The organism is Celeribacter sp. ULVN23_4, from assembly GCF_054788345.1.
The window spans coordinates 55,405-170,747 of record NZ_JBTVYO010000004.1 but is presented as its reverse complement, the minus strand read 5'-3'; the positions used below and the strand labels follow the sequence as shown (position 1 = coordinate 170,747).

Annotated in this window: 106 protein-coding genes and 4 pseudogenes (1 of these 110 running past the window's edge); 57 read left to right on the top strand and 53 right to left on the bottom strand. The window is 59.2% G+C overall.

The window, feature by feature from the left end; genetic code table 11:
• From ACYBHZ_RS11530 to ACYBHZ_RS11505, 6 genes are all read right to left on the bottom strand, one after another.
• Positions 1-793, bottom strand: the 5' end (the start) of a protein-coding gene (locus ACYBHZ_RS11530) for an efflux RND transporter permease subunit (RefSeq protein ID WP_460274428.1). Its footprint begins 2,336 nt before the window's first position; only the first 793 of its 3,129 coding nucleotides appear in the window; the start codon lies at positions 791-793; its stop codon lies off the left edge, out of view.
• Positions 793-1,974, bottom strand: a complete 1,182-nt coding sequence (locus tag ACYBHZ_RS11525) for an efflux RND transporter periplasmic adaptor subunit (protein WP_460274427.1) — start codon at positions 1,972-1,974, stop codon at positions 793-795. Before ACYBHZ_RS11525 ends, ACYBHZ_RS11530 begins: the two co-directional genes overlap by 1 nt.
• The gene (locus ACYBHZ_RS11520; protein WP_460274426.1) at positions 1,971-2,963 is read right to left on the bottom strand and encodes an SDR family NAD(P)-dependent oxidoreductase; all 993 of its coding nucleotides are present in this window, start codon (positions 2,961-2,963) and stop codon (positions 1,971-1,973) included. Before ACYBHZ_RS11520 ends, ACYBHZ_RS11525 begins: the two co-directional genes overlap by 4 nt.
• A gap of 832 nt (positions 2,964-3,795) precedes the next feature.
• Positions 3,796-4,578 (bottom strand): MipA/OmpV family protein, encoded by a 783-nt coding sequence (locus ACYBHZ_RS11515; RefSeq protein ID WP_460274425.1) that lies wholly within the window; start codon positions 4,576-4,578, stop codon positions 3,796-3,798.
• A 291-nt stretch (positions 4,579-4,869) separates the two neighbouring features.
• Positions 4,870-5,757, bottom strand: a complete 888-nt coding sequence (gene prs / locus ACYBHZ_RS11510) for a ribose-phosphate diphosphokinase (protein ID WP_460274424.1) — start codon at positions 5,755-5,757, stop codon at positions 4,870-4,872.
• A complete protein-coding gene (locus ACYBHZ_RS11505; RefSeq protein WP_460274501.1) occupies positions 5,754-7,232 on the bottom strand; it encodes a thymidine phosphorylase family protein in 1,479 nt (492 codons plus the stop codon). The genes prs and ACYBHZ_RS11505 overlap by 4 nt, the downstream gene beginning before the upstream one ends.
• A gap of 248 nt (positions 7,233-7,480) precedes the next feature.
• Here ACYBHZ_RS11505 and ACYBHZ_RS11500 point away from each other — a divergent pair, with 248 nt between their 5' ends.
• Genes ACYBHZ_RS11500 through ACYBHZ_RS11490 form a run of 3 tightly spaced genes read left to right on the top strand, consistent with a single transcriptional unit; the run spans position 7,481 to position 9,911 of the window.
• Positions 7,481-8,167, top strand: coding sequence for a response regulator (locus ACYBHZ_RS11500; protein WP_460274423.1), 687 nt, complete (start codon positions 7,481-7,483; stop codon positions 8,165-8,167).
• Between the two features lies 1 nt (position 8,168).
• Positions 8,169-9,425 (top strand): HAMP domain-containing sensor histidine kinase, encoded by a 1,257-nt coding sequence (locus ACYBHZ_RS11495; RefSeq protein WP_460274422.1) that lies wholly within the window; start codon positions 8,169-8,171, stop codon positions 9,423-9,425.
• Between the two features lie 9 nt (positions 9,426-9,434).
• A complete protein-coding gene (locus tag ACYBHZ_RS11490; protein ID WP_460274421.1) occupies positions 9,435-9,911 on the top strand; it encodes an efflux RND transporter periplasmic adaptor subunit in 477 nt (158 codons plus the stop codon).
• Positions 9,912-9,994: 83 nt separating this feature from the next.
• Here ACYBHZ_RS11490 and ACYBHZ_RS11485 read toward each other — a convergent pair whose 3' ends face one another.
• From ACYBHZ_RS11485 to ACYBHZ_RS11450, 8 genes are all read right to left on the bottom strand, one after another.
• Positions 9,995-10,795 (bottom strand): PfkB family carbohydrate kinase, encoded by an 801-nt coding sequence (locus ACYBHZ_RS11485; RefSeq protein WP_460274419.1) that lies wholly within the window; start codon positions 10,793-10,795, stop codon positions 9,995-9,997.
• A gap of 50 nt (positions 10,796-10,845) precedes the next feature.
• The gene (locus tag ACYBHZ_RS11480) at positions 10,846-11,859 is read right to left on the bottom strand and encodes an SIS domain-containing protein (RefSeq protein WP_460274418.1); all 1,014 of its coding nucleotides are present in this window, start codon (positions 11,857-11,859) and stop codon (positions 10,846-10,848) included.
• A 103-nt stretch (positions 11,860-11,962) separates the two neighbouring features.
• Positions 11,963-13,462 carry an argininosuccinate lyase gene (argH, locus tag ACYBHZ_RS11475; protein WP_460274417.1) on the bottom strand — a complete coding sequence of 500 codons (1,500 nt, stop codon included), beginning with the start codon at positions 13,460-13,462 and terminating at the stop codon, positions 11,963-11,965.
• Positions 13,447-14,928, bottom strand: coding sequence for an MmgE/PrpD family protein (locus tag ACYBHZ_RS11470; protein ID WP_460274416.1), 1,482 nt, complete (start codon positions 14,926-14,928; stop codon positions 13,447-13,449). The genes argH and ACYBHZ_RS11470 overlap by 16 nt, the downstream gene beginning before the upstream one ends.
• Positions 14,925-15,656 carry an amino acid ABC transporter permease gene (locus ACYBHZ_RS11465; RefSeq protein ID WP_460274415.1) on the bottom strand — a complete coding sequence of 244 codons (732 nt, stop codon included), beginning with the start codon at positions 15,654-15,656 and terminating at the stop codon, positions 14,925-14,927. Before ACYBHZ_RS11465 ends, ACYBHZ_RS11470 begins: the two co-directional genes overlap by 4 nt.
• A 2-nt stretch (positions 15,657-15,658) precedes the next feature.
• Entirely contained in the window at positions 15,659-16,321 is a 663-nt protein-coding gene (locus ACYBHZ_RS11460; protein WP_424988689.1) for an amino acid ABC transporter permease, read from the bottom strand.
• An 80-nt stretch (positions 16,322-16,401) separates the two neighbouring features.
• The gene (locus tag ACYBHZ_RS11455; protein ID WP_460274414.1) at positions 16,402-17,235 is read right to left on the bottom strand and encodes a transporter substrate-binding domain-containing protein; all 834 of its coding nucleotides are present in this window, start codon (positions 17,233-17,235) and stop codon (positions 16,402-16,404) included.
• A 73-nt stretch (positions 17,236-17,308) separates the two neighbouring features.
• Positions 17,309-18,061 carry an amino acid ABC transporter ATP-binding protein gene (locus ACYBHZ_RS11450; protein ID WP_460274413.1) on the bottom strand — a complete coding sequence of 251 codons (753 nt, stop codon included), beginning with the start codon at positions 18,059-18,061 and terminating at the stop codon, positions 17,309-17,311.
• 200 nt (positions 18,062-18,261) lie between these two features.
• On the opposite strand from ACYBHZ_RS11450, the gene ACYBHZ_RS11445 reads away from it, so the two are divergent.
• From ACYBHZ_RS11445 to ACYBHZ_RS11435, 3 genes are read left to right on the top strand one after another with little or no spacing between them, the layout of a single operon-like run.
• Complete coding sequence (locus tag ACYBHZ_RS11445) at positions 18,262-19,092, top strand: sugar phosphate isomerase/epimerase family protein (protein ID WP_460274412.1); 831 nt, start codon at positions 18,262-18,264, stop codon at positions 19,090-19,092.
• Positions 19,093-19,131: 39 nt separating this feature from the next.
• Positions 19,132-20,112: an asparaginase gene (locus ACYBHZ_RS11440; RefSeq protein ID WP_460274411.1), complete on the top strand. Its 981-nt coding sequence runs from the start codon at positions 19,132-19,134 to the stop codon at positions 20,110-20,112.
• Positions 20,109-20,849, top strand: a complete 741-nt coding sequence (locus ACYBHZ_RS11435; protein ID WP_460274409.1) for a GntR family transcriptional regulator — start codon at positions 20,109-20,111, stop codon at positions 20,847-20,849. Before ACYBHZ_RS11440 ends, ACYBHZ_RS11435 begins: the two co-directional genes overlap by 4 nt.
• A 78-nt stretch (positions 20,850-20,927) precedes the next feature.
• Here the strand turns inward: ACYBHZ_RS11435 and ACYBHZ_RS11430 are convergent.
• Positions 20,928-21,031 (bottom strand): annotated as a pseudogene (locus ACYBHZ_RS11430) (IS30 family transposase); the annotation flags it as partial.
• Positions 21,032-21,064: 33 nt separating this feature from the next.
• Positions 21,065-21,553 (bottom strand): MarR family transcriptional regulator, encoded by a 489-nt coding sequence (locus ACYBHZ_RS11425; protein ID WP_460274408.1) that lies wholly within the window; start codon positions 21,551-21,553, stop codon positions 21,065-21,067.
• A 313-nt stretch (positions 21,554-21,866) separates the two neighbouring features.
• Between ACYBHZ_RS11425 and ACYBHZ_RS11420 the strand changes: the two genes are divergently transcribed.
• On the top strand, positions 21,867-22,154 hold the full coding sequence (locus ACYBHZ_RS11420) for a hypothetical protein (RefSeq protein WP_460274407.1): 288 nt from the start codon (positions 21,867-21,869) through the stop codon (positions 22,152-22,154).
• A 17-nt stretch (positions 22,155-22,171) separates the two neighbouring features.
• On the opposite strand, the gene ACYBHZ_RS11415 is transcribed toward ACYBHZ_RS11420, so the two are convergent.
• Positions 22,172-23,569, bottom strand: a complete 1,398-nt coding sequence (locus tag ACYBHZ_RS11415) for an FAD-binding oxidoreductase (RefSeq protein WP_460274406.1) — start codon at positions 23,567-23,569, stop codon at positions 22,172-22,174.
• A 291-nt stretch (positions 23,570-23,860) separates the two neighbouring features.
• Here ACYBHZ_RS11415 and ACYBHZ_RS11410 point away from each other — a divergent pair, with 291 nt between their 5' ends.
• The 15 genes from ACYBHZ_RS11410 to ACYBHZ_RS11340 all read left to right on the top strand — a co-directional run bounded on the left by ACYBHZ_RS11410 (position 23,861) and on the right by ACYBHZ_RS11340 (position 40,481).
• Complete coding sequence (locus tag ACYBHZ_RS11410) at positions 23,861-25,753, top strand: TRAP transporter permease (RefSeq protein ID WP_460274405.1); 1,893 nt, start codon at positions 23,861-23,863, stop codon at positions 25,751-25,753.
• Positions 25,754-25,864: 111 nt separating this feature from the next.
• Positions 25,865-27,238 (top strand): aromatic ring-hydroxylating oxygenase subunit alpha, encoded by a 1,374-nt coding sequence (locus ACYBHZ_RS11405; RefSeq protein ID WP_460274404.1) that lies wholly within the window; start codon positions 25,865-25,867, stop codon positions 27,236-27,238.
• Positions 27,235-28,056 carry an SDR family NAD(P)-dependent oxidoreductase gene (locus ACYBHZ_RS11400; protein ID WP_460274403.1) on the top strand — a complete coding sequence of 274 codons (822 nt, stop codon included), beginning with the start codon at positions 27,235-27,237 and terminating at the stop codon, positions 28,054-28,056. The genes ACYBHZ_RS11405 and ACYBHZ_RS11400 overlap by 4 nt, the downstream gene beginning before the upstream one ends.
• A 12-nt stretch (positions 28,057-28,068) precedes the next feature.
• Entirely contained in the window at positions 28,069-28,635 is a 567-nt protein-coding gene (locus ACYBHZ_RS11395) for a 3-phenylpropionate/cinnamic acid dioxygenase subunit beta (protein ID WP_460274402.1), read from the top strand.
• 22 nt (positions 28,636-28,657) lie between these two features.
• Positions 28,658-28,855, top strand: coding sequence for a hypothetical protein (locus tag ACYBHZ_RS11390; RefSeq protein ID WP_460274401.1), 198 nt, complete (start codon positions 28,658-28,660; stop codon positions 28,853-28,855).
• 10 nt (positions 28,856-28,865) lie between these two features.
• Positions 28,866-29,282, top strand: a complete 417-nt coding sequence (locus ACYBHZ_RS11385; protein ID WP_460274400.1) for a hypothetical protein — start codon at positions 28,866-28,868, stop codon at positions 29,280-29,282.
• A gap of 9 nt (positions 29,283-29,291) precedes the next feature.
• A complete protein-coding gene (locus tag ACYBHZ_RS11380; RefSeq protein WP_460274399.1) occupies positions 29,292-30,515 on the top strand; it encodes an NAD(P)/FAD-dependent oxidoreductase in 1,224 nt (407 codons plus the stop codon).
• 41 nt (positions 30,516-30,556) lie between these two features.
• Positions 30,557-32,209, top strand: a complete 1,653-nt coding sequence (locus ACYBHZ_RS11375; RefSeq protein ID WP_460274398.1) for a thiamine pyrophosphate-dependent enzyme — start codon at positions 30,557-30,559, stop codon at positions 32,207-32,209.
• Between the two features lie 16 nt (positions 32,210-32,225).
• Entirely contained in the window at positions 32,226-33,710 is a 1,485-nt protein-coding gene (locus ACYBHZ_RS11370; RefSeq protein ID WP_460274397.1) for an aldehyde dehydrogenase family protein, read from the top strand.
• Positions 33,711-33,738: 28 nt separating this feature from the next.
• Positions 33,739-34,059 (top strand): 2Fe-2S iron-sulfur cluster-binding protein, encoded by a 321-nt coding sequence (locus tag ACYBHZ_RS11365; RefSeq protein ID WP_460274396.1) that lies wholly within the window; start codon positions 33,739-33,741, stop codon positions 34,057-34,059.
• A gap of 52 nt (positions 34,060-34,111) precedes the next feature.
• On the top strand, positions 34,112-35,104 hold the full coding sequence (locus ACYBHZ_RS11360) for a TAXI family TRAP transporter solute-binding subunit (RefSeq protein WP_460274395.1): 993 nt from the start codon (positions 34,112-34,114) through the stop codon (positions 35,102-35,104).
• 36 nt (positions 35,105-35,140) lie between these two features.
• Positions 35,141-36,754, top strand: a complete 1,614-nt coding sequence (locus ACYBHZ_RS11355; protein WP_460274394.1) for a GMC family oxidoreductase — start codon at positions 35,141-35,143, stop codon at positions 36,752-36,754.
• Positions 36,755-36,894: 140 nt separating this feature from the next.
• Positions 36,895-38,109, top strand: coding sequence for an MFS transporter (locus tag ACYBHZ_RS11350; RefSeq protein ID WP_460274393.1), 1,215 nt, complete (start codon positions 36,895-36,897; stop codon positions 38,107-38,109).
• Positions 38,110-38,222: 113 nt separating this feature from the next.
• Positions 38,223-39,212, top strand: a complete 990-nt coding sequence (locus ACYBHZ_RS11345) for a TAXI family TRAP transporter solute-binding subunit (protein WP_460274392.1) — start codon at positions 38,223-38,225, stop codon at positions 39,210-39,212.
• 87 nt (positions 39,213-39,299) lie between these two features.
• On the top strand, positions 39,300-40,481 hold the full coding sequence (locus ACYBHZ_RS11340; protein WP_460274391.1) for an alpha-hydroxy acid oxidase: 1,182 nt from the start codon (positions 39,300-39,302) through the stop codon (positions 40,479-40,481).
• 16 nt (positions 40,482-40,497) lie between these two features.
• Here ACYBHZ_RS11340 and ACYBHZ_RS11335 read toward each other — a convergent pair whose 3' ends face one another.
• Complete coding sequence (locus tag ACYBHZ_RS11335) at positions 40,498-40,695, bottom strand: hypothetical protein (RefSeq protein WP_460274390.1); 198 nt, start codon at positions 40,693-40,695, stop codon at positions 40,498-40,500.
• A gap of 199 nt (positions 40,696-40,894) precedes the next feature.
• On the opposite strand from ACYBHZ_RS11335, the gene ACYBHZ_RS11330 reads away from it, so the two are divergent.
• The 5 genes from ACYBHZ_RS11330 (at position 40,895) to ACYBHZ_RS11310 (ending at position 45,667) form a co-directional block, all read left to right on the top strand.
• Complete coding sequence (locus tag ACYBHZ_RS11330; protein ID WP_460274389.1) at positions 40,895-41,065, top strand: hypothetical protein; 171 nt, start codon at positions 40,895-40,897, stop codon at positions 41,063-41,065.
• A gap of 438 nt (positions 41,066-41,503) precedes the next feature.
• Positions 41,504-42,460 (top strand): tripartite tricarboxylate transporter substrate binding protein, encoded by a 957-nt coding sequence (locus tag ACYBHZ_RS11325; protein WP_460274388.1) that lies wholly within the window; start codon positions 41,504-41,506, stop codon positions 42,458-42,460.
• 54 nt (positions 42,461-42,514) lie between these two features.
• Positions 42,515-42,925, top strand: coding sequence for a tripartite tricarboxylate transporter TctB family protein (locus ACYBHZ_RS11320; protein WP_460274387.1), 411 nt, complete (start codon positions 42,515-42,517; stop codon positions 42,923-42,925).
• Between the two features lie 15 nt (positions 42,926-42,940).
• On the top strand, positions 42,941-44,428 hold the full coding sequence (locus tag ACYBHZ_RS11315; RefSeq protein ID WP_460274386.1) for a tripartite tricarboxylate transporter permease: 1,488 nt from the start codon (positions 42,941-42,943) through the stop codon (positions 44,426-44,428).
• A 54-nt stretch (positions 44,429-44,482) separates the two neighbouring features.
• Positions 44,483-45,667, top strand: coding sequence for an aminotransferase class I/II-fold pyridoxal phosphate-dependent enzyme (locus ACYBHZ_RS11310; RefSeq protein ID WP_460274385.1), 1,185 nt, complete (start codon positions 44,483-44,485; stop codon positions 45,665-45,667).
• A gap of 569 nt (positions 45,668-46,236) precedes the next feature.
• Here ACYBHZ_RS11310 and ACYBHZ_RS11305 read toward each other — a convergent pair.
• The 7 genes from ACYBHZ_RS11305 to ACYBHZ_RS11275 form a co-directional block, all read right to left on the bottom strand.
• Positions 46,237-46,998, bottom strand: a complete 762-nt coding sequence (locus ACYBHZ_RS11305) for an aldolase/citrate lyase family protein (RefSeq protein ID WP_460274384.1) — start codon at positions 46,996-46,998, stop codon at positions 46,237-46,239.
• Positions 46,999-47,009: 11 nt separating this feature from the next.
• Positions 47,010-47,810, bottom strand: a complete 801-nt coding sequence (hpaH, locus tag ACYBHZ_RS11300; protein ID WP_460274383.1) for a 2-oxo-hept-4-ene-1,7-dioate hydratase — start codon at positions 47,808-47,810, stop codon at positions 47,010-47,012.
• The gene (locus ACYBHZ_RS11295) at positions 47,810-48,685 is read right to left on the bottom strand and encodes a fumarylacetoacetate hydrolase family protein (protein WP_460274382.1); all 876 of its coding nucleotides are present in this window, start codon (positions 48,683-48,685) and stop codon (positions 47,810-47,812) included. Before ACYBHZ_RS11295 ends, hpaH begins: the two co-directional genes overlap by 1 nt.
• A 12-nt stretch (positions 48,686-48,697) precedes the next feature.
• The gene (locus ACYBHZ_RS11290; protein ID WP_460274381.1) at positions 48,698-50,146 is read right to left on the bottom strand and encodes an NAD-dependent succinate-semialdehyde dehydrogenase; all 1,449 of its coding nucleotides are present in this window, start codon (positions 50,144-50,146) and stop codon (positions 48,698-48,700) included.
• A 75-nt stretch (positions 50,147-50,221) separates the two neighbouring features.
• A complete protein-coding gene (gene hpaD, locus ACYBHZ_RS11285) occupies positions 50,222-51,202 on the bottom strand; it encodes a 3,4-dihydroxyphenylacetate 2,3-dioxygenase (RefSeq protein ID WP_460274380.1) in 981 nt (326 codons plus the stop codon).
• An 84-nt stretch (positions 51,203-51,286) separates the two neighbouring features.
• A complete protein-coding gene (gene hpaE, locus ACYBHZ_RS11280; RefSeq protein WP_460274379.1) occupies positions 51,287-52,798 on the bottom strand; it encodes a 5-carboxymethyl-2-hydroxymuconate semialdehyde dehydrogenase in 1,512 nt (503 codons plus the stop codon).
• A gap of 10 nt (positions 52,799-52,808) precedes the next feature.
• The gene (locus tag ACYBHZ_RS11275; protein WP_460274378.1) at positions 52,809-53,198 is read right to left on the bottom strand and encodes a 5-carboxymethyl-2-hydroxymuconate isomerase; all 390 of its coding nucleotides are present in this window, start codon (positions 53,196-53,198) and stop codon (positions 52,809-52,811) included.
• A 104-nt stretch (positions 53,199-53,302) separates the two neighbouring features.
• Between ACYBHZ_RS11275 and hpaR the strand changes: the two genes are divergently transcribed.
• A complete protein-coding gene (hpaR, locus tag ACYBHZ_RS11270) occupies positions 53,303-53,773 on the top strand; it encodes a homoprotocatechuate degradation operon regulator HpaR (protein WP_460274377.1) in 471 nt (156 codons plus the stop codon).
• A gap of 750 nt (positions 53,774-54,523) precedes the next feature.
• A complete protein-coding gene (locus ACYBHZ_RS11265) occupies positions 54,524-55,651 on the top strand; it encodes a DUF4172 domain-containing protein (protein WP_460274376.1) in 1,128 nt (375 codons plus the stop codon).
• Between the two features lie 86 nt (positions 55,652-55,737).
• On the opposite strand, the pseudogene ACYBHZ_RS11260 reads toward ACYBHZ_RS11265, so the two are convergent.
• From ACYBHZ_RS11260 to ACYBHZ_RS11210, 11 genes and pseudogenes are all read right to left on the bottom strand, one after another.
• Positions 55,738-56,157, bottom strand: a pseudogene (locus ACYBHZ_RS11260) (ATP-binding cassette domain-containing protein); the annotation flags it as partial.
• Positions 56,158-56,344: 187 nt separating this feature from the next.
• Complete coding sequence (locus ACYBHZ_RS11255; protein WP_460274375.1) at positions 56,345-56,605, bottom strand: hypothetical protein; 261 nt, start codon at positions 56,603-56,605, stop codon at positions 56,345-56,347.
• A gap of 105 nt (positions 56,606-56,710) precedes the next feature.
• On the bottom strand, positions 56,711-57,931 hold the full coding sequence (locus ACYBHZ_RS11250; RefSeq protein WP_460274500.1) for an allantoate amidohydrolase: 1,221 nt from the start codon (positions 57,929-57,931) through the stop codon (positions 56,711-56,713).
• A gap of 94 nt (positions 57,932-58,025) precedes the next feature.
• On the bottom strand, positions 58,026-59,528 hold the full coding sequence (locus tag ACYBHZ_RS11245) for an aldehyde dehydrogenase family protein (RefSeq protein WP_460274374.1): 1,503 nt from the start codon (positions 59,526-59,528) through the stop codon (positions 58,026-58,028).
• A gap of 11 nt (positions 59,529-59,539) precedes the next feature.
• Entirely contained in the window at positions 59,540-59,839 is a 300-nt protein-coding gene (locus ACYBHZ_RS11240) for a putative quinol monooxygenase (RefSeq protein ID WP_460274373.1), read from the bottom strand.
• 40 nt (positions 59,840-59,879) lie between these two features.
• The gene (locus tag ACYBHZ_RS11235; RefSeq protein ID WP_460274372.1) at positions 59,880-60,593 is read right to left on the bottom strand and encodes an ABC transporter ATP-binding protein; all 714 of its coding nucleotides are present in this window, start codon (positions 60,591-60,593) and stop codon (positions 59,880-59,882) included.
• Positions 60,583-61,305 (bottom strand): ATP-binding cassette domain-containing protein, encoded by a 723-nt coding sequence (locus ACYBHZ_RS11230; protein ID WP_460274371.1) that lies wholly within the window; start codon positions 61,303-61,305, stop codon positions 60,583-60,585. The genes ACYBHZ_RS11235 and ACYBHZ_RS11230 overlap by 11 nt, the downstream gene beginning before the upstream one ends.
• Entirely contained in the window at positions 61,302-62,318 is a 1,017-nt protein-coding gene (locus ACYBHZ_RS11225) for an ABC transporter permease subunit (protein WP_460274370.1), read from the bottom strand. Before ACYBHZ_RS11225 ends, ACYBHZ_RS11230 begins: the two co-directional genes overlap by 4 nt.
• Positions 62,315-63,181 carry a branched-chain amino acid ABC transporter permease gene (locus tag ACYBHZ_RS11220; protein WP_460274369.1) on the bottom strand — a complete coding sequence of 289 codons (867 nt, stop codon included), beginning with the start codon at positions 63,179-63,181 and terminating at the stop codon, positions 62,315-62,317. The genes ACYBHZ_RS11225 and ACYBHZ_RS11220 overlap by 4 nt, the downstream gene beginning before the upstream one ends.
• A gap of 53 nt (positions 63,182-63,234) precedes the next feature.
• Positions 63,235-64,452 (bottom strand): urea ABC transporter substrate-binding protein, encoded by a 1,218-nt coding sequence (locus ACYBHZ_RS11215; RefSeq protein WP_460274368.1) that lies wholly within the window; start codon positions 64,450-64,452, stop codon positions 63,235-63,237.
• A gap of 174 nt (positions 64,453-64,626) precedes the next feature.
• Positions 64,627-65,802: a substrate-binding domain-containing protein gene (locus tag ACYBHZ_RS11210; protein WP_460274367.1), complete on the bottom strand. Its 1,176-nt coding sequence runs from the start codon at positions 65,800-65,802 to the stop codon at positions 64,627-64,629.
• 154 nt (positions 65,803-65,956) lie between these two features.
• Here ACYBHZ_RS11210 and ACYBHZ_RS11205 point away from each other — a divergent pair, with 154 nt between their 5' ends.
• Complete coding sequence (locus ACYBHZ_RS11205; protein WP_460274366.1) at positions 65,957-66,379, top strand: MarR family winged helix-turn-helix transcriptional regulator; 423 nt, start codon at positions 65,957-65,959, stop codon at positions 66,377-66,379.
• 348 nt (positions 66,380-66,727) lie between these two features.
• Here the strand turns inward: ACYBHZ_RS11205 and ACYBHZ_RS11200 are convergent, their stop codons facing one another.
• The 12 genes from ACYBHZ_RS11200 to glpD form a co-directional block, all read right to left on the bottom strand.
• Positions 66,728-68,236, bottom strand: a complete 1,509-nt coding sequence (locus tag ACYBHZ_RS11200; protein ID WP_460274365.1) for a tripartite tricarboxylate transporter permease — start codon at positions 68,234-68,236, stop codon at positions 66,728-66,730.
• Positions 68,237-68,249: 13 nt separating this feature from the next.
• Positions 68,250-68,693 (bottom strand): tripartite tricarboxylate transporter TctB family protein, encoded by a 444-nt coding sequence (locus ACYBHZ_RS11195; protein ID WP_460274364.1) that lies wholly within the window; start codon positions 68,691-68,693, stop codon positions 68,250-68,252.
• Positions 68,694-68,696: 3 nt separating this feature from the next.
• Entirely contained in the window at positions 68,697-69,677 is a 981-nt protein-coding gene (locus ACYBHZ_RS11190; RefSeq protein ID WP_460274363.1) for a Bug family tripartite tricarboxylate transporter substrate binding protein, read from the bottom strand.
• Between the two features lie 239 nt (positions 69,678-69,916).
• Positions 69,917-71,119, bottom strand: a complete 1,203-nt coding sequence (locus tag ACYBHZ_RS11185; protein ID WP_460274362.1) for an iron-containing alcohol dehydrogenase — start codon at positions 71,117-71,119, stop codon at positions 69,917-69,919.
• Positions 71,074-72,558, bottom strand: coding sequence for a glycerol kinase GlpK (gene glpK, locus ACYBHZ_RS11180; RefSeq protein ID WP_460274361.1), 1,485 nt, complete (start codon positions 72,556-72,558; stop codon positions 71,074-71,076). Before glpK ends, ACYBHZ_RS11185 begins: the two co-directional genes overlap by 46 nt.
• A 103-nt stretch (positions 72,559-72,661) precedes the next feature.
• Positions 72,662-74,368 (bottom strand): ABC transporter substrate-binding protein, encoded by a 1,707-nt coding sequence (locus tag ACYBHZ_RS11175; protein ID WP_460274360.1) that lies wholly within the window; start codon positions 74,366-74,368, stop codon positions 72,662-72,664.
• Between the two features lie 57 nt (positions 74,369-74,425).
• Entirely contained in the window at positions 74,426-74,698 is a 273-nt protein-coding gene (locus tag ACYBHZ_RS11170) for a DUF2160 domain-containing protein (RefSeq protein ID WP_066708843.1), read from the bottom strand.
• 15 nt (positions 74,699-74,713) lie between these two features.
• Positions 74,714-75,565 carry a carbohydrate ABC transporter permease gene (locus ACYBHZ_RS11165; protein ID WP_460274359.1) on the bottom strand — a complete coding sequence of 284 codons (852 nt, stop codon included), beginning with the start codon at positions 75,563-75,565 and terminating at the stop codon, positions 74,714-74,716.
• A 1-nt stretch (position 75,566) separates the two neighbouring features.
• A complete protein-coding gene (locus ACYBHZ_RS11160) occupies positions 75,567-76,439 on the bottom strand; it encodes a carbohydrate ABC transporter permease (RefSeq protein WP_207020869.1) in 873 nt (290 codons plus the stop codon).
• Positions 76,439-77,524, bottom strand: coding sequence for an ABC transporter ATP-binding protein (locus ACYBHZ_RS11155; protein WP_460274358.1), 1,086 nt, complete (start codon positions 77,522-77,524; stop codon positions 76,439-76,441). Before ACYBHZ_RS11155 ends, ACYBHZ_RS11160 begins: the two co-directional genes overlap by 1 nt.
• A 12-nt stretch (positions 77,525-77,536) precedes the next feature.
• Positions 77,537-78,625 (bottom strand): ABC transporter ATP-binding protein, encoded by a 1,089-nt coding sequence (locus ACYBHZ_RS11150; RefSeq protein ID WP_460274357.1) that lies wholly within the window; start codon positions 78,623-78,625, stop codon positions 77,537-77,539.
• A gap of 42 nt (positions 78,626-78,667) precedes the next feature.
• Entirely contained in the window at positions 78,668-80,263 is a 1,596-nt protein-coding gene (glpD, locus tag ACYBHZ_RS11145; protein ID WP_460274356.1) for a glycerol-3-phosphate dehydrogenase, read from the bottom strand.
• Positions 80,264-80,498: 235 nt separating this feature from the next.
• Between glpD and ACYBHZ_RS11140 the strand changes: the two genes are divergently transcribed.
• Entirely contained in the window at positions 80,499-81,260 is a 762-nt protein-coding gene (locus ACYBHZ_RS11140) for a DeoR/GlpR family DNA-binding transcription regulator (protein WP_460274355.1), read from the top strand.
• Between the two features lie 102 nt (positions 81,261-81,362).
• Here ACYBHZ_RS11140 and ACYBHZ_RS11135 read toward each other — a convergent pair whose 3' ends face one another.
• From ACYBHZ_RS11135 to ACYBHZ_RS11125, 3 genes are all read right to left on the bottom strand, one after another.
• Positions 81,363-82,415 carry a 2,3-butanediol dehydrogenase gene (locus ACYBHZ_RS11135; protein WP_460274354.1) on the bottom strand — a complete coding sequence of 351 codons (1,053 nt, stop codon included), beginning with the start codon at positions 82,413-82,415 and terminating at the stop codon, positions 81,363-81,365.
• Between the two features lie 68 nt (positions 82,416-82,483).
• On the bottom strand, positions 82,484-84,283 hold the full coding sequence (locus tag ACYBHZ_RS11130; protein ID WP_460274353.1) for an NAD(P)-binding domain-containing protein: 1,800 nt from the start codon (positions 84,281-84,283) through the stop codon (positions 82,484-82,486).
• Between the two features lie 141 nt (positions 84,284-84,424).
• Entirely contained in the window at positions 84,425-86,230 is a 1,806-nt protein-coding gene (locus tag ACYBHZ_RS11125) for a sigma-54-dependent Fis family transcriptional regulator (protein ID WP_460274352.1), read from the bottom strand.
• Between the two features lie 430 nt (positions 86,231-86,660).
• Between ACYBHZ_RS11125 and ACYBHZ_RS11120 the strand changes: the two genes are divergently transcribed.
• From ACYBHZ_RS11120 to ACYBHZ_RS11105, 4 genes and pseudogenes are all read left to right on the top strand, one after another.
• Complete coding sequence (locus ACYBHZ_RS11120) at positions 86,661-87,641, top strand: TRAP transporter substrate-binding protein (RefSeq protein WP_460274351.1); 981 nt, start codon at positions 86,661-86,663, stop codon at positions 87,639-87,641.
• 1 nt (position 87,642) lies between these two features.
• On the top strand, positions 87,643-88,200 hold the full coding sequence (locus tag ACYBHZ_RS11115) for a TRAP transporter small permease (RefSeq protein WP_460274350.1): 558 nt from the start codon (positions 87,643-87,645) through the stop codon (positions 88,198-88,200).
• A 1-nt stretch (position 88,201) separates the two neighbouring features.
• Entirely contained in the window at positions 88,202-89,449 is a 1,248-nt protein-coding gene (locus ACYBHZ_RS11110; protein ID WP_460274349.1) for a TRAP transporter large permease, read from the top strand.
• Between the two features lie 212 nt (positions 89,450-89,661).
• A pseudogene (locus ACYBHZ_RS11105) lies at positions 89,662-89,930 on the top strand (IS6 family transposase); the annotation flags it as partial.
• Between the two features lie 294 nt (positions 89,931-90,224).
• Here ACYBHZ_RS11105 and ACYBHZ_RS11100 read toward each other — a convergent pair.
• On the bottom strand, positions 90,225-91,292 hold the full coding sequence (locus ACYBHZ_RS11100) for an L-idonate 5-dehydrogenase (protein ID WP_460274348.1): 1,068 nt from the start codon (positions 91,290-91,292) through the stop codon (positions 90,225-90,227).
• Positions 91,293-91,430: 138 nt separating this feature from the next.
• Here ACYBHZ_RS11100 and uxuA point away from each other — a divergent pair, with 138 nt between their 5' ends.
• From uxuA to ACYBHZ_RS11050, 10 genes and pseudogenes are all read left to right on the top strand, one after another.
• On the top strand, positions 91,431-92,645 hold the full coding sequence (gene uxuA / locus ACYBHZ_RS11095) for a mannonate dehydratase (protein WP_460274347.1): 1,215 nt from the start codon (positions 91,431-91,433) through the stop codon (positions 92,643-92,645).
• A complete protein-coding gene (locus ACYBHZ_RS11090) occupies positions 92,642-94,120 on the top strand; it encodes a mannitol dehydrogenase family protein (protein ID WP_460274346.1) in 1,479 nt (492 codons plus the stop codon). Before uxuA ends, ACYBHZ_RS11090 begins: the two co-directional genes overlap by 4 nt.
• Positions 94,117-95,040 (top strand): sugar kinase, encoded by a 924-nt coding sequence (locus tag ACYBHZ_RS11085; RefSeq protein WP_460274345.1) that lies wholly within the window; start codon positions 94,117-94,119, stop codon positions 95,038-95,040. Before ACYBHZ_RS11090 ends, ACYBHZ_RS11085 begins: the two co-directional genes overlap by 4 nt.
• A 164-nt stretch (positions 95,041-95,204) precedes the next feature.
• Entirely contained in the window at positions 95,205-96,284 is a 1,080-nt protein-coding gene (locus ACYBHZ_RS11080; RefSeq protein ID WP_460274344.1) for a substrate-binding domain-containing protein, read from the top strand.
• A gap of 7 nt (positions 96,285-96,291) precedes the next feature.
• Positions 96,292-97,767: an ATP-binding cassette domain-containing protein gene (locus ACYBHZ_RS11075; protein WP_460274343.1), complete on the top strand. Its 1,476-nt coding sequence runs from the start codon at positions 96,292-96,294 to the stop codon at positions 97,765-97,767.
• Positions 97,760-98,704 carry an ABC transporter permease gene (locus ACYBHZ_RS11070; RefSeq protein ID WP_460274342.1) on the top strand — a complete coding sequence of 315 codons (945 nt, stop codon included), beginning with the start codon at positions 97,760-97,762 and terminating at the stop codon, positions 98,702-98,704. The genes ACYBHZ_RS11075 and ACYBHZ_RS11070 overlap by 8 nt, the downstream gene beginning before the upstream one ends.
• Entirely contained in the window at positions 98,701-99,639 is a 939-nt protein-coding gene (locus tag ACYBHZ_RS11065; RefSeq protein WP_460274341.1) for an ABC transporter permease, read from the top strand. Before ACYBHZ_RS11070 ends, ACYBHZ_RS11065 begins: the two co-directional genes overlap by 4 nt.
• A 6-nt stretch (positions 99,640-99,645) precedes the next feature.
• On the top strand, positions 99,646-100,335 hold the full coding sequence (locus ACYBHZ_RS11060) for a cyclase family protein (RefSeq protein WP_460274340.1): 690 nt from the start codon (positions 99,646-99,648) through the stop codon (positions 100,333-100,335).
• A 73-nt stretch (positions 100,336-100,408) separates the two neighbouring features.
• A complete protein-coding gene (locus tag ACYBHZ_RS11055; protein ID WP_460274339.1) occupies positions 100,409-101,110 on the top strand; it encodes a GntR family transcriptional regulator in 702 nt (233 codons plus the stop codon).
• Between the two features lie 133 nt (positions 101,111-101,243).
• Positions 101,244-101,321, top strand: a pseudogene (locus tag ACYBHZ_RS11050) (IS5/IS1182 family transposase); the annotation flags it as partial.
• Positions 101,322-101,351: 30 nt separating this feature from the next.
• Here ACYBHZ_RS11050 and ACYBHZ_RS11045 read toward each other — a convergent pair.
• Positions 101,352-102,143 (bottom strand): IclR family transcriptional regulator, encoded by a 792-nt coding sequence (locus ACYBHZ_RS11045; protein WP_460274338.1) that lies wholly within the window; start codon positions 102,141-102,143, stop codon positions 101,352-101,354.
• 159 nt (positions 102,144-102,302) lie between these two features.
• On the opposite strand from ACYBHZ_RS11045, the gene ACYBHZ_RS11040 reads away from it, so the two are divergent.
• From ACYBHZ_RS11040 to ACYBHZ_RS10985, 12 genes are all read left to right on the top strand, one after another.
• Positions 102,303-103,040, top strand: a complete 738-nt coding sequence (locus tag ACYBHZ_RS11040; RefSeq protein WP_460274337.1) for an SDR family NAD(P)-dependent oxidoreductase — start codon at positions 102,303-102,305, stop codon at positions 103,038-103,040.
• Positions 103,041-103,409: 369 nt separating this feature from the next.
• The gene (locus ACYBHZ_RS11035) at positions 103,410-104,642 is read left to right on the top strand and encodes a branched-chain amino acid ABC transporter substrate-binding protein (protein WP_460274336.1); all 1,233 of its coding nucleotides are present in this window, start codon (positions 103,410-103,412) and stop codon (positions 104,640-104,642) included.
• Positions 104,643-104,716: 74 nt separating this feature from the next.
• On the top strand, positions 104,717-105,646 hold the full coding sequence (locus ACYBHZ_RS11030) for an SMP-30/gluconolactonase/LRE family protein (protein WP_460274335.1): 930 nt from the start codon (positions 104,717-104,719) through the stop codon (positions 105,644-105,646).
• Position 105,647: 1 nt separating this feature from the next.
• Entirely contained in the window at positions 105,648-106,607 is a 960-nt protein-coding gene (locus tag ACYBHZ_RS11025) for a branched-chain amino acid ABC transporter permease (protein ID WP_460274334.1), read from the top strand.
• A 19-nt stretch (positions 106,608-106,626) separates the two neighbouring features.
• A complete protein-coding gene (locus ACYBHZ_RS11020; protein WP_460274333.1) occupies positions 106,627-107,907 on the top strand; it encodes a branched-chain amino acid ABC transporter permease in 1,281 nt (426 codons plus the stop codon).
• A complete protein-coding gene (locus tag ACYBHZ_RS11015) occupies positions 107,904-108,662 on the top strand; it encodes an ABC transporter ATP-binding protein (RefSeq protein WP_460274332.1) in 759 nt (252 codons plus the stop codon). Before ACYBHZ_RS11020 ends, ACYBHZ_RS11015 begins: the two co-directional genes overlap by 4 nt.
• Entirely contained in the window at positions 108,659-109,387 is a 729-nt protein-coding gene (locus ACYBHZ_RS11010) for an ABC transporter ATP-binding protein (protein WP_460274331.1), read from the top strand. Before ACYBHZ_RS11015 ends, ACYBHZ_RS11010 begins: the two co-directional genes overlap by 4 nt.
• 1 nt (position 109,388) lies before the next feature.
• Positions 109,389-110,156, top strand: a complete 768-nt coding sequence (locus ACYBHZ_RS11005; protein ID WP_460274330.1) for a 3-ketoacyl-ACP reductase — start codon at positions 109,389-109,391, stop codon at positions 110,154-110,156.
• Positions 110,157-110,272: 116 nt separating this feature from the next.
• Positions 110,273-111,115 (top strand): alpha/beta fold hydrolase, encoded by an 843-nt coding sequence (locus ACYBHZ_RS11000; protein WP_460274329.1) that lies wholly within the window; start codon positions 110,273-110,275, stop codon positions 111,113-111,115.
• A 12-nt stretch (positions 111,116-111,127) separates the two neighbouring features.
• Positions 111,128-112,606 carry a flavin-containing monooxygenase gene (locus ACYBHZ_RS10995; RefSeq protein ID WP_460274328.1) on the top strand — a complete coding sequence of 493 codons (1,479 nt, stop codon included), beginning with the start codon at positions 111,128-111,130 and terminating at the stop codon, positions 112,604-112,606.
• Between the two features lie 12 nt (positions 112,607-112,618).
• Complete coding sequence (locus ACYBHZ_RS10990) at positions 112,619-113,398, top strand: coniferyl-alcohol dehydrogenase (protein WP_460274327.1); 780 nt, start codon at positions 112,619-112,621, stop codon at positions 113,396-113,398.
• Positions 113,399-113,408: 10 nt separating this feature from the next.
• Complete coding sequence (locus ACYBHZ_RS10985; protein WP_460274326.1) at positions 113,409-114,854, top strand: aldehyde dehydrogenase; 1,446 nt, start codon at positions 113,409-113,411, stop codon at positions 114,852-114,854.
• Positions 114,855-115,343 lie beyond the last annotated feature (489 nt).

Sequence of the window (115,343 nt, the reverse complement as noted above, 5' to 3'; positions counted from 1 at the left end):
CGAACGTGTTCCTTACGGTTGCAACATCTTCAAAGGTAACGACCGTATCGCCTGAAACCTTGATTGGCATCTCCATGATGTCGTTTGTGCCTTCGACGAGGCCCGGCACTTTTAGCACCATACGGCCTGCGCCGTTCTCAATGGCGCCAGCTGCGATCAAGAGATTGTTCCGACTGATCTGGCTTGTCAGCTCGGAGAAAGACAAGTTGTATGTTTCGAAAACGGTCGGGTCGATCAGAACTTCCAGCATTTCGACCCGTTCACCCGCGATATCGACCTCGAGCACTCCGGAGAGCGCCTCCAATCGGTCCTTGATCTCGTTGGCAAGCGCATTGAGTGTCCGTTCCGGTACGGGCCCCGACAAGATCGCTGTGAGGATGGGGAAGAGTGCAGTATTGACCTCGGTGACGGTCGGCTCGGTTGCGTCATCTGGTAGATCCCCAGCGGCCCGATCGACAGCTTCGCGCACCTTGTCCAACGCCAGGTCCGGATCGAAGCCAGGTTCGAACTCCAGTTGAACACTGGCATGCCCTTCTGAGGCCGTCCCGACCATCTCCTTGAGACCAGTCAAAGCCGCCAGTTCGGTTTCCAGCGGCTTGACGAGAAGGCGCTCAGCATCTTCGGGCGAAATTCCCTCTAAAGACGTCGAGACATAAACCGTCGGAATTTGCACCTCCGGAAAACTCTCTTTTGGGATCGCTACATAGGCGATCGCACCAACCGAAAGGATGCCGATCAAGAGCAGTACGACGACACGGGTGCGGCTGAAGGCTGCGTCGATCAGTTGGTTCATCAATCGATCTCCGTTTCGACGCCGCCCGGGACCTCGACATTAACGGACGAAACCGATCTCTCTTCACTCTGTTCCTCAGGCACAGGGATGACTTCTTCGCCCTGACTTACGAAGCCTTGGCCAATTGTGATCAGCTTTTCATTTTGCGTCAGTCCGCTGACCCAAATGCCGTCGCGCTCAGCGCGTTCGACAACAATCTCATGGAAAACGACCCGGTTCCTCTGGTCTATGGTCTTCAGTCCCAGCCTGCCGTCTTCGCTGAGCGACAAAATCGCGGGCGAGATGAAATGTGCAGCAATTTTCTCAGTTGGAATAAGGACTTGCGCCGAAACGCCTGAGGCAATCTCCCCTTCGGGATTTGGCACGATGATCTCGGCGAGGAAGGTGCGTGTGTCGGTATCCGCGTCCCGGCTGACATACTCGATTGTGCCGGTGCGCTCCTCGCCCGTGATAAAGGAGACCGTCGCCTTTTCCCCTTCGCGCACTTGGGCGAGAGCTTGCTGCGGCACTTGAATGACAATACGAAGCGGATCGATATCGAGAATGGTGCCGATTTCAGTGCCGGCTGAAACATAGGATCCAATATCCAAATCCAAGGCGTTCAGGCGGCCCGTGAAGGGCGCGCGGATGACTGTGTCATCCCGCGCTTCTTCGGCTTGAGCGAGTTGTGCCTCAGCACTGGCGAGGTCGGCCCGAACCTCTCTCAAGCGTGTGGCGGTTGCCACGCCCCGCTCGAAAAGCGATTGGGTGGTTTCGAAATCCTCTCGCGCCTGCTTTAATCCTTCTTCGGCTTCAAGAACCCGTGCTTCAAGCTCACGCGTGCTGAGGCGGGCGATTTCATCTCCCGCATTCAATGTAGCTCCTTTGATCGCTGTCAGGTGCACAACTTCACCCGAGGCCTGTGCACGAACCGCAGCGCGTCGGTCAGGCTGTGCCTGTCCTTCGGCTGCAAATATCTTCGTTACGTCCCGTGCTTCGCTCTCTCGTATAGCAACGGTAAATGTTTTCGCTTCGAGAGGGGCGGTATTATTATCTTCCTGAGGGCTAGCGACTATGAAGCCGCTTCCCATCCATCCAACCAGCGCCAGTCCCAGAAAGCAGGCAATCCACTTCGATCGGGACGCGCCCGGTTCATCATCAAACTGGAGTTTGGCTGGCGTCTCCGACGGGGGAAGAGTCATTGTGAAGATCCTCCCGCCGGGATCGTGAGTACCGTGTCAACATTCTGGTCCAATCCGACCATCTGGGCGCTCGCTCGCCAGAGCTCATCCTGTCCAACGGGATCGCGCGCCAAATCTGACGGCTCGGGGAAGGTCGGTATGCCTTTGACGAGGGAAACATACACCTTGCCCACTGGGGGCACGATCTCTCCCTTGGCAACTTTGGCAAACAGGGTGCCGGAATGCTCTGGCGTGTTCATGCTGAATTCGGGTTTGAACATCCTAAGCAGCGGAAACACAGTCGCCATCAGGGCCCTGACCGCAACCCTCTGGAGAACTGACGAATTCCCTGCACTCGTGCCACCAGTCAATCCCGGATTGAAGGCGATCACATTGATACGCCGCGCCTTCACCTCATCAAGCCGCGCGAAACTCTGCGCGGTCATGAGGTTGCATAGTTTTGAAATGCAATAGGACCGAACGCCTGTCGCAGGACCTTTCGGGCTGGGGTTGGCCCATTCCGCAATATCCATGCCTTTCGGTGCCAGCGCCTTGAAGGGCGGGTTGTGCATGTTGCTGGCGGTGATCACCAAACGACCGCCATCCGCAATCTTTGGCAGAAGCAGACGCGCCAAAAGATAGTGAGCCAGATGGTTCACAGCAAAGGTCAGCCCAAATCCATCTTCGCTTCTCTGTTCCGCATCGGATCCTCGTATGCCAGCGTTCAGAATAAGAACGTCAATTTTAGCATCGCCAAGCTGTGTGATAACATTATTGGCAAAAGAGCGTACGCTGGTCAGAGAGGTCAGATCGAGCGGAATGACCTCTACGCCGGCGGGGAGTTTCCTGTTTTGACCACGAGCCCCGACGATGACCCTGGTTTCGGGGTCGTCCGCAAGCAAACCTACTGTCTGCGACCCAAAGCCACTCGTCGCGCCAGTCATCACCATCAATCGGCGCATTGGCTCTTCGTTAGAGGTGTGCGCGCTCGGCACAGTGTTCGTATCCATATTCAATCCTTTCCGAGCCGGGCGAACAAATCGCGGCGTGCTGATGAAACAGCATTTACGCATCCACGTCGAAACGCTTGGTAAAGCATTTCACAACAGGGGCATCGGCGACTCTGGTGTGATTGTGGGGTTGAGATTTTTGCAGGCCCCTGCTGCCAAATGGGGGGGGTAGCGGCAAGCAGGGGCCCTCTCCGCGCGTGGAGCTTGAGATTTTCATGGCCCAAAGTCTTGGGATGGGCCTAAGCGACATGGGGTTTCAGTTCCTGAGCCGCTGTCATTACGCGACCGCAAGTGCCAAAACCAGATACGATACGCTTCCAGCACGGCAAGTGGGGCGAAGTGCACCAAGGCTGGCCCTATTCCGCCCCAATCGTGCAGTGCCGCCCAGTGGAGAAGGACGAAGACGGCAGCCACGTAGGTGCTGCGCTGTAGTGTCTTCCACCGTGGCCCACGCCAGCCGCGAAGCCACAAAACCAATGGACTGGCCAACATGGCGACGAGCAGGGCGCGCGCAGAAGTCTCTCCCGAGACATGCAGAAGATTTCCGTATGCCTCGACGGTGCCCTCCATGGTCCCCCATTGAAAGAGCATCGCAGCCGCCGGTACTGACAGCAGGGCCCAAAGCCAGAAAGGAGAAAGGCGATCCATCAGGCGTCTCGTGAGTTTCTGATTCCCGCTTGCAGAGCAAGCATCGCGCTCAATCTAGCGAAGGCGAGGTCAAGTGCGGTCAAGCATGTGTAAAGTTATGTAAAAACGGCGATAGCGGACGAAGACCGAACTCCGGAAAGTCGCGCAGCCCTAAGCGAAGCCTCGTCTTCGAACTCAAGGGGCATCAAAAGCTATAGGAGACACCGATCATCGCGCCGATAGAAATATCCTCGGACACGATCGGACTGTCCTGCACCTCGTCCGGCAGGAATTCGGCACGAATGCTGGAAACGATCCGCATGCGGTCATTCAGAGGGTACACCGCTCCGAGCGAAAGATGGGGAACGATCACGTCACCGGGGTCATATGCCGCGCGGCCAGAAATCGCTTCCGATCCGCGAACGCCATAGAGATATGTAGACAAATCAGCGCTTTGCCAGGTGGCCCCGGCCTCCACACTAAACGCTGCCCGGCCGACGGGAACCGCGTGGCGAAGTGCAATTTCCACTTCGCTGCCCCCGTGTTCATCAGTCACCTCAGTGACAGCTCGTGCAAGCAGGGTAGTTTGCTGTGTGAACGCGTAGCGGGCCTGCAAGCCGCCATCGACAGTTATGTCCCGATCAATGCCCCGAAGCTCGGACGCGTCGGTGTCGACGAGAGCAAACAGTCTTGGAGAAAGTGCGGCGCCGATTTCGAAATCGTTCGCGCCAAACAGTTTCACGGTCAAACCGTCAGGTAATCCGATCGAGAAAGCATCGCTGTCGTAGCGAAGCAATGGCAGGGCTGATATGTCATCGCTTTCACCGACATAGATGTTGTTTCCTCCGGCTACTGCAAGGCCGATAGAAAAGCCGTCCGGGCGCTCTTGAGCACTTGCTGGAACCAAGCCGATACCCAGAAAGAAGAGGGCCGCGGTCAAAGCGTAATTGGGGTGCCTCATAATATTGATATCTACCATTTCGCCCATGACCTTTCCTATCTCTCCTAGGATTCACCGATGGCATGGTGATACCTGATTTGAAGTTAAGCGCGGTCAAGGCGCTGTAAAGTTGAGTAAAAATTACACCGCATGCGTGCCTGATGTGGGGCGAGAAAAGCACCTGGGGTGGCTCTTTTTGCATTCGAGGTGGGAAAGGGATAGAGCAGAAAAGTCTTCATTGTCGGTCAACCGAGAAGACAAAAACCCTCTCGAGACCTGCGCGACACAAGCTGTGTCGCTAGGCGTTTGGCTTCGTCCTATATTGGCAGGCCAGAACCTTCACGATAGCCAACCACGCCGTTCAATATCTCGCGCAAGAGCTGCACCGATGTGGACTGAGCTGACCGAACCGGGTACGGTGTCTGTCGCTCGAAAACAGGAAATACCCGCCTGAGAAAGTTCTTGGAGGTCCGTCGCATTGGCGATGCAATGCGTGGCCAATGCATCGACCTTCGCAGCGCCTGCCTCATGCAATAGTTGCGCGGCAGCCTTCAAGGTTCCACCACTCGATACAAGATCATCCACGAGCACCACCGGGCGTCCCGATACTCGCTCAATACCCTCGATGGCCAGTTTCAGGTGCCGGTCTCCTAGCCGTTGCTTTCGGCCAATAAGGAATTCCAACCCGTGGGGTTGCGCGATCGCCTCCACCCATTGCTGGGATTCCTCATCCGGTCCGACGAGGAGCAAATCCCTGTCGTCGCCCAGTGCAGTTGAAAGCACCGGCGCCGCTGAAATGGAAGCAGTTTCGATGGATGGCATGAGCACCGACAGCGAACGGGTTCGGTGCAAGTGTGGATCGACAGTGATGAGGGCATCGCAATGTTGTGCCAGCAAGCCGGTGACGACTTTCTGACTGATGGCTTCGCCCCGTCGGAACGCGATATCCTGCCGCATATAGGCCAGATAAGGAATGACGAACACAAGTCTGGAAACGCCTTGGCCCCGTAACGCCGATGCGGCCAATAGCACTTCGATGATTTTCTCATTCGGGTGGTCAAGTGAACGGTACAGGATTGCGGTGATGGGCGCAGCAGGGACTCGAACAAGGCTTTCTCCATCAGGGAAAGAGCGCAACTCGACGTCGTGGTAGGGGACCCCGAGTTCCTGAGCGAGACGAGCTGCCTGCACCGTACATTCAGGAAAACCGAATACAGCGCAACTCATGATGAAATCTCATATGCCGGATGTTCCTCGGCAAGTTTCCTGGCGAAGGCCAGTCCGGCCTCTGAGTTGGCGTAAATACGGTAGAGTACATCGCCAGCGCGGAGTTGCGCGCCCACCTTGCGAAGCAGATCAATGCCTGCCCCTTCATCAATGGGAGCCCCTGCCAGTCGCGCGATCCGAGCGATACGTTGGCAATCAATCTGGACAACCGACCCGGACTTCGAGGAGGTCACCTCAAACTGGTGAATGCCGAGCCGCGGCGGCTCTTCTCGGCGGCCCTGCGCTTTGATCAGCCGCTCCATTGCCGCCAATGCGGCGCCGGAGGAAAGCAGTTCGGCGGCTTTGGCAAATCCTTTTCCCCCTTCAAGGGACGGGTCGAACTCGAGCATGCGCCCTGCAAGCATGACAGCTCGATCCCGCAAATCCGCCGGTGCGTCATCATCATTGCGCAGCACCGCCATGGCGTCTCGGGCTTCCAGAACAGGCCCCACTCCGCGCCCTACGGGTTGCGAGCCGTCCGTCAGCATCACGTCGATCTCCAATCCTAGGTGGCGAGCGACATATTCGAAGAGTTTGCGCAATCGTATGGCATCTCTTTGGGAGCGCACTTTTGCTGTCGGGCCGACCGGAATATCGACCAACAGATGAGTAGAACCAGCCGCAACCTTTTTCGATAGAATCGATGCGACCATCTGCTCGAACGTGTCGAGCCGCAGCGGTCGCTCCACGGAAATCAGTACATCGTCAGCCGGAGAAAGATTCACTCGTCCGCCCCATGCAAGGAAGGCGTTTTCCTGGGCAACGATCTCTTTCATCTGCTCTTGCGTAAGGTCGACGTTGGCAAGCACACCCATCGTATCCGCTGTGCCGGCAGGCGATGTAATGGCGCGCGACGAGGTCTTGGGACAGATCAAGCCGTGTGCTGCCATGATCGGAACGACGATCATGGACGTGCGATTGCCCGGAATGCCACCAATGCAGTGCTTGTCCACGACCAAAGGTGTCTTCCAGTCCAAACGATTTCCAACATTGATCATCGCGCGCGTCATCGAGAGCGTTTCCTGTGTGCTCATGAAGCCAGCACAGGCCACCAGGAAGGCCGCAATCTCCATTGGAGAGTAGATGTAGCTCGCCAAGTCACGCACAATTGCTGCGATCTCGCTTTCGTCTAACGTCTCGCCTTCGATCTTGCGTTTGATGAATTCGAGGCTTGCAGGAGGGGGAGCCTGTTCAATCGAAACCTCGCTGCCCTCATCGCAGCCAAGGCGACGAAAAGATTGCTCACCAAGTCCTATTTCATCGGGCCCGACGATTGTCTCGTCGTCCACCAGCGCCAAGGTGGCAAGAATTTCGGCGTCATCGGTCCAGACACGGAGTTTGCGCAGCGCGCGGTACTGCTCGGTCGAGTAGCCATTGCCGTGCCGAAAAAGCAGAGCGGTATTTTCGGGATGGGTGTCGATTGGTATGCGGCGCACCTTCAGCAATTCTACGTCCCTTTGTCTTCCGTCTTTTCAAACCGACATCACGTCGGTGTTGCGCCTGAACGGTCAGATACACGATCATCCGGACACCATAATGGCTACTTTCAAAGCCAGATTGACCAGCAAAGTCATGTTATCTTTGTTAAGGTTAAACGCCGTCAAGCATGTGTAAAGTTAGGTAAAAAGCTTCTGCTCTAGGCGTCGACAGGGTAGAAACCAGACAGTATTGAAGGACCCGGCCAATGATGAAAGTCCTCCTTGTAGATGACGACATGGAACTGACAGCCCTTCTTCAGGAATATCTCTCTGAAGAAGGTTACGACGTGAGCACAGCGGTGGATGGGCGTAGCGCTGTAAACGCTGCGATGAACAACGCGGCAGATTTGATCGTCCTTGATGTCATGATGCCGCGTATGAACGGTATTGAGGTCTTGCGCAGGATCCGGGAGTGTAGCCAGGTTCCCATCCTCATGCTGACTGCGCGGGGCGATGACGTGGATAGGATCACCGGCCTGAATCTTGGCGCTGACGATTACGTGCCGAAACCCTGTTCCCCTGGTGAATTGGCTGCGCGCGTGCGTGCAATTCTGCGACGAACCAGCCAGTCGAGCCAGGCCGAAGCCAAAGCACCGATCATCGCAGGGCGACTGGTGCTGCATCCCACCAACCGGAGTGCGGAATGGGACGGGCACGCCCTTGACCTAACGGGTACAGAATTCAGCCTTCTCGAAGTTCTTGCACGCCATGCCGGTGAGCTTGTCTCCAAACAGGAGATTTCGAAGCGTGCCTTTGGGCAACCTTTGGCGCCGTTCGACAGGCGTATCGACGTTCACATCAGCAGCGTCCGTCAGAAACTTGGTCGTCGAAACGACGGGCAATCTCAAATCTTGTCGGTGCGTGGCCAAGGTTACCAGTTGCTGGTGGATTGATATGCGCAAGCTCTTTCGGAAATTCATGATCATAATTTCGATCACCGTCGTTGGGTCGGTGGTTGCAATGGCTCTGATCCTGAATGCCTTTGGAGCTTCGCCGGTCATACCTGAACTAGAGGCCCAGAAGCGTGAAATCATCCTCGATCTCACACAAACGATTTTGCAAGAGCAAGGCGAGGATGAAGCAAGACGCTTCGTGACGGCGAGCGAAGCGGCCCGCCCCCTCGGTCTGACAATTATGCCCACCGTAGACGACTCCGTCTGTGAACCCGCCAATCGATTGACTGCAAGGGCAGTACAGCAAGGCGGCACCTGCTACCAGATCTCCGTGTTGGAGGCCGAAGGGATCGTCCCGTCGCGCCTGGCACCAACGATGCTCGGCCTCGCCATCCTAGTTTCCAGTGTGGTGGCTGCGGCACTTCTGGTTCGTAGCTTGGTGAGTCCCGTCATCCTGCTGAAAGATGGTCTCAGCGCTTTGGCCCAAGGGCGGTTCGATATCCGGATTGGCGAAACGCTGGCTCCTCAGAAGGACGAGATTTCGGATCTGGGGCGTGATTTCGATCTCACCGCCCTGCGCCTTCAGCAGAATCACGAGGCTCAGCAACGATTATTCCATGACGTATCTCACGAACTACGATCGCCCTTGTCGCGCCTTCAGGCTGCGACAGGGATCCTGCGCAAGACACCCGCCCGCCTGGATGTGATGCTTGAGCGAATGGACCGCGAGGTTGAAAGGCTCGACAGGCTGGTCGGCGAGGTATTAACCCTTGCTCGGCTCACGGTGCGTTCAGACGATCCTTTACGAGTTCAGGATCTTGATGTCATTGAAATTCTGAATGAAATTCTTGCTGATGCCGCGTTTGAAGCACAGGCTCGCAGTGTAACCATAACACCGGATGTCGATGGAAGCTTCTTGGCGAGGGTTGATGGTGAACTGATCTACCGATCTCTGGAAAATGTGATCCGAAATGCCACCAAGTACACGGCAGAACGCTCGCATGTGTCAGTCGATTGCAAAGTACAAGGCAACCTGTTGGAGGTTCGCGTTACGGATCATGGGCCCGGAGTTGAACCAGGAGACGTAGATCGGATATTTGAGCCCTTCACCCGCAGCGGAGACGTTCTCCCCGTCGGGGGACACGGGCTTGGCCTCGCGATTGCGAGAAGTGCCATTACGAAGCATGGCGGCGAGGTGTACGCGGAACTGCCGACTGACGGCGGTCTTGTCATGGTTCTGAAAATCCCCGGCCAATGAGCATTTTTTGTGATCGAAGAGATCGCCGACACAGTCGGGCAACGAGTTACAGCCGGAGATGTGTTGTTCCGGCTCGATGCGAAGACCTATGAGGCGGCCTTTGCCGAAGCAGTACGAGACAGCGCCGAGACGACATTGATCACGGCACAGGCCAAGGCGAGTGTGAAACGCGCCGAAGCCGATCTCAAACAGGCGCAGCTCAATCTCAGCCGGGTGGACATCCACAGTCTGATTTCTGGCATTTCGGATGCGCCGGAGTTTTCGTCCGGCTCTCCGGTCATCGCCAATCACAGCGATGCGCTGACCACGGTCACTCGACTCGAGCAGATCTATGTCGACGTCTCCGAAAGCTCTGCGCGACTGATGCGCATTCGTGGGCCCCTCACAGGGGGGCTTGCTATTCTCGCATCTAAAACTTTGAGATTTTGTGCCCGGTCAACTGCCTCTTCGGAGAAAGAGACGGACATTGATACGGCAAAATCTTAAGACCTAAAGCGTTTCTGCTCAAACCCTGATTCAGGTTTAAGTAGAAACGCTTTATTTGGATTACATCTGCTCACTTCACACCACTAAGAGGGAAGCACGCGCCCGTCTTGGGGGAAGCCTCCAAGGTAGAGACAATTGGCCGCCGCAGCCATCGTCGCTCTGTCCAGAACCGTCTCGATCTTTTTCGACATTTTCCAAGTTGCAATGAAATGCGCGATGAATGTGTCGCCAGCGCCTGTGGTGTCAACGGCTTGGATTGGCTTGCCGGCAATGCTCCATGTGTTTGTGCCGTCAGAGGCCATCGCCCCCTCAGCGCCGCGCGTCACGACAACAAGCCCATGCCCGAGCGCCAAAAGGCGCTCCATCTCGGCCTGAGCCGCGGGCAAATCCTCACCCACAGAGCCAAATGCGAGATCTACAGCACTTGTCAAAGGGTTCACGGCACAATCGACAGACACAGTGACGCCGCGTCCTTTCAGCTTCTCACACAGAAGTTCGCTTTCATTCAAAAGCCCGAAATGCACATGATCCGCCGCACGCAATGTCTTGATCGCGTCCGGTCCGGGAAAATAGGCCGCACTTGCGCCAAACTCTTCGAAGAGAAACTGCCGATCCCCCTCTGCGTTATGCGCGATGTTGGTATAGGCGGTCATTTCCGGACGAATGTCGAGACCATCCACATTCACCGCATTCAACACAAGCTCTTGCCGGGTCCATCGCCCATCCTCGTCATCGCCCACAGCCCCGAAATAAGCGGCGTCATGACCCGCTTTGGCGAAATGAACGGCGACATTGAGGGCATTGCCGCCGACGCGGGCAATCTTTTGGGTGAGAAAACGGTCGATGCAATTGTCACCAACGGCCGCAAGACGAAGTCCTGTCACGAAACTCTCCATAAAGGGGCGTGGGCCCGCAATCGAGCCCACGCTTTAGATCAATAGGCGACGCGTTTGTAGTAACGACGGGTCACCAGCGGGTGGTCCCGCAGCGCTTCGAGATGGGCGCTCAGACGCTCCAGAAGCGTTGCCATCATCGCCGGAGAAAGCAAGGCGCGCATCTCGTCGGACAGATCGCGGGGGGCAAAATCACGAATGTCGAGGACCGTGAAGCGATCGGTGTATTGCGGTGCAAAATTTGCCACACGTTCGGCCAATGCATCATAAGCATCTTCGCCACGGAACAGGATCAGGCTCACACCTTTTTCGATCAGTTCAAGCGGACCGTGGAAGAAGTCGGACGCATGCACCGGACGGGTGCGGATCCATTGCATTTCCTCAAGGATACAGGTCGCGTAATAGAGCGTTTCCGGCCACATGTTTCCGGCGCCGGTGAACATATGGTAATCTGCGCCAGCGATGATTTTGGCGTAGTCTTCGGCTTTCGGCTCAAAGGCCTGCTTGGCCTTCAACAGCGCTTCGGGCACGGTTTGCAATTCTGCGATCAGGTCATCGTAATTGTCGATCTCACCGCGCGCTTTCATCACCGACAGGGCGACCAGAAGCGACTGGATGTAGAAGGACTCGGACGAGGTATCGTCTTCGGCGAAATTGACCAAAGCGGGATTGCCGCCAAGGCCGAGCGGCGTTTCCGCATGACCGATCAGAGTGATCAGCGTGCAACCGATTTCCTTGAGCTTGTCCATCATCGCGACGCTTTCTTTGGTCGTGCCAGACAGAGACGGCATGATCACGATGGATTTCTCGGTCAGGTTTGCGGATCCGCTGAGCACAAGCTCGGCCGGATAATCCTTGTAGACCGGAAAACCGGACCGGCGATGGAGAAGTTGAACTGCAGGCTCCATCAGATAAGCGACACCGCCGGTGCCGAGGAAATAGAGGTTGCTTGCGCCATTCGCGATGGCGGCAGAGATCACCTCGTCAATCCGAGGGGCCAGAGAGACTGCCCCGCCTTGGATTTTCAAAAAGCGCGCTTCGTCAAAGTTGAACATGGACTTTCCTTTGCATGTGGCCCGATTTGGGCAAAGTTCATCTGTCCGGCGCCCCGTATGGGGCGACGGCTTGCCCGTTTCAGGGCGTTAGAGCGGGGCGACGTCAGCCTAGATAGGTGGCAATACGCTCCGAAAGCTGTTGCGCACTGTGGCGCAGGTGAGAGGAACGGGTTTCAAGGGCGGCGCGATCCTCTTCGAGACGACCTGTCATCTCCGAAATCATCGCGCGGGTGGAAACGGGGGCGGGACCGCCGGTGACAACGCGGTTTGCGACCGCAGAGGTCGGGTCTGTCCAGCTGCGCAGGGTCTCTTCTGAGATGTCGAATGTACGGCCGATCTCGGCCTCTGCGGCGGCATTCAGCGTGGTGACGTCCAGACCCGAAGCATCCTCCCCCCGAGCGATCACCATCTGGACCGCGCGGCCAACGACGTGATGGGCGTCGCGGAAGGAAACGCCATGCACGCGCACCAGACCGTCCGCGACATCGGTTGCGGTCGAGAAGTTGGCCGAACAGCGCGCCAAAAGCATCTCCGCATTCGGTTCTGCGGTCTCGAAGATCAGGCGCAACAGCGGCAAGGCCTCCGCGAACCGTGCAAAAACTGGCCAGGCGTCGGTCAACCCTTCACGGACGCTGTCGAGCCCGATGGAATAGTTCGACCCTTTGACCGCCGAGAGCGACCCGCTCAGCGCGCCAATACTGCGGCCCGCTTCGGCGCGGAAGAATTCCAAAGGCAGCATGTTCTTTTTTTGCGGCATGATCGAGGAGGTGCCTGCCACACTGTCGGGAAAGCGCAAGGTGCTGAATTCCCATGTCGTGAAGGTGTAGAGATCCTGCGCCACACGCGACAGCAACACCTGACAACTGGTGACGGCCCAGAGAAGCTCGGTGACATAATCGCGCGAGGCAACGGCATCGAGACCCGGTGTCGCAATCGCGGCAAACCCCAGAAGCTCCGCCGCCATGCCTCGATCAATTGGAAAGGACGTGCCGGCAAAGGCCGCTGAACCAAGCGCACAGGCATCGGCGCGCGAGTAGACAGCGGCGATTCGATCATATTCCCGCTCCATCCCTCGCGCCACATTGGCGAGGTAATAGCCGAAGGTGATCGGTTGGGCGGGCTGCAAATGGGTGTAGCCGGGCATCACGGTCTCGGCATGGCGTTCTGCCGCTGCAAGACAGGCCTGACGCGCGACGTTCACCTGCTCCAAAAGATGCAGACACCAGTCCCGCGCCGCCATCCGGTCCAGCGTCGAGCCGATGTCGTTGCGGCTGCGCCCGATATGAAGCCAGCCAGCGGCAGATTTGCCAATGATCTGCCCCAAACGGTTCTCGAAAGCAAAATAGCTGTCTTCGAATTGCGGGTCGAGGTCAATTGCTTCCGGCCCTTCGGCCCGCACTTGCGCAATGCCTTTGAGGATCGCCTCTGCGATCTCTTTCGCGATCAGGCCCTGTGTCGCGAGCATGAGCGCGTGGGCTTCGTTGAGCGCGCACATCCGCTCAAGCGCCACGGCGTCAAACCCACGCATCGGAGGGGCATAAATGGTCTGAGCGACTTCCGGTGCGGTCGCTTCGGCCAGACGGGAACTTACGGAGTTTTGCATTCTTGCTTGCCTTGAATTGATGTTGTTTCAGTCAGCCGCCTCTGGAGCGCCTTAAGACCTCCGGGGGTCATGGCGTTGCGCAGCATTGGAAGGAGGTCCGCTGCAATATCGGTGTTGGTGAGGACGCCATATCGCGCTGCCATGTATCGCGAGAGGCAATCGCACCATTTGTCCGAGAGATCGCCCGCCGTCACCGGAAGGCTCAGACTGCCCGGCGCGGCCTCTGTGGTCATGCTATGTGTCTCGTGATCTCCCGCGAACACCGTCACATGCGCCCCGGTCGCAATGCCGCTGGGCCCAAAGGGCAGATCATGCGCCTCGGCAATGTCGATCCGGCTTATCATGTCACGGACACGCGGATCGGCTGGGGCGCCATCTTGGAACGCCTTTGCCTCGAAAGCGGCCAGCCCGACACGCCCGGTCACGGCCGCGGTGGCCAGACAATAGGCCAGAGAAAACCGGCCTTCATCGCCACTTCGCGGCAGGGAGCTTTGCAAAATCGCGAGGGCGCACGGGTCGAGCGCACAAGTGATCCGTTGCGGCAGATCGTGCTCCGACACCCCGGCGCAGAGCGTCAGCGTGGCGTAGATCGCCGCATGGGTCGCGGTGCAGCTTGGGTAGAGCTTGGTGACAAAGCCCTCTGGCGGAAACTCAGAGACATCCGCGTCTGCGGTCACGGCGCCTTGGGAGAACAGCGCGGTGGCAAGGCCATCGAACGCCTTTGAACTGCCCGGCCATCCAGCTTGTGCCAACTCAGCGCAGCGCACGCCGGAGGCCGCAGATTGGCCGACCTGAAGCGGCTTGCCCATGCCACCAAATGCACCACGTCCACCCGATGCGAGCGAGGCGGCCAGACGGATCGCAGAAAGGCTTTGTGCCTGATCCAGCCCCATATACCGTGCTGCAGCAAGGGTTGCCCCAAACACACCTAAAACGGAGGTCGGATGCCACCCGGCGGTATGAAGCGCTGGGTTCCACGCGGCCCCCAAAAGCAGCATCGCTTTGCAGCCCGTCACATAAGCGTCGATCAACAGGGCCTCATCGGCAGTATGTCCGAACCGATTGACGACCGCCAAAGTCGCAGCCAGGCTTGGCGCGGAAAGATGCGCCATCGCCAATTCCGTTTCGTCATCGTCATAGTCCAGAAGATGCGCAGAAAACCCGAAATAAAGCGCGGCATCCGAGGTGGACAGCCAGTGATCCGTGCCCAGTACAAAACTCAGGCCGGGCGCAGGCTCACGCGCGGTCGCAAGCGTACTCATCAGCTGATCCGAGCGAGGATCGGCGGCCCCCGCAAGCGCCACGGCGAGCGTGTCGCAGATCGCATCCGTGGCCGCCCGGCGCTCACTCTCCCCGACCGGGAGCCCGACGAGATGTGACAGGCGTATCTCGAGCGAACCTCCGGCCAGTGAGGCCCCGGGGAGGGGAACCCCGGAACGAGGGGATATGGTGGGCGACAGAGTCATGCGCTGGTCTGCATCGACGCTTCGATGTCCTGGATTTTCTTGTCAATCTTTTGAGCGCCCGCGCCACGATAGGGACGCTGATAATAGGCCTCCACACGGGCACCGACGAGTGAGATCAGGCTGCACAGGACGAAATAAACCACCAGGATCGAACCATAGACCAGATAGGCCGGGCTGCCGCCGCGCATGATCGTTGTTTGTTCAATCAGGATTTGACCGGCGCGGAGCAATTCCTGCGCGCCCACAATTGCGCCCAGAGACGTGGCCTGAACGACAGCGGTCAAAAGGCTGACATAGGGCGGAATGATCACGGGCATGGCCTGCGGTAGAACGATCAGGAACAGGGTCTTGATCGGGCCGAAATTGAACGCGGCGGCCGTTTCGCGCTGGCCGGAGCCGACCGACTGAAGACCCGCGCGCAGGATGTGTGCCCCATTGGCCCCGCCCCAGATCGATATGGCGATACAGGCCGACCAAAACGGGCCAAACCCGAGACCGATCAGCGGCAAGATGAAATAAACCATCAGCACGTTGACCATGAGCGGAATGTCCCGCAGCACCTCGCACAGCGTGTAGCCCGCCGTTTTGATCACACGGATTTTCGACTGCAACATGGTTGCGAGAAGGATGGCGATCCCGGTGGCACCCAGAGCCACAGTGAGGGACATCAGGAGGGTATTGATGAAACCTGAGAACAGGAAGAGGCGATATTCATAAAGGAGCGACATGGTTACCTTCCCACATACGGCCGGTCGAGGCGGCGTTCGAGACGGTGCCCAAGCGCCGAAACGACGAGCACAACAGCGAGATAGATGACGCAAATCGCCAGAAACATCTCGATGGAACGGAATTCGTAAGCGATGCGATCGACGGCCACGAAGGTCAACTCGACAAGCCCGATGGCTTGCAGATAGGCTGAGTTCTTTATCGTGCTCACGACCGTGTTGAGCGTTGAGGGCAAGGCAGAGCGTGCCGCAATCGGGAAGACCACGAATAGCCCATGGTGCCAGGCGCGCAGCCCCAAAGAGGCAGAGGCATTGCGAATATCCTTACTGACAGAGGTCAGTCCGGCGCGGAAACTTTCGATGTGAAAGGCGCTTGCCCAGATCGAAAGCGCGACAACGCCCGACCAGAAAATCGACAGTTTCAAGCCGAGGCTCGGCAGACCGTAGAAGACGAAAAAAACCTGAACCAGATACGGCGTTCCGCGGATGAATTCGACATAGGCGGCGATGAGATAATTCAAAGCCTTGACCGATGACACACGCAATGCGCAGCCGACAGCCCCCGCGAGCAGAGAAAAAATAATGGCGAGAAAGCTGACGAGCAGCGTCATGCCCAGACCGTTGATCAGGTCCGGCACCGCTTCCCATATATAGGCCCAGTCTATCATGATGGCAGAGATCCGTTTCGATTCATGGCTTGAGGAGATATTTGGGGGCCACGATGCCGGCCCCCAAAGTAGATTCAGGATCACATATGCGGCGGTTCTTCGAGGAAGCCGCGCTTCATCACTTCGACAACGGCCGGTTCTTCGACGAATTCGGGGATGACCTCTTCATAGAACCCTTCTTCACGAAGTTGGTCGAGCGCTGCGTTCACGAAGGCCATCAGTTCAGGCTCATTCTTACGCAGGCCGATGCCGTTCTGACCAAGATCAAGCCCCTCTTCGACCACACGCAGGTCGTCATAGTTCGAGTCGAGCGTGTAAACGAGGCCACCATCGCCGACAAAACCGTCCGCGCGTCCTTGCAGCAGAGCCTGAACACCATCTGCCGTGGTGTTGAGTTGCATCATCTTGATGCCCGGAATGTTTTCTTCGAGCCACTTGATCTGGGAGCCGCCTTTGACGATCAAGAGCGTCTTATTCTCGAGATCGGCCAGTTTTTCCACCGGGCTGTCTCCTTGAACGAGCACGTTGGACGTGCCCCAGAAATAGATGTTCGAGAAGTCGATGACCTCTTCGCGGGCCGGGAAACGACCGAGAGTTGCGAGGATGAGATCAAGTTTTCCGGAGTTCAGTGAGGGGATACGCGCCTCGCTGGTGACACATGACAGCTCAGCGCCATCTTCGGAACCAAAGGCGTATTCGCCGATTTTCTTGGCCATTTCGACTTCGATCCCCATGGGCGTGCCATCGACACCGGACGCGCCGAAGGGCGGGCTGTCGCATTTCACGCCGATGCGAATGACGCCTTGCTCTTGTATGGTCTCGGGAAGTGGCGGAAAGTCTTGCGCTGCGACCGGGGCTGCAAGGGTGCTGGTTGCCATCAGAAGGGCAGCAACAGAAGAAAATTTGGATGTCATGGGGTTTCCCTGTGGTTGGTTTTGGTTTGTGGTGAAGGGCGTTTTGCCCTTTGGCCTGAACCTTCTTGCGGGTTCAGTGAAGGATTTGGCTGAGAAAACGCTGCGTGCGCTCCTCGCGCGGGTTGTCGAAAAATTCATTCGGCGGCGCACTTTCGATCACGGAGCCCTGATCCATGAAAATCACGCGATCCGCGACCTGGCGCGCGAAGCCCATCTCATGGGTGACGCAGATCATCGTCATGCCCTCGCCCGCCAATTCTGCCATCGTGTCGAGAACTTCGCGCACCAGTTCAGGATCGAGCGCAGACGTCGGCTCGTCGAACAGCATGATCTCCGGCGACATGCACAGAGAGCGTGCGATTGCCACCCGCTGTTGTTGCCCGCCGGAAAGCTGGCTTGGATATTTATGTGCCTGATCGGGAATGCGAACGCGTTCGAGGTAATGCATGGCAAGCTCATTGGCCTCGGTGCGGGATTTGCCCCGCACCCAACGCTGCGCGAGGGTGCAATTGTCGAGGATGGTCAGGTGAGGATAGAGGTTGAAGTTCTGGAACACCATCCCGACCCGGCGGCGCACCTTGTCGATGTTGGCCTTGTGGTTATTCACCTCGATGCCATCCACCACGATTGAGCCCGATTGATACTCTTCGAGGTGATTGATGCAGCGGATCATCGTGGATTTTCCCGAGCCAGAGGGGCCGCATACGACCACTTTTTCACCACTTGCCACGTCCAGATCAATATCGCGCAAAACGTGCATTGATCCGAACCACTTATTGACCTTTCGGAATTGAATCCCGCCCTGATCTCCCGAAGCTTCAGACATCCCTGACCTTTCGTTTTTTGTGAGGATCGTGATTTACCTCAACTTGTTTGACAACACATCATCATAACGTCTTGTTTCCTGTCAATGCTGGATTTGAATTTTCTTCAAAAACCAAAAATTCCTTATTTATCTTAGGTTTTAATTGAAGGTGTCGCCGAAAGAGGGCTTAATGTTGTCAAACAAATTAGGAATCGCAGCTCATGTCCGACCCCCTATCCACGCGCCTGTCTGCCATGAATATCCATTATTTTCGCCACAGTCTGCCTCACTTTCTCGATGATGCGGCCGCACTTGGATTTTCCAGAATCGAACTTTGGGCCGGCATGCCGCACCTCTGCCTGGAGGATGCGACCAGCGACGACATCAAGCGCACAAAGCAACTCTTATTGGAGCGCGAACTGGAGCTCATCTGCCTGACGCCAGAACAATGCTTGTACCCGATAAATCTTGCCTCCGAACATCCCGGCACCGCACGCAGAAGCCACGCGTATTTCTTGCGCGCGCTTGAGGTTGCAGAGGCTTTGGAGTGCTCCCAGATGCTCATCACCGCCGGATGGGGTTATGCAAAGCAGCCAGCCGCCGAAGCTTGGAAACGCGCCCGCGATCAACTGGGCAAGCTTGCGCAAGAGGCCCAAAAGAAAGGTGTGACATTGCTGCTTGAGCCATTGTCAAAAACGGAATCCAACCTGATCGTTTCGAGCGCAGATTTGCTCCGCATGATGGAGGAGATCGGCTCAGATCAGATCGCGGCAATCCTGGACCTGAATGCGATGGCCGCAGCCGGAGAAACGCCTGACACATATCTCACATGCTTTGGCGACAGTTTGCGCCATGTCCATGTTTGCGACGGGACGCCCGAAGGTCATATGGCATGGGGCGACGGAACACTCCCCCTTGCGGACTATATACATAGCCTTGAAAAATCAGGATATACTGGAACCTACAGCTTTGAATTCGTAAGTTCAGACTACTGGCTTGATCCCCGCACGCCCCTTGCGCACTCCCGTTCTGAACTTCTGCAAAGTGTATAGAAAGAGCCACTTATGACTGACCTTCCGCATATCGGCCTTGTGATCTCCGGCGGCACGCTCACCGCCCTCGCCGAGGACCCTTTTGAAATCTGTGACTATGGACAGGCGGGCAGCTATACCGCTCCTCAGGTGATGCGTTGCTTCGGTCATCTCGACCAACGCTTTCGCGTCACCGAAGTGCCCTTCGATCCGGTCCCAAGTTTCGACATGGGATTCGCGAAATGGCGTGACATTTATACATCTTGCCGCGAGACGCTTGCTCAGCATCCCGACATTCAAGGGTTTGTGCTGACGCATGGCACGGGTGCTTTGGTGGAAACTGCGTTTTTCCTTTCGCTCGTCTGGGACCTCGGGGTGCCACTTGTCGTCACAGGCGCCCAACGACCGGCCTCCGCCCAAGGCAGCGACGGGCCAATGAACCTGTTCCACGCGCTCAAGGCCGCCGCGGACCCGCGCATTTCGGGCTCCGGAGTTGTTGTTGCGATCAATGCCACGCTGCATGATCCGCGCGATGTCTCAAAATTCGACAATGCCGCGCTTGACAGTTTTCGCTCGCCTTGGCGCGGCCCTCTTGGGCGGTTCACGGGGAATACGTTGGACCTCTTCCGCCCTGTTGTTCCACATCTGAGGCCTGCACCACTTGCAGCGTGGCATAAGTTGTCTGACCTTCCACGCGTCGATATTTTGTTTTGTCATAGCGGTGGGGACACGGTCGCATTGGAAGCGTTTTTCGCCGCCGGGACCAAAGGCATTGTCATGGCCGGTTTCGCGCCTGGATATGCGACAAGCGTACAGGCGCAGGCCCTTGAACGCTGGTCAAAGACAAAGGGCGGCATTGTGATCGCCGCTTCCCATGCCTCTGGCCGTGTCCCGGAAAACAGTCGAAATCAAAGCCACGGCTTTATTTCCGCTGCATGCCTATCGCCGTCAAAAGCGAGAATTCTCTTGCAATTGTGCGTGTCACGACAAAAAACTCCCGTAGAAGTTGCAGAGTTGTTTGACAAGGTAAGTGCTAGATGACCGACCGTGTGGAAAAACTGAAACCAAGCGGGATCGAATGGCTTCGAACCAGCATTTTAGAGATGATCCAAGAAGACGCCCTGTCTCTCGGCGACAAGCTACCCTCTGAAAAGGTGATGAGCGAACGATTTCACGTTTCCCGCCCGACCCTGCGCGAAGCCCTTAAACTTCTCGAACGCGACTCCGTAATCGAAGCCCAGCAAGGCAAAGGCCGCTTCGTATCAGCAGGCGCGATGCTGACGATTGCGCGGCCGATTACAAAGTTTGAAAGCGTTTCCGAGATGGTGCGCAGTCACGGATACAGTGCAAAAACCAGCATCCTTGGCTTTTCAACAGTCTCCGCGAGCGAAGAGGTCGCAACCGCGCTTGATTTGGCCCCGGAAGCTCCGGTTCTTCGGGTCGAACGGTTGCGCCACGCCAATGACGAACCTCTGGTCTATTCAGTCGACTGTATTCCCACTCATTTGTTTAAAAACGGCGAACAGCGCGAAGCCAATTGGGCCGGATCCATCGTGACGCTGATGGCAGAGATTGATCGCCGCCCTGTTGCCTCCACAGCAAGCATCACCGCAACGATGCTCCCGGACATGCCAACAAAATTGCATGGCCTACAAAATTTTGGTCCCGCTCTTTTGATCGAGGAAACCTGTTTTGCCGAGGATGGAACCCGTGTCATTTTTGCCAAGGATTATCATCGCGGTTCTGCGTTCTCGTTTAGTTTCGTGCGCAAATCATGAGATGTGCGCTTCGTGAGCCACGCCTTGAGGCCCATGCCTTTTTACAATTAGCGCCAGAATGTGAATTCCCGCCCCTCTCCGGCCAAACGTGATGCTGTGTCGGGCTTGTGCGGGCAGGGAGACAACTCGTGGATCAGGTTCATCAGAGGCCGTGACTTGCGGTCGTTGTTGCGCAACAAGACGTTGCTAGGGGCAGATCCCGGACCACTCCGGGATTAAAGGCTGGCAAGCTTGTGCAGCAAGTCCAACAGCTTTGCGTAATTCTCGAAGCCGAAGTCACGAGCGATCTGATTGTGGATTAAAGTGGCTTCGGCGACCAGCGGCTCCAATTCTGCTCGACCCTTGGCGGTCAGTTGGACATAGTTCGCACGGCCATCGACATCATGGGCGCTCCGGCTGATCAATCCGCGGTCTTCTAGCGACCTAATAATTCGGGAGATGCTGACCTTATGAATACAAGATTTTTCCGCAATATCAGCCGAAGTAAGCATTTGACGTTTGTGTCTGGCATCCTCGTCAAAAAGTATCCTCAGGACACGCCACTGTTGCTCCGATAAATTTGCTCGTCGCAGCATCTGCCTGAACCTTGACACAACGGCTTCGCGACCGCGTGTGCACGCAACGGCGAGAGATCTGTCAACATATTTCAGATCGCCGAGAACACTTGTAAAAGGCGTCTCGCCTTCGGTGTAAGGTTGTGTCATTTACTAACCTCTTGCAAACAATGTTTAAATCTCACAGCGAGTGGCAAGCCATCTGGGAAACTTGATTCGCTGTATTGACATACTTTATGTGCCTATCGAAAGGCATTGCCAACTTGCCATCGGTTGCGGTGGAGTTTTGACGGCCGTCATGAAGCTACCAGCTTAGATGCCCCGCTTGAAAGATTGCCGGGTCCTTTCGCGCAGTCGTCGCTTACGCTGCGTGGATCTGCCGCCGGTTCGTGCACAGCGCGGCGGATGTAGAGTCTCTGCTCGCCGAGCGAGACGTATTCGTCAGCCGGGAAACCGTTCGCAAATGAGTGAGCCGGTTTGGACGGTTGGCACATTGCATCAAGCCAACCGTCCACTGCAGCAGAGAGGCGGCGCCTTGATGAAGGTGTCGTGCCAATCAACGGTGCGAAGATGTGGTTGTGGCGGTCTCGCGGGGCTCTCGATGCGCCGGCAGGGTCTCTTAATCACCGAGGGGAACATCCTGCGCCTCGGGTCGGAACATCCGATCACGCTGCTCCTGTTCAGGATCGCCGAGCTGGTACCGCTTTGGCTGGCGGCAAGTGCGCTGACGGCGAAGCTGCGGCGACCCTGAGCCGCCGCGCTCTTGGATCAGCCGGATATCAGCTTGCCCGGGTTCATTAGCCCGTCCGGGTCGATCATGCGCTTGATGCCCTGTTGAAGGGCGTATTCCACGTCCGACTTCTGGCCACGCATCCGGTCGACAAAGACGGACCCGACCCCGTGTTCGGCCACGACCGAGCCCCCGAAGGACCAGACCAGTTCGTCGATGGCGCGCAGGGTCTCTTGCCTCATCTCCTCGAAGCCGGGCGTGGCGGGATCGGCGAAGGCGCTGTAGTGCACGTTACCGTCCCCGAGGTGGCTGACCGCATAGGGGGTAGCGCCGGGACAGGTTTCAGCGACCAGCGCGTCGGCGCGGGTGATGAATTCGGCGATCTGGCTGACCGGCACCGAGACATCCCATTTGAGCATCGTCATGCCCGGAAAATACTGGTGCGGCATCATCTGTTCGCGGATTTCCCACAGGTTGCGTTCCTGAGCGACAGACTGGGCCAGCACGCCGTCCGAGAAGATGTCCGCCTCGAGCCCGGCCTCGAAGAGGTCGAGAAGTGCCGGCTCGACCTCGGCCATGTCAGAAAGGCGAATCAGGACGCTCCAGGGCGGCACCGCGTCGAAGGGGCGTCGCAGGTCGGGATAGCGTTCGAGCGCCATCTTTACGCCCAGTCCCGGCAGTAGCTCGAGCGCGCTCAGCTGCCGGCCGGCCTTGCTCCGGGCTAGCGTCAACAGGTCGGGCAGGCGGCTCAGGTCGGGTAGAGCGACCATCATCGAACGGTTGACGCTCGGCGCGGAGTGCAAGCGGAAGACAATCCGCGTTACAATGCCGAGCGAGCCTTCCGACCCGATAAACAGCTGCTTTAGGTCGTAGCCGGAGTTGTCCTTCGACAAAGCCCGCAGCCCGTCCCATACGCGACCGTCAGGCAAGACGACCTCAAGACCAAGCACCTGTTCGCGAGTCGTGCCGTACCGCAACACATTCAGCCCGCCGCCATTGGTTCCGACCGCGCCGCCGACCGTCGCGCTGCCCCGCGCGCCCCAGTCCGGCGCGAACAGCAGGTCGTGGTCGAGAGCGGCCTCCTGTAGTGTTTGGATCAGGCAACCCGCCTGTACCGTCACTGTCGCCGCCTGCGAATCGAGAGACTCGATCCGGCTCATCCGCCCGAGCGACAGCACCACTGCAGCTCGGCTGCCGGTCGGAACCGCCATGCGACAGACGTTGGTGTTGCCGCCCTGGGGCACGACGGGAATCGCCCGCTCGTGACACATTCTCAGCAGGCGCGAGACCTCTTCGGTTGTGGTCGGGCGCGCCACGAGAAGGCAGGGCGCCTCGGCCTCGCCGTATATATCCGAGATGTAGGACCCGGCCTCGGCTGGTGACAGGATCACGCCCTGGGGGAATGCGGCCAGGAAGCTCTGCAGGATTTCAGACATATGGACGGGGCTCCTCTTAATCCTCCAGGCTCCCGCGTGCCGGGTGTCTGGAGCTGGTTGGTGAATGCTTTGCTGGAAATACACTTTAGCATTTGACGCATGAGTGCAATATAGTTAACGTGTTTATCAAATGCGTGGGAGGACGCAGGGAGGATCAGACGGGCAGAGCCCGCATTGGCATCGCATGCCCGACCAGATCTTAGGACTGGTCAGGGTGCCGTCGCGGGTGATTTCGACTGACCATTTCAAGTGCGCCCAACCGTACCTGCAAGCTACGGGAGAGTTGAGCCAATGGGTAAAGTCAGCAACACCATACGGATTATAGTGATCGCATGCGCCCCGGTTCTCGGGGTCATTTGGGCTTTGAACCTGCCCCAGATGTTCGGGGTCCCTGTCGTGACCCAACAGGTCGTGGCCGTTCTTCTTGGTTTCGGCGTCGCCGCCGGCCTGCTTTCGCATCCATATTCGAAGAAATATATCGCATTCGATCTGGTGCTCGCATTGATGGGCTTGGCTGCGTGGGTCTGGTATGCCTACAACTTCAAGGAGTGGATGGTCACGATGGCCTTCCGGACCCCGGACATGTGGATACCCGGCATGATCGGGCTTATTCTTCTGGCCGAGGCGCTACGCAAGTCCATGGGTCTGGTGATCGCCGGGCTGGTGTGGATTGTGACCGCCTACGGGCTTTACGGCGACGTCATTCCGGGAATGTTGCAAGCCTCGGTGTTCTCGCCGACGCGAACGATCATGTATCTCTATGCCGACAGCAATGGCGTACCGGGTTTGGTGCTGACAGTGATCGTCACGCTGGTGCTCCCGTTCATGGTTTTCGGAAAGATGCTCGAGATCGCGAACGGCATGACCTTCTTTAATAACCTCGCACTCGGCGCGGTCGGGCATCGACGGGGCGGGCCCGCCAAGGTGGCGATCGTTGCCTCGGGATTCTTCGGGTCAATGTCCGGCTCGACTGTGGCGAACATCATGTCGACCGGCGTCTTCACCATTCCGATGATGATTCGCACCGGGCTGACCCGCGTGCAGGCCGCCGCGATTGAGGCCGTCGCCTCGAACGGCGGACAGATCGCACCGCCGATCATGGGGGCCACGGCCTTCATCATGGCTGAGGTGTTGCAGGTCCCCTATTCCGACATCGTCAAAGCCGCCGCAATCCCCGCCTTCCTGTACTTCCTGGTGCTCTTCTTCAAGGTCGATGCGCTGGCGATCAAGAACGGCCTCAAGGGTATCGACAAGTCCGAGATCCCGCCGCTGCGCGAGACCATCCGTGACGGGTGGGAGATCCTGATCTCGGTCGCGGCGCTGCTTTACCTGTTGTTCATGACCGGCTACAATCCGGGCCTTTCGGCGCTGATGGTGTCGGGCCTGATCTTCGTAATCCACGCCATCAAGGTGCGCTTCCGGGTCGACCTTAAGTCCCTGTGGAAGGCGCTGGTCGCGCTCGGCACCGAATTCTACCCGCTGTTGCTGATCGGTGGCGCCGCTGGCGTTATCATCGGCCTGATGAATTCAACCGGGTTCGCCTTCCAGCTGTCGCTGGCGCTGACCCATGTCGCAAGCCAGTACGGCCTGTTTGTCCTGCTGATCCTGACCGCTCTGGTCGCGATCGTGCTCGGCATGGGCATGCCTACGGCGGCGGTCTACATCGTGCTGGTCACGGTGGTCGCGCCGACCATGATCGAACTGGGCGTCCATGCCATCGCGGCACATATGTTCCTGCTCTACTTCGGGCTGATGAGCATGGTGACACCGCCGATCGCAATCGGAAGCATCGTCGCGGCAAGACTGGCACAGGCGGACATGTGGAAGACCGGCTTCTTGGGCATGCGGATCGGTATCGTCGCCTACATCCTGCCCTTCGTCTGGGTCTACAACCCGGCGATCCTGCTCGACGGGTCGACCCTCGCCATCGTCATCATGCTGGCCAATGCCGTCACCGGGGCCTTCGTACTGAAACTGTCGATGGTGAATTCGCCCTTTCCCGGCGTTCCAAGCGCGCTCTACGGTGCGGTCCTCACCGTGCTGGGGTTGGGGGTCATTGCTTCGACAGCTTTCTTCGGCCCCGAAGGGATTATGCCGATCTTGGCGAGCCTTGTGGCAGTCGGCGTGTCGCTGGTGGTTCTGCGCTTTAGCAAGGACCCTCTGATGCCTGCGCTGCAGGCTTGAAATCCGGGTCTGGCGGGGCCGAAAAGACGGTTTTTCCCTTGACCCAACTAGTAAACATGTTAACGTAATTGAAAGCGGTTTCGACCGCCACGTGTCAGAAGGAGCCTTGATATGCCACTGTCAGACAAAGCCGGTCATCTGGTCGACTACAAGAACGGGCAGATCAGCCGCGAGATCTTCGTCAGTGAAGACATCTACCGCAAAGAGCTGGAAACCCTGTTTACCCGCGCTTGGCTGTTCGTCGGCCATGAATCGCAAATTCCCAATCCGGGCGATTTCTTCACGTCACGTATGGGCGAGGAATCGGTGATCCTCGTCCGCGACAAGGCGAATGAAATCCACGTCTTCCTGAACAGCTGCCGCCATCGCGGCATGAAGGTCTGCCGTTACGAATCCGGCAACACCTCGCTGTTCACCTGCCCCTATCATTCTTGGACCTATACCACCGACGGGCGGATCCGCGGCATTCCGCTTTACAAGGCGCTTTATGAGGGCAACCTGGACCGGGATGACTGGTCTCTGATCGAGGTGGCGAAGCTTTACAATTACAAAGGGTCGATCTGGGCCACTTGGGATCCCGAAGCGCCGGACTTCCTGACCTATCTGGGCGATGCAAAGGTCCACCTCGACCAGGCGCTTGATTGCCGTGACGGCCGCCCCGGCGGGTCCGAGGTGATCGGCGTGCACAAGTGGGTCTTCCCGGCCAACTGGAAGTTCGCCGCCGAAAATTTCTTGGGCGACACCTACCATAATCCCAGCCACCGCTCGGTCGATATGATCGGCATCGGACCGTCGGCGCTAGAAGGCGTCAAGGGCCGTCGCGACAACGAACTTGAGCAGGCTCAGCACGTCTGGTGCAGCTTCCCGGCGGGGCACGGGGTGCACTCGGCCATCCAACCCGAGGGCTATGAGTTCACGGATGCCTTCAAGAACGACCCTGAGATTGCGGACTACTTCCGCCACTGTCACGAAGAGCGTAAGCGGCGTCTGGGTGAACAGGCCCGGTTCCTGCCCTTCGTCGGCACCATCTTTCCGAACACCTCGTATCATGGGCGGCAACCGCGAAGCCTCTGCGCATGGCATCCGCATTCGGCAAACGAGACCGAGGGCTGGCGCTTCTTCCTGGTGGATGCCGACGCTCCGACCAAGATCAAGGATTTCCTTCGGACCTACTATATGCGCTATTCCGGCCCGGCTGGGATGACCGAACAAGACGACATGGAGAACTGGCTCTATGCGACAAAGGCTTCGACCGGCACGATCGCGCGGCGGTACAATTTCAACTACACGCAGTCGATGACCGCATCGCAATTGAACCCCGTGGTCAATGGGATAGAAGTGCGCGGCGACGTGTCGCTTCAGGTGACCGAACACATGGCCGTGGGCTTCTACCGTCGTTGGGCTCAGCATCTCGACATGGAACCTTGGGACGTTTTGCTGGGTGCCGGCGACGAGCGGTTCCAGAAAGATCTGGCCGCAGAATGAGCGCGCCGTCTGACACACATCCCGGCACGATCATCGTGGCCGGGGCCACCTTCGGCATTGGAAATGACGTGGCGCTCTACCTCGCACGAGCAGGGTGGCGGGTGATTGGCTTCGGGCTGGAGACCCCCCCGGTGTCGAGTGTTGCCGAGGCGTCGGTCGCTGCTCTGGATGCCGAGGCCCGCGCGCAGGGACTCGACGTCCATTTCCTAGCCGGCGACGTCACTTCGGAAGAGGACGTGGCGCGGGTGATCGCTGTGGCGACGGAGGAAGGGCATCGCCTGCACGGCGTCGTGAACAACGCGGCAATCGGACCTCTGGGGACGGTGATCGACACCGATCCCGAGCTTTTCGAACGGATCTTGCGGGTCAATCTCATCGGGCCATACCTGATGTGCCGCGCGGCGATCCCGGTGATGGTTGCCTCAGGCGGGGGCCGGATCGTTAATGTCGGCTCCGGCGCCAGCTGGGGCAAGCCGAACATGGCGGCCTATTCGACCAGCAAGGGCGGGCTCAACGCGCTGACCACGGCGATGGCGCTGGATCATTTCGCCGACGGGATCGCAGTCAACATGGTTATTCCGGGCGGCGGCGGCATCATCTCGGGGATGAGCCTGGGTCGGGTCGCGGGCGATGCGGCTAAGCTTCAGTCCAAGGCGGTCGGAACGGTCGCCGGACGTTTCATGAATGGCCAGGATCTTGCCGGTGCCATTCGGTTCCTGATGTCGGACGAGGCCGCGGCCATTTCCGGCACGACGATAGATGTGGGCTGTTTCGCGCACCAAGGGTCTTCGATCCCGCTGCCGAAACGTGCCGAATAAAGGAGAGAATTCATGGACGCCAAAGTTGAGCAACCGCGCATCGCGCGCGACAGTGACTATTTCGCTCTGCGCAGCCAAATTGAGGAATTCTATTTCGATGAAGCCGAGCTGATCGACACACGTCAGTTCCCCGCCTGGCTGGACATGTTGCACGAGGACCTGCGGTATTTTATGCCGATGCGTCACAACGTGAAGTTCGGCCAGCATGCCGAGCGCGAGGACACCCGCGAGGAAGAGGGCATCAGCTGGTTTAACGAAGACAAGTGGACCGTCACCAAGCGGGTCGAGCAGATCCTGACGGGTGTGCACTATGCAGAAGAACCGCTGTCGCGGACCTCGCATCTGATCACCAACGTGCAGATTCAGTCCGCGGCGCCGTCGGTCGCTGCACCAACCGAGATCGAGGTCTCGTGCCGCTTCATCGTCTACCTCAACCGGGTCGAATACGAGACCTATTTCTTCGTCGGCAAACGCTACGACCGTCTGGTGATGGTCGATGGCGACTGGAAGGTGCTGCACCGCCGCATCATCCTCGATCAGAACGTGTTGCAGGCTAAGAACCTGTCGACCTTTTTCTGACCCTACCAAGGAGACAACGCGCATGGCGAAACTAGTACTCAATACCACGACCGACCTGTTGAAAGTGCCCGCAGGTGCCGGCATCCACCTGAATGATGGACGGTCCGGCGTCGTCGAAGAGAACATGAATGACGGCCAGTGGTTAAACGTCGAATTCGAGGATGGCGAAGTCGAACTGGTCCACAGCCAGGACATCAAAGAAGTTCACGAACCCGAATAAGGAGCGGACCATGCTACGCATGAGTTTCATGCCAAGCGACTTCCACCCGATCTTGCTGGTTCTGGGCACGCCCGAACAGCTGGGAAATCTGGTCAGGGCCTTTGAGGTCTTTTCAGAAGAGGGCGGTTCGCTGGCGCTAACCGATCACGGGATCTTCTCAACCGACACGCAGGTCACAATCGAGGAATGCGATCTGGGTGGCCTGGAAAAGCCCGGTCTGTGGCAGGTTTCCAAGGGCTCGACCGACCTGATATGGCGGCTGCCCAAACGCTATGCCTGGATCTTCGCGAACGAGGTCGCGAATCTGGCGGACTCGGGCGAGGTCGCGGGATCGGTAACATTGGAATGTGACCAGCTGGGCGAGATCCGGGCCAAGGTTTCCATCGGTGAGTGGGAAGAAGACTACCTCACCAACGATTTCAGATAGGGATAGCCCATGACAGAGAATGTCGTCATCGTCGGCGGTGGTCAGGCCGCCGCCTCGGCAGCGTTTCGCCTGCGTTCGGAAGGATTTACCGGCGCGATCGACATACTGTCCGAGGAATCAGAGCTGCCATACCAGCGCCCGCCGCTGTCCAAGAAGTACCTCAAAGGTGCAATGAAGCGTGACCGCCTGCTGCTGCGGCCTGATGCGCTTTATCGTGAGAATGAAATCTCCGTGCACCTGAATACCCAAGCTTTGCATATCAACCGGCTGGCCAAGCGCGTTGCAACTGATGGCAATGCCAATCTGCCCTATGATCGCCTGATCCTGGCGACCGGAGCTACGCCGCGCCGCCTGCCCGAAGAGATGGGCGGACACCTTCCGAACGTGATGACCTTCCGGTCGCTTGGCGATGCGGATGCTCTCGCCGGTCACATGCGGGCCGGGCAGCGCCTGTTGATCGTCGGTGGCGGGTACATCGGACTTGAGATGGCTGCGGTAGGCATCGACCTAGGGCTTGAGGTCACCCTGGTCGAAGTGCAGCCACGCATCCTCAACCGCGTCGCATGTGTGGAAACCGCCGACTGGTTCCGGGCCCTGCACTTGTCGCGCGGCGTCGATCTGCGCGAAGGCGTTGGCGTCGACAAGCTGATCGCTCAGGACGGACAGGCGGCATTGGCGGCACTGTCCGACGGCTCTGCCGTCGGAGTGGATTTTGTGGTCGCTGGTATCGGCGTCAATGCCAACGATAAGCTGGCACGCTCGGCCGGACTGTCGGTGCAGAACGGCATCGCTACGGACGACCGCTGCCGCACCTTCGATCCCGATATTTTCGCGATCGGTGATTGCGCCGTTTTCCCCTATCGCGGTGAAATGACACGGCTTGAGTCCGTCCAGAACGCATGTGATCAGGGCGAATTCGTCGCCGATTATATCCTTGGCAAGGCGCCCGAATCCTACATTCCTCAGCCATGGTTCTGGTCAGATCAATACGATGTTTCGCTGAAAATCGCTGGCCTGAACCGGGGCTATGACCAGATCCACGTGAGGCCGGGCGATCGTGAGGGATCCGTCTCGCACTGGTATTTCGGGCCTGCGGGCCTGCTGGCGGTCGACGCGATCAATGATCCCAAAGCCTACATGATCGGGAAGAAATGGCTGGCCCGGGGCCAGAGCCCGGACCCGACCGACCTCGTCGATCCGGCTATGGCACTAAAGTCGGTCCGCCTCGCCTGAGCGCGAGCCGGACCCAAGAATTCAGTAAGTGGAGAACAAATTTGACCCAAGAAGCACAGACCGGAGGAGAGGCGCTTGTCGCTGCTCTGCAAGCCAACGGTACAGACAGCCTGTTCGCCATTCCCGGCATTCAGCTCGACTGGGCAGTGGACGCCCTGGCCTCGGCGCCAGAGCTTAAAGTTTACGTACCCCGCCACGAGCAGACCGTGAGCTATATGGCGGATGGCTACGCGCGTGTCACGGGGCGCCCCGGTGTCGGGATGGTCGTTCCGGGACCGGGCATGTTGAACGCCACGGCTGGTCTTAGCACGGCCTATGCCTGCAATTCGCCAGTGGTAATGATGGTCGGCCAGATCCATTCCGATGCCATTGGCAAAGGCTATGGTAACCTTCACGAAATTCCCGATCAGAGCGGTGTGCTGCGGGGACTGACCAAGGCACAGGAACTGGTGCTGGACCGCGACCGTGTAAGCGGCGCCGTCAACGAGTCTTTTGCGGCAGCCATGTCGGGTCGGCGGCGGCCCACAGCGGTCGAGATCCCGTATGATATCCTGATGGCGCGCTCGGATGAGGTTCGTACCAATTGCTCCGCCGTGCCCGACGAGACAGCGCCGGACAGCACATTGATCGACAAAGCATCAGCGCTGATCGACAAGGCTGACTTTCCGGTGATCTACATCGGTGGCGGCGCGATGGACGCAGGCAAAGAGATTGCCGAGTTGGCTGAACGCCTCGGAGCGCCGATCGTGGCCAGCGACAACGGCCGCGGTGCTGTGCCCGATAGCCATCCGCTGTCGTTCAACTCGCTCGCCGGGCGGCCAATCTTTGACCGTGCCGATCTGGTGCTGGTGATCGGATCGCGCTTCATGGATATCATGACGCCGGATCCCAGCTGGCCACAGGACGGCAAGACCTTTGTCTACATCAACATCGATCCGGCTGATCTAGGTGGTGCCCGGAAGGGCGCGCTTGAAATCGTGGCAGATGCCGGCGCGGCGGCCCGTGCGTTGGCCGCAGGGGTCACGAAACGCGAGGTCCTGAGTGCCGCGCAGGCCGCGGGAATCAAGGCCTGGGCTCATGCCAAGGTGGTCGAAACCGGCGTTCTGTGGGACTATGTCGATGCCCTGCGCACAGCGCTACCCGATGACGGCATCTTTGTGAACGAACTGACGCAGGTTGGCTACCTGTCGCGTATCGCCTTTGAATGCCGGGCCCCGCGTACGCTGATCGGCCCCGGCTACCAGGGCACGCTTGGATATGGTTTTCCGACGGCGCTTGGCGCCGCAGTCGGCGGGGCCGGACGGCGAGTCGTGTCGATCACGGGAGACGGCGGCTTTGGCTGGGGCCTACAGGAGCTGGCAACGGCGCGGCGCTACAACCTTCCTGTGACGCTGGTTGTCTTCAATGATGGCCACTATGGCAACGTCAAATCGATCCAATCCAAGACCTTCGGCCGCAACTACATTACCGAACTGGCCAACCCGCAGTTCGAAGATCTGGCACGCGCCTTCGGTCTGGAGTTTGCACGTGCCGACACTCCGCAGCAGCTGGGCGCATTGGTCGCTGAAAGTGCGACTTCGGACGGTCCGCTGATGATCGAGGCCCCCGTCGGACCTATGGCGAGCCCATGGCCTCTATTGCGGCTCAAGCCCATGGGCGGCGGGGTCGAAGAGTCCTACAACCATCTGTTTTGAGCGGGGGAGAAATGTAATGAGCCTTGATCAGATACAGATCGACGCGCTGCGGGAACGTCCGATCCCGGCGATGCGCAACTTCATCGACGGGACCTGGCGGAGGACCGACGGCGGTGGCGAACTGGTGGTCGTCAGCCCTAGCACGGGACAGCAGATCACCACGCTGACGGATAGTTCGTTGGCGGATGTGGAGGCAGCCATTGCCGCAGCCCGAACCAGTTTCGACCGAGGCGTCTGGGCCGACATGCCGCCCGCACGCCGCAAGCAGATCCTGCACCGTCTGGCCGCCCTAATAGAAGAAAATGCGCTAGAACTGGCCGTGCTGGGTGTGCGTGACAACGGGACCGAGATTGCCATGGCTTACATGGCCGAACCGATGAGTGCCGCGAACACCTTCCGGTTCTATGCCGAAGCTGTGGACAAGGTTAACGGCGACATAACCCCGACAGGGCCAGAAGTGCTGAGCCTTGTTCATCGCGAACCGGCCGGGGTGGTCGGCGCAATCGTGCCATGGAATTTCCCGATGATGATCGGGGCTTGGAAGGTCGCACCGGCCTTGGCGGCGGGCAATTCGGTTGTGCTCAAACCGTCCGAAGCCGCCTCACTAACACTGTTGCGGCTGGCCGAATTGGCAGCTGAGGCGGGTGTTCCCGATGGCGTCTTCAATGTCGTGACGGGGCAGGGCGCAACTGCCGGTCAGGCGATAGCCCTCAGCAACGATGTCGACGTTTTGACCTTTACCGGGTCAGGCGCGGTCGGGCGGCACCTGCTGCGTTACTCCGCCGAGTCGAACTTCAAACCGGTGCATCTGGAATTGGGGGGCAAGTCGCCTAATATCGTGTTTGAGGATTGCGGTGATCTTGCCGCAGTTGCCCGACAATCGGCTCGCGCAATCTTTGCCAATTCTGGCCAGGTCTGCGTCGCCGCCAGCCGCCTGATGGTGCACGCGAGCATCTACGATGACTTCATGGCGGAGGTTACGAGGGCCGCGCAGGCGACCGTGGTTGGCGACCCGCTGGATCTGGGCAGTCAGGCCGGTGCGATCGGTACGGACCAACAACTGCGCAAGAATGCTGATTTCATCGCGCGGGCGCGGGCATCGGGGGACGGGATCGTCACGGGCGGTGCGCAGATCGAACGCGAGGGCTTTTTCTTCCAACCAACCGTGATCGAGGCCCGCGAAGACAGCCCCGTCGTCCGGGAAGAGGTTTTTGGCCCGATACTCTCGGTTCAACGCTTCGAGACCGAAGACGACGCGGTGCGCATGGCTAATAACACGGTCTACGGCCTCGCCTCTGGGGTGTGGAGCCGCGACATAGCGCGGGCTCATCGTATGGTCCGGCGCCTCAAGGCGGGTGTGGTGCATGTGAACTGCTACGGCGGGGCCGACATCACCGCGCCGCTGGTTGGTCAGCGACAGTCCGGCAACGGCTTTGATCGCTCACTTGACGCCATCGGCAAATATCAAAAGCGCAAGACCGCCTGGATCAGAACTGTCTGATCTACGGCCCTCACATCAGGAGCATAGGATGCCTCAGATCACATTTATCGAACCAGATGATACCACCAAGGTTGTGGCAGCGGAAACCGGGCTTACCCTCATGGAAGTTGCGATGCGAAACGGTATCCAAGGCATCGTGGCCGAATGCGGCGGGCAATGTTCCTGCGCAACCTGCCACATCTTCGTCGAGGGCGACTATTTCGAAAAGGTCGGTCCACCCGAGGGAGACGAGGAGGACATGCTGGATTTCTCGGACCTGCGGCAGGAGAATTCCCGCTTGGGATGCCAAGTCGAGATCACGGATGACCTCGACGGGATGACCGTACGGGTTGCCGGAGATGAAGGCTGATTAAACACTGCGCCCGCCATACTTGGCGGGCGTTTATTTGGGAGGAGAACCAATGACATTTTTCAGATCACTATGCGCTGCGACGATGTCCGTCGCACTCCTTGGCACGCCCGCCAAAGCCGATGTAAAAAACATCACCATCGGGACAAACCCATCGGGGTCGACCTTTTATCTCATCGGCAGCAGTTTTGCGAAGACCCTGCAGGAGGAAACGGGCATCCGGTCCACGGCACAGCCTTTTTCAGGGTCCTCGGTCTATCTGCCGTCAATTGCGCTTGGCGATATCGTCATGGGCATGTCAACCACGGTGGATGCAGGGATGGCCTATCGTGGCGAGGGGGGGTATCCGCAGGCGTTGACCTCCCTGCGCACACTGGCCCGGGTCTGGATCATTCCCTATGCCTTTATTGCGCGGGCCGACAGCGGGATTGTCAGCGCCAATGACCTCAAGGGCAAACGGGTCATGGGGCAAGTCCCAAGCGCTCAGGAATTGACCTTCATCAACGAGTCCATCGTACGATCGGGGGGCATCGCGCTCGAAGATGTGCGCTTCATGACCAGCGGAGGGCTGATGGACGGCATCAACGCCGTGGTTGAGGGCAGGGCGGATGCCGCCCCTGTGGCGACCACGATGCCGGTTCTGATCGAAGCGAACGCCTCCACGCCGGGGGGGCTGCGCATCATCGCGAACGGGACACTGGGGGATGCCGCCTTTTTTGCCAATGAGGTGCCCGGCGTCTCGACGGCCACCGCGGCAGAGGACCCCAACAAGCCCTTCATCATGGGCGATACTCCGATCGTGGCCTACGATGCCCTGCTTATTGCGGACGAATCCCTGTCCGAAGACGACGCATATCGAATCACGAAGACGATCCACGACAATTGGGCAGACCTTCAGGCAGCAGTCGGTCCGCTCCGTAGCCTGTCCCAGAGCGACCTTGCCATGGCAACAACCACCGTCCCGTATCATGCGGGCGCGATCCGCTTGTACAAGGAACTGGGCCTATGGACATCTGAGCACGCGGCCAACCAGTCGAAATTCTGATGCTGCCGCATTGGTCAAAGATAAGGAGTGATCTTGATGTACACCCCCAGCCCTTTGAGTAAATATGATTTCGTTATTGTCGGCGGGGGATCGGCAGGCTGTGTCCTCGCCGAAGCTCTAAGCCGTGACGGAACCTATTCCGTCGCGTTGATAGAAGAAGGCCGCGAAGATCGAAGCCCGTGGCTGCACATTCCCGGAACTTTCTTCAAGGCCTGGGGCACGCCGGACATGGCTGCGTTTCAATCCGAAGCCGACCCCACACTTGACGGTCGACCGCATGTCGTGCCGGTCGGTCGGGTTCTCGGAGGCGGATCGTCGGTGAACGGGATGCTCTATATGCGCGGTCAGGCACAAGACTACGACGATTGGGCCAGCCTGCACGGATGTACGGGTTGGGGCTACAAGGATGTCTTGCAGAAATTTATCGATCAGGAAGCTAACGCGACGTTTTCGGGTCCCTATCACGGGACCACTGGCCTTTTGCCCGTCAAATCGCCGGACCGATTGCATCCGGTTGCCAAGGCAGCAATAGCATCGGCGCTGGACTATGGCTTGCCATGGAACGAGGATTTCAACGGTGCTACGCAGGAAGGGGTGGGCCACTATCAGGCCACGATCCAAAAAGGGCGTCGTATGTCGGCTGCCAGCACGTTTCTTCGCGCAACACGCAGGCGCGACAATATTGAGGTCATTGCGAATGCCCGTGCCACCGCCATCGATATCGTGAACCGGAAGGCCCGTGCCGTGTTGGCCATGATTGACGGAAAACTCACACGGATCGAAGCGGAAAAAGAAATCATACTGGCCGCCGGAGCTTTCGGCAGTGCCAAACTGCTCATGCTGTCAGGCATTGGGCCCAAGGACCATTTGGAACGGCTCGGTCTGCCCGTCCATCACGATGCACCAGAAGTGGGTGCGAATTTCCACGATCACATCGGCACCCCGGTCATCATGAAATTGCGGGAACCAATCGGTCTTTATGGACACGATCGCGGAACGAGGGCTCTGGCCCATGGTGCCCGCTATTTGATGACGCGTAAGGGGCTTCTTGCCTCGAACCTGTTCGAAGCGGGGGCCTGTGTCGACACCGACGGGGACGGTCGGCCGGATGTCCAGATCAACTTCTCACCCTTCGCGACCAATAAGCCCGGTCAGCCGCCGCTGGATTTCCACGCAGTGCAGCTGAACCCTATGACTATGCGCCCCCGAAGCCGAGGACGGCTGTCATTGGCATCAAGCGATCCGACCGCCGCACCGCGTATCACGACACGGATGCTCGACGACCCCGAGGACATGGACACCCTGCGCCGTGGCGTTCGGTTGGTGCGCGAAATTTTCGCCTGCGGTCCGCTTGCCGAGATCGTCGGCTCTGAAGTATGGCCCGGTGCAGGCATCCCCTCGGCTGCAGGGTCGAATTCGCTGGATATTGAAATCACGAAACATGCCCGGACCATCTATCACCCGGCGGGAACCTGCCGGATGGGTGACATGCCGTCCTCGGTCGTCGATCCACAGTTGAGGGTCCGGGGTGTCGAGGGGCTGCGCGTCGCGGATTGTTCGGTGATGCCGGCGCTGGTGTCGGGCAACACCAACGCCCCGGTCATGATGATCGCTGGCCGTGCCGCTGAGTTCATTTTGCAAGATGTCTGACAGGATCAGCACCTGTTGTCACGAGTCGACGGGCTCCGCCAGAAACGGCGGGGTCCCTATGCCGGGTCACAACGGACACGGACATGTCAAGGAGAAGAGGGCGGGCCTGCGGTGCTCAGCAGACCGAAGGGATGAACCACATGCCGTGCCCCGATGACTCTGTCGATCTGATCTGTGTCGATAACCCCGCGTTCCGCCGCCTCCGCTTTGCGCTCTTCGCTTCTGGTTTCACGATGTTCGGCCTGCTTTACTACGTGCAGTCTCTGCTGCCGGTCTTCTCGGATGCCTTCGGTGTCACGCCGCCCCAAAGCAGCCTGGCCCTGTCGACAACCACCGGGGTCATGGCTTTTGCGCTTTTGGCAACCGGCGCGGTGTCAGATGCGGTCGGACGCAAGGCGATCATGAGCGCATCGCTCTTTGCCTCGGCCGGGATGACACTGCTGATGGCCTTTGCGCCCAACTGGAGCACGGTCCTGTTAATCCGCACCCTGATGGGCGTGACGCTGAGCGGCGTGCAGTCGGTCACCATGGCCTATCTCGCCGAAGAGGTCGATCCGAAAGCTTTCGGCGGAGCGCTTGGCCTCTTTATCGGCGGCAGCGCTTTGGGGGGCATGTTTGGACGTATGTTTGCGTCAATCTTGGCGGACCAGTGGGGATGGCGCATTGCAGTGGCCTTGATTGGTTGCGCGGCCCTTTCCGCCGCACTCTATTTCCGGGCCGCCCTACCCGGATCGCGCCGTTTCGTGCCGCGTGCAGGGGGGCTGAAAGCCCTTGCTACGGATGCGCGGCACATCCTCTCCGATAGCCGACAACTTCGACTGTTCTTCATCGGCTTCGTGGTGATGAGCGGCTTTGTCACGACCTACAACTACATCACTTACAGGCTGGTTTCCGCCCCATTCAATCTGACACAGACGCAGGTGGGGCTGATCTTTTCAATCTACATTTGCGGATCGCTTGGCGCAGTTGTTGCCGGGCGCATGGTGGCGCGGTCGGGGGCAGCGGCCAACCTCTGGCGGTTCCAGATCGTCATGATAACGGGTCTCCTGTTGACCCTGCCGGACCAGTTGTTCCTACTCGTTCTCGGCCTGGCCATTCTGACATTCGGCATGTTCGCATCCCACAGCACGTCCAGCGGGTGGGTCAGCAGCACAGCACAGTCCGGACGGGCGCTGGCGGCTTCGATGTACCTGTTCGCCTACTATCAGGGTGGCAGCCTGATCGGCACCGTCGGAGGGGTGGTCTATGCGGGTCATGGATGGAGCGCCGTAGTCGTTCTGACTGCCGGTCTGGGCGGTTTGGGCATCATCGTCGGGCTGACTTTGCGCAGCCAGAAGTCGGGCATAAATCCATGAGTTTTAAGAGCTAGATCTAAAGTCCAAACGGGTTCAAAGAAAATCTTGTGCGAGTCCCCATGTATAGTTAACGTGTTTACTTACTTGCATTCAATGGTCTCAGGGAGGAGACAATGAAACTCTGGAAATTCTGCGCCGTGGCTGCCGCCGCGACCGTCCTCGCCATGCCTGTGAAGGCTGAACTCAAATCTATTTCAATCGGCACGAACCCGTCCGGCTCGACCTATTATCTGATTGGTAGCAGCTTTGCGAAACTGTTTCAGGAAGAACTCAAGGTCCGCTCGACGGCGCAGCCCTTTGCCGGATCCTCGGTCTATTTGCCGTCGATTTCTGTTGGCGATCTAACGCTCGGAATGGCCTCAACCGTGGATGCTGGCCTGGCCTATTCGGGTGAGGCCGGTTTTCCTCGGCCACTGACCAATTTGCGCGCCATCGCCAATGTCTGGAACATCCCCTATGCTTTCATTGCCCGTGGCGACAGCGGCATCGAGAAGATGGAAGACCTTAAGGGCAAACGCGTCATGGGAGAAATCCCCGCATCACAGGCCCTGACACGAATCGATCTCGCGCTTCTTGCCTCTGGCGGACTAAGCACCGACGATGTCGACTTCATGAGCAGCGGCGGCTTGATGGACGGCATCACGGCTGTGGCCGAAGGTCGCGCCGATGCCGCTCCCGTTGCGACGACGATGCCAGTCCTGACTGAAACTCACGCCTCGGTGCGCGGCGGTCTCCGGGTTGTTGCAAACGGATCGCTTGGTACGCCGGAATTCTTCGGCGACCAGGTCTCCGGCCTGTCTTCCGCGATGGCCATGCCGACCGAGAAGCGTCCCTATATCGTCGGCGAGACACCAATCGTGTCCTATGACTCGATGGTTGTCGGCAATGCAGACCTTTCCGACGACGATGCCTATGCGCTGACCAAGACACTCTACGACAACTGGGAACAGCTTCAGGCCGATATCGGTCCGCTTCGGGCCACGGCTAAAGACGCGCTGGCGTTGTCGAATTCGTCAATCCCCTATCATCCGGGCTCGATCCGGTTCTTCAAGGAAATCGGTATCTGGTCCGAAGCTCACGAACAGAACCAGGCGCGTTTCTAACCCCCTACCGACCATGCCCCGCGCCAATAGCGCGGGGATTTCCCTTCCACGCTGAACTGAAGGTCGGCACCAGTCAGGATCGTACCGATGCCGTCCCCCCAGACTCGCAGCTTCCGCCATTTCTATACTGGTCGCACCGCATCAAGAGCCGTTTCGATCGACGACCTTCGGGCGCGGGCGCATCGGCGTGCTCCTGCAGTGATCATGGAATATATCGAAGGCGGGGCCGACCGCGAAATTGCGCTTGCCCGAAACCGCAGGGCCTTTGATGACATCCACCTGATCCAACGGATTTTGCGCCCGGTCGGAGCGGTCGACACGGGGGGCGATCTACTGGGCCAACACGCCGCGCTTCCTATGGCGATTGCCCCGACCGGCTTTAACGGGCTTGCATGGCGCGACGGCGATCTGGCCCTCGCCGCCAGCGCTGCTCAGGCCAACATTCCCTTTGTGCAAAGCACTGTTTCGAACGCCTTGCTGGAAGACGTCGCTCGCATCCCCGGCCTCCGGCATTGGATGCAGATCTACGTCTTTCGCGACATGCTGCAGGTCGAAGCCCTCATTCGCCGGGCCGAAGCGGCCGGATCAGAGGCGCTTGTGGTCACGGTTGATACATCGGTTTTCGGCAACAGGACCTGGGACAAGCGGAGCTATCGCGCGGGGACCGATCTGACCTTGTTGCGCAAGATCGAAGCATTCCGCCACCCGGCCTGGTTGCGAGACTGGCTGTGTGGTCCGACCCCGGGGTTCGTCAACCTGAAAGAGGCTATCCCCGGCGGGCAGGTCGATGTCACCACGGCCGGACAGTGGCTGCGTGGAAATCTGGATTCAGACCTCGACTGGGACAAGCTGCGCCGGATCAGGCAGGTCTGGCCACGCAAGCTGATCCTCAAGGGGTTGATGTCTGTCGACGATGTAATCCAGGCGAAGGCCGCCGGATGCGATGCCGTGGTGCTGAGCAATCACGGCGGGCGGCAGCTAGACACAGCCTTGGCCCCAATTGATATCCTACCAAATATCCGCGCTGCGGTTGGCGATATGACGCTGCTTGTCGATGGCGGACTCCGGTCCGGCAGCGATATCGCTAAGGCCATGGCGCTTTCGGCGGATGGCGTGATGATCGGTCGGGCCACGCTGTATGGTTTGGCCGCATATGGCGCTCCTGGCGTGGCGCGCGCGATCGATATCCTGAGAGAAGAGCTGCGCCGCACCATGGGTCTGACCGGCTGTGTCTCGGTCCCGGCGCTACAGTCGGCGATGTATGGGTGAACGCCCCTTGGGACTCTCAGATTGGTGCGTGAGCGTCGCCAAGCGTATCGAGTTCGTCCATCAGAGGCGTCACGCGGCCTTGTCCGAATGCGGCTTCGATGGCCCGGTGGATCGCGTGGCTGGATGATGTGATCCGGCAGATGGGCAATGTGCCTTCGTTGGTCATGCAGGCCAGCACCCGCCGATTGTCAATATCGTCCTTCCGGATCGACATCAGATCACGTTAAACCGCAGGGTGGTGAAATATGCCCTGCAGATGGACGGTGAAGCGCAAAAGAGAAAATCTCTGATGGGACGCTCGTGGCGCGTTGGCGGGGCCTATATTCAAGGTGAAGGCGTAAAGGTGCTATCTCATCGGGCGATCAAAAAACACAGTCAAACTCCTGATGTCATACTGTCGGAACGGTGCGAATATGGCCGAGGCGGACAACATGAATACCGGTCTGCTCCTGAGGGGTTGGTACTGGCTGTTCGAGCTCTTGCCGGTGAAGTCGCTCAACAACATCATTGAGCAGGACCGCCGTTTTATCAAGCGGATCACCCGACCGATACTGGGCTTCAAGGCCTTCCATTCAGCTGCATAAACCTTCGCCGGGATTGAGACCGCCAACATGATTAGCCGGCCGTGTTGTCGGCGCAAGGTAAGAATGCGTTTCAGAAATTCGCTGCAATCGCGGGATAAGTGGGGGCAGCCTTCCGAAATGTTTGTGACAGAATCAACATGGAAGGCAAAAACATTGCAACACAGCCCTGACACAGGTTCGATCTAAGACCCTGTCGACCAACTGAAGATCATGCTTGCCAAACATGGGACATCCATATGTGCCAAAAAAATGATCTAATGAAGGACGCGGTGCCGAACAAATAATAACGATTACAATTGCTTATATTTTCGATAGAAGGCGCACTCCGAAGACGGCTACAAATGCACAGAAAATAGTCGACAGCGCTTCGCCATAAGGTTAACATGTTAACTCATAGCGAAAATGCCCGATAACTCGGCAACAGGAAGGTCAATAAACATGAAGATTTTTAAGAAGATGCTAGTCGCAACATTTGTTGTTGCGACCTTCTCCGGTGCGGCGTCGGCTGAAACCTCTTGGGCGCCAGACAAGGCGATCAAACTTCAAATCGGTTTCGGTGCCGGCGGGTCCACCGATACGCTCGGCCGGGCGCTGGCGATGGATATCGAAAAGGCAACCGGTTGGACCGTGGTGGCGGAAAACAAGCCGGGCGGCGGTGGCATTGCGATGTTCTCGTCCATGCTGGCGGCTAAGCCAGATGGGCTGACCATCGGTCTGGGCGTTAGCACACCAATCTGGGTGAACCTGGCCAAGCGAGCCGAAGAGTTGCCGTTCGACATTGATAGCTTCACGTATATCGCCTCGATCACAGAGGCTCCCAAGGCGATCGCAGTGCGCGCTGACTCTCAATTCACGAATTTTTCGGACCTTCTGGAAAAGGCCAAGAGCGATGAGGGGCTTCTGGTCGGCTCTGACTCTCCGACAAACGAAATGCTGCTGTCCGCTGTGACCAGTGACAATCCCGAGGCACGTTTCAAGTTGGTCAGTCACAATTCAGGAGCTGAAGTCATCACATCTCTTCTCGGCGGTCACGTTGAGGCAGGCTTCGTGGATGGAGCGCATATCCCATATGTCAAAAGCGGAGATTTGAAGCTGGTCGCGACCGCCACCAAGACGGCGCATAGCTATGCCCCCAAAGTAGGCTCCATGAGCGAGCAAGGCTATGACTATGTCGTGCGACCCATCTGGTACATCGCCGCACCCAAAGACTTGCCGGAGGATATCCGCACCGCCCTCACCGATGCTGTCCAGAAAGCTATGGCCTCCGAGAGTACCGCGGCCGTGATTCAAGGTGCCTTCAATTCCGAACCGCTGGACATGAACGGTCCCGCAACACGGGACATGCTGATCGATGGCCTCACAAGCATCAAAGATATGGTTGAAAAAGCCAAATAAATAAAACTGGCGGAGAGCATTGCGCTTCTCCGCCGACAATTCAACAGGTGAGACATGTACGATAGGATCGCAGGCAGCGCTTTGCTGGTGTTCGCTTTGCTGCTTGGGTTTTGGATTATACCCAACAACACACAAACTGCTGGTTACGGGCTGCAACCCGACCTACTTCCTCTTATTTCATCAATGGGCATTGGGTTGTTCTCGCTCCCGATGATCTTTTCCGGCAAGTTGAAGGCGGTCGAAGGAGGGCAAGACATTCTGCCCCTTGCCGTTTCGTTTGTAATCTTGGTCGCCTCGATTGCCCTTATGTCTTGGGCCCACTTCATCGTCGGGGGCATCGCACTTACTTCCGGGTTTCTTGCGCTTGCCCGTGAGCGGCGCATCATATGGATCGCTGCCGCAATTATTGTGCCCATTGGTATCTGGCTTCTATTCTCCGTTGCACTGCAACGGGAGCTCTTCTAAGCGAAAGGCACGAGCATGACAGACGTAATCAACGGTCTGACTGACGCACTCACGCTGTATAATATTGCCTTCATTGCCATCGGCGTGATCTTGGGTCAATTCGTCGGCGCGCTGCCTGGCATTGGCGCAGTGATCGTGATGGCGATAGCAATTCCCTTTACTTTTACCCTAGAACCATTGGCAGCCATTGCAATGATCGTGGGTGTTGCTAAAGGCGGCCTGGTCGGCGGGGCGATCCCAGCAATCCTACTGAACACCCCCGGCACGGCGGATGCAGCGGCAACTGCAATGGACGGCTACCCGCTAGCTCGGAAAGGGAAGTCGATGAAGGCCATGAAGATGGCACTTTATTCCTCTGTCACTGGCGACACAATTTCCGACATCGTGCTGATCACCGTCTCGGCTCCGCTGGCGGTCATGGCACTGAAGATGGGCCCTGTGGAGATTCTGGCGTTGATGATCCTGGCTTTCTCAGTAATCGCGGGACTGGTGGGTGAGACGGTCTCCAAGGGATTGATTGCTGCTTTCCTTGGGTTGCTGGCAGCCACGGTCGGACTTGATCCGCAGCATGCCACGCCCCGGCTCTATTTCGGCTACTATGAATTGTTCGATGGGATCCCGGTCGTGCCTGCGGCTGTAGGGCTGTTGTCGGCCAGCGAAATTCTGCGCCGCGCTTCCGCCTTGCGCAGTCAACCGATTACAGCTGGGCTCGTTCCTTCCTCGGACCGACGCGAAGACCGCCGGGTATCCTTTTCGGAATACTGGTCCTGCAAGTTTGTGTTACTGCGCGGTACTGCGATTGGAACGGCAATCGGCGCGGTGCCCGGCATTGGATCGACCGTGGCCGCCTTTATGAGCTATACATCGACCAAACGACGCAGCAAAACGCCGGAGGCCTTCGGTCAAGGTGCCATTGAAGGGGTCGCTGCAACGGAATCCGCGAATTCGGCTGTGATGGGGGCCAATCTTATCCCGATGCTGACGCTCGGCATCCCTGGATCGGTATCGGCAGCGCTGGTGATTTCGGCTTTCATTCTTCATGGCATCCAGCCGGGGCCGTTGCTTTTTCAAGAACAGGGACGGCTGGTCTATGGTCTCTTCGGGTCGATGCTGCTTGCGAATGTGGTCAATCTCTTTGCTGGCCTCTGGGGAATCAAACTCTGGACCCGGGTCATTTCCGCGCCGACCTCGGTGATCTATCCGGCGGCGATGGTGTTGTGCATCGCAGGCACCTACATCTCCACCGGTAGTGTTTTCGGCGTCGCGATCATGGTGATTGGTGCCGCGCTCGGCTGGCTGATGACAACCATTCACATCTCAGTCGTTGTCTTTGTCATCGCCTTCTTCCTGGGGCCGCAGTTCGAGCGCAGCTTGGCTCAAACACTGGTAATTCTTGACGGCCATCCGGCGGCGATCATGGGTCATCCGATCGCGATCATCCTGCTATGCATGGCAATTTTCGTGGTTGCCTCGCAAGCCCTCTCGAACCGCAAGAGGAAGTGATGATGTTTTTCGAAACGGCAACCTTTCAATCCAATCTACCAATGGAGCCAGCTGATGTTTAAAAACGCCCAAATCAGCCGCGTCGAGCCCGTGCTCGAACTGATCGAGCAATTCCACAATGACCCAAGGACAGACAAGATCGATCTTAGCATCGGTGTATATCGTGATGAAGAGGGGCATACCCCGGTAATGGCGGCGGTGCACAAAGCAGAAACCGCTTTGGCAGTGCAGAACTCCTCAAAAGAATACGGTGCCTTTGCGGGTAGCGCTAATCTACTGCGCGGATTTACAGATCGCTTCTTTCCCGAACGCAGCTACGGAAAGAATGTCATGGGGTTGCAGACTGTCGGCGGATCCGCGGCGCTGCGCATCTTAATCGAGACCGCGAAGACCTTGGCACCCCAGGCGCGACTTTGGGTCCCCAAAGAGGGCTGGGCCAATCATGTGGGTATCGCCAAGGCCTGCGGTTTCGACATCTGCCACTATGACTATTTGGGCGAAGACGGGCTATTCAGTTTGACACGAATGCTGGAGAGCTTGAGCAATGCCCGGGCTGGGGATATTATTGTCTATCAACTTTCGTGCCACAACCCTACCGGGGTAGACGCGACCAAAGCGGAACTGTCTCAGATTGCGGAATTCATCCGGGACAAAGAGCTTGGAGTAATCATCGACGCCGCCTACCTTGGCTTCGATGAAAGCTATGTGGCCGACCTGAAACGGCTTGAAATCTTCCTCAAGACACTGCCCGAGGTGATGCTCGCGCTAAGCTTTTCGAAATCTTTCGGTATCTACAATGAACGTCTCGGAGCAGCCTATCTTTTTGGCGACGACGAAACTAGTTTGGCAAACACACTAGGCCTCTGCTTTGCTGCAGCCCGAACAAGCTATTCCTTCCCGGCGGCACACGGCGCACGGGTCGTAGACATGATCTTCTCGGACATTGGGCTTTTCGATGTCTGGCAAGAAGAGCTGCGCGGTTACCGTACCCGGATCAAACGCCTTCGGACACGCTTTGCCGCCGGTTTGCGCAGCCGGGGTTTTGGCGAGATAAGCCAAGTCCTGGAAAGCGGCAGCGGCATGTTCGCTCTGCTGCCCATCAACGCCTTACAGGCAGAAAAATTAAAGAAAGAATTCGGCATTTATGTGCTTCCGAACGGGCGGTTGAACATAGCCTGCCTTCCAGAGGATAGGATCGAGTATATTGCAGCCAGTGTTTCCTGTGTCTTGGCTTCTTAAAGCGTTTCTAGTTAAACCTGAATCAGGGTTTGAGCAGAAACGCGGAGCAACGTCCAAGCGGAGCGGGCGTTTCGACTTTATGTGATAGATCAAGTTAAAGTCGAAACGCTTTAGCAAACGTGATCAATGCCACAAGGCTCAGACGCATGCACCGCCCCGTCAGCGACCTTGGTCAAGGTCGTTGACGGGGACAACTAATGGTTCTCCGCAGAGTTTCTTTGATATTCTTGGTGGCCTGGTTTCTATCGCTGCCTACGGCTAAGGTTCTTAGGGATCATCCTTCGGTTCGTGGCCAGCGCGATGACTGCCAACATGATGCCGGTTCGATGTAATTCCGATGTGCCCATCTCGTTGGCCGGCTTGGTCAAAACCAGCGATAGTCCTGACCACGGTATCATCGGAACCACGTTCCCGCATGACCTCAAAGGCCAGCGATCAGGCAGGCAACGGGTAGGGTGTAATCCTGTCAGACAGGTTTCGGTGCCGCTTCTGACCGGAGGCTTGTGCCATCGATGTGGCTAATCTTGTGGCGGGCAAGCATCGCCCGCCACAGATCGTTCACAGTGACGTCAGGAAAACTTGGTTTTCAGACCCAAAAGGCCCGCCCGAAGCACACCGACATCGGAACCGACGGCGAGGAATTCGACGCCCATCTCGCGGTAGGATTGCGCAAGTGTTTGATCGGACGTCAAAATGCCCGCTGCTTTGCCCGCCGCCTTGATGCGCTTGAGCGTGTCGACCACCACGGCCTGCACCTCGGGCGCGCCGGGTTTGCCGAGATAGCCCATATCGGCGGCCAGATCGGCGGGGCCGACAAAGACGCCGTCGATGCCTTCAATGCCGAGAATCGCGTCGAGCGCCTCGATACCTGCCATGCTCTCGACCTGAACGAGGACACAGACCTCGTCATTCGCGGTTTGCAGGTAATCGGGGATGGCATTGTACTCGGACGCGCGCGCCAAAGCCGCGCCGACGCCGCGGACGCCAACAGGCGGGTATTTCATCGAACGGACGACTTCGGCGGCCTGATCGCCGCTTTCAATCATCGGCACGAGCAGGGTCTGCGCGCCGATGTCGAGCATCTGTTTGATCTCGGCGCGGTTGTCGTCACGGGTGCGCACGACGATCTGGCTTTTGTCGCCGGCGCTACGCAGTTGTGCGAGCACATCGCGTAGACCGTTGGGGCCGTGTTCACCGTCGATCAGGAGCCAGTCAAAGCCGGTTCCCGCCGCCAGTTCGGTCACGGAGGGATCGCCAAAGCCCAGCCAGAGGCCGATTTGAACGTCACCCGCCTTGAGACGGGCTTTGAAGGTGTTTTTTGAAGCAGGCATGTGATCCTCCCTTATTCGAAATTGACGGACACGGTGCCGAAGGGGCCGTAATCGGCCTCGATCCGTGTTCCAGAGGGGCATTCGATCGGCGCGATGAAAGACCCCGCGAGCACAACCTGACCCGCCTCGATGCGCTGGCCGTATTGGCCCATGCGCTCAGACAGCCAGACGATGCCCATCACCGGATCATTGAGCACAGCCGCGCCGAGACCGGTGGAAACCACCTCGTCGTTCTTGGTCAGAATGGCCCCGACCCAGCGCAGATCAAACGCTTCGGGCGCGTGTTTCTGCGGCCCCAAAACGATGCCCCCGTTGGCGGCATTGTCCGACACGGTGTCAAAGATGACGCGCGTCTTGCCGGTTTCCGGGTCGGTGCGCAGGATGCGGGTGTCGAGGATTTCGATGGCAGGCGCCACGAAATCGGTCGCCGCCAAAACGTCCTCGCGCGTGACCTTGCCCTCAAGCGGGGCTTTCATGACAAACGCAATCTCGGCCTCGATGCGCGGTTGGATAAAGCGGTCGGCAGGCACGGTGCAGCCATCCGCGAAATCCATATCGTCATAGATCACGCCGCTGTCCGGCGTCGTGATCCCCAGAGCATCCTGCATGACTTTCGAGGTCAGGCCGATTTTCCAGCCGATGATCTCGCGGCCCTGCGCCAGTTTCTGCGCCATTTGCGCAGATTGGATCGCATAGGCGTCGTCCAGCGTGATCTCCGGGTGTTTCAGCGACAAAAGCCCGATCTGTTCGCGCGTCTCCTCAGCCGCAAGAAGCGCGGCTGCTGCGGTTTCAATGTCTGATTGGGCGAGCATCACTCGTCCTCCACACCGTTGCGCAGGATGCCGATGCCTTCGGCTTCGACCTCGACCACGTCGCCGGGCTTGAGCCAGATCGGCGGATCGAAGCGTGCACCTGCGCCCGTCGGCGTGCCGCAGACGATAACGTCGCCCGGCACCAGCGTGCAGTAGGTGGAGACGTAGTTCACGATGTAGCGGAAGTCGTACATCATGCGCGAGGTGCGGTCGTTCTGACGCACTTCGCCGTTCACGCGGGTGGTCAGTTCGATGTCGTCCAACTGATCGGCGGAGCGGAAGGGCACAAGCCACGGACCGATGGACCCGGTGCTGTCCCAGTTCTTGCCTTGGGTCACGTTGAACTTCGCATGACGGACCCAATCGCGGATCGTGCCTTCGTTACAAAGCGTCAGCGCGGCGATGTGGTCATAGGCGTCCTCGCGGGCGATGCGGCGACCGCCTTTGCCGATCACGATGGTGACTTCGCCTTCGTAATCGAGCTGTTCGCTCTCCGGCGGGCGCACCATGTTGCCGTTATGGCCGGTGAAGGAGCGCGGGAAACGGATGAACATCGACGGGTAGGATTTCGCGTCCGTGGTGCCGTCTTTGTATTCTGCGTTGCGATCCGGGAAGTTCACGCCGATACAGATCAGCTTTTCCGGCCTCGCGATCGGGATGAGGTAGGTGACATCCTCTTCGCGGTAACTCGGCGCGCGGCCTTCGGAGGATTTGAGCACCTCTTCGAGCGCACCTGCCTCGACCACCTCTTGCAGCGTGGCGAAACGGCTGCCGTATTCGGGCGTCATGTCGATGATGCCGGCGTCAGTGACCACGCCGTAGCGGTCGGCGCCATTGGCGTGGAAGGCGGCAATGCGGGCTGGAATGGGTTTCATAGGGCGTCCTCCTCAGACGATCCCGCCGAAGCAGAGATATTTGATTTCAACGAATTCCTCGATGCCGTATTTGGAGCCTTCGCGGCCCAGACCCGAGGATTTGATCCCGCCGAAGGGGGCTTCGGCAGTAGAGATGAGACCGGTGTTGATGCCGACCATGCCGTATTCGAGCTGTTCGCCGACCTTCCACGCGCGTGCGAGATCACGGGTGTAGAAATAGGAGGCGAGGCCGAATTCGGTGTCGTTGGACATGGCCACGACATCGGCGTCCGTGTCGAATTTGAACAAGGGCGCGACAGGGCCAAAGGTTTCCTCGGTCGCGACCGCCATGTCCTGGGTCACGCCTTTGATCACGGTCGGCTCGAAGAACAGCCCGCCCAATGCGTGCGGTTTGCCGCCCTGAATGACCGTGGCGCCTTTGGCGGTGGCATCGGCGATATGGTCTTGGACCTTGGCGACGGCGTTGTCGTCAATCAGCGGGCCGAACACGGTGTCCGCCTCCATGCCGTCGCCGACTTTCAGCGTCGAAAGGCGCTTGCCGAGTTTCTCGGCGAATGCGTCATAGACGGCGGATTGCACATAGATGCGGTTGGCGCAGACGCAGGTCTGGCCATTGTTGCGGAATTTGGAGATGATCGCGCCTTCGACCGCCGCATCGATATCGGCATCATCGAACACGATGAACGGCGCGTTGCCGCCCAGTTCAAGCGCGAGTTTCTTCACGGTCGGGGCGCACTGGCGCATGAGTTCCACACCCACTTCGGTCGAGCCGGTGAAGGTCAGCTTGCGCACCACATCCGAGCTGGTCATCACACCGCCGATCTCCCGCGCGGAGCCGGTGAGCACTGAGAAGAGACCAGAGGGCAGGCCCGCACGTTCGGCGAGGACCGCCAAAGCGATGGCGGAGAACGGCGTTTGACCGGCGGGTTTCAGCACGATGGCACAGCCCGCAGCCAGCGCAGGGCCCGCCTTGCGGGTGATCATCGCGTTGGGGAAGTTCCACGGCGTGATCGCGGCGACAACGCCGATGGGCTGTTTGATGACCACGATGCGCTTGTCGGCAGCATGGCCCGGAATGACGTCGCCGTACACCCGGCGGGCTTCTTCGGCGAACCATTCGATGAAGGAGGCGCCGTAGAGAATTTCGCCCTTGGCCTCTGCCAAAGGTTTGCCCTGTTCGAGGGTCAGGATTTCCGCCAGATCGTCGGCGTTTTCCACCATCAGGTCATACCAGCGGCGCAGCACGGTGGCGCGCTCTTTCGCGGTTTTGGCAGCCCAGTCTTTTTGTGCCGTCTCAGCGCTCGCAATGGCGGCTTCGGTCTCTTTCGCGCCCAGACGCGGCACGCGACCGATCACCTCGCCCGTGGCCGGATTGGTCACTTTGATCCCGTCGTCGCCAGCGGCGATCCACTCGGCCCCCACAAGGGCGGCCTCTTTCATCAGTGTCGGGTCTTTGAGCATGGGGATGTCCTCGAAAACAGGTCTTGTAGGGAAGGGACAGGCACGGGTGCGCCTGTCCCGGAGATGTGATGTCGCTTACGGAGCGATGATCGGGGAGGCCGCGAGCGTGCTTTCCTGCGGCTCGATGCCTTCGAAGGTGGAGCCATGCTCGAACCAGCTGCGCGGTGCGGGCGCGCCCCAAAGCGTCTGGCGCTGCGGGTCCTTGAGGTCCCATTTGATCGCTTCGAGATCCGGGTCGACCGTCTGGTAATCGGAGCAATAGATCTCGATCCGGTGCCCATCGGGGTCCAGAATGTAGAGGAAGAAGGCGTTCGAGATGCCGTGACGGCCCGGACCGCGTTCGATGTTGGCGACATAGCCGGTGGTGGCCATCAGGTCGCACAGGTCGATGATGTTCAAAGGCGTCGGCACCCAGAACGCGGTGTGGTGCAGGCGCGGGCCCAGACCGTTGGTGAAGGCAATGTCATGCACGCCGCCCTTGCGGTGGGTCCATGCGGCCCAGAGCTTGCCGCTTTCTTCGTCCTCGGTGTACTCGGTGACACGGAAGCCAAGCTCGTTGTAGAAGGCAACGCTTTCGTCCACGGAGGGCGAGTAGCAGTTGAAGTGGTCGATGCGCAGCGGCTTCACGCCTTTGTAGAGCTCGTACTTCTGGTGGATCGGCGACAGGCGGTCCATTTTGAAATAGAACTCGATCGGCATGCCGTAGTTGTCGACGGTCGCCAATGTGCGTCCCTGATAGGGGCGCTCGACCCACGCGGTTGCGTGGCCTTTGGATTTGAAGAAGGATTCGGCCTTGTCCAGCTCTTCTTCGGAGAAGACCTTGAAGGACAGGGATTTCACTTCGCTGACGTCGGATTTCTGCAGTACCATGCAGTGGTGGCCACGCTCTTCGAGCGCGCGCAGATAGACGGTGTCGGCATCCTCATCGGTGACCTGGAGGCCGAGGATGTCGACGTAGAATTTGCGGGAAGCTGCAACGTCTTTCACGCCGAACACAACGTGGCTCAGGCGGATGATGTTGAACGGCGGATAGAGGTTTGGGGCCGGAATGGGCATGTCTCTCACTCTCTTCTTTTGTGCAATTGGTGTTGAGCGGGGGAGGCAGCGCGCGCCGCTTCCCCATGTTTGGTCTTGGACGCCTCAGCCGCCGAGTTTCGGCACCTTGTGGTACTGACGCGGGAAGGACACGTTGACCGTCTCCATGTAGAAATCGAACGACCAGTCGCCACCGTCGCGGCCGATGCCGGAGGCTTTGACGCCGCCGAAAGGCGACGGAAGGTGACGGACGTTTTCCGAGTTCACCCACATCATGCCGGCGTCAATGTTGTCGGTCATGTACATGGCGCGGTTCAGGTCGTTGGTCCAAATGTAGGCGGCCAAACCGTATTCAACGTCGTTGGCGAGTTTCAGCGCCTCTGCGTCATCCTTGAACGGGATGGCGGTCAGCACCGGGCCAAAGATTTCTTCCTGCGCGATGTCCATGTCGTTGGAGGCGTTGGTGAAGAGCGTCGGGCGCACGAAGCAGCCTTCTTCGCCCACTTTCTCACCACCGGCGGCGATCGTCGCGCCAGAAGCTTTGGCTTTCTCGAAGTAGGACAGCACCTTGGTCTCGTGTTCCGGGTGGATCAGCGGGCCGACCACGGTGTCCGGGTCGAGCGGGTGACCCACCTTGATGCGGCTGGCGACATCGGCGAGCTTGGTGGTGAACTCTTCGTAGATGTTCTCCTGCACGAGAACGCGCGAGGACGAGGTGCAACGCTCACCGTTCAGAGAGTAGATCATGAAGGCGGCGGCATCGACCGCGCGTTCCATGTCGGCGTCCTCAAAAACGATGACCGGGTTCTTGCCGCCCAGCTCAAGGTGAAAACGCTTCAGCGTGTCGGCACCCTGTTTCATGATCAGAGACCCGGTGCGGCTTTCGCCCACGAATGCGATGGCTTTGATGTCTTTATGCTCGGTCAGGGCCTTGCCTGCGTCTTCGCCAAACCCGTTCACGAGGTTCAGAACCCCTTTCGGCAGACCGGCCTCTTCGGCGATCTCAACCAAAAGTTTCGCGGTCATCGGCGAGAATTCGGCGGGCTTGTGCACGACGGTACAACCGGCGGCCAGAGCGGGCGCGATTTTCCAGGTCGAGAGCATGAACGGCGTGTTCCACGGGGTGATCACACCGATCGGGCCGATCGGGCGACGCGAGGTCACGTTCATCTGGTTCGGGTTGCGCAGAGCCAGACCGTCTTCGGCGGTTGGGGCCTGATCCGCGAAAAAGCGGAAGTTGGCAGCGCCACGAATGGCGGCTTTGGACATGAAGCGCAGCGCCTGGCCGGTGTCCATGCATTCGGTGAAGGCGATTTCTTCGGCGCGGGCCTCGATGCCCTCGGCGACCTTGATCAGGATGGCTTTGCGCTCTTTGCCCGGCATTTTGGACCAGGTTTTGAAGGCTTCTTTTGCGGCGGCCACAGCCGCGTCGATGTCACTTTCATCGCCCTTGGCCACAGAAGCAAGCACCTTGCCATCGACCGGCGAAGTGGTCTCGAAGGCCTTGCCGGATTTGGCGGGCACGCTTTCGCCATTGATGTGGTTCAGTACACCGGTTTCGGCGAATTTGGCCATATAGGCCTTGGCTTTGGATAGGTTCTCTTCGAGAGCGCTCATCGTCTTTCCTTCAGCTTTTGCCCGACAGGCGGGCGTGTATGGGGGTGTCTTTCCAGCTCAGTTCCGGGTGGATTTCCCGGATTTCGAGCGAGAGGGCGAAATGAGGGGTGGAAAGTGGGCCTTTCAGCGCCTCCTGCACGGTGGCAAAGATCATGTCGCCAGCCGCTTTCAAGGCGTCGGTCGACCGGCCTGCGCCCACCGACAGGGTCAGCGCTGCAAAGTCGTTTCCCGGCAAAGCATCGCCCACGATGGCGTGATCCGCCTTGTGGGCGCGAACCCGAATCCCGGCTTTCGGAAAAATCCCGGCGGTGAGCATGGCCCCATAGGCTTTTTCACAAACGCCTTTAATATCAGCGCGCGCCTCTAGGCCCGCCGAATATTCAATCGCTAGATGCGGCACGATTCTCTCTCCCTTACTTGCTGCTTAACATGTTAAATGTAATTTTGCTTGTCAACCCGCCCACAATCTCCGATGGAAAATGATAAAAGGGAGACCACAGACGTATGGCGCAAGAAACACACCCAGTCCCGCGCAACGATGGCTTCGGCTTGGCCCGAACGCACCGCACGCTTCCCATTGCGCTTTTGCGTGCCCGCGAGGTGGTGATGGAGCGCTTCCGTCCGATGCTGGCCGCGAACGATGTCACCGAACAGCAATGGCGGGTGATGCGGGTGCTCGACGAGGCGGGAGAAACGGATGCAAGCTTTCTGGCGAACAAGGCCTGTATCCTGGCTCCGTCGCTCACACGGATCATGCGCACGCTCGAGGCGCGTGGCTTTCTTCAGACGCATCGCGATGAGATGGACGGGCGGCGGATGCTGGTCGGGCTGACGGAGGAAGGGCGTTGTTTAATCCGCGAACTGGCACCTCAAAGCGCGCAGATCTACGCGGAGATCGAGAATAAGATCGGCGATCAGAATATCGAGAAACTTCTGGACCAGATCGAGCATTTGCTTCAAGCACTTGAGACTTGATCCGAGCGAGGGTTCTCTGAATGGAGGCACCGCCAAAATTTTTTAACTTTTGTGTGTAAGTTTTTGATGTTTTTTATTAAAATAATTTTTAATCTAGGGAAATTCGACCGTTGAATGGGCAGATTTCAGGTTGACGTCACCCGAAATGTTGCATCCACATACCGCTTGGTCGCCAGGAAACCGGGCATAGAAATCGTCGGGCTTGGCGACGTTCGGATCGATGTTCACTGTGGGCAGCGTTTCCTCCTCAGGCTGCTGCGGATGCATGTTTGAGCGCTGCACGTAGTGCCTCGGCATCAATTATCATAAGTTGAAACGTACCGAACAGTTAGCCTTCGTCCTGACTATCCCTAAACGGCGCATCCAGAATGGCAGCCAGATAGACAAAACCAGTCTTGAAGGCGACATAGGTTGTGGAGTCGATTGCAAGATTTGACGCGCGTATTTCATCCAAGGGAAGTCGATCAAGCAGATTTGCCAGGAACCACGGTCAGGGTTCGCCATCCCAAGCTCTTCTTGGGCGTACCGTTGGGGCGGTCACAAATTGCCTTCAAACCTCGATTTGAGAGCAGGGTGTCTCGCGGAAGGTGTCGGCGCGCGCGTTCAGGGCGGCGTGGTGTCACCGGGACATGAGGCCGCTTCTTTCCTGGAAACGATATCAGAACCCTACAGGTCTTTTGAGCGATAGTGTTGACTTCTATGCCTCAAATATGGTCTTTTTGTGAGCTATAGAGAGGATATCTATAACTCATGGCTTGGAACTGGATGCTGCCCGATTGGCCGGATTTTCGGTATGACGCCTCCGCTCTGGAGCCGTTCGAGCAGAAGTTTCTGCTGTCCTCCGGAGAAATCCTCGGCGCGGTCCATCATGTCAGCCAGCCGGAGCGCGAGCAACTCCGTATCGAACTTCTCAGCGAGGAAGCGATGCAGACGAGCGCCATCGAGGGTGAAATCCTCGACCGGCTCAGTGTCCAGTCTTCGCTGCGCCGCCATCTGGGCCTCGATCCGGACAGCTACCCTGCCAAACCGCGCGAACAGGGCGTCGCGGAGATGATGGTCGACGTCTATTCCAGTTTTTCAGAGCCGCTGACCCATGAGACACTGTACCGCTGGCATCGGATGCTCTTGTCCCATGATCGCAGGTTGGAAACCATCGGGGCCTACCGACGCCACGCCGAGGCGATGCAAATCGTATCCGGTCGCTTTGAGCGGCCGACGATTCATTTCGAAGCGCCTCCTTCAGAGCGGGTCATGCCTGAAATGGAGCGATACTCGGATTGGTTCAACGAGACCGGGCCGGGGGGAGCAGAGCCGCTTCCCGCGCTGACACGCGCAGGGCTAAGCCACCTCTATTTCGAGAGCATCCATCCCTTCGAAGACGGCAATGGCCGCTTGGGTCGCGCCCTTGCTGAAAAATCGCTGGCGCAGAACATTGGCCAGCCGACCCTCATCTCGCTCGCCTTCACCATCGAGAAGGAGCGCAAGGCATACTACGACCAGCTTGAGCAGCATCAAAAAACGCTCGACGTGACCGATTGGCTCGTCTGGTTCGCGGAAATTGTCTTGAAGGCCCAACAGGCAACACTCGACCGCGTCGGCTTCTTCATCAGTAAGGCGCGCTTCTACGATCATCACAGAGACCAGTTGAACGAACGCCAGGCCAAGGCCATCGTTCGAATGTTCCGGGAAGGCCCCGGCGGTTTCAAAGGCGGCCTCAGCGCCGACAACTATCTCAAGATCACCGGAACATCACGCGCAACCGCAACCCGCGATCTACAGGATCTGGTCGAGAAAGGTGCGCTCAGCAGAACCGGAGATCGACGTCATACGAGGTACTGGTTGAATTTAGAACGGAGTGGATTCTTCCGATGTTTGTAAACCCCATTCAGAAATGTCACTTGGCGTGCAAAGCAGAAATGTCACCACATGGCGCGACGGGAGCAAGGCTTTGCAACCCGAAGACCTCAACTATCGCAGGGCTGTGAAGCCTTGGAGGATGGGCGGCTTGTCGGTTTGAGGAGCTTCGGGTTCATGCTGAGCACGCAAACGATTTCGATTGTCTGATGCTCGGGGTTGCCAAGCCGGGACAGCATTTCATTGGGTTTGAAATCGATGCCGAGACGAGAAAGCCATTCCACGGTCTCCCGTCGTTGTGCGGCCTTGCGGACAAAGGGGCCGACACGTTTTCCCCGCCCGAGGAAAATATTGTCTGAAACATCCAATGTCATCGCCAGAGATGGATCCTGATAGATCACGGCGCCCCCTGCGTCGTGCGCGCTGCGGGGCGTCGATTTGGTGAATTTCTCTTTCCCGCTGATCATCGCGCCGCCCGGATCGGGCTGGAGCGTGCCAGACAGGCATTTGATGAGTGTTGATTTGCCTGCACCATTGGCCCCCTAAAAGCGTGTGAGACTCGCCGTCAGCCCCCTTGAGGTCCACGCCCTTCAGGACTTCGACGCCGGCGTAGGATTTTCTGAGGGCATGACCCGCGAAAGGCATGTCCACAAGCTCCGATCTTTTGTGCGCGTAGGTGGAGGAGGCCGACTGGCGGCCCCTCCCAGAGGACGCTGTTTATTCCGCGCCCTGCTGGGCAAGATATTCGTCGGCTTTTGGCGACTTCTGTGTCACGAGTTCCAGCGGAACGATAACATCGCCTGTGTCTTCGCTCTTGAGGATGTAGACCGCGCTCGTGACAATTACATAGCCAACCTCGACCAGAGGAATGGCCATTGAGGCGCGATCGACATTTCCGCCCTGAAGCCCGACCAGAACGACGCGGGCGTCTTTCATCACCGCCTCAAGCGCCAGCGTGGTGGTGGCGGGCAGGCCCACCGATCATGCCGTAAAGCGCGCCCCCGGCGGCCTGGCGCAGGGCCTCGACCGCGTCGGGGCGGTGCCATAACGGGGGAATTGATAGCTTGTGGTTTTCATTTTTTCCTAATCAGGTCGGCAAGCGTCATACCGCAGCACGGCGTTGAGCAATGCCTGTGCTCCGGCGGCACAGTCTTCGGCTGTGGCGCTTTCGGCGGGATTGTGGCTCAGGCCATCCTTGCAAGGGACAAAGATCATCGCCGTGGGAGCAATGCGGGAAATGTTTACCGCATCATGTCCGGCCCCCGACACGATTTCGCGCCAAGGCAGGCCGCTGGTTTCGGCGGCGTGGCGCACGGCTGTGATACAGCCCGCATCGAACCGGACTGAGGGGCTGAACCAGAGTGTGCTCATATGGGATGAAATCCCGTCTTCGATGGCCGTCAGGCGGCGGCGTACCGACTGTTCCATGGTCGCGATATGGCTGTCTTCGTGGTGTCGCAGATCGAGTGAGAAACGTACCTCCCCCGCGACCACATTGCGCGACGGGGCCTTGATCGCGAACTCTCCGACCGTCGCATAGCCTCCGGCGGTTCGGGCAATGTCAGTCGCATCGGAAATGAAACCGATCGCCGCCATGAGCGCGTCTGCACGCATCTCCATCGGGGTGGAACCGGCATGGGCGGTGCGCCCCGTGAGGGTGATGTCGTACCAGCGGGCGGCTTGCACACCGGTGACGACGCCAATCCGGTCGCCCTCATGTTCAAGCACCGGACCCTGTTCGATGTGCAACTCGAACATCGCTCCGATCCGGGTGGCACCGATGTCGGCCTCTCCGGCGCAGCCGCTTTGTGCCAAAGCCTCGCCAAAGCTTATACCTTCGGCATCGGTCTGTGCCATGGCCTCGTCCAGCGGCAGCACACCCGCATGGACTGCGGATCCAAGCATTGCCGGGGCAAACCGCGCGCCTTCCTCATTGGTCCAGTTCACCAATAGCAACGGGTGTTCGGTCTCTACGTTGTGCTCGTTCAGGCTTCGCATCACTTCGAGCCCGGCGAGAATACCGAGGATGCCGTCAAATTTGCCGCCGGTTGGCTGGGTGTCGAGATGGCTTCCCATGGCAATCGGGGCGGCGGTGACACTGCGCCCTTCGCGGCGCAGAAACATATTGCCCACGCGATCCGTGCTGAGGCTCAGCCCAAGGCGTCGGGCCTCAGTCGTTAACCAGTCTCTCACCGCGCGGTCTTCTGCACTCAGGGTCAGGCGGCATATCCCGCCCTCTGCGGTTCCACCGATCTGCGCGGTATCCATCAGCGTCTGCCAAAGACGTGACGCGTCGATTTGCACATTCGTCAAAAGTCTGTCTTTCCATGAAGGCGTTTTAAGAAAGACGCGCGGGGTGAAATCCCTGCGCGTCTCCAAGGGAACAGATGGGCAGGGGTTACAAAGCGACCCCGACGGATTTCACCTCGGTGTAGAGCAGGATGGCCTCATAGCCCTGTTCGCGGCCCCAGCCCGATTGCTTGAATCCGCCAAAAGGCAGGGCCGGGTCGATCACATGGTGAGTGTTGACACCGATGGTTCCGGCTTTGAGTTTGCGCGCGACCTGATGCGCGCGGCTGATGTCGCGGGTGAACACCGATCCGGCAAGGCCATAAACCGAGGCATTCGCCTCCTTGACGATTTCCTCGAACCCGTCATCGTCGAAGGTCGCGACCGACAGGACCGGGCCGAAGATTTCTTCGCAAACCACTGACATATGCGGTTTCGTTTCGGTCAGGATCGTGGGGGCGATGAAATAGCCCTCTTCGCCGACCCGCGTGCCGCCACACAGCAGGGTTGCGCCATCGGCCAGACCGGATTCGATATAGCCCAGCACCTTGTCGAACTGTTCCTTCGACACCAAAGGTCCGATTTGAGTGGCCGGATCTAGGCCGACGCCAACGGTCATGTTTTCGGCAAAGGTCTTGAGGCCTTCGAGGATCACGGGGGCAATGTCCTTGTGGATATAGAGACGGGTGCCCGCAGTGCACGTCTGGCCCATGTTGTAGAAGATACCGTAACCGATGGCCGGAATCGCGACTTCGGGATCGGCATCGGGGAAAACGATCATCGGGGATTTGCCGCCCAGTTCGAGCGAGACTTTCTTGAGATTGCCTTGTGCGGCATCGAGGATCTTGCGACCGACCTCGGTCGACCCCGTGAACGCGATCTTGTCCACATCTGGGTGAGCCGCGAGCGCGGCCCCGGCCTCATGGCCATAGCCGGTCACCACGTTGAACACGCCTTTCGGGAAACCCGCTTCTTCGACCAGTTCGGCAAACCGCAGCGCGGTCAGCGGGGTTTGTTCGGCAGGTTTGAGCACGATGGTGCAGCCTGCGGCCAGCGCCGGAGCGACTTTCCAGACCGCCATCATGAATGAGAAATTCCAAGGCACGATCTGGCCACAGACGCCGACGGCTTCGCGCAGTGTATAGGCGTGGAACGGGGCCTCGGCAGACAAGGGGATGGTCTGGCCGGTGATCTTGGTGCTCCAGCCTGCCATATAGCGCAGAAGCTCGTAGGAGAAGGCGACATCGCCGTTTCGGGCATCGGTCACAGGTTTGCCGTTGTCGAGCGCTTCGAGCTGTGCCAGCTCATCGGCATGGGCCTCGACAAGATCGCCGAGCTTCCATACCAGCTTGCCACGCTCTGCCGGGCTCATCTGTCCCCAGGGGCCTTCATCGAAGGCCGCGCGTGCCGCCGCCACGGCCAGATCGACATCTGCCGCCAGACCACGGGGCACCCTGTCGAACATCTGGCCGGTGGCCGGGTCCTCGACCTCGATGACACTGCCGCCCGCGGCAGGACACCACGTACCGTCGATGAACATCTTCTTGTCTTTGGCAATGAAACGGGCGGCATCTTCGCCAAGAAACGCAAGGGTTTTCGGGGTGTTTTGCATCTGTCTTCCTCTTAGGCCTTGGCTGAAATTTCGCGGCTGGTGACCAGTGTCACCTCGCCGTCGAGAATAGGTTTTGCGATTCCGAAAAAGCGTGCCACCGTGTCCGAATTGTTGTGCGCATCCATGGCCTCAGGGTCCTTGAAGCGCTCGTATGTCGTAAAAACACAGGGGTCATCGAGATCTTGCGAGATGAAGAAACCCAATGTGTCGGGTTCGTTGTCGCGCACGTTCTCGGCCACTTCGAGCAGGGCCTGACGCATGGTTTGTTCGTAGCCTTTGCGGCAGCGGATGACGGCGGTGATGGTGATCATGGTGTCCTCATTAGATGTTGGGGGGCAGGCTGGTTTGGTCTCATTCTGCGGGAAAGCCCGCTGCAAGATCGACGTCGTGCAGGGTCTCCGGGTCGACCTCGCCGGAAAGCTGACCACGCCGGATCAGCAACACGCGCGAGGCAAGGCTTGCGATGAATTCAAGATTCTGCTCGACCAGAAGGATCGACAGGCCGCGTTTAGCGCAGAGCCGATGTAGAACGTCGATCATTTCCTCGATGATCGAGGGTTGAATGCCCTCGGTCGGTTCATCGAGCAGAATCAGTTTCGGTTCGGCGCACAGGCAGCGGGCCAACGCGAGGATCTGCTGCTCGCCCCCCGACAGGACACCGCCAGCGCGGGTCAAGATCGGCTTCAGGCGTGGCAGCTCCTCGATGACCTCTTCGATCAGGCGTTCGGCCTCGGCCTTGGGGCGGGCGGCGGCGGCAACGCGCATGTTGTCCATCACGCTGAGTACAGGAAAGATCTGGCGGCCCTGCGGTACATAGCCAATCCCAGCCTGAGCGCGCTTTGCCGGACGTTGCGTCGTGAGATCGCGTCCGCTGAGAGAGACAGAGCCTTTGGTTGTGGGAATATGCCCCATCAAGGCGCGCAACAGGGTGGATTTGCCCATGCCATTATGCCCGAGAATCCCGACGAACTCCCCGGCTCCGATCGACAGATCGACCCCGAAGAGTACGGGAATACGACCGTATCCGGCATGGAGGTTCTGCACCTTCAAAAGGTCATGCGTCATGTTTTTTCCCCAGATAGACGTCACGGACGCGGCTGTCGCTCAACACGTCGGAGACATGCCCCTCGGTCAGGATGCGCCCCTGATGGAATACGGTGACCTGGTCCGCGATGGCGCGGATAAAGGCCATGTCGTGTTCGACCACGACCACGGTGTGTGTCGTGTTCAGCTCGCGGATGATGTCGGCAAGTTTTTCCACCTCGGCCGAGGTCATCCCTGCCGCTGGTTCATCCAACAGGACAAGCTCCGGGTTGGAGGCGACGACCATGGCCAGTTCGACAAGCTGACGTTGCCCATGGGCCATTTGGCCGAGAATGCAGGGATGCAGATCGGCGATGCCGAGACGGTTGAGCACCTCGTCGATCCGCCGTTTGCGCAGGGCCTGATCATGTGTGCCGCGCAAGGACAGCCAGAGGTTTTCGTAAACGCTCAGCCCATCGAACAGGCTCGGGATCTGGGTCTTGATGCCCATGCCGAGCCGGGCGATATCATGGCGTTGATGCAGGGCCACGTCCTCGTTACGGAAGGTGATCTTGCCGAAGGTCGGTTTTTGCGTACCGGTGAGACAGCGGAAAAAAGTTGTCTTGCCCGCACCGTTCGGCCCGATCAGACAGCGCAATTCCCCCTTGCGCAGGCGAAAGTCGACCCCGTCGAGCGCCTTGACGCCGCCGAAATGCATCGCAACCCCGTCGGCATGTAGGATATAGTCGCTCATGTACGCTCTCCTTCTGGTCTACTGGGAATGAGGCGGTTTGCCTGCGCGGTCAGCCAAGGCAGAACGCCGCCCGGCACGAAGACCACGAAGATCACCAGGACGAGGCCCAGCACGATATTCGGGTCGATCCAGCCCAGCTTGCCCAGATAGGCCGTCGCCAATTGCAGCAGGATGCAGGCCACAACCGGACCCGCGAGAGTGCCGACCCCACCGACCACCACCCAGATCAGCACCTGCGCTGCAGTAGAAAGGCTGAACATCGTCGGGCTGACGAAGACGGAATTGGCAAAGAGCACACCGGCCAGCCCGGCGATCCCTGCGGAAATTGCGAAGGTCGCGAGTTTGAGCGCGCGGGCGTTGTATCCCAATAGCTCGGCCCGCATTTCGTTTTCCCGCACGGCGATGATCGCGCGTCCGAACGGTGTGACGATCAACAGTTTGCAAAGGCTGTAGACCACGAACAGCAAGGCGACAGAGAGACCAAACATCTGTCCGGGGCTGAGCGGCGTCTTGCTGAAGGGCAGGGTCAGAAGCGGTGTGTTCGGAATGCCGTTGAACCCGCCCAGGCGTGCTACTCCGATGCGCCATGCGTCGCCGCCCGTCGAGTTGATGAGCTTGAATAGGATCAGCGTCACCGTCAGGGTGATGACACCGAGATACACGTCGCTGAGGCGTCCGTAGAACAGGAAATAGCCGAGTGCGGCGGCGAAAAGCGCGGGGAACAGGATGCCGATCAGCGCAGCGGAGGTCGTGTCGCCAAAGTTCAATGCGGCCACGGCATAGGCATAGGCTCCAAGTCCGAAAAAGGCGGACTGGCCGAAACAGAGCACGCCACCATAGCCCCAGAGCAGCGCCATCGAAAGGGCGAAGACGGCCATGGACACATAGAGCGTCATGTTGATCACCGTGTAGAGCGGTACGATTTTCGGAAAGAGGAGGATGGTAAGAAGAGTGAAAGCTGCGGCAAAGCCGATCTGGCTTGCCTGCTTGCGGGAAAGATCTGGACGGATCATGGCGCACCTCGGAAAAAACGGCCCGACAGGCCGGTGGGCAACACCCGCAGCAACACGGTGGCAGCGACCAGTAGGGCGACATCGCCGATCACGGGGGTGGAGAGGAAGGTCATCAACGAATTGACGCTGCCGAGCAGGAACGCACTTGCCGCAGTGCCCGCGATCACGCTGGTGCCACCGGTGATGACGGTGATGAAGGCTTTCGCGACATAGGCGACGCCCATGGTCGGGATCACACCTGAAATCGGAGCCAGTAGCCCGCCGGCCAACCCGCTGAGACCGGCTCCGATGGCAAAGGTCGTGGCATAGACGCGAGAGGGCTCTACGCCTAGGGAGGCGGCCATTTCGCTGTTTTGCATGGTGGCTCTGGCAATCAGACCGGCACGCGTGAATTTCAACAGCGCATAACCTCCGATCAGGACGATCACAGCCACGGCAGTGAGCACGAAATCATAGGCTCCGACGCTGTAATCTCCGACCCTGAACGCACCGACAGGGGCGGCGATGCCGACCACGCGATTGCCAAAGGTCATGGTTGCCAGCCCGATCAGCAGAAGGCTCAGCCCCCAGCTTGCAAGCATGGTGTCGATCATTCGGCCATAAAGGCGGCGCATGACGAGTCGCTCTACGACGATGCCGAGCAGGGCAACGGAAAGTGGTGCGATCACCAGCATGGCGATCCAGATGTTGATCCCTGCCTTGACGCTGAAAATGGCGGCGAACCCACCGAGCATGATGAACTCGCCATGGGCGAGGTTGATCACCCGCATCATGCCGAAAATCACGGCAAGTCCGATGCTGATGAGCAAAAGGTTTCCGACCGCTCCGATGGTCTGGAGCAGCACAACGATAAAATAGTCCACGAGAGTATCCGTTCTTGGCCGGAGGCGGACCCGCCCCCTCCGGCACAGGTCGTTTATTCGATCACGTATTGCTGGTTATCGTCCGGTTTCGCGATCAGGTCACATACCGCTGCGGTGTCCGCAGGCGGTTGGTTGGCATAGCTTTCGAGGATTTCGAAGCTGTGATTGTTAACCTGCCCGATATGCACGTCGGTGGCGCAGTGATGGGTGGCCGGGTCGATGGTGGAGGGGCCGCCGGGGCCCTCGACGGTCGAGCCGCTTTCAATCGCTTCGATCACCGCCATGCGATCAAAGCTGCCCGCCTTGCGCACGCCGTTGGCCCAGTGATGGACAGCGTTGTAGGTGGCCGAGGCATGTTCGGTGACATAGGGGGCATCAGTCCCGAATTTACCGTGGTAACGGTCGATGAAGGCCTTATTCTCCGGCGTGTCTATTTCCTGGAAATAGCCGAAAGCAGACATGACCCCGTTGGATTCCTGGGGCGTCAGGATAATATGCTCGTTACCACCCCCGAAAGACGTGGAGACGATCGGGATTTGTCCCGCCATCCCCGCGGCGGCCCATTGCCGGAAAAACGACATGTGATTGCCGCCGACCAACAGCGTGTAGATCACATCGGGCTTTTCTTTCTGGATTTTCTGGATCGCAGCATTGAAATCGGTCACGTCGAGGGGGAAGAATTCGGCGGCGATCACTTCGCCACCGGCCTGAGCTGTGTAATCCTCCACCCATTTTGCGGAGATCTGGCCGTAATTGTAATCGGCAGCAAGGACGTACACGCGCTTGCCGAGATTTTCGACGGCATAGGGCATGAGCTTGCCGATGGTTTGTGCCGGTGTCGAGCCGGTCATGAAAGCGTTGCGGTCGCAGACCCCACCCTCATAGAGCGGCGAGTAGAAATACAACGTCTGATAGCGGCGCAAGATCGGGCGGATCGCTTCGCGCGATGCCGATGTGATGCCGCCGAACACTGCCGCCGCACGGTCTGCGGTCGCAGCCTCGGTGGCAAATTGGGTGTAGAGCTGAATGCTCGACTGCGGGTCGTATTTCCGGGTGACGATCTCGCGGCCAAGCAGGCCGCCTGCGGCATTCAGTTCGGACACCGCCAGATCGAAGCAGGCGTCTATCGGCTGGCCGTAAATCTCAAGCCCGCCGGAAAGATCGTAGATTGAGGAGATGGTGACAGTCTCGGCGGCGCTGACCTGTCGCGCCCAGGGCGCAGCCAAAGCGGCTCCGGCCGTCGCCATGAAGTGGCGTCGGTTCAATTTCATATGTGGACTCCCTGCATATGTGTTGAGTGCGGATTATGTCCCGCTTTCAATATTTATATTTTCATTATTTTCTTTTTCAAGTATTTTATTGGGTGAAGAAAAAATGGCATAAAATGCAGAAAACTCCGCCGGTTATCCGGCGGAGTTCCATGATGCAGGGAAAGAAAATGAGGCTCAGAAACTCTGCAAAATGCGGAATCGCGCGCCGTCCGCCTGCGCCAGATAAACCGGTCCGACGCAGACACCATCACGCACCACGCAGGTGCCACGCGCACCGGAATAATGCAGGCCTTCAAAGGAAGCTCGCAGCTCCGGCAGATTGAGCGAGTTTGCGCGCCCGGCCAGAGCCGCAAAGAAATGCAGCCCCTCATAGCAGGCTTCGCTTAAAACTCCCTGCATCGGGGCGCTCACCCCGAAGGCATCGCGATATTTGGTCATGAATCTAGAATTGTCCGGCCCGTCGATCTCACTGAAATACCCGGCAGCACAATAGAGATTTTCCGTTGCATCCGGCCCGATGGCCAGAAGGGTATTTTCCTCGATGGCACCAGATAGGCGCAACATGTTGGCGCTCATGCCGCGTGCAGAGAATTCACGGTTGAAGGGTACACATTCCGCACCGACGAGCGATTGAAACACGATGTCCGGCCCAGCCTGAGCAATACGGTCAAGCATGGTGTCGATGTTGGTTTCGCCAATCGGGACATATGATTCTCCAACCACTTCTGCCCCGTTTTTATGAAGAAAGCGGCGCACCCAGTCATGAGAGGCTCGCGGCCAGACATAATCATTGCCGATCAGATACCAGCGCTTTGCGCCCTCGCTTCGGATCATGTGTAGCAAGGCCTCGGCAAACTGGTTCTCCGGGGTTTCGCCAATCGTGAATACATCCTCGCGTGGCGCGCCACCTTCGAAAAGCGGCGCGTAGACATAGGGGATTTCGCCTGCAAACTCCTCCGCAAGAGCCAGACGGACCGTCGACAAATGCACCCCGATCAACACCTGTGCGCCATGGACGTCCACGAGTTCGCGGGCACGGGCAACCACGCCTGCGGGGTCCCCGCCCGCGTCGGCGGCCAGCAATTCGATCTGGCGTCCCAAAATACCACCGGCACCGTTGAGTTCTGAGGCGGCCAGCACTGCGCTGCATTGGCAGGATGGCCCCCAAATGGCATCTGCCCCGCAAAACGGGACGAGCAGGCCGATTTTCAAGGGTTGCGATTGGCGCCGTGCGCGGTTCCACCACTCGGGATTGATGCCTTCGACACGGCCATGTCGCAAATATACGCCAATATCAGGCTGTTTGAGGAAAGCCGTTTGACGTGCCTCCCTAGGCAGAGCATTCCACATTGTCGGGCTCCCAAGGTGTGTTCTTTCTTTCACCATTCGCACAAATGGTCAGCGTTTCAACGAATTTCCTCGTTTTGACGCGTTTCTCCCTTTTCCTGAGCGTTATTGCACAATATATATACTTCAAAAGTAATCTATTGCCGATTAAAGCTTCATGTCCGACTCTCTTCTTAACGAACATCTTTCTCATCTGTTGACGATGGCGAACCGCTATGTCACGCGACAGATGTCTGCAGAGGGCGTTTCTTTCGATCAATGGCGCGTATTGAAAGCCTTGTCGGATGAACCCGGCCTGACAATGAGTCGTCTGGCGGAGGCCTTGGGGCTTAACCTGCCGACGGTAACCAAACTTGTGGACCGGATGGTCGGCGAGGCGCTGCTCTATCGGGTTCTCGATCCGGATGACCGGCGCAAGGTGCGCATGTTCGTTTCCGACAAAGGCAAGGCGCTTTTGAGTAAACTCAATGCACATGTGCTGGCACAGGAGCGCAAACTTGAAAGCAGTTACAGCGACGCAGATTTGCAACGGCTGAAGACGCTTTTGGAAGATTTGTTCCAGCCGCGCACCGGCGACTGATCCTAGCCACATCTCACATGGGTCGTGGCCTGCGCCACGCCGGGCTGGACACACTTCGAGGCGCATCAGGGGATCGATTTTAAGGTGACAGTTTGCTCAAGAGATAAGCTTGCTGCCGCCAAAAAACTGTCCGGGAAGTGGGAGCTGCCTTCCATATCGGGCGGCAATCATCATGATCCAGGAGCGGATGATCTCCGCCAGACTATGCTGAACCTTGTGCGGATCGCGGAGGTCTTAAAGATAGGGGGCCTGCAGGCAGGCCAACCCGTCCCGTGGCTCGACCTTCCGCAAAAGCGTTAGAGCGTCCAAACCCTTCAACGAAAGGGGGGCGCAGGTTTCGACTGGGCCTCAGGTCTCGGCCTCATCCGCCTCGGGTGATCGGCGGCGCAGCACCTGTACCACCGCCATCACGACGAGTGCGCCTGCGGCGAGGATAAAGGCTGCGGCAATCGGACGTTGCAGGAAAACCATCGGATCGCCCCGCCCAATCAGCAGGGCGCGCCGCAGGTTGGTTTCGATGAGAGGCCCCAAGACGAACCCCAGCAGCAACAGCGCCGGGTTGAACCGCGCCAGCGACAGCGCGTAGCCGATGACACCGATCAGGGCGACGGCGAAGATGTCAAAGCTTGATCCTCGCACGGAATAGACGCCGAGGCTGACAAAAATCAGAATGGCGGGGTAGAGCCAGCGGAACGGGATGCGCAGCATCGACACCCAGATGCCGATCAGAGGCAGGTTGAGCACCAACAGCAACAGGTTGCCGATCCCGAAGCTCGCGATCAGGCCCCAGAACATGTCGGGGCGCGCGTCGAGCATCAAGGGGCCGGGCTGTACGCCGTGGATCACCAATGCGCCGAGCATCAGAGCCATGATCGGATCGCCCGGAATGCCAAGCGAGAGCGTGGGGACGAAGGCGCTGATCGCGGCGGAGTTATTGGCCGCCTCGGGCCCCGCGATCCCTTCGATGGCGCCCGTGCCGAATTCTTCCGAGCGGCGCGAGAGGCGGCGTTCGGTGGCATAGGCGAGGAACGACGAAATCGTCGATCCGGTGCCGGGGAGCGCACCGAAAAAACTGCCGAGACTGGCGCCGCGTAGGGCCGGGAAGGGGATACGACGCAGCTCTGACCGGCTGGGCAGGAGGTCGCGCAATGCGACGCGCGGCGGCACGCCGGTGCGTTCGGCGACACGAATGTTGGAGATCACCTCCGCCACGCCAAACAGACCCATCGCCAGCGCCACGAGATTGATGCCGTCCATCAGTTCGGTCTGGCCAAAGACAAAACGCTGTTCGCCGGAATTCACATCGGTCCCGACGCAGCCGAGGATCAGCCCCAACACGACCATAGCCATGCTTTTCGCCGGGTGTTTCGCACCGACCGTCGAGGCGGCAACAAGACCGAGGATCATCATCGCGGCATATTCGGCGGCCCCAAAGGCAATCGCCGCCTGAGCCAAAGCGCCGGACAGCAGGATCAGCACGAGAATCCCGATCATGGAGCCCGCAAAGCTGGAGATCATCGAGGTGAACAAGGCCACGCCAGCGCGTCCCTTCTGGGCCAATGGATAGCCGTCGAGCGTGGTGATTGCTGACTGCGGCGTGCCGGGCAGCCGCAGAAGGATGGAGGCCACAGCCCCGCCATATTGCGAGCCGTAATAGACGCCAGCGAGCATCACCAGAGCCGCCTCGGGGGACAGGTAATAAGTGATCGGCAGCAATAGAGAAATCGTGGCCATCGCCCCGATGCCGGGCAAAACGCCGACGAAAGTGCCCAAAAGCACGCCGAGCACACAATAGATCAACACGCCGGGCTGTGTCGCGACGCTCAGCCCGTGCAGAAATCCGTCCCACCCATTCATTGTTTTACGCCTCTCATCGTCCCGGCCAGAGCGGGACGGTCATTTTCAATCCGAAGGAGAACACCGCGACCGACAGTGCGGTGACCACGAGGGCCAACACGATGCGCCAGCCGATCCGCCGATCCGGGGCTGCGAGTGACGCGATCAGCACGCTGGTCAATGTCACCAGAACAAGCCCCAAGCGGTCGAGACCAGCGGCGAAGATCAGGATCGCGGCCAGTACGGCGAGGCATTCTTTCCACGCGATCTGGATCGCCTCACCCCGTCGGGCAAGGGCAGGAAGCGCGACCATCACGCCCAGAAGGGTCAACGCTGCGCCAAGGAAGGTCGGGAAGAACCCCGGCCCCATTCGGCGCAGTGAGCCAATCTCGTAGTGGGCCAGCGCGTAGAAGACGACGAAGAGGCCGATGGCGGCCAGAAGGACGCCACCAACGAGATCAGGAATGTCGCGCTTCATAGGTTAGTCTTTCGCGTCGATCCGGTCGAGCACGGCACCCCAGACCTTGGTGTCTTCCGCGATACGCTGTTGCAATTCTTCGGCGGAGCCGCCGGCCGCTTGCCAGCCCATGTCGAGCAACCGCTTTTGCACCGCCTCATCCGCAAGGATGGCGTTGATATGGGTGCTCAGCGTCTCGACAATCGCCTCATCCGTGCCCGCGGGCGCGATGAAGGCGTTCCATAGCTCGGCGCGGAAATCATCGGGCAACCCGGCCTGCCCGGCCATGACCGGCACGCCGGGGGCCTGTGCGAAAGGTGTCTCGGAGGTGATGCCGAGGATTTTCACCTTGCCCGCTTCGACATATTGCATGGCCGCAGAAGGGGCCATGAAGCCGCAGTCGATTTCATGACCGATGATCGCGGTCGTGACTTCGGCATAGGAGGTGAAGGGGATATGGAGCATCTCCACACCGGCACGGTCCGAGAAGAGCTCGGCCGTCAGATGCGCGCCAGATCCTTTGCCGACGGATCCATAGGCGAGGGCTTCGGGTTCTTTGCCAGCGGCTTGGACAAAATCCGCGAGGTCTTCGGCGGGGAAATCGGCGGCGACGACAAGCACCAGCGGCGAGGTCGCGATCAGGGTCACCGGAACAATATCCTCGGCGACGTCATAGCCGAGGCTCGGCGTCAGGCGCGGCGCCGTGGTGAGCGGTCCGTTGATGGTGGTGGCAAAGGTGTTCTTTTGATCCTGAGCGTTCAGCATCTGCTGAATGCCGATCACGCCGCCTGCGCCGGGTTTGTTTTCGATCACGATCGGCTGACCCAGTTTTTCGGCCAGAGGTTCGGTCACGATGCGGGCCAGAAGGTCAGGGGAGGAGCCTGCGGGGAAACCCACATAGACATGCTGAGGCTGGCTCGGCCAGGGGGTGTCCTGTGCCAGAGCGGGTTTGCAAAGCGTCATGGCGGCGGCACCCAAAAGGGCCGCGCGGCGCGAAATGATCATGGTAGAGCCTCCCGAGGTCGTATGTGGCGTAACAGCCGTAAATCGCGCGCAAGATTGCGGAAAGCGAGGGATTTGGCAAGGTGTCGTCAGGATTTTACTTTCGCGGCAGTGGCGTGCGCTTTTGCGCCCCCGATGACGTGCTGCTCATCTTTGTTTTCCGCGTCACTGGCGGCATTACATTCGGTTTTTGAAGCGTCAGGCCTTGGGTGGGCCGGTCGCATTTGGGGACGTCCCTTGGATCAGGCGGAAAACTTCAGGATTTGCTGCACCTCGGCGAGACTGAGCTGCACAGGGTTGGCCTGTGTGGAAGAGGCCGAGAGGGCATTTCGCGCGGTTTCCTCCCAAAGCGCCGGGCCGCAGTGCAGCTCGGCGAGAGAGGCCAGCCCATGCCTGTCAATGAAAGCGCGCAGGGGCAGTCCGAGCCCGTCTTGCATCCACCGTTCTATCTCTTCGCAGCGTGCGGTGGGCCTGCCAGCCTGTGTCAGCGCGGCAGAATTGACCGTCAGTGCCGCAGGGAGCAGACGCCCGCAAATCGCGCCATGCGCCCCTCCGCGGCTGCCGATCACGGCCGCAAGACCGTGGACAATCCCGAGCCCGGAATTGGCCAGCGCCAGACCGCTCAAATAGCTGGCTTTGGCCAAAGTGTCGCGCGCGGTTTCATCCTCACGTGTCATGAGCGTCCGAAGCGCGGCGGCCGCAGGCCCGATCATGCCGCGTGCGAGGGCATCGGTGATCGGATTGGCGCGGTTCGACAGGTAGCTCTCGATCAGTTGCGTCAGGGCATCGAGCCCCGTGGAAAGCGTCAGATGTTTCGGCAGACCATCGGTCAAAGAGGCATCCACCACGGCCAGATCGGGCACAAGACGCGGGTCGCGCAGGCTGATCTTGAGCCCCTGATCGGGCACACCGATCACGGCGTTGCGGGTGGCTTCCGCGCCGGTGCCGGAGGTGGTGGGGATCGCCACGAAGGGCAGGGGGGCGTTGAGCTTGGGCGCGGGATCAGGCCCAAGGCCAAGATGATCCAAGACATCGCCCTCGGAGACACAAAGCCCCGACACGGCCTTGCCCAGATCAATCACCGCACCGCCGCCAATGGCGACGATACAGTCCACGCTGATTTCCCGCGCGTGAGTCACCGCGTCGCGGACCTGATCAACGGTCGGCTCGCCTCGGGCGGTAAGGGATGTAACCTGTGCCCCAAGAGTGTCGAGTTCTTCGATCAGCACATCGGCCCAAAGGACCGAGGCGCTGCGCAAGACGAGGACCTTTTGCCCCCTCTCGCGCACCAAAGCTGCGACCTGATCCTTTGCGCCACGTCCGATCAGACAGCGAGCGGGCGCAGTAAAGGCGAGATCCGCGACCGGATTGGACGCGAGGCTGTCGGCGTGACCCGGCATCAGACCAGCATCGTGGCACGAACGGCCCGCGCCCAACCGTCGCATTTGGCCTGCCGCGTCGCCTCATCCATGGTCGGCTCAAAGGTGCGCTCCAGCGCCCATGTGGCGGCAAAGCCCTCCATGTCGGGATAGACGCCCGCCCGCTGACCGGCGAGCCAGGCGGCGCCCATGGCCGTGGTTTCAAGGACTTTGGGGCGGTCGACGGGCGCGGAAATGATGTCGGACAGGAATTGCATCGCAAAATCCGAGGCACTCATGCCGCCATCTACACGCAGCGCCGTGGTGGCGTCACCCTGCCAATCGGCATGCATGGCTTCCAAGAGGTCGCGGGTCTGATAGCCGACACTTTCAAGCGCGGCGCGGGCAAATTCCGCCGGGCCTGAGTTGCGTGTCATCCCGAACATCGCCCCCCGACATTCCGCATTCCAATAGGGCGCGCCCAGCCCGGTGAAGGCGGGCACAAGGATCAGGTCCTGCGTTTTGTCGGCGCTTTCGGCCAGGGGCTGGGTCTCGGAGGCTTCGCGGATGATTTTCAGCCCGTCGCGCAACCATTGCACCACGGCACCCGCGATAAAGATCGAGCCTTCGAGCGCATAGGTCGTCTTGCCGCCGATACGGTAGGCGATGGTGGTCAAGAGCCGGTTTTGCGACATCACCGGCGTCTCTCCCGTGTTCAAAAGCGCGAAACAGCCGGTGCCATAGGTGGATTTGACCATTCCCGGCTTGAAACAGGCCTGACCGATGGTGGCCGCCTGCTGGTCGCCCGCGATGCCCAAAATCGGGATCGGGCGGCCAAAGAGATCGGGGCGGGTCTCGCCGAAATCGGCATCGCAATCGCGCACCTCTGGCAGCATCGCCATCGGAATGTCGAAGCGTTTGCATATGGTGGTGGACCAGCGGCCTTTGCGGATGTCGTACAGCATGGTGCGCGCGGCATTGGTGGCGTCGGTGGCATGGACCTTGCCGCCGGTGAGTTTCCACACGAGCCAGCTGTCAACCGTGCCAAACAAAAGCTCGCCCGCCTCGGCGCGGTCGCGCGCGCCTTCCACGTTGTCGAGAATCCATTTGAGTTTCGTCGCCGAGAAATAGGGATCGAGCAACAGCCCGGTCTTTTCCGTGACGACCTCTTCAAAGCCTTCCGCCTTAAGTGTCTTGCACAGCTCGGAGGTGCGGCGGTCCTGCCAGACGATGGCATTGTAGACCGGCTGGCCGGTGGTCTTGTCCCAGACAAGCGTGGTTTCGCGCTGGTTGGTGATGCCGATTGCGGCGATGTGTGACACATCGGCCGAGGATTTCTCGATCACCGCACGACAGGTGGCCGCCGTGGTGGACCAGAGATCGAAAGCATCATGTTCGACCCAGCCGCTTTGGGGGAAATGCTGTTCGAATTCTTCCTGCGCGGTGGCCGTAACGGAGAGGTTTCCGTCAAACAGAATGGCGCGGGTCGATGTGGTGCCCTGATCGATGGCAAGAATATAGGTCACATGCATCTCCTTGGTGGTCTCTGCTCGGTCCAAGGCTATGCCACCAGCGCTGGACGGAAAAGAGGGGGCAAAAGAGGGCGGTGATCCCGCCCTCTTTCTGAACTTACTGCCAGGAGGCGACGAGTTCGTCGTAGGAGACGGTTTGCGGCTCCTCGCGTTCGTTCTCGATGGCCGGTTTCGGCGCGCCTTCCATGGCGAGCCATTCGGCGGCGTCTTTCTCGTCGTTCATGACCGGACCAAGATCGCCTTGGATGCCAGCACGTTCGAGACGCTCCATGACTTTCTCCATATCGGCGCAGAGGCTGTCGAGCGCGTCTTGCGCGGATTTCGCGCCGGACATCGCGTCGCCGATGTTCTGCCACCACAGCTGGGCGAGCTTCGGGTAATCCGGGACGTTGGTGCCGGTGGGCGACCAGCGCACGCGGTCGGGCGAGCGGTAGAACTCGACGAGGCCGCCAAGTTTCGGCGCACGATCGGAGAAGCTTTCATGCTGGATGGTGGATTCGCGGGTAAAGGTCAGACCGACATGGGATTTCTTCACATCGACGGTCTTGGAGCCCACGAATTGTGCGTAGAGCCAAGCGGCCTTGGCGCGATCCTCCGGCGTGGATTTCATCAGCGTCCAGGAGCCCACGTCCTGATAGCCGACCTTCATGCCGTCTTCCCAGTAGACGCCATGCGGGCTGGGGGCGAGACGCCATTTCGGGGTGCCGTCCTCGTTCATCACCGCCGGGCTGTCGACCAGAGGTGCGACAAAGGTGGTGTACATGAACATCTGCTGGGCGATGTTGCCCTGACCCGGAACCGGACCGGCCTCCGAGAAGGTCATGCCCATGGCGGAGGGCGGCGAGTATTTGTTCAGCCAATCGATGGCTTTCTCCACCGCATAGACCGCCGCCGGAGAGTTCGCCGCGCCGCCGCGTGCCATACAGGCGCCGACAGGTTGCGAGTTCTCGTTCACGCGGATGCCCCACTCGTCGACCGGAAGGCCGTTGGGTTCGCCCTTGTCGCCCATCCCGGCCATGGACATCCATGCATCGGTGTAGCGCCAGCCCAGGGACGGGTCTTTCTTGCCGTAGTCCATCGAGCCATAGACCTCGACGCCGTCAATCTCGCGACCGGTGAAAAACTCGGCGATGTCCTCATAGGCCGCCCAGTTGACCGGAACACCAAGATCGTAGCCGTATTTCTCTTTGAACTCGGCCATGATTGCGGGATCGGTGAACCAATCGTAGCGGAACCAGTAGAGGTTCGCGAATTGCTGGTCGGGAAGCTGATAGAGTTTGCCATCGGGTGCGGTGGTGAATTGCGTGCCGATGTAGTCGTCGAGATCGAGACCCGGGTTGGTCACATCCGCGCCTTCGTTCGCCATGAAGTCGGTGAGGTTGCGCACCTGTTGATAGCGCCAGTGGGTGCCGATCAGGTCGCTGTCGTTGACATAGGCGTCATAGATGTTTTCGCCCGACTGCATCTGAGTTTGCAGTTTCTCGACGACATCGCCTTCGCCGATCAGGTCGTGGGTGATTTTGATGCCGGTGATGGCCTCGAACGCGGGGGCGAGCACCTGAGATTCATATTCATGCGTGGTGATGGTCTCGGAGACCACTTTGATCTCCATGCCCGCAAAGGGCTGAGCCGCGTCGATGAACCACTGCATTTCGGCTTCTTGATCGGCGCGGGACAGCGCCGACTGATCGCCGATTTCCGCATCGAGGAACGCCTTGGCCGCATCCATATCGGCGAAAGCGGGCACCGACAAAAGGCCGAGGCCTAACGCCAGTGCGGTGGTTGTCTTGAGACGATGGTTCATTGGTTTCCTCCCTATGTGAACCTTTGTTTTTAGGTGTCGATCCGTCGCGGGGCCTCCTCAGACCCAGCGAAAGACGATGGCTGCAAAGATCAGGCAAACGACAAGCGCGAGCGCTTGGTTGGCGCCGATCAGACCGAGCCATGCAAGATTGATGAAGGCCGAGCCCAGAAGGGTGATGAACAAACGATCCCCCCGCGTGGTCTCGATGCCCAGGACGCCAACGCGCGGCGTTTCGGGGAATTTGATCGCCAGTATGGTGAAGATCACCAAAAGCGTTGCAATCGTTCCGAAAAAGGCGGCGGTCGGCCATGTCCATGCCATCCAGTCCATGTCGAATTCCTCCTCTTAGACCCGACCGAGGGCAAAGCCCTTGGCGATGTAATTGCGCACGAAGTAGATCACGAGTGCGCCCGGCACGATGGTGAGCACCCCGGCGGCGGCTAGCACGCCCCAGTCGACGCCTGCCGCACCCACGGTGCGGGTCATGGTGGCGGCGATGGGTTTAGCGTCCACTGAGGTCAGCGTGCGAGACAAAAGCAGTTCGACCCAAGAGAACATGAAGCAGAAGAACGCAGCCACACCGATGCCCGAGGCGATGAGCGGCATGAAGATCTTTACGAAGAAGCGCCCAAAGCTATAGCCGTCGATATAGGCGGTCTCATCGATTTCCTTGGGCACGCCGCGCATGAAACCTTCGAGGATCCAGACGGCGAGCGGCACGTTAAAGAGACAATGCGCCAGAGCCACGGCGATATGCGTGTCAAAAAGCCCGATCGAGGAATAAAGCTGAAAGAAGGGCAGGGCGAAGACGGCAGGCGGCGCCATGCGGTTCGTCAAAAGCCAAAAGAACAGGTGCTTGTCGCCGAGGAAGTTGTAGCGCGAAAACGCATAGGCGGCGGGCAGGGCGACGGCGAGCGAGATCACCGTGTTCATCACCACATAGATCATCGAGTTGACGTAGCCCATGTACCACGCCTCGTCGGTGAGGATCGTGACGTAGTTCTCGAACGTCAGGTTTTGTGGCCAAAGCGAAAAACTGCCCAGAATTTCCGTGTTGGTCTTCAGGCTCATGTTCAACAGCCAGTAGATCGGCAACATGAGGAACAGAAGATAGAGCGTCATCACCACGGCGCGGCCCTTCACCTTGGGGAGGCTGCGCGCGCGGGTGGCGGGTGTGAGTGCGGTTGCGTCCGTCATCTTACATGCCCTTTTTGTCGAGGTTGACCATGACGGTGTAGAACACCCATGAAATCAACAGGATCACGAGGAAATACATCAAAGAGAAGGCGGCTGCGGGTCCGAGATCGAACTGGCCGAGAGCCATTTTGACGAGGTCGATGGACAAAAGCGTCGTCGCATTGCCCGGACCGCCGCCCGTCACGACGAAAGGCTCGGTGTAGATCATGAAACTGTCCATGAAACGCAGCAGAATGGCGATCATCAACACGCCCATCATCTTGGGCAGTTCGATGAAACGGAACACCTTCCAACGGTTCGCCTGGTCGATCCGCGCGGCCTGATAATAGGCGTCGGGGATGGATTTGAGGCCGGCAAAGGCCAGAAGTGCCACCAGCGACGTCCAGTGCCAGACATCCATCACGATGATGGTGATCCAAGCGGAGATCGTGTCCTGCGTGTAGTTGTAGTCGATCCCAAGCGCATCGAGCGTGTAGCCCAAAAGGCCGATGTCAACGCGTCCGAAAATCTGCCAGATCGTACCGACCACGTTCCATGGGATCAAAAGCGGGAGCGACATGACCACGAGGCAGAAGGACGACCAAAATCCCGATTTCGGCATGTTGAGCGCCACGAAAATACCCAGCGGAATTTCGATGGCAAGGATGATGCCGGAGAACATCAACTGACGTTGCAGCGCGTTCCACATGCGCTCGTCCGAGAGCATCTCCTGGAACCACTCAAGCCCGGCCCAGAAGAACTGGTTGTTGCCGAAGGTGTCCTGCACGGAATAGTTCACCACCGTCATGAGCGGGATCACGGCGGAGAACGCCACGAGCACCAAGACGGGCAGCACAAGGAACCATGCTTTGTGATTGGTTGTTTTCTGTTGCATCACGCGGCCTCCCCGCCTTGCGGCGCCACACGCCAGTCGTTCGCATAGACATTCACGCGCGCCGGATCGAATGTGACGCGGGTCATGTCCGCGCGCACGGGATCGTCCTCGCCTGCGATGATGTTGATGTCTTGGCCAAAGAATTCGGCACGGATGATCTTGTGACGCCCGGCATCCTCGACGCGGCGCACTTTCACGGGCAGGCCTTCGCTTTCGCTCAATCGCGCGAATTCGGGCCGCACGCCGATTTCCACCTTGCCGTCTACCGGGGCATAACCTGCGCCGAGCGCAATTTCCGACCCGTTGATGTAGGCCTTTGTGCCCTCGACCTTGGCGGGGATCACATTCATGCCCGGCGAGCCGATGAAATAGCCCACAAACGTGTGCGCGGGCCGTTCGAACAGCTCCTCGGGCGTGCCGATCTGAACCACGCGCCCGTCATACATCACCACCACCTTGTCCGCGAAGGTCAGCGCCTCTGTCTGGTCGTGGGTCACATAGATCATCGTGTGGCCGAAATCGTGGTGTAGCTTTTTGAGCTGGGTTCTGAGTTCCCATTTCATATGCGGGTCGATCACGGTCAGGGGTTCGTCGAACAGCAGCGCGTTCACATCCTTGCGCACCATGCCGCGGCCCAGAGAGATTTTTTGCTTGGCATCGGCACCAAGGCCACGCGCCTTTTTGCGCAGCATGTCTTCCATGCCGATCATCTTGGCGATTTCCTGAACGCGCTCGGCCACATAGGTCTCGTCGCGGCCCCGGTTTCTGAGCGGAAAGGCCAGATTGTCGTGCACAGTCATCGTGTCGTAGACCACCGGGAATTGGAACACCTGCGCGATGTTGCGCTCCGCCGTGGGGGCGCGGGTTACGTCTTGACCGTCGAACAGGATGCGCCCCTGCGAGGGCATCAACAGCCCCGAAATGATGTTCAAAAGCGTGGACTTGCCACAGCCCGACGAGCCCAAAAGCGCATAGGCCTCACCGTCTTCCCAGTCGTAATTCAGCTCCTTGAGCGCATAGTCGTCCTCCGACGCAGGCGTCGGATTGTAGGAATGCGCAAGGTTGTCGAGTGTAATTCTAGCCATGATCGCGCCTCCTCACGCCGCCATCGCATAGGCGGCGGGCGCAACGAGCCCCCCGTCTTCGCCGAACACATAGACATGACGCGGGTCGAGCCAGACGTCGAGCGCGGCGCCAATCTCGAGATCGTGCACGCCGTGGATCAACCCGACCCAACGCGCGCCATGGTGATCGAGATGGACGAAAGTTTCCGACCCGGTCAGCTCCGTGACATGCAATTTTGTGGTGAACTTCATCGCATTCTCAGCATGTTGCAGGATCTCTAGGTGGTTCGGACGGAACCCGGCGGTGTAGCGCCCGTCGGGCAGTTCCGCGAGCTTGCCGGTGGCTTTCGCGCTCTGTCCGTCTCCGAACATCAACCGATCGCCGGTCTTGGAGATTTGCAGGAAATTCATCGGCGGATCGGAGAACACCCGGGCCGTCGTGGCATCCACGGGCTGGCGATAGACTTCGGGCGTCGTCCCGAATTGCGTCACGCGTCCCTCCCAGAGCGTCGCGGTATTGCCGCCGAGCAAAAGCGCTTCTTCGGGTTCCGTCGTCGCATAGACAAAGATCGAGCCAGAGGCTTCGAAAATCTTTGGAATCTCGACGCGCAACTCCTCGCGCAGCTTGTAATCGAGGTTGGCGAGCGGCTCATCCAGAAGCACAAGCCCGGCGTTTTTCACCAGCGCCCGCGCCAGAGCACAGCGTTGTTGCTGCCCGCCTGACAGTTCCAGAGGTTTGCGGTCGAGCATCGGCGTCAGCTTCATCAGCTCCGCCGTTTCCCGCACCCGCGCGTCGATCTCCGCCTTGTCCACGCCCATCAGCTTCATCGGCGAGGCAATGTTGTCGTACACGCTCATCGAGGGGTAGTTGATGAATTGCTGATACACCATCGCAACCTTGCGATCCTGCACCCGCATGCCGGTGACGTCTTTTCCGTCCCAGAAAATCCGCCCGGCGCTCGGTTGATCGAGCCCGGCCATCAGACGCATCAGCGAGGTCTTCCCCGACAGGGTAGGCCCCAGCAGGACGTTCATCGTTCCTTTTTCGAGCGTCAGATCGGTCGCGGCAATATGCATTTGCCCCTCGACGATTTTTGACACGCCCTTCAGTTCCAGCGTCATTAGGTCCTCCTCCCCGCGCCTTATTGTCTTTGGCCTTTGGCTTTATTCAGCTGCGGCACTCCCCGCGCGGCGGGTCTTCATCCAGTCATCCAGATCATGGATCTGCGTTTCATCCAGACGCAGCCCAAGCTTTGAGCGGCGCCAAACAATATCCTCGGCCGTGCGCGCATATTCGCGCTCCATCAGCCATGTCACTTCGGTCTCGGTCAGGGTCGCGCCGAAATCACGTCCCAGTGCCTCGGCACTCTTTGCGTCTCCCAGCACGTCACGCGCTTCGGTGCCGTAGGCCCGCACCAGACGCCGCGCCCAGAACGGGGTCAGAAACCCAAATTGCGCACGCAGCTCGGAGACAAGCCGGTCAAACCCGCCGACCGGGAAATCCCCGCCTGCGAGCGGCACACCTGCCGTCCACTGGCCCTTTGTGTCCGGCAGGTGTTCCGAGATTTTCTCAAGCGCGCTTTCCGCCAGCCGCCGATAGGTCGTGATTTTCCCCCCGAAGATGTTGAGTACCGGCGCACCGCCCTCTGCATCGACCTTGAGCGTATAGTCACGTGTCGCCGCTGTCGCCGATGACGCTCCGTCATCGTAGAGCGGGCGGACGCCGGAATAGCTCCAGACCACATCCTCGGCGCTGATTGGCGCTTTGAAATATTTGTTGGCAAAGGCGATCAGATAGTCGCGTTCTTCGTCGGTACAGGTGGGTTTGAGCGACGGGTCGCTGTGTTCGGCGTCCGTGGTGCCGATCAGGGTGAAATCCGTCTCATAGGGAATGGCGAAAATGATCCGCCCGTCGGTGCCCTGAAAGAAATAGCATTTGTCGTGATCGTAGAGCTTGCGGGTCACGATATGGCTGCCGCGCACAAGCCGCACGCCCTCTTTCGACGGCAGGTCGATTTTGTCGTGGATCACGTCGCCGACCCAAGGGCCGCCCGCATTCACCAGCATTTTTGCGTAATGGGTCATGGTGCGACCATGTTCCATATCTTTCGTTTCGACACGCCAGAGATCGCCTTCGCGCGTCGCATGGGTCACTTTGGTGCGCGTCAGAATCGCCGCGCCGCGTGCCTCTGCGTCGCGGGCATTGAGGATCACGAGACGGGAATCCTCGACCCAGCAATCGGAATATTCATAGGCTTTGGCAAAGCGCTCCTGCAGCGGCGCGCCCTCGGGCGTTCCCGTCAGGCCGATGGTTTCCGTGCCCGGCAGGATTTTGCGCCCGCCCAGATGATCGTAGAGAAACAGGCCAAGCCGGATCAGCCATGCCGGACGGCGTCCCTTCATCCAAGGCATCACGACAGACAGAAGTTTCGAGGTCGGCGTTTCGGATTCGAAGCGCATATCCTTATGATAAGGAAGGACAAAACGCATCGGCCAGCTGATGTGAGGCATGGCCTGCAGGAGAATTTCGCGCTCGATCAAAGCCTCGCGGACCAACCGAAACTCGAAGTATTCGAGATAGCGTAGTCCGCCGTGGAAGAGTTTTGTGGAGGAAGACGAGGTCGCAGAGGCCAGATCGCTCATCTCCGCGAGCGTCACGGAAAATCCCCGTCCCGCCGCGTCGCGCGCAATGCCACAGCCATTGATGCCGCCGCCGATCACAAAAAGATCGACGGGATGTGTGCTGTCATTCCCCTGCACAGGCTTTCCTCCCAAGTTCTGGCGCTAACGTTGTGTCGAAAAGGTCAAAAACGCAAGATATTTGTTTTCGTTTTTGTTCGATTAAGAAAAATCAATGGGTTAAGATAAATATTTCTGCAACTGCGAAGAAAAGATAAGAGAATCTACGCAGGTGCGGCAATGAATTGACTGGATTCGCATCGGGTTTTCGCGTCTTTTTCCATGAAGCCACAGAAACGAAGCAAAGCGAACATCTATGTCCAACAACTTTCGTCACCCCGAGATTCTCGAAATGACACGCAAAGAGGGGAAGGTCACGGTCGAGCGGCTGGCAGAACACTTTGGTGTCACGCTTCAAACCATTCGCCGCGACCTGTCCGAATTGGCGGAACTGGGGCGTGTCGAACGGGTGCATGGTGGGGCGGTGCTGGCGTCCGGCACCATCAATATCGGGTACGAAGATCGGCGGCAGTTGAACGCGGAGGCCAAAACCGCGATCGCGCGGGCCTGTGCGTCGCGGATTCCCAACGGGATTTCGTTGTTTCTCAACATCGGGACAAGCACGGAAGCCGTCGCGCAGGAGCTGTTGCATCACAAGGATCTGATGGTCGTCACCAACAATATGAATGTCGCCAACATTCTGGCCGGGAACAACAATTGCGAAGTCATCGTGACCGGCGGGCATTTGCGGCGGTCCGATGGCGGCTTGGTCGGCAATCTGGCCGCAGAGACCATCCGCCAATTCAAATTCGATCTGGCGGTCATCGGCTGTTCCGCGCTCGACCGTGATGGCGATCTTTTGGATTTCGACATTCAGGAGGTCAGTGTGAGCCAGACGATCCTGCGGCAATCGCGCAAGGTTTTTCTCGTCGCGGATCACACCAAATTTTCCAGAAGCGCCCCCGCAAGGATCGCATCGCTGTCCGACATCGACGTGTATTTCACCGATCACGCCGTTCCGGACGAACTGTCCCAAGCCTGCAAGAGCTGGAACACCGAGGTGGTCTCGGGCGGCTGAAGGCGTAGGTCTTAGCATTGCGGCCCCGCGCATCGCACGGGGCCGTCAGGGTGTTCAGGGGCGGCTCAAGCAACGTTCTGAGCGCCGCTCAATCGTGTTACATCACGCCGGGGCTTGGACGAGAATCTTGACCTGAGATTTTTCCGCCACGAGGGCCTCGAACCCCTGATCGACGATCTCGTCGATGGAGATTCGCTTGGTCACAAGTTTGTCGGCGCTGAAATAGCCCTGGGTCATAAGCTCCATCACCGCCGGATAGATGTTGCGATAGGCGATGGTGCCCAGAAGCTGGCGCTCCTTCAGCACGGCGGTGTTGGGCTGGAACGCGGCATCGCCCTCCCAGATCGACACGATCAGGGTCTGGCCCTCGTGCCGCGTGCTGTCGATGCATTGCGGCAGAACGCGCGGCACCCCGGTCACTTCGAAGGCCACGTTGACGCCGCCGGTGGCCGTGCGGATCGTCTCCACTGGATCGGTCGACATCGGATCGATGGCGCTGGTCGCGCCCAGTTCCAGCGCCTTTTCGCGGCGCTCGGGCGAGGGTTCGACCACATGGATCTGGGCCGCACCGGCGACGCGCAGCGCCTCGACGACCAAAAGCCCGATCGGGCCGGCACCAAAGACTGCGGCCGTGTCGCCCGCCTTGATCTTGGACATGCGCACTGCGTGGAGCGCGACGGCCGCCGGTTCGACCAGCGCGCCTTGCTCCATCGACAGGGCGTCCGGCATTTTGTGCACCATGCCTGCGGGCACGACCGAGAACGCGGCAAAGCCACCGTGGCCGCCCGAAAGGCCGACAAAGCCGAGGCTGTCACAAAGATTGTATTTGCCTTCATGACAGGCGGGGCAAGTGCCACAGGCAAAGATCGGTTCGATGGCAACCCGGTCGCCAACCGCAAGCCCGGTCACACCCGCGCCCAATTCGGTGATCTCGCCACAATATTCGTGGCCCATGGTGATCGGCGCCTTGTCGTGGCTGAGCGGATGCTCTTCGTCCGCGGGGACGAAAATCGGCCCGGCGAGATATTCGTGCAGGTCGCTGCCGCAAATTCCGGTCCAGGCCACCTTGATCTTGACCTCGCCCGCTGCGGGGGAGGGTTCGGGGATGTCTTCGACGCGGATATCTTTGACGCCATGCCAGCGTGCTGCTTTCATTGTGGTTCTCCTTAGGTTCGTAAATTCTGCGCCCGGGCCGGGAAGAAAGCCCGGGCGCGCGATGCGCATCACGACAGGTGATGCACCTCCTGAAGGCCGTAAACGGGGGTCTCGAGCCCCTCCAGACGGGCTTTCAATTGCAGGGCGAGGTAGAGCGAATAGTGGCGCGATTGGTGCAGGTTGCCGCCCATGAACCAAAGGTGTTCCTGTTGGGTCGGTTTCCACATATTGCGCTGTTCGCCTTCCCACGGGCCGGGGTCCTTGGTGGTGTCGGAGCCGAGGCCCCAGACCTTGCCGATCTTATCCGCGACCTCCGGGCTGATCAGATCCGCGGCCCAGCCGTTCATCGATCCGAACCCGGTGGCCAGCACAACGAGATCGGCGGGCAGGCGGGTGCCATCGGTCAAAACGACCGCGTCTTCTTCGAAATGATCGACGCCGCCTTTGGCGAGTTTGACCTCTCCGTCGATGATCAACTGGCTGGCGCCCACGTCGATGTAATAGCCGGAGCCGCGTCGCAGGTATTTCATGAACAGGCCCGACCCGTCATCGCCCCAGTCGAGATCGAAGCCGGCGTTTTCCAGACCCTTGTAGAACTCCGCGTCGCGTTCGCGCATCTGGTCGTAGAGCGGGATCTGGAATTCATGCATGATCTTGTAGGGCAGGGAGGCAAAGATCATGTCGGCCTTTTCGGTTGTCACCCCGTTGGCGACCGCCTCTTCGGAATAAAGCGCACCGAGGCCGATCTCCATCAGACTGTCCGAGCGCACGATATGGGTCGAGGAGCGTTGGACCATCGTCACATCGGCATCGCCCTCCCAAAGCGCGGCACAGATGTCATGCGCGGAGTTGTTCGAGCCGATGACGACGACCTTTTTGCCGGCCCAGTCATCGGGCCCCTCATGCTGCGAGGAATGCTGGATCGTCCCCTTGAAGCGCTCCATGCCGGGAAATTGCGGCATGTTCGGTTTGCCCGACATGCCCGTGGCAAGCACAAGCTGGGTAGGGCGCAGCGTGACCTCTTCGCCGTCGCGGTTGACCTTGACCTCCCAAGTGCCGGAGGCCTCGTCATAGCTCGCTTTCTGGACTTCGGAGCGGGACCAGAAATTGATCTCCATGACCTTGGTGTACATCTCCAGCCAGTCGCCGACCTTGTCCTTCGGCGTGAACACCGGCCAGTTGTCGGGGAACTTGATGTAGGGCAGGTGGTCGTACCAGATCGGATCGTGCAGGCAGAGCGACTTGTAGCGCGAGCGCCATTGGTCGCCGGGGCGGTCATGTTTGTCCAGCACGATGGCCGGGACGCCCAATTGACGCAGCCGTGCACCAAGCGCGATGCCGCCCTGACCACCGCCGATGATGACGACGTAGGGCTGGGTGCCATAGCCCAGATCGGCCTCCTCCGCCTCACGGCGTTCTTTCCACGAGCTGCGGTTCTTTTTGGCGCCATGCTCTGCGCCCATCGGGCGGCGTTTGCCTCGGTTTTCCTCGAACCCCTTGAGCTCTTGCAGGGCGGTCAGCAACGTCCAAATCCGACCGTCGCGCATCCGCATCAACCCCCAACCACGCCCGGTCGCGGTTTCGAATGTGAGCCAAGCCGTGATGACGCCGTCCTCCTCGGCGGGCATCTCGCCTGACTGAATCTCAAACTTGCCCGGACGGGTGTGGTCAAGCTGACTGCGCAGCATATCCGCCACGCCCTCGGGGCCTTCGACCGTCTTCAGGTTCCAACTGACCGCAACGAGATCGCGCCAATAGCTGTCGGTCGCGAACAGCCCCGCGGCGCGGTCGATATCGCCGCCCTCCAATGCGGCGTTCAGGCTGTCCAGAAGCTCCTGAGTCTGGGTGGTGGTTGAACTGTCGAGCATCGCAACTCCTCCTCTGTGCGTGTGTTCAGAAGAAGTATGGGGTGCGAAAATTGCGGCGATCTACGTGCGCGATGGCCATGGATGACAGAAAAACAATCGTTGCAGCGCAGCATGTTGCGCGCGCAACGCCTGTGCAACATCTCACTCGGGCGGGCGCAACCCGGCGGCCCGCATCCGGCGCAGGATGGTCGAGCGGTTGACCCCGAAACGGCGCGCGGCGCGGGCCATGTTCCAGTCGCAGGCGACCAGAACCTGCTCCAGCGAGTCCCATGGGTTTGTCGAGGCGGGCGACCCGTCGGCAGGGTCGGCCACGACCGGATGGGGCAGGTCGGGCAGGTCGATCACCGTGCCGACGCAGAGCGCGGCGGCGGTGTCGAGTACCTGTTCAAGCTCGCGGATATTGCCCGGCCAGGTGCGTCCCATCAGTTCGGCCCGCGCCGAGGGCGACAGGCGGATCGTTTCGGCGGTGTGGCGGCGCAGATGGCGCGACATCAGCCAGTCGAGATCGCGTCGCATTCGGAGTGGGGGCACGGTGAGATTACAGCCCGCCAATCGGTGAAACAGCGTGCGGGGCAAGGCGATGCGGGCCGGATCGAGACAGCTTGTCGAAAGCGTGCGCAGATCGGGCCTGCGGTCGAGCAATCCGCTCAGGGCGATGGCGGTCTCTTCGCTCAACTCCTCGATCCGACGCAGCAAAAGCGTCGTCAGGCTCACCGGGTCGAGGGAGAGATCGGCGATGTCCTTGGGACGCAGTGTGGCGCATTCGAGGCTCATGAACCCTTGCGCTTTGCTCATCATATGGATCGCGCGGGCGAGTTTGGTTTTTCCGGTGCCGGTCTCGCCGGTGATCAAAAGCGGTACGGTGGAAGGGGCCAGCCGTTCGGCTTGTTCCAAAAGACGGGCCATGTTCGGGTCGCCGCCGGTCAGCCCGGCCAGCGCGCCACCGAGTGTTCCACTCAGTGCGCCTTTCTGTGCACCGGCCAGTGTCCCGGCCAGTGTCCCGGTCTGCCGTGCCCCGTGGCGGGTCTGATGCGGGGCCTTGGGCGCGATGGCATGGCCGAACAGCGCTCCGCCGTCACGCATCTCGATCACCCGCTCCTCGGTGGGGCGGTCGCGCATCAGATCCGGCAGGTCATCGACGCTTACGCTCAGAACCTCGTCGATCCGACGCCCGAGAATCTGTCCCGTTTCGGGGAACAATTGGCGCGCCGCGCGGGTATAGCCCAGCACCCGTCCCGAGCCGTCCAGCCGCACGGCGGCCTCGGGATCGACGTCCAGGAATTCCGGGCTGGAGGACAGGCGCAACACCCAGTCACGCGGGCTTTCGGCCATCAGATTGGCCATTTCGACGCGGCGCGCGGCGGAGGTGACGAGGCTCATCGCCAGATTCTGGCTGCTTTTGGGGGTGGGAGAGCGCAAAAGTGAAATGTCGAGCACGGCGGCCAATTGTCCGAGACTGTCAAAGATCGGCGCGGCCGTGCAGGACAGCGCCACATGGGCATTGCCGAAATGGTCGTCCTGATGCACGGTCACCGGTTCTTGCGTGACGATACAGGCGCCAACGCCGCAGGTTCCGGCGAGATCCTCGGACCAGTTCGATCCGAGATAAAGCCCGGCGCTGCGCAGGTCCTCGGTGAACAGGTCGTCGCCGAAGTAATCGACGCAGACACCCTCGGCATTTGTCAGCAGCAGCACGTAGTTTTGGCCGGCGACCTGGCGAAACAGAGATTGCAGCCCCGAGCGTGCCGCCGCGATCATCCATTCGGCCTGCTTGCGGTGATCGCGCAACTCGGTCTCTGTGACAATATGCGCCGGGTCGGTGCGCATCGGGTCCATACCATAGACCTCGACACAACGCCGCCAGGAGGCGGAGACAATACTGTCCCGCCCGGTCTGGCCGCCCTCGAGCACCTGCCCGATCTCTTCGACATGGCGTGCGTGTTTCATCGCTTTTTTGATGACGCGCCTTGCGTGGCGCGCCTCCTCCCGGCGGGAGTGTAGCACAGGATGCGTGCAAGCCCAGAGGGGACAATGGTCGAAGATCCCGTGCGAAGCGGGCCAGATTACGCCAGCATCTCTCTCAGCGATTGGGCCACACCTCTGCCTGAGTCTCCCGTGGCAGAGATTTGTTTGAAAAGGCACAGGGGATGTAAAGAACTCCGGCAAGCGCGATGTTGGGTTGCATCTTGACGCTTTTTTCCGCCATATGCGCAATAAATCTGCAATCCGATGCAGTTTTTCGCAGCTAAAGTGCTTTTCCTCAGGTCTTCATGAGGGCCTTCGAAATGCATCATGTGACGCCAGACGGGCGCGTCGGAGTGGGTCTTGCAACGGGCGCCGGAGCGCGCTCTTCTTTTAACTGTCTGGGAGGACATCTATGACATCCTTTATCAAAGCGGCAGCATTCGCTGCGGCAACTCTTACTGCGCTTCCGGCCATGGCGGATATTGATCCCGTTAACCTGCGTCTGGCGCATGTGGTCAACGAACAGGACGCCTATCACACCGCCGCCGTGAAATTTCAGGAACTGGTCTCCGAGCGCTCCGATGGCGCGATCACCGTCGAGATTTTCCCGAACGCCACGCTGGGCGACGAGCGCACTTTGCTTGAGGGCATGCAAATCGGCACGGTTGACATGGGCGTCATCACCAACGGTCCTGTCGCGAACTTCCTCGAAGATATCGCCGTTTTCGAATTGCCGTTCCTCTTCCCCTCTCCCGAAGCGGCCTACAGCGTCCTTGATGGGGAAATCGGCCAGGAGCTTTTGGGTCGCCTCGAAGAGGTCAACCTCAAAGGTCTCGCCTATGCCGAGCGCGGGTTCCGCAACCTGACCAATTCGAAGCGCCCGGTGAACTCGCCTGCCGATCTCGACGGGCTGCGCATCCGCGTGATGGAAAACCCGGTCTATATCGACAGCTTCCGTGAACTGGGGGCCGACGCGATCCCGATGGCCTGGACCGAGGCACTGACCGGCATGCAGCAAAACACCATCGACGGCCAGGAAAACCCGGTCGGTGTGGTCTATTCCTTCAAGCTGAACGAAACCCAGACCAACATGACCATGACGCGTCACACCTACGCGCCGGCGCTCTTTGTGATGGGCATGCCGAAATGGAACCAGCTCTCTGAAGAGGCGCAGGACATCATCGCTGCTGCGGCACAAGAGGCGGCCGAATACGAGCGCGCGCTCAACGCCGAGCTTGAAGAAGAGCAACTGGCCGCCCTCAAAGACGCGGGCATGAATGTGGTCGAAGATGCGGACCTCGCGGCCTTCTCCGCCGCTGTGCAGCCGGTCTATGACAAATACGGCGAGAAATTCGGCGACTATCTGCCGCGCATCCAAGAGGCGCTGAAGTAAGATGCTCAAAGGGCTGGCGTGGCTGGACAGACTGGTGGGGACGCTCCTCAAACCCGTGGTGTTTGCGGGTATGGCGGGGCTGACGGCGGTGATCACGCTTCAGATCGTGTCGCGGGTGTTCTTCACCTCGGTGAGCTGGACAGAAGAGGTCGCAAGATTTCTGCTGATCTGGATCACCTTTCTCGGCGCTGCGCTGGCCTATCAACAGGGGCGGCATATCGCGGTCACGGTTCTGCGTGACAACCTGCCGCCCGCGTTGCGCCGGGTCGTTTCCGGCGCGGCGGTTCTGGTCACGATTGTGTTCCTCCTGACGCTGGCCAAAATCGGTTGGCAATATATGAACATGCAAAGTTTTCAAAAATCGCCCTCATTGCGGCTCAGCATGACCTATGTCTATGCCGTCATGCCTTTTGCCGCGCTGATCATGGCGGGGTTGTCGGTGATCGACCTGATCCGGCTTTTGGCCGGAGAGCCGATGCGCGAAACGCACAGTGAAATCGACACCGATTTGGAACATGAACTGGCCGGGAATGCCGCAACACCTTCGGGGAGATCGTAACATGAGCCTCGTGCTTGCCGGCCTTTTCCTTCTTTTCCTGCTCTTGGGCATTCCGGTTGCCATCGTGATCGGCGCGGCGACCATGAGCGCACTCAATCTCTCCGGCGTGCCCTTGATGGTCGTGCCGCAACAGATGTTCTCCGGCATCAACTCCTTTGCGCTTGTCGCCGTGCCGATGTTCGTACTTGCGGGCGATGTCATGGCACAGGGTGAAATTTCCAAACGTCTCGTCGCCTTTGCCGACAGCATGTTCGGCTTTATCAAAGGCGGCCTCTCCATCGTTTCCGTGCTTGCGGGCATGTTCTTTGCCGCAATCTCCGGATCGGGCGCGGCCACCACCGCCGCTGTCGGGGCCAGCCTTGTGCCTGAACTGAAACGCAAAGGCTATGATCCGGCTTCTGCCGCCTCTCTCATTGCCGCCTCGGGTACTATTGGCGTGGTGATCCCCCCCTCTGTGCCGATGATCATCTATGCCGTGATCGCGCAGGAATCCGTGCGGGAACTGTTCCTAAACGGCTTTATCCCCGGCATCGCCATGGGGATCGGTCTGATCTTTATCGCCCTCATTCAAGGCCACCGCCGCGCCTATCCGCGCGGGACCGCGTTCAACCTCAAAACCATTGGCCGCACCTTTCTTTCGGCCAGCTGGGGGCTAATGGCGCCGCTGATCATTCTCGGCGGGATATTTTCGGGCATTTTCACCCCGTCCGAAGCCGCCGTCATCGCGGTGGACTACGCCATCCTCGTGTCGCTTTTCATCTACCGCGACCTGACCCTGAAACAGCTTTATCGCATCATCATCCGTGCAGGCGTCACCACCTCCGTCATCATGTTCGTGATTGCGGCCTCCTCGATCCTGAGCTGGACGCTGTCAAGCTGGCAGGTGCCGAACCAGATCGCCACTGCGGCACTGTCCTTGTCCTCCAATACCTATGTGCTGTTGCTTCTCGTCATGGCGGTGATCCTTGTGGCGGGCGTCTTCCTTGAAACCGCCTCTGCCCTGATCATCCTGACCCCGATGCTCCTGCCTCTCGCGGCGCAGCTCGGTTTGAGCACTGTGCATTTCGGCATCATCATTGTGGTCGGTCTGGCCATTGGCATGGTCACGCCGCCCGTCGCCATCAACCTCTTTGTCGCCTCCACAACGGCACGCCTGCCGATCGAACGCATCGCCCGCGCGGTTCTGCCCTATCTCGGAATGCTGTTGTTTGTGTATCTCATGATCGCCTTCGTGCCGATCCTGATCTGAAGCCGTACGTTTTGCCTCTGCCGCCCCCGTATCGCGCCGTCCCCGATGTGGGGCGCTTACGGTTGTCACGACGGAACGGTGTTGTCACGTTTGCGGGGCTGAGATTGCCGGCCGGTTAATCTCGGCGTAAGCGCTGTCGATGCAGACAGAGAAAATCAACGATAAAGGCCACACTTTCCGCACCGGATCATGTCTCATGTTGTCTGGCTCTACGCGTGGTCGACCAACGCGGCGTTGTTCTTGAGGACACCCCTCAATCGAGGCGAGACAAGCGCGCTGAAAACAGTCACCTCCCATTTCGAAAACGAGAGCCAACAATGCAGCGCTTCCGATTTTCGGGGGGATTGCAGCGTTTCGTCTCCATGCAGTCTGCAACCCGCAATCGTTTCTCTAGCCCTGTGCCCGCCGTTCCGCCCTTACTGTCCGCCACCATCGGGTCGAAACATTCGATGCGTGGAAATCCTATGCAAACGTCGCTTAATGTCCCAACAGCACCAATCGCTCAAACTGGCCAGTTAATGTGACAGCACCATCGACGGAGTACGCGAGCGCGTCCGCAGTGCCTCCGAACGCGTACACGCCGCTACTTTGCAGGCAGGGAAAGCGTCGCGATTCTGTTCGGAAGTCCCGAAGATGCTGCGGCCCTGGCTCATGCTGCGGTGTCGGAGGCAGTAGGGGACGCTTTCCCCTCGGCTGCCCTCCGTGCCAGCCTCAATTAAACATGCCGCGTGAGCGTCTATGCAGGGCGCTGGCGCGACGGTGATGCGAATTTATTTTACGGTGTGTCGAAGGTCAGTTGAACCTTGACGGCCTGACCTCGATCCAGGGCCAGCGACATCGCTTCGTTGGCCCGCTCGACTGGTAGGCTATGGGTGACAATCGGTGCGAGATTCATTTGCCGCGCGTTAATCAAGGCGACGGCTTCGCCGAATTCCCTGTCGAAACGGTGCGTTCCGATCAGGCTTAGCTCTTTCGCGACCAGCATGTTGAAAGGCACGTTTGTGTCACCCATTACGCCGACCTGCACGATGGTGCCAAGCGGACGGGTACAGGCAATCGCCGCGCGCAGCGCAGGGGCCGCCGCGGAGCATTCGAAACAAAGATCGAACTGACCCTTTTCCGCTTCGTATTTCTGCAATCCGTCCGGCGTGGTGCGGGTGTTGATCACACGCGTTGCGCCGACCTTTTCAGCGACCGTTAGAGTTTTGTCTTGAAGGTCGGTTGCCACGATCTCACACGCGTCGAAATGATTTGCGAGCGCAGTACACAGTGCCCCGATCGGACCGGCGCCCGTCACCAGAACGCGCTTGCCCGCCAAGGGGCCCGCAACGTCGATGGCGCGCGTCACGGCGCGGCAGCAAACGGCAAGCGGTTCGGCGAGTGCCGCTTCCGCCATCGGCACATGCGCCTCAATCTTATAGCATTGGGCTGCCCCGATCGCGAGACGATCGCGGAAGAAACCCTGTTCGTGAGGCAGGAACATCGCCGAGCCCTTGAAACGCATGTTCAGGCAGTGTTGGTGGGCGCCTTCTGTGCAAAAGCGGCACGTACCACAGGGATGGGATGGGTTGATGGCGACTCGGTCGCCAGGTGCCAAATCCTCGACCCCCTCACCAAGGGACACGATCGTTCCAGCGGCCTCGTGCCCGATGATGATCGGCTCGCGCACGCGGATCGTTCCGATCCCGCCATCGGTGAAATAATGCATGTCAGAGCCGCAGATGCCGCCGGCACCGATCGCGACGACGACTTCACCCGGGCCTGCCAGCGGCTCTTCGCCGGTCTCGACGCGTAAGTCTTTCTGACCGTGCAGCCGCACAATGCGAATGTTCTTTGACGTCATCGATAGCCTCTTTCTCAGCAAAGTTTCGACAATCTTCCATACTAGTCAACATAAAGGCAAGCTGATATAAAGTTTAGCGGTAAAAGACAACGCGAGGCGGGGCAGGTTGCGCCGGCACGCATAGAAGAGGAGATTGCAATGCGTCAGACTTGGCGTTGGTTCGGTCCGAAGGATCGGGTGAGTATTGACGACATGATGCAAGCGGGAGTCGAGGGCGTCGTTTCGGCGTTGCATCATGTCCCGACCGGCGCAGTCTGGAGCCCGGAGGAAATTGCACAGCGGCACCGTGAGATCGCGACGCGCGCGGACGGTCGCGCTTCGTCGCTGCGTTGGGAAGTCGTGGAGTCGCTGCCGGTTTCCGAAGATATCAAGAAGCAGAAGGGTGACTGGCGCGCACATCTCGATGCATGGAAACTGTCCATGCGGCATTTGCGGGACTCCGGGATTGAAGTGATCTGCTACAACTTCATGCCGGTGTTGGACTGGACCCGCACCGATCTCGCATGGGAGCGTCCCAACGGCGCGCGCTGCATGCGCTTCGATTTGATTGATTTCGCAGCTTTCGATATTCACGTGCTTCAGCGCAAAGGGGCTGCGGAAAGCTTTCCTGAAGACATCGCCGCCGCCGCCGCGGAGCGCTTCGCACAGATGAGTGATGCGCGCCGGACTGCGCTGGCGGAAAACGTCGTGTACGGTCTGCCCGGTGCTGCGGAAACTTTCACGCTGGAACATGTCAAACTGCATCTGGCGGAATATGACAATATCTCGCAAGATCGGCTGCAATCGCATATGATAGATTTCCTGTCAGAGGTTGCGCCGCTTGCCGAGCGCCTTGGCATGCGTCTGTGTTGCCACCCCGACGATCCGCCTTTCCCGTTGCTGGGGTTGCCGCGGATTGCGTCGAGCGAGGCGCATTACCGCAAGATTCTTGATGCGGTCGACCTGCCTGCCAATGGCGTGACGCTTTGCACGGGCAGCCTTGGCGCGCGCCCGGATAACGATCCGGTCAAGATTTTCGAGGCACTCGCGGATCGCGTTCACTTTTTGCATTTGCGTAACGTCGCGATTGAAGGCGATGCAGTGATGAACTCCTTTTACGAGGACGAGCATCTGTCCGGCCATACAGATATGGTGGCGATGGTACGTGCGATCGTGTGCGAGGAGCGCCGGCGCCGCGCGGCGGGGCGCGCGGATTGGTCGATTCCCTTTCGACCCGATCACGGTCAGGATATCCTTGATGATATCGGGCGCGAGGCACAGCCAGGCTATCCGGCGATTGGTCGCCTCAAGGGATTGGCCGAGCTGCGTGGTCTATACCGGAGCTTCGAGCATCGCCTGGGAGGTCTGCAATGAGTCGTCTCGAAACGCTTGATGCCGTCCCGCAATCGTTGCGTCCGGTCTATTGCCCGTCCGAACATGGCATCGGGATCGTGCATTTGGGGCTTGGCGCGTTTCACAAGGCGCATCAGGCCGCATTGACCGACACGGCTTTGGCAAAGGCGGGTGGCGACTGGCGTATCCTCGGGGTGTCGCTGCGTTCGCCCCGCGCGGCAGAGCAATTGCATCCGCAAAACGGGCTCTACACGTTGATTGCAAAAGGGGCGGACGGCGTCGAGGCGCAGGTGATCGGGGCGATCGCGGACGCGATCTGCGCGGCGGATGATCCCGGACCGGCTTTGGCAGCAATGGCCGCGCCCGAGACGCGAATCGTCTCTTTGACGGTGACGGAAAAAGCCTACGGGCTGGACCGAAGCGGTTTGTGTTGCGACCAGACGCATCCTGCGGTGGCTGCTGATTTGGTGACCCCAAGGGCCCCGCATGGCGTTCTGGGTCTTCTGTGCGAGGCACTTCGTCGGCGGCGCGAGGCCGGGCTTGATCCGTTCACGGTGCTTTGCTGCGATAACTTGCCGGAGAATGGCAAGATTCTGCGCGGGGCGGTGGTCGATTTCGCGCGCCGGATCGATCCCGAACTTGCTGGCTGGATCGCGGAGAACGTCGCCTTTCCTTCGACGATGGTCGATCGGATTACGCCAGCGGCCACGCCAGCCACGCTGCTTGAGGCAGAGACCTTGATTGGCTGCGAAGATCGTGCGGCGGTAGAAACCGAAAGCTTCTGCCAATGGGTGATCGAGGATGACTTTCCGCAAGGTCGCCCTGCCTGGCATGAGGCGGGCGTGATTTTCGCCAAGGATGTGGCGCCCTTTGAGGCCATGAAGTTGCGGATGCTGAATGGCAGCCACTCGCTTTTGGCCTATGCGGGGTTCCATGCGGGCCATGCCTATGTACGCGATGTGATGCGTGACCCGGCCCTTGTGGCGCTGATCCAGAGGCATCTGGTGGCAGCCGCCGCGACCTTGCCGCCGATTGCCGGGATTGATCTTGAGGGTTACGGTCACAATCTGATCCGGCGTTTTGAAAACCCCAATATCGCCCATGAGACCTTCCAGATTGCGATGGATGGCTCGGAAAAGATGCCGCAACGCATTTTTGCCCCGGCGCTCGATGCGCTCGGGCAGGGGCAAGCACTGCGTCCCTTTGCTTTTGCGACGGCCGTGTGGGCGCGCCACCTGAGCAAGGCGACCCATGATTGCGCGGCTTACGAACTGCGCGATCCGCGTGCCGAGGCCTTGTCGGACCTGGCACAGGGCAAGACTGCGGCGCAGATTGTGGCCGCACTGCGCGCGGCGTCTTTTGTGCCCGTCGCGCTGGGGGCGAGCGATGCGTTTTGGGGCGAAGTCGAGCCGCTGCTTGAATGCATGTTGCAAAGGCCGATGCGAGAGGTTCTCGCAGCAGAGGCTGCGCGCGCTACTGAAAACGGAAGCACATGATGAAGCGTTTTCTTGCAATTGGCGAATGTATGTTGGAGCTCTCCGCCGCGGGCGAGGCGCTTTGGCAGATGGGGATCGCAGGCGATACGCTTAACACCGCATGGTATGCACGCGCGTGCTTGTCAGATGATTGGGCGGTGGCCTATGGCACGAAGATTGGCAATGACGTGTTTTCGCAGCGCGTGCCACGTTTCCTAAAAGAGGCAGGAATCGAAACGGATCGGCTCGCATATCATCCCTCACGCGCGGTCGGGCTCTATGCGATTACGCTGGATAAGGGCGAGCGCAGCTTTACCTATTGGCGTGACACGTCCGCGGCGCGGACCCTTGCGGATGATCCCGTTCAGCTGCGGGCAATGGCGCAAGACGCTCACGTCATTCATGTGTCCGGCATTACCTTGGCGATCCTGCCGCCGGAGGGGCGCGATGCACTACTGGCAGAACTGGCACGCCGTCGTGCGGAAGGCTGTGTCACGGTGCTTGACCCGAATGTCCGGCCGAAGCTCTGGCCCGATATGAAAACCGCGGCAGAGAGCCTGACTGCGGCAGCGCATGTTTCGCAAATCGTCCTGCCGAGTTTCGATGACGAGCAGATGTGCTTTGGTGACGCCGATCCGGGCGAGACGCTGGATCGCTATCTCAATGCAGGAGCGCAGACCGTCGTCGTGAAAAACGGTGGTGGGGATATTGTCGTGGGCCATGAAGGCCGCACGCACCGGTTTGATGGGCTCACACGTGTTACGCCGATAGATACCACGGGCGCTGGCGACAGTTTCAACGGTGCTTTCATCGCGCGCCTGGCGATGGGGGCAAGCCTGTCGGATGCGGTGGCCACAGGTCATCGGATCGCAATGCAGGTTGTTCGTCACCGCGGAGCTCTGATGCCGCACTCGGAGTTGCGCACCGCGTCGTCGTCCTAGGTGGGCCACGAGAGTGAGGCAGTAGGTTGTTAATATATTTTGACATTCTACCATACAAGTGATGTTATGTTTCTGGGAAGGAGGGGGGAGGAGGCGCGATTCCTGCTCCCCAGTCAGTCCGAATTAAGAGTTAGGTCCGCGGCGCCGGACAAAGGGAGGAAGATATGAAATTTACGAAAACGCTCTTGCAAGGTGCGGGGCTCTTGGCTGGCGGCGTGTTGCTCGCGGGGCAGGCTTTCGCAGCGGAGGGTCTGGCGACCGGCGATACCAGCGGCAAGCGGATCGCGTTCAGCAATTCATATGCCGGGAATTCTTTTCGGCAAGTGATGATCAAAGACTTTGAGCGGATGGCCCAGAAAGCCGTCGATGACGGTACGATTGCTGGCTTCACCACTGTGTCTGCAAATAACAACGTCACCGAACAGGCGGGGCAAATCCAGAACCTGATTTTGCAAGGCTACGATGCGATCGTCGTGCTGGCGGGTTCGGATACCGCGCTGAACGGTGCGATTAAAGAAGCCTGCAACGCGGGGATTGCCGTTGTTGCTGTCGCCAGCGGCGTGACCGAACCTTGCGCCTATACGGTTGATTTCAATCTCGACAGCTATGCCAAAGCGGAACTCGATTTCGTGCAGTCGAAGCTGGGCGACAAGCCCGCCAATATCCTCGAAATCCGCGGTATAGCCGGCGACGGTTTTGATAGACGCCTGCATGAGGGCGTCGAAAAGGCGATGGACGAGCATCCGACCTATAAAAGCGTGGGGGAAGTGTACGGCCAGTGGACCGGCACAGTGGCACAAAAAGAAGTGGCCGGTATCCTGCCCTCGCTCGACAAGGTCGATGCTGTGCTGACACAAGGTGGCGACGGCTATGGCGCGATGCAGGCCTTCATAGCCGCCGGTCGCAAAATTCCGATCATCATCATGGGCAATCGTCAAGACGAGTTGCAGGCATGGAAAGATCAGCACGAAGCAACCGGGTACGAGACCTTCTCGCTTGGTGCAACCCCCAGTGCGTCGCAAGTGGCATTCTGGACCGCGCAGCAAATTCTCGCCGGCAAGGACGTGCCCGATTTCGTCGAAGTGCCGCTGCTTGAAGTGCATCAGGGCAATCTTGACGCCTGGCTGAGCCAAGTGCCCGAAGGTGGGGTGCTCGACGCGGATTACGATCAGAAAATCGTTGGCAAGATCATCGATGCCAATATCAACGGGACCGAATTGCCCCGCATCACGGCTCCGAACTGATCCTGAGATGAAAATGCAGCAGGTGACACAAAACTCCACGCCAGGGATGGAGGCTTCGGCCTCCGTCTTTCTGGCAGGGCAGGGGCTGAGCAAAAGCTACGGTGCAGTTCAGGCCCTGCGCGAAACCAATTTCCATCTGGCCAAAGGCGAGGTGGTCGGTCTGATCGGTCATAACGGCGCGGGTAAATCGACATTGATCAATGTGCTGACAGGAACGGTCGCGCGAAGTGGCGGCACATTCGAAGTCAGCGCCAAACCAGTCGATACCTGGAGCGCGATCGAGGCGCGCGAAAGTGGCCTGCGCTGTGTCTTTCAGGAATTGTCGCTTTGTCCGAACCTGTCGGCGGTAGAGAACACGCGCCTGCTGCACCCTGCACTCAAGGGCTTTGGCTGGAAACGGCGGGCCCGGCAGATCATCGGCGATGCCCTGGAGACGATCTTCCCCAACTCCGGCATCGACATTAAACGGCCGATTGGGGAGCTCCCCCTCGGCGAGCGTCAGATGATTGAGATCGCCCGCGGGTTCACTGAGACGGAAACGCCGGTGCGCGCGATCATCCTTGACGAACCGACCTCTTCGCTTGGTCCCGAAGCGACGCGCCAGTTGCTGGAGCATATACAGCGCGCCTCCGGCCAGGGCATCGCCGTGATCCTCGTGACGCACCGCCTTGGCGAGATCCTTGCGACCGCACATCGTGTGGTGACGATGAAAGACGGTCAGGTGATTTCTAGTCAAATCAATGAAAATCTGAGCCGGGCCACCCTCGTGGCTGCGATGGGCGATATCGAACCCGAGGGCCGCGAGCGCCGCAGGTCTGTCGCGCGCGAGACGGTCGTGTTTACTCATTCCAGCGGCATGGGAGACCATGACATCACGCTCCATCAAGGCGAAATCGTCGGCTTGGCCGGTCTGGACGGGCATGGTCAACGAGAGCGTCTGCGTGCGCTGTTCGATGCGGCGCAGGCGCGCGGCATTCCCGTTGCCTTCGTGGCGGGGGATCGGGTGACCGAAGGCGTCTTCGGCCTGTGGTCCATTCGCGACAATCTTACGCTCCGCTCGCTCAACGCGTTGTCTCGCGGCGGCATCGTGCTGCCCGAAGCAGCGGATGGTCTGGCGCAAAGCTGGTTCGACCGCCTCAAGGTGCGAGCGCCGGGCATTGAAACCCCGCTTCTGAGCCTTTCGGGCGGCAACCAGCAAAAGGTTCTCTTTGCCCGCGCTTTGGCATCGGATGCCAAACTGATCATTCTCGACGATCCGATGCGTGGCGTTGATGTCGGCACCAAGCACGAGGTCTATGCGCTGATCCGCGCCGAGGCCGAGGCTGGGCGCAGTTTTCTGTGGTATTCGACCGAGACCGAGGAATTCGAGAATTGCGACCGCGTCCATGTGTTCCGCGAAGGCCGGTCGGAGACTGTTCTCGATGGGGCGCAGATCGAACCAAGTATAATTCTCGAATCATCTTTCGGAGGGCTCGATGGCTGAGAAACGGTTTCACCTTTCCCATGGGCTGTTGCAATTACTGCTTCCTGCCGGGGCTCTGATTATAATGCTGGGTGCAATTTTCTACGTCCAGCCCAACGCGATGAGTTATTTCGGCTTTACCTTGCTGTTCAAACTTTCCGCGCCGCTGGTTCTCGCCGCGCTTGCGCAGATGATGTTGATCCTGCTGGGCGACATTGATCTGTCAAACGGTGCCTATGTCGGGATGATCACTTGCGTCACCGCGGTTTGGCTCGATAGCGCGCCGATGATCGCCATTCTCGGTTATCTCGCAGTGATTGCGGCTTTCGTGATGATGGGCTGGTTTACGCATGAGCGCGAACTGCCTTCGATCATCGTGACGCTAGGGGCGTCTTTCATCTGGCTCGGTATCGCGATCACCGTGCTGCCCTCGCCCGGCGGAACGGTTCCCGGCTGGCTGATAGCCTTCACCGGGTGGAAGCCGCCGCTGCTGCCGCTGCCGATTTGGGTGGCGTTGATCGCAGGCGGTTTGGCGCAATGGCTTTTGATGCATACCAGCTTCGGCACCCTTTTGCGGGCCACGGGAGGCAATGCGCGTGCGGTGCAGAAGGCGGGCTGGTCTTTGATCAAGCTGCGGATCGCGATCTACGCAATCGCCGCGGTGCTGATGCTCGGAGCGGGGGTGCTGCTTTCGGGGATGATCACCTCGGGTGACCCCAATGTCGCCCCGTCCTACACGCTTTTGACCATCGGCGCAGTGATCGTGGGGGGCGGTTCTTTCGTCGGGGGGCGTGTTTCGCCCATCGGTACGGTGCTGGGGGCGCTGACTTTGGCGCTTGCCGGGTCGTTTCTCAGCTTCATGCATGTACCGGCCACGTGGCAGATCGGTGCGCAAGGCGCGATCCTGTTTCTTGTGCTCGCAGGCCGGGTTCTGATTGATCGTAGGAGGCTCGCATGAGCGCTTTTTCTCGTCTTGCCCCTTGGACCTACGGGTTCATCGCAGCCATCGTGATCCTGATCATCATGATGATCGCGAATGGTGTCGGGAGCCTTGGCTCCGTATTGTCCGCAGCGCTGATCTTTGCCGCGATTTCGGTCGTCGTCGCGAGTGGGCAGATGTTCGTCATCGCGACCGGTCCAGGCAATATCGACCTGTCGGTCCCCGCTGTGCTGACGCTTTCGGCCTACACCGCCATGACAGCGGCGGCGGCGAGCGGCGGGTTGGCGCTTGTGGGGCTCGCTGCCGCGTTGGGTACGGGCATGGTCGCGGGCGCGCTGAACTATGGCGCAATCCTCGCGCTGCGTCTGCCGCCGATCATCGCGACACTCGCGTGGAGCTTTGTCTTCCAGAGCGTCGCATTCAACTTCGGCGGGGAAGCCACTCTCAAGCCACCGGCCGCGCTGGCCGCCTTCACCTCAACCCGGTTCGCAGGGATACAGATCATGCCGATCTGCATCATGGGTCTAACGGCGCTTGCCGCATTGATCCTGACTCGGGGCATCTGGGGGCGACGCGTCCTTGCCGTGGGCCAGAGTGAGGCCGCCGCACATTTCGCTGGCATCAACGTCAAGCGCGTCCGTCTGATTTCTTACGTTATATGCGGCGGCGCGGCGGGGCTGGCCGGGTATCTTCTGGCAGGGTTCACCGGCGGCGCGGCCCTCAATATGGGGGATACCTATCTGATGGAGGCGATTGCGATCGTCGCTTTGGGCGGAACCTCGATCGCAGGGGGGCAAGCCAATGCGATTGGAATTTGGGGGGCTGCGATGTTCTTCAACCTGATGGGGACGATGCTGAATACCTTCCAGTTCCAGGCCGGAATGCGTTTCATCATCATGGGCGTGCTGATCATCGCGATCGTTGCTATCGTGCCCAAACCGAAGGTGAGGTAATTCGCGATGTCTGACGAAACCCTTATTGATCTGACCCATCCTTTAGACAACGGAATGCCGGTCTGGCCGGGCCATCCCGAGTTTGAGCAGATCAGCATCGCGAATTTCGAAGACGGGGATATTTCGTGCAACCACTCTTTGAGGATGTCCGAACATTCAGGCACCCATCTCGATGCTCCCGCGCATTTCGTGCCGGGTGGGATGCCGATCGATGAGGTGCCGCTGACAAGGTTCTTCGGTCCGCTTTCAGTCATCTCCGCCACGGATCTCGCGCCCGATACAGAATTGCCTGCTGCGCGCATCGAAGCCTTCGAAGCTGCCTATGGTATCTTGCCCGAGGGCGGAGCGGTGATGTTCCATTTCGGGTGGGATCGCTTTTGGGCACATCCTGAAGACGGCGAGAAATTTCTGCGTGATTGGCCCGGCCTGTCAAAAGCGGCAGCAGAACTGTTGGCGCAGCGCAGGGTCAGTCTGGTCGGATGTGACTGCATGTCGATCGATCGGTTTTCGACCACAGAATTTCCTGCCCACCGCATTCTTCTGGGAGAGGGGATCATGGTAGGCGAGAATTTTGCGCGCTTGGGCGATCTGCCGCCGCAGTGCCGTCTCTCGGCGCTGCCCTTGAAGATCAAGGGCGGTTCGGGCGCGCCTCTGCGTGCGGTCGCACATCTCGACAAGGGGCAGGGGGCTGAGTGATGCTTTTGATGGTGGCAGGGCAAATCCCGCGCTAAACTTGGGGTTGTCAAAGCGCACAGAATAGGCGCATTGGATGGATGGAATGTATCAGGATACGATTAAGACGGTAGAACTCAATTTAGGCATCGCTGTGGGGCCGCAGGTCACCGCAGTGCTGCGTGAGCTGATCGTGCACAATGCCATCGTTCCGGGTGAGCGCCTCTCCGAGGCCGACATTAGCCAGCATTTCGGCGTGTCGCGCCAACCCGTGCGTGAAGCTTTTATCAAACTTGCAGAAGAAGGCCTGCTTGAAATCCGCCCTCAGCGGGGTTCCTTCGTGCGCAAGGTCTCCCTTGAAGCAGTGCTGGACGCGCGGTTCGTGCGCGAGGCGGTCGAAGCCGATATCGTGAGACTCTGCGCCTCCGTGCCGCGTCCGGGCCTCGTGCAGGAGTTGCGAGAGCAATTGGATGCACAGCGCAAGTGCCTCGCCGCTGGCGGCGATGAATTTGTGCCGCTCGATGATCTGTTTCATCGCACTTTGGCCGAAGCGGCGGGCCATCCAAACGCGTGGGCGGTGATCGAAGGCCTCAAAAGTCAGCTCGACCGGGTGCGCCACTTCGCAATTGCGCAATTTCCACTCGAACACTTGGTGGATCAGCATGCGGCCGTGGTAGATGCCATCGAGATGCGTGATGCACAAGCGGCTGAGGCTGTGATGCGAAACCACCTCCGACGCATTCTGTCGGACCTGCCTGCAATCCGCGAGAAATTCGGCGCATATTTCGAAGCGCATTGAGTTTCGCCAGAGAAATTAAAGCGTTTCGACTTTAACTTGATCTATCACATAAAGTCGAAACGCCCGCTCCGCTTGGACGTTGCACCGCGTTTCTGCTCAAACCCTGATTCAGGTTTAAGTCGAAACGCTTTAGGCCCGCAAGATCCCGATCAAATATGACAAGCGGCTCTATAAATGCCGCAACAGGATCGAGATCATGTTCGGAAGGCTCGGTTCGAAATCGTAAGGTCGCGCCCTTCAGTCAATTCGGTGAGGTCAAGCTCATTGAAACCAGTTCGGAGATGCGCCGAGCTGTCGCTTGAAGGTCTGGCAAAAGCTCCTCTGCGCGCTCGCGTGTCATGCGCTGCGGGATGGAGGAGATGCTCATCGCCAGATAGGCAGTGCCACGCGGGTTCGGCACGGGGACGGTCAGGCCCGCCACGCCGATGAATGTAACATCCCGCGCCCAGCCATATCCGTTCTTGCGCACGCGTTCTACCTCATTTCGAAGCCCGTCTGGTGTGGCTTCGCCGAAGAGCTTTTTATCCCTCATGGCCCGCGAGATAACGTCCTCTGCCTCGTCTTCTGGCATGGAGGCTAGAAGGGAACGGCCGGAGTGGCTGGAGACCAGATGCAGCGTGTGATTTGCGGACACCACATGGGTGCGGATCGGGTAGGCGCCTTCGCAACGTAGCAGGTAATGCGCGAAGTCGCCGGTTCGCATCGACAGGTACACGGTGTCGCCGCACTGATCGGCCAGAGCCTGCACGAGGGGGCGCAGACGAGACGGATCGCCGACAGGGCTCGGCGCGTTCAGGCCGAGTTCATACATCATGGAAGACAGGCGATAGCGTCGGTTCGAGGTTCGCTCGACAAAGCGTTCTGCAGTCAGGGTGGAAAGGATGCGGTGGACGGTCGGGCGGCTGAGATTCGAACGCTCCGTCATGTCGATAAGCCGTGCGCCGCGGGGGCCGTAACGCCCGAGCTCACGCAGAATCAGACAGGTGCGTTCGACAACCTGACTTTTGCTGCTTTTGTCTTTGTGATCTTCCATATCGGCTGTCCTTAAAGACCGTTATCCGGACTTGTAGTGCGGTTTTGACTGCGATGCATAGCTTAGGCTTGCAATTTTGTCTCGTTTAAACAAGCCATATCGCTGTTGTTGAAAGTCAAAATATTGGACTTTGAAACTTGAGTGCAATGGAGAGAGCGTATGAACAAGAGGTTTGAGGGGCAGGTCGCTGTCATAACCGGAGGCGCGCGCGGCATCGGTCGCGCAGTGGCGGAGCGGTTGGTTTCGGAGGGCGCGGAGATCGCGATTTGGGATCTTAAGGGCGCAGCGGAGGCGGCGGCGGATCTGGGTGAAAAGGTGCGGGGTTTCGATGTGGATGTCTCTGATGAGGTCTCCGTTGCGGCTGCTCGGGACGCGACAGAGGGGGCGCTTGGTAAGATTGATATTCTGGTGACAGCCGCCGGGATCACTGGTCCGACCCATGCGGTGCAGGGGCACGATTATACCTCTTGGCGGCAGGTGCTTGATATCCATCTCGGTGGTGTCTTCCTGTGCGCGCGCGCGGTTCTCGATGGGATGGTCGAGCGCAATTACGGGCGGATCGTTACGGTGGCCTCAGTTGCGGGCAAGGAGGGGAATCCCAACGCGTCGAGCTATTCTGCCGCGAAATCGGGGATCATCGGTTTCACGAAGTCGCTCGGCAAAGAGCTGGCCATGACCGAGGTGAGGGCCAATTGCTTTGCACCGGGTCTGATCAAGACGCCGCTTATGGAGCAGCTTCCCCCGGAACAGGTCGAGTTTTCTTTGTCGCGAATCCCGCAGGGCCGCTTTGGCACTGTTGAGGAGTGCGCGGCGATGATTTCATTCATGGTCAGTCCGGAGTGCTCGTTCAATTCGGGCGCAGTGTTCGATATGTCTGGTGGCCGAGCGACATATTGAGTCCACTAAACGGACTTATAGAGCATCTTTCCTCCGAGTTTGGTGTTGAAAAGTTCGGGGGAGGGAAACGCATAAATATTTATTTTGTAATAATAAATATATCTGGGTGGAATTTTGTGCCGCGACAATCTGTCAAAAAAATTATATTTAGTCCGCATTGTGGACTAACGACGTTGACCATTTTGAGCGAGTTTTCCAGCATAGCAGCACGGAGGAGCACACGGCCCAAACGCACAGATGAGAAGGGGTCGCGTGCCTTGGCTTCGGCCAATTGGAGAAACATAGGTGATCCATTCAGGACAGTCGCCCGGAGGGGTGCATCTTCGCGCATATGTGGGGCCTGTAATGGTGAGCTTTCGGGAGGACTACATGAAGAAATCATTCGCTCTTTTTGCATCCGCATGCGCCATTTATGCATCCGGGGCCTTTGCTGAGGACACGTTCAAATACGCCATGATCGATCCGTTCTCGGGACCGGCTGCGATGGTGACGGAACGTATCGAAAAAGTGCTGCGCTATTCCGTCGATGAAGTGAACGCCGCTGGCGGTCTGAACGGTCAGCAGATCGAAGTGCTGACCTTCGACAACAAAATGTCGGCGCAGGAGACCGCCATTCAGGCGCAGAAAGCGATCGACGCCGGTGCGCGCATTCTGCAGACCTCGGTGTCTTCTTCGAACACTTTCGCGCTGGTGGATTTCGTCAAGAAACACAATCGCCGTAACCCGGACGATCAGGTCATCGTCTTTGACGGTGCTTCCCACGATCCGGCGATCACCGGTAAAAAGTGCAGCTACTACAGCTTTTCCTGGGTGTTGGATGCGGACATGAAAACCGCGGGCCTCGCGCATTACCTCACTGAGCGTCCGGACATCACCAAAGTGTATCTCTTGAACGCCGAAGGGTCTTCTGGCCAGACCTCGCGCCAGTCGCTCCTCGACATGGTGTCCGAAGCACGCCCGGATATTGAATGGGTCGGCGACGACACGCACCCGCTTCAGAAAATCACGGATTTCACGCCCTACATTGCCAAGATCAAAGCGTCCGGCGCGCAGGCGGTTCTGACCTCTGACTGGGGTGCCGATCTTGCGCTCGTGCTCAAGGCTGCGGGCGAAGCTGGCCTCGGCGCGGAATGGTACACGTTCTTTTCCACCGGTCCGGGCGCGCCGACTGCGATGGCGCAGGCTGGGCTTGATGGTCTGGTGTACTCGGTCTTTGACGGGGACGCAGGGATCGACAACGCGGGGTTGCATCAGTTCGAGACCGAGTTCCGTGAGGTTGCCGGGATTTCTGCGAGCCCCTTCCCGGGGGACACGTCCGCGATGCGCGCGCTGGCCATGGCTGCGGAGAAAGCCGGATCGAACGATGTGGATGCTCTGATCAATGCGCTTGAGGGCACGACCTTTGAGACGATCTTCGGCGCCTCCGCGACGGTGCGTCCGGAAAACCACCAGATCACCACACAGATGTCGATTTCCAAATTCGCGCCGGTGGAAGAGGGTGGCCTTGATGAAGAGGGCACCGGTTGGGGTTGGCACAATGTGGCGCTTATTCCGGCGGATGTGATTACGCTTCCGTCAACCTGCGAGATGAAGCGCCCGTAAGAATTTGAGGAGGGAGGCATGGGGCAACGACCCCATGCCTCGCCTGCCGCATCGGCAGGCATTGGAGGACATGAATGACGCACTATCCCTACAAAGAAGTCACGGACGGGCTCGGGTTTCCCGAGGGTCCGGTGGTGATGCCGGACGGCTCCGTGATCGTCTGCGAGATCAAGAATTGCTGCCTGACCAAAGTCAGGTCCGACGGCACCAAAGAGGTTGTCGTCAAACTCGACGGCGCGCCGAACGGTGCGGCGATGGGGCCAGACGGGGCGATGTATATCTGTAACAACGGAGACGGCTTCGCCTGGGGCGATCCGGGCGGGGTGACGCAGCCGGTTGGCGGCAATCCCGAATACAGCGGCGGGCGCATCGAGCGCGTTGATCTTGAGACCGGGGAAGTGACGGAACTGTACCGCGAAATCGACGGTCATCCGCTTTTGATGCCGAACGATATCGTTGTCGACAAAGACGGTGGGCTTTGGTTCACCGACCACGGCACCCGCACAGAACGCAGCTTTGTGCATGGCGGGCTCTATTATGGCAAGCCGGACGGCTCTTTTGCCTGTGAAATCGCGTGGCCCATTACCACGGCGAATGGTGTTGGTCTCTCGCCCGACGAGAAAACTGTGTACGTCGCCGATACTGAGACCGGGCGTCTCTATTCCTATGACATCACCGGCGCAGGCGAGATCCGTAAGCCGAACCCGTTCGAGCCGGGTGAGGCCGTTCTGGCGCAGGTCGAAGGCTTCAAACGCTATGACAGCCTTGCCGTTGAGGCGAATGGTAACATCTGCTGCGCCGGTCTGACGCCGGGCTGCATCACCGTCATCTCGCCGGAAGGTAAGCATGTCGAAACCGTTAAAATGCCTGACGAATTTGCGACTAACATCGCCTTTGGCGGGCCGGACATGAAGACCGCCTATATCACGCTTTCCGGGACCGGTCGGCTGATCGCCGTCGAATGGCCGCGTCCGGGTCTCAAGCCGAATTTCTCGGGGTTGTGACATGAGCGCAGAGGTCATCACATTCTCCCTGTTGAACGGCACGCTTTACGGCATGCTTTTGTTCCTGCTCGCTTCGGGTCTTACGCTCATCTTTTCGATGATGGGGGTTCTGAACTTTGCTCATGCCAGTTTCTTCATGATCGGGGCCTATTTCGGCTTTGAGATTTCGAAATACGTGGGCTTTTTCCCGGCGCTGATCCTTGCGCCCATTCTGGTCGGTTTGGTCGGTGCGCTGATCGAGCGCTGTGGCCTGCGCCGCGTTCATAAGTTTGGCCATTTGGGCGAGCTTCTGTTCACCATCGGCGTGGCCTTTGTGATCGAGGAAGCGGTACAGATGATCTGGGGCCGCAGCCCGATGGATTATCAAGTTCCCGCGGCCCTCGATTTCACCGCCTTCGAGATTTTCGGCACAGGGTATCCGGCCTTCCGCCTCTTCATGCTGATTATGTCCGTGGTGATCTTTGCGGCTCTCGCGCTGCTTCTGACCCGCACCCGTGTCGGTCTCGTGGTCAAAGCCTCGCTGACCCATCCCGAGATGGTGTCGATGCTTGGCCATGACGTGCCCTTGGTGTTCATGTCGGTCTTCGGTGTCGGCTCCGCACTTGCGGGCATTGCGGGTGTGATCGGCGGGCCGATCCTGATCACCCAGCCCTCCATGGCCGCAGCCCTCGGGCCGATCCTCTTTGTGATTGTCGTGGTCGGTGGTCTGGGCTCGCTTGCCGGAGCTTTCGTCGCTTCGCTGATCGTCGGCTTTATCCAGACTTTTGCCGTGGGTATCGATTTTTCCGTCGCCGATTTCTTCGGCCTGATGGGGGTCACGCATCCGCCCGCAGCGCTCGGCGCTCTGGTCTCCGATATCTGGAACGTCTCCGTGTCGCAGATCGGTCCGGTCATTCCCTACCTCCTGCTCGTCGCGGTGCTGATTTTCCGGCCCATGGGCCTGTTCGGCAAGCGCGCCTGATGCGGAAAGGATAAGAACTATGTCAGTCAACGCACTTGAAACAACAAACGGGGGCAACAGTGCGCGCCTCGCCGCAGGCCTACCTTGGGCCGCCATCGCGCTCGTCCTCGTCCTTTTGCCGCTGATCTTCACCAGCAATTCAATGATCTCCACGCTGAACTATCTCGGCACCATGGCGATTTTCGCACTCTCTTATAATGTGCTTCTGGGCCAGACCGGACTTCTGTCTTTGGGGCATGGCACATTCTTCGGCCTCGGCGGGTTCATCGCGACCCATGCCGTCCTCAACATGTACGATGCAGGCTGGAGTTTTCCGCTGCCGCTCGTGCCGTTGATCGGTGGGATCGGGGCGCTTATCCTCGGTTTCTTTGGCGGCTGGCTGGCCTCAGGCCGGGGCGGGATGCCGTTTGCGATGATCACGCTGGGCCTGTCCGAGCTGGTCTATGCCGCAGCCGCTTTGTTCCCGTCGCTTTATGGCTCTGAGGAAGGCGTTTCGATGGATCGCATGGACCTCGGATCGTCCTTCGGCATGGATTACGGCCCGACCGTGGACATCTATGTCATCGTCGCGGTCTGGTTCCTGATCTGTGCCGCGCTCCTGTATTTCTTCTCGAAAACCCCTCTGGGCCTTCTGGCCAACGCCGTGCGCGACAATGCGGAACGGGTCGAGTTCCTCGGCTTCTCTGCCAAACGCGTCCGTATGCTGGCCTATGCCATCGCCGCCGGGATTGCCGGTGTGGCAGGTTCGCTCGCCGCGCTGAATTTCGAGATCATGACGGTCAACGAGCTTGGCGCTGCGACCTCCACGCTTGTGCTGTTGATGACCTATATCGGCGGGACCAAACACTTCTTCGGCCCCGTGCTTGGCGCGATCGTCATCGGCCTGATGAAAATCTGGCTGTCGGATATTTCGTCGGCATGGATGATGTATTTCGGTCTGCTGTTCATCTTCGTGGTGATGGTGCAGCCTGCGGGGCTGGCGGGCATCCTGATGTCCGGTGTCTCCATCGTGCGCTCCGGCACGTTCAAGCCGCAGGCCCCTTTGCTCGGCGGTATCGGGCTTGCCGGTCTCGTGACCCTCGTCGGTGTGATCGTGCTGGTGGAACTGGCTTACCGCGCGGGTCTGGATGCAGCCCTCGGGCCGCAGATGACAGTTCTGGGTCTGCCGCTCAATGCCACCTCCGTTCTGTCCTGGGGACTGGGTGTTGGTCTCGCCGCTGGCGGGGTGCTTGCCATGCGCCCGCTGCTCGACCGTCTTGAGACGCTCCGCCACAAACTCGGCAAAGGAGATGCGGCATGACCAACGCACTTGAAATCAAGGACCTGCGCAAATCTTTCGGTCCGGTGGAGATCATCCGCGGCGTGAACCTCGATCTGCGCAAAGGCGAACGTCACGCGCTGATCGGGCCGAACGGGGCCGGGAAATCGACGCTGTTTCACCTGATCTCGGGCCGGATCACGCCAACTTCCGGGCAGATCCTGTTCGATGGCAAAGACATCGCGGGCCATCCGCCCGCAGAAATCGTGCGAGCGGGGCTGTCGCGCAGTTTCCAGATCACCAACATCTTTCCTCAGATGACGGTGACGGAAAACCTGCGCTGTGCCGTGCTCTGGAAACTTGGGCATCGCTACACGCTGCTGCGTCCAACCTCATCCCTCAAGGATGTGGCCGTGGAATGCGAGCGTCTGTTGACCGAGCTTGGCCTGACCCACCGCGCGCACGACACCGCCGACAGCTTGACCTACCCCGAGCAGCGCGCTCTGGAACTGGGTCTGGCGGTCGCCTCGGGGGCCAACACGCTTTTGCTTGATGAGCCCATGGCCGGGATGAGCCATTCGGAAACCGATGCGGCGTTGCAGCTCATCATGAAGGTGACCGAGGGCAAAACCTTGCTGATGGTGGAACACGACATGGGTGTGATTTTCGAAATGGCCGACCGGATTTCCGTTTTGGTCTATGGCGAGATCATCGCCACCGGAACGCCTGAAGAAATCCGCGCCAACCCTGCGGTGCAGGAGGCCTATCTGGGCGCGAGCGAGGAGGATGCGGCATGAGCAAACCTGAGCTGAACATCGAAGCCGAAACGCTTTTGTCCGTGCGCGACCTGCAAGCGTGGTACGGCAAGAGCCACATCCTGCATGGTGTGAACCTTGAGGTCAAACGTGGCGAGATCGTCTCGCTTCTGGGCCGCAACGGCGCCGGGCGCTCGACGCTTTTGAAGGCGATCATGGGGGCCGTGACCACCAAAGGCGAGGTGTCCTTTGGCGGGCAGGCGCTTGGCGGGCAAAAACCGCATAAGATCGCCTATGCCGGCATCGGCTACGTGCCGGAAAGCCGCGATGTATTTCCCGATCTGAAGGTGCGCGAAAACCTCATTCTGGGGCTGAAATCCAAAGGCGAAGGCCGTTGGACCATGGAGGACATCTTTGATCTCTTCCCCGTCCTGCGCACCCGCGCCGAGACCAATGCCGGATCGCTGTCGGGTGGCGAGCAACAGATGCTCACCATCTGCCGCACGCTGATTGGCGACCCGGACCTGATCATGGTGGACGAACCGACCGAGGGTCTTGCGCCGAAAATGGTCGCCGCTGTCGGTGAGCTTTTGGAGCGCATCGCCGCGAAAGGCGTGTCGATCCTTTTGGTCGAACAGAAACTCGTGATCGCACTCGATATTTCTCACCGTCTCTACGTCATGGGGCATGGCGAGATCGTATTCGAAGGCACGCCCAAAGGGTTGATGGACAACCCCGAGGTGCGCGCCGAATGGCTGGAGGTATAAGATGAGCCGACCTGTTGCTCTTGTGACCGGCGCCCGTCAGGGGCTTGGACGTGGCATTGCTTTGGCGATGGCCAAGGCGGGCTTTGATGTGGCCGGGCTCGATATTGTCACCGATGAGAAATCCGACGCGGTTGTGAAAGAGATCGAAGCGCTTGGCGCGAAAGCCTATTTCGGCCAGATGGACCTCTCCGATCTTTCGGCCCATGAGGGTGCGATTGCAGCGGTCGAAGCGGCGCTTGGCCCCGTCGATGCGCTGGTGAACAACGCAGGGATCGCGGCGCGTCCGCTCACGGACATTCTTGATCTCGGCGTGGAGGCGTTTGACAAAAACCTCGGCGTCAACCTGCGCGGCAATTTCTTTTTCACCCAAGCCATGGCGAAACGCATGATCGCGCGGAAAGTGGAGAGCTATCGCTCCATCACCTTCATCACCTCGATCGCCGCCACCCATGTTTCGACCGACCGCAGCCCCTATTGCGTCTCGAAAGCGGGTCTGTCGATGGTGGCGCAGCTCTACGCCGACCGCCTCGGCGCGCATGGCATTGCGGTGCATGAAATCCGTCCGGGCTTTATCCGCACCGAAATGACCGGCTCCGCGCCCACGGACAAGATCGACGCCTATATCTCTTCCGGTCAGGTCGCCCAGAAACGCTGGGGGGAGACCTCCGACATCGGCACCGTGGCCGCTTCGCTCGCCTCGGGCGCGCTGCCCTATGTGACCGGACAACCGATTTACGTGGACGGTGGGTATCACATCCCAACCGCCTGACCCTAAGGGGCTTTTGCCCTGACCCTGACACCCATTTCCCCCGACCGGCCCACCGGATCGGCCCCGATGCCTGACGGGCAACGGACGGGGAAGCTTTGAGCAAAGGAGATTTGAACATGCTCGATGATCAACCTTATCGCGACGGCGAAGTGACGGTCGGCGGCGTGGCCGTGCGCTACCGTGTGGCCGGTCCCGACAACGACCGTTTGCCGCTTGTGCTGGTGCATGGCACGGCGGGCTCCATCGACGGTCATTATGGCTATATCTTCCCGATGATGGCCTATCGTCAAAAGGTCATCGCCCTCGACTGGTCCGAACCGGCGGGCGACACGGTCGAGTTGGCCGATCTGGTCGCGCAGGTCAAAGCGGTGATCGAGGCCGAAGTGCCCCATGGTCCGGTGACGCTCATGGGCTACTCCTTGGGCGCTTGTGTGGCTGCGAAAGTCGCCGCCGAAATGGGCAACAAGATCAAGAATCTGATCCTCGCCGCAGGTTGGCTCAAGACCGACACGCATCAAAAAATGCGCAACGATGTCTGGCGTCAGCTCCGCGATCAGGACAGCCCGTCGATCACGCAATACATGACCTTCTGCGCCTTCTCCCCGGCCTTCCAGAACCTCAAGACGCTGGAAGACATGAAAGCCGCTGCGGGCATGCTCAAAATGAGCCCCTTCGTCGACAAGCAGATGGACCTGAACACCCGCATCGACATCGCCGCAGAGTGCGAAACCATCACGGCGAAGACCCTTGTGATCGGTTGCACCTTTGACATGATGGTGCCGAAACATCACTCCAAACAGCTTTTTGGCGCCATCGAAGACGCGCGTTATGCCGAAATTCCTTCGGGTCACGCTGTCGTTCACGAACGCGCAGCCGAGCTTTTCCACTATGTCGACCGGTTCTCCGCCCAGCCCGATGAATATGAGGCAGGCGCGATCATCCCGGCCCAGAAACCCTGAGGAGACACCCAAATGACGACTGAAACCGAAATCCTGATCATCGGCACCGGCTTTGCGGGCCTCGGTATGGCGATCCAGCTCAAACGCACCGGGCGCGAAGATTTCATCGCCATCGAACGGGCGGGCGACGTGGGCGGCACATGGCGCGACAACCACTATCCGGGCATCGCTTGCGATGTGCCCTCGCATCTCTATTCCTACAGCTACCTGCCCAATCCCGACTGGACCCGCGTGTTCTCTCCGGGCCCGGAAATTCAGGCCTATATCCGCAAATGTGCCGAGGACGAAGGCATCCTGCCGCACATCCATTTCAACACGGATATGCTGAAAAGCACCTGGGATGAAGGCAGAAAACGCTGGGTCGTCGAGACCTCCAAAGGCACCTATGAGGCGAAAATCCTGATCACCGGCACGGGCCACCTCGCTGACGGTCACATGCCCAACATTGAGGGCCTCGATGGCTTTGAAGGCGATGTGTTCCACTCCGCCAACTGGGATCACTCCGTCGATCTCGAAGGCAAACGCATCGGTGTTGTTGGCTCCGGCGCATCCGCCATTCAGATCATCCCGGAGATGCAGAAAGTCGCGTCTGAGATGGTCGTGTTCCAACGCTCCGCACCCTATATGATCCCGCGCTGGGATCGCGAATATACCGAGGGTGAGCGTCGTCTTTGCCGCCGTGATCCGTCCGTGATCGACGAGATGCGCTCCGAAATTTTCTGGGCCGGGGAGTTCAACTTTGCCCAGCGTCGCAACATTCCGCGCTTCCTCAATGAGGCCAAGGCGCTCGCCGTGCGTCACCGCGAGGACAACGTCAAAGACCCCGATCTGCGCGCCAAACTGACCCCGGATTACGAGATCGGATGTAAGCGTCTGTTGATCTCCAACACCTATTATCCGGCCATGTCCGCCGAGAACACCACGCTTGAGGCCTCCGCTCTCAAGAAGGTCGAGAACGGCAAGGCAGTCGCGGCAAGCGGCATGGAATACGATCTCGATGTGCTGGTCTTCGCGACCGGGTTCGAGGCCGTGCGCCCGCCCTTCGCTACGCGCATTTTCGGCTCCGAAGGTATCAGCCTCGACGCGCATTGGGACACTGGCATGCAGGCCTATGACTCGATTGCCGTCAACGGCTATCCGAACCTCTTCATCATCAACGGCCCGAACACCGGTCTCGGCCATAATTCCGTGGTCTATATCATCGAGGCTCAGGTCGATTACATCCTCGGCGCACTGGACCAGATCGACGCGCAGAATGTCGATGTCATCGAGGTCAAGAAAGAGGCCGAAGACGCCTATATGAACAAGCTCGACGACCGTGCTCAGGGCACCGTCTGGCTCGCAGGTGGGTGCAAGTCTTGGTATGTTGATGACCGTTCTGGCCGTTTGACACTTGTTTGGCCCGATTTCGCGCACAGTTTCCGTGATGAGAATGGCACGTTCCACCCGGAAGGCTATGTCATGAAAAGTGCCGCTGTGGCTGCGGAATAAAGAGGACATTTTATGCTCAAGAATAAAACCATCATCATCACTGGTGTCTCCTCTGGCATCGGACAGGAAACCGCGAAGCAAGTGAAAGCAGCGGGCGCCAAGGTCATTGGCGTCGACCGTAACGAACCTTCGGTTGCGTTGGACGGATTTTATAAGGTCGATCTCACCGATGAGGCGGCGCTGGATGCTCTGATCGAAGAGCTCAAAACGGTCAAAGCCGACGGGCTCGCGAATATCGCGGGCGTGCCGCCGACCGCGCCGAAGGAGGTCGTTCTGACCGTCAACATGGTTGCGCTCAAGAAACTGACCTTGGGTCTCGTGGACAGCCTCAACGACGGCGCCTCCATCGTCAATCTCGCCTCTTTGGCGGGGCTTGGCTGGGAAGGCGAGGTGGGCAAGATCAAAGCCACAGAAGGGTTGACCCACGCAGGCGTTGCAGCATTCTGTGCGGAGAACGGGATCACGCAAGAGAATAGCTATTTCTTTACCAAACAGGCCCTTGTCGCATTTACGCATGAAAACCGCTGGACTTGGCGTGAGCGCGGGATACGAATGAATGCCGTGAGCCCCGGCCCGGTAGACACGCCGATCCTTGGCGACTTCCTCGAAACGCTCGGCGAACGCGCCGAAGAGGATATGCGCATCATGGATCGTCCGGGCACGCCCACCGATATCGCACCGGTCGTGACCTTCCTTTTGTCCGATGGTTCTGTCTGGCTGCGTGGCATCAACATCCCCTGTGACGGTGGGATGCGGGCGCATATCGAGGCCACGTCGAACGGATTGAAGTGAGGAGATTTCGATGAGTTTGGATCTTTTGATCGGCGGTGCAGATGTGGCCGCCGAAGGCGGGAACACCTATGAGCGCACGGACCCGGTGACGGCAGAGGTGGCAACCGTTGCCGCCGCTGCTTCTGTGGCGGATGGGCTCAAGGCCGTGGCCAGCGCTCAGGCGGCTTTTGCCGTCTGGTCCGAAATGGGGCCGGAAGCGCGCCGTGCGGTCTTGGTGAAAGCGGGCGACATTATGGATGCCCGCGCTGCCGAGTTCGTCGAGGCGATGGTGAGCGAGACCGGCGCGACCGAAATTTGGGCCGGGTTCAACGTCCATCTCGCGGCAGGCATGCTGCGCGAGGCGGGTGCGATGACGACCCAAATCGGCGGCGAGGTGATTCCGTCGAACAAGCCGGGCACTCTGGCAATGGCCGTGGCGAAGCCGCGCGGCGTCTGCCTTGGCATCGCGCCGTGGAACGCGCCTGTGATCTTGGGTACGCGGGCGGTGGCGACGGCGCTGGCCTGTGGCAACACGGTGGTGCTCAAGTCCTCCGAGATGTGCCCGAAAGTGCATCGTCTGATCGGCGAATGTCTGGTCGAGGCGGGCATCCCGGCTGGGGCGGTCAACGTGATCTCCAACGCACCGGAAGACGCCGCCGAGGTGGTCAAAGCGCTGATCGAGGCCCCCGAAGTGCGTCACGTCAACTTCACGGGGTCGACCGGGGTAGGGCGGATCATCGGGCGTCTGGCTGGGGAGAACCTCAAGCCCGCGCTTTTGGAACTGGGCGGCAAAGCACCTTTCGTGGTGCTCGAAGATGCCGATCTCGACGGGGCGGTGAATGCCGCGATCTTCGGATCTTTCATGAACCAAGGCCAGATTTGCATGTCCACGGAGCGTATTATCGTGGTCGAGGCCGTGGCCGACGCGTTCATCGAAAAGCTTGCCGCCAAGGCCGCGAGCCTGCCCTATGGCAACCCGCGTGAGAAGGTTGTTCTTGGCTCCCTGGTGACAGAAAAATCCGCTGAGAAGATGGATGCTCTGATCGCCGATGCGACCGCCAAAGGCGCGAAATTGGTCGCGGGCGGTGAGCGCAAAGGCGCGATTCATTCGGCCACACTGCTGGACGGTGTAACCCCGGAGATGCGTATCTATGCCGAGGAAAGCTTTGGTCCGGTGAAATCCATCATCCGCGTGAAAGACGCGGAAGAGGCGATTGCTGTGGCCAATGACACGGAATACGGCCTGTCATCGGCGGTGTTCTCTCAGGACATTACCAAGGCGATGGATGCCGCAAATCGCATTCAGAGCGGCATTTGCCACATCAACGGCCCGACCGTCTCCGACGAGCCGCAGATGCCCTTCGGCGGCGTGAAAGACTCGGGCTTCGGGCGCTTTGGCGGCAAGCCGGGGATCGCGGAGTTCACGGTTCTGCGTTGGATCACCATTGAAGATCCGAAACAGCATTACCCGTTCTGAAACCGGGCATGACAATGTCAGCGGCGTAATTAAGGTGCGCCGCTGACTTTTCAAGCGTACCTCTCACCATCCCCGCCCCGTCGGAACCCAAAGCATAGGTCCCCGCAGATGAGACCAGAGCACCAATCAATAGCCCGTTGACCATCGTCGCAACACCTGCCGCGCGCCAGATTTTTTGCAGCAAGAAAAGCGCAATCAGACGGGGTCAATATACGTCCCTATATGGCAACAGCGTGATAGATTCTCCTGAATCTCAAAAGAAAACGCCCGCAGACGTTTCTTTGAGACGCGGGCGTGTCGGCATTAGATGAGAGATATTTTATGCCTGAGCAGCGGCTACATGTTTGCGTGCAGTCTTGCGTGCAAACAGTTTGGTGAAGAATGATTTCAACATCATGGCGCGCTCGTATTCAGCCTGAGCCTGAATCTTTTCTACGGCTGGGGAGTACATGTCTTTTCCTCTTGGGATGAACTCGTTTTCTGCGCTTG

Coding starts and splice junctions, on each gene's coding strand:
- ACYBHZ_RS11525 (WP_460274427.1), bottom strand. CDS start 1,974: ATGACTCTTCCCCCGTCGGAGACGCCAGCCAAACTCCAGTTTGATGAT.
- ACYBHZ_RS11520 (WP_460274426.1), bottom strand. CDS start 2,963: ATGGATACGAACACTGTGCCGAGCGCGCACACCTCTAACGAAGAGCCA.
- ACYBHZ_RS11515 (WP_460274425.1), bottom strand. CDS start 4,578: ATGGGCGAAATGGTAGATATCAATATTATGAGGCACCCCAATTACGCT.
- prs (WP_460274424.1), bottom strand. CDS start 5,757: ATGAGTTGCGCTGTATTCGGTTTTCCTGAATGTACGGTGCAGGCAGCT.
- ACYBHZ_RS11500 (WP_460274423.1), top strand. CDS start 7,481: ATGATGAAAGTCCTCCTTGTAGATGACGACATGGAACTGACAGCCCTT.
- ACYBHZ_RS11495 (WP_460274422.1), top strand. CDS start 8,169: ATGCGCAAGCTCTTTCGGAAATTCATGATCATAATTTCGATCACCGTC.
- ACYBHZ_RS11480 (WP_460274418.1), bottom strand. CDS start 11,859: ATGTTCAACTTTGACGAAGCGCGCTTTTTGAAAATCCAAGGCGGGGCA.
- argH (WP_460274417.1), bottom strand. CDS start 13,462: ATGCAAAACTCCGTAAGTTCCCGTCTGGCCGAAGCGACCGCACCGGAA.
- ACYBHZ_RS11470 (WP_460274416.1), bottom strand. CDS start 14,928: ATGACTCTGTCGCCCACCATATCCCCTCGTTCCGGGGTTCCCCTCCCC.
- ACYBHZ_RS11465 (WP_460274415.1), bottom strand. CDS start 15,656: ATGTCGCTCCTTTATGAATATCGCCTCTTCCTGTTCTCAGGTTTCATC.
- ACYBHZ_RS11460 (WP_424988689.1), bottom strand. CDS start 16,321: ATGATAGACTGGGCCTATATATGGGAAGCGGTGCCGGACCTGATCAAC.
- ACYBHZ_RS11455 (WP_460274414.1), bottom strand. CDS start 17,235: ATGACATCCAAATTTTCTTCTGTTGCTGCCCTTCTGATGGCAACCAGC.
- ACYBHZ_RS11450 (WP_460274413.1), bottom strand. CDS start 18,061: ATGTCTGAAGCTTCGGGAGATCAGGGCGGGATTCAATTCCGAAAGGTC.
- ACYBHZ_RS11445 (WP_460274412.1), top strand. CDS start 18,262: ATGTCCGACCCCCTATCCACGCGCCTGTCTGCCATGAATATCCATTAT.
- ACYBHZ_RS11435 (WP_460274409.1), top strand. CDS start 20,109: ATGACCGACCGTGTGGAAAAACTGAAACCAAGCGGGATCGAATGGCTT.
- ACYBHZ_RS11425 (WP_460274408.1), bottom strand. CDS start 21,553: ATGACACAACCTTACACCGAAGGCGAGACGCCTTTTACAAGTGTTCTC.
- ACYBHZ_RS11420 (WP_460274407.1), top strand. CDS start 21,867: ATGAGTGAGCCGGTTTGGACGGTTGGCACATTGCATCAAGCCAACCGT.
- ACYBHZ_RS11415 (WP_460274406.1), bottom strand. CDS start 23,569: ATGTCTGAAATCCTGCAGAGCTTCCTGGCCGCATTCCCCCAGGGCGTG.
- ACYBHZ_RS11410 (WP_460274405.1), top strand. CDS start 23,861: ATGGGTAAAGTCAGCAACACCATACGGATTATAGTGATCGCATGCGCC.
- ACYBHZ_RS11405 (WP_460274404.1), top strand. CDS start 25,865: ATGCCACTGTCAGACAAAGCCGGTCATCTGGTCGACTACAAGAACGGG.
- ACYBHZ_RS11400 (WP_460274403.1), top strand. CDS start 27,235: ATGAGCGCGCCGTCTGACACACATCCCGGCACGATCATCGTGGCCGGG.
- ACYBHZ_RS11395 (WP_460274402.1), top strand. CDS start 28,069: ATGGACGCCAAAGTTGAGCAACCGCGCATCGCGCGCGACAGTGACTAT.
- ACYBHZ_RS11390 (WP_460274401.1), top strand. CDS start 28,658: ATGGCGAAACTAGTACTCAATACCACGACCGACCTGTTGAAAGTGCCC.
- ACYBHZ_RS11385 (WP_460274400.1), top strand. CDS start 28,866: ATGCTACGCATGAGTTTCATGCCAAGCGACTTCCACCCGATCTTGCTG.
- ACYBHZ_RS11380 (WP_460274399.1), top strand. CDS start 29,292: ATGACAGAGAATGTCGTCATCGTCGGCGGTGGTCAGGCCGCCGCCTCG.
- ACYBHZ_RS11370 (WP_460274397.1), top strand. CDS start 32,226: ATGAGCCTTGATCAGATACAGATCGACGCGCTGCGGGAACGTCCGATC.
- ACYBHZ_RS11365 (WP_460274396.1), top strand. CDS start 33,739: ATGCCTCAGATCACATTTATCGAACCAGATGATACCACCAAGGTTGTG.
- ACYBHZ_RS11360 (WP_460274395.1), top strand. CDS start 34,112: ATGACATTTTTCAGATCACTATGCGCTGCGACGATGTCCGTCGCACTC.
- ACYBHZ_RS11355 (WP_460274394.1), top strand. CDS start 35,141: ATGTACACCCCCAGCCCTTTGAGTAAATATGATTTCGTTATTGTCGGC.
- ACYBHZ_RS11350 (WP_460274393.1), top strand. CDS start 36,895: ATGCCGTGCCCCGATGACTCTGTCGATCTGATCTGTGTCGATAACCCC.
- ACYBHZ_RS11345 (WP_460274392.1), top strand. CDS start 38,223: ATGAAACTCTGGAAATTCTGCGCCGTGGCTGCCGCCGCGACCGTCCTC.
- ACYBHZ_RS11340 (WP_460274391.1), top strand. CDS start 39,300: ATGCCGTCCCCCCAGACTCGCAGCTTCCGCCATTTCTATACTGGTCGC.
- ACYBHZ_RS11335 (WP_460274390.1), bottom strand. CDS start 40,695: ATGTCGATCCGGAAGGACGATATTGACAATCGGCGGGTGCTGGCCTGC.
- ACYBHZ_RS11330 (WP_460274389.1), top strand. CDS start 40,895: ATGGCCGAGGCGGACAACATGAATACCGGTCTGCTCCTGAGGGGTTGG.
- ACYBHZ_RS11325 (WP_460274388.1), top strand. CDS start 41,504: ATGAAGATTTTTAAGAAGATGCTAGTCGCAACATTTGTTGTTGCGACC.
- ACYBHZ_RS11320 (WP_460274387.1), top strand. CDS start 42,515: ATGTACGATAGGATCGCAGGCAGCGCTTTGCTGGTGTTCGCTTTGCTG.
- ACYBHZ_RS11315 (WP_460274386.1), top strand. CDS start 42,941: ATGACAGACGTAATCAACGGTCTGACTGACGCACTCACGCTGTATAAT.
- ACYBHZ_RS11310 (WP_460274385.1), top strand. CDS start 44,483: ATGTTTAAAAACGCCCAAATCAGCCGCGTCGAGCCCGTGCTCGAACTG.
- ACYBHZ_RS11305 (WP_460274384.1), bottom strand. CDS start 46,998: ATGCCTGCTTCAAAAAACACCTTCAAAGCCCGTCTCAAGGCGGGTGAC.
- hpaH (WP_460274383.1), bottom strand. CDS start 47,810: ATGCTCGCCCAATCAGACATTGAAACCGCAGCAGCCGCGCTTCTTGCG.
- ACYBHZ_RS11295 (WP_460274382.1), bottom strand. CDS start 48,685: ATGAAACCCATTCCAGCCCGCATTGCCGCCTTCCACGCCAATGGCGCC.
- ACYBHZ_RS11290 (WP_460274381.1), bottom strand. CDS start 50,146: ATGCTCAAAGACCCGACACTGATGAAAGAGGCCGCCCTTGTGGGGGCC.
- hpaD (WP_460274380.1), bottom strand. CDS start 51,202: ATGCCCATTCCGGCCCCAAACCTCTATCCGCCGTTCAACATCATCCGC.
- hpaE (WP_460274379.1), bottom strand. CDS start 52,798: ATGAGCGCTCTCGAAGAGAACCTATCCAAAGCCAAGGCCTATATGGCC.
- hpaR (WP_460274377.1), top strand. CDS start 53,303: ATGGCGCAAGAAACACACCCAGTCCCGCGCAACGATGGCTTCGGCTTG.
- ACYBHZ_RS11265 (WP_460274376.1), top strand. CDS start 54,524: ATGGCTTGGAACTGGATGCTGCCCGATTGGCCGGATTTTCGGTATGAC.
- ACYBHZ_RS11245 (WP_460274374.1), bottom strand. CDS start 59,528: ATGCAAAACACCCCGAAAACCCTTGCGTTTCTTGGCGAAGATGCCGCC.
- ACYBHZ_RS11240 (WP_460274373.1), bottom strand. CDS start 59,839: ATGATCACCATCACCGCCGTCATCCGCTGCCGCAAAGGCTACGAACAA.
- ACYBHZ_RS11235 (WP_460274372.1), bottom strand. CDS start 60,593: ATGACGCATGACCTTTTGAAGGTGCAGAACCTCCATGCCGGATACGGT.
- ACYBHZ_RS11230 (WP_460274371.1), bottom strand. CDS start 61,305: ATGAGCGACTATATCCTACATGCCGACGGGGTTGCGATGCATTTCGGC.
- ACYBHZ_RS11225 (WP_460274370.1), bottom strand. CDS start 62,318: ATGATCCGTCCAGATCTTTCCCGCAAGCAGGCAAGCCAGATCGGCTTT.
- ACYBHZ_RS11215 (WP_460274368.1), bottom strand. CDS start 64,452: ATGAAATTGAACCGACGCCACTTCATGGCGACGGCCGGAGCCGCTTTG.
- ACYBHZ_RS11210 (WP_460274367.1), bottom strand. CDS start 65,802: ATGTGGAATGCTCTGCCTAGGGAGGCACGTCAAACGGCTTTCCTCAAA.
- ACYBHZ_RS11205 (WP_460274366.1), top strand. CDS start 65,957: ATGTCCGACTCTCTTCTTAACGAACATCTTTCTCATCTGTTGACGATG.
- ACYBHZ_RS11200 (WP_460274365.1), bottom strand. CDS start 68,236: ATGAATGGGTGGGACGGATTTCTGCACGGGCTGAGCGTCGCGACACAG.
- ACYBHZ_RS11195 (WP_460274364.1), bottom strand. CDS start 68,693: ATGAAGCGCGACATTCCTGATCTCGTTGGTGGCGTCCTTCTGGCCGCC.
- ACYBHZ_RS11190 (WP_460274363.1), bottom strand. CDS start 69,677: ATGATCATTTCGCGCCGCGCGGCCCTTTTGGGTGCCGCCGCCATGACG.
- ACYBHZ_RS11185 (WP_460274362.1), bottom strand. CDS start 71,119: ATGCGACGGTTGGGCGCGGGCCGTTCGTGCCACGATGCTGGTCTGATG.
- ACYBHZ_RS11175 (WP_460274360.1), bottom strand. CDS start 74,368: ATGAACCATCGTCTCAAGACAACCACCGCACTGGCGTTAGGCCTCGGC.
- ACYBHZ_RS11170 (WP_066708843.1), bottom strand. CDS start 74,698: ATGGACTGGATGGCATGGACATGGCCGACCGCCGCCTTTTTCGGAACG.
- ACYBHZ_RS11165 (WP_460274359.1), bottom strand. CDS start 75,565: ATGACGGACGCAACCGCACTCACACCCGCCACCCGCGCGCGCAGCCTC.
- ACYBHZ_RS11160 (WP_207020869.1), bottom strand. CDS start 76,439: ATGCAACAGAAAACAACCAATCACAAAGCATGGTTCCTTGTGCTGCCC.
- ACYBHZ_RS11155 (WP_460274358.1), bottom strand. CDS start 77,524: ATGGCTAGAATTACACTCGACAACCTTGCGCATTCCTACAATCCGACG.
- ACYBHZ_RS11150 (WP_460274357.1), bottom strand. CDS start 78,625: ATGACGCTGGAACTGAAGGGCGTGTCAAAAATCGTCGAGGGGCAAATG.
- ACYBHZ_RS11140 (WP_460274355.1), top strand. CDS start 80,499: ATGTCCAACAACTTTCGTCACCCCGAGATTCTCGAAATGACACGCAAA.
- ACYBHZ_RS11135 (WP_460274354.1), bottom strand. CDS start 82,415: ATGAAAGCAGCACGCTGGCATGGCGTCAAAGATATCCGCGTCGAAGAC.
- ACYBHZ_RS11130 (WP_460274353.1), bottom strand. CDS start 84,283: ATGCTCGACAGTTCAACCACCACCCAGACTCAGGAGCTTCTGGACAGC.
- ACYBHZ_RS11125 (WP_460274352.1), bottom strand. CDS start 86,230: ATGAAACACGCACGCCATGTCGAAGAGATCGGGCAGGTGCTCGAGGGC.
- ACYBHZ_RS11120 (WP_460274351.1), top strand. CDS start 86,661: ATGACATCCTTTATCAAAGCGGCAGCATTCGCTGCGGCAACTCTTACT.
- ACYBHZ_RS11115 (WP_460274350.1), top strand. CDS start 87,643: ATGCTCAAAGGGCTGGCGTGGCTGGACAGACTGGTGGGGACGCTCCTC.
- ACYBHZ_RS11110 (WP_460274349.1), top strand. CDS start 88,202: ATGAGCCTCGTGCTTGCCGGCCTTTTCCTTCTTTTCCTGCTCTTGGGC.
- ACYBHZ_RS11100 (WP_460274348.1), bottom strand. CDS start 91,292: ATGACGTCAAAGAACATTCGCATTGTGCGGCTGCACGGTCAGAAAGAC.
- uxuA (WP_460274347.1), top strand. CDS start 91,431: ATGCGTCAGACTTGGCGTTGGTTCGGTCCGAAGGATCGGGTGAGTATT.
- ACYBHZ_RS11090 (WP_460274346.1), top strand. CDS start 92,642: ATGAGTCGTCTCGAAACGCTTGATGCCGTCCCGCAATCGTTGCGTCCG.
- ACYBHZ_RS11085 (WP_460274345.1), top strand. CDS start 94,117: ATGATGAAGCGTTTTCTTGCAATTGGCGAATGTATGTTGGAGCTCTCC.
- ACYBHZ_RS11080 (WP_460274344.1), top strand. CDS start 95,205: ATGAAATTTACGAAAACGCTCTTGCAAGGTGCGGGGCTCTTGGCTGGC.
- ACYBHZ_RS11075 (WP_460274343.1), top strand. CDS start 96,292: ATGAAAATGCAGCAGGTGACACAAAACTCCACGCCAGGGATGGAGGCT.
- ACYBHZ_RS11070 (WP_460274342.1), top strand. CDS start 97,760: ATGGCTGAGAAACGGTTTCACCTTTCCCATGGGCTGTTGCAATTACTG.
- ACYBHZ_RS11065 (WP_460274341.1), top strand. CDS start 98,701: ATGAGCGCTTTTTCTCGTCTTGCCCCTTGGACCTACGGGTTCATCGCA.
- ACYBHZ_RS11060 (WP_460274340.1), top strand. CDS start 99,646: ATGTCTGACGAAACCCTTATTGATCTGACCCATCCTTTAGACAACGGA.
- ACYBHZ_RS11055 (WP_460274339.1), top strand. CDS start 100,409: ATGGATGGAATGTATCAGGATACGATTAAGACGGTAGAACTCAATTTA.
- ACYBHZ_RS11045 (WP_460274338.1), bottom strand. CDS start 102,143: ATGGAAGATCACAAAGACAAAAGCAGCAAAAGTCAGGTTGTCGAACGC.
- ACYBHZ_RS11040 (WP_460274337.1), top strand. CDS start 102,303: ATGAACAAGAGGTTTGAGGGGCAGGTCGCTGTCATAACCGGAGGCGCG.
- ACYBHZ_RS11035 (WP_460274336.1), top strand. CDS start 103,410: ATGAAGAAATCATTCGCTCTTTTTGCATCCGCATGCGCCATTTATGCA.
- ACYBHZ_RS11030 (WP_460274335.1), top strand. CDS start 104,717: ATGACGCACTATCCCTACAAAGAAGTCACGGACGGGCTCGGGTTTCCC.
- ACYBHZ_RS11025 (WP_460274334.1), top strand. CDS start 105,648: ATGAGCGCAGAGGTCATCACATTCTCCCTGTTGAACGGCACGCTTTAC.
- ACYBHZ_RS11020 (WP_460274333.1), top strand. CDS start 106,627: ATGTCAGTCAACGCACTTGAAACAACAAACGGGGGCAACAGTGCGCGC.
- ACYBHZ_RS11015 (WP_460274332.1), top strand. CDS start 107,904: ATGACCAACGCACTTGAAATCAAGGACCTGCGCAAATCTTTCGGTCCG.
- ACYBHZ_RS11010 (WP_460274331.1), top strand. CDS start 108,659: ATGAGCAAACCTGAGCTGAACATCGAAGCCGAAACGCTTTTGTCCGTG.
- ACYBHZ_RS11005 (WP_460274330.1), top strand. CDS start 109,389: ATGAGCCGACCTGTTGCTCTTGTGACCGGCGCCCGTCAGGGGCTTGGA.
- ACYBHZ_RS11000 (WP_460274329.1), top strand. CDS start 110,273: ATGCTCGATGATCAACCTTATCGCGACGGCGAAGTGACGGTCGGCGGC.
- ACYBHZ_RS10995 (WP_460274328.1), top strand. CDS start 111,128: ATGACGACTGAAACCGAAATCCTGATCATCGGCACCGGCTTTGCGGGC.
- ACYBHZ_RS10990 (WP_460274327.1), top strand. CDS start 112,619: ATGCTCAAGAATAAAACCATCATCATCACTGGTGTCTCCTCTGGCATC.
- ACYBHZ_RS10985 (WP_460274326.1), top strand. CDS start 113,409: ATGAGTTTGGATCTTTTGATCGGCGGTGCAGATGTGGCCGCCGAAGGC.